Annotated in this window: 108 protein-coding genes and 1 pseudogene (2 of these 109 running past the window's edge); 61 read left to right on the top strand and 48 right to left on the bottom strand. The window is 40.7% G+C overall.

The window, feature by feature from the left end; translation table 11 throughout:
- From QWZ08_RS25650 to radA, 5 genes are all read right to left on the bottom strand, one after another.
- A protein-coding gene (locus QWZ08_RS25650) for a DNA polymerase III subunit (RefSeq protein ID WP_290340558.1) crosses the window boundary here: on the bottom strand, positions 1–154 show its 5' portion. The gene continues 1,058 nt to the left of window position 1, outside the view; 154 of the gene's 1,212 nt are visible here — the first part of the coding sequence; its start codon is at positions 152–154; its stop codon lies off the left edge, out of view.
- Between the two features lie 100 nt (positions 155–254).
- Positions 255–827 carry a glutathione peroxidase gene (locus QWZ08_RS25645; protein ID WP_290340557.1) on the bottom strand — a complete coding sequence of 191 codons (573 nt, stop codon included), beginning with the start codon at positions 825–827 and terminating at the stop codon, positions 255–257.
- Between the two features lie 48 nt (positions 828–875).
- Positions 876–2,309, bottom strand: coding sequence for a hypothetical protein (locus QWZ08_RS25640; protein WP_290340556.1), 1,434 nt, complete (start codon positions 2,307–2,309; stop codon positions 876–878).
- 39 nt (positions 2,310–2,348) lie between these two features.
- Positions 2,349–2,945 (bottom strand): ComF family protein, encoded by a 597-nt coding sequence (locus QWZ08_RS25635; RefSeq protein WP_290340555.1) that lies wholly within the window; start codon positions 2,943–2,945, stop codon positions 2,349–2,351.
- Between the two features lie 164 nt (positions 2,946–3,109).
- Positions 3,110–4,492 (bottom strand): DNA repair protein RadA, encoded by a 1,383-nt coding sequence (radA, locus tag QWZ08_RS25630; protein ID WP_290340554.1) that lies wholly within the window; start codon positions 4,490–4,492, stop codon positions 3,110–3,112.
- Positions 4,493–4,976: 484 nt separating this feature from the next.
- On the opposite strand from radA, the gene QWZ08_RS25625 reads away from it, so the two are divergent.
- From QWZ08_RS25625 to QWZ08_RS25610, 4 genes are all read left to right on the top strand, one after another.
- Positions 4,977–7,229 carry a TonB-dependent receptor gene (locus QWZ08_RS25625; RefSeq protein WP_290340553.1) on the top strand — a complete coding sequence of 751 codons (2,253 nt, stop codon included), beginning with the start codon at positions 4,977–4,979 and terminating at the stop codon, positions 7,227–7,229.
- A 37-nt stretch (positions 7,230–7,266) separates the two neighbouring features.
- Positions 7,267–7,908: a hypothetical protein gene (locus QWZ08_RS25620; protein WP_290340552.1), complete on the top strand. Its 642-nt coding sequence runs from the start codon at positions 7,267–7,269 to the stop codon at positions 7,906–7,908.
- Positions 7,909–8,201: 293 nt separating this feature from the next.
- Positions 8,202–8,792 (top strand): hypothetical protein, encoded by a 591-nt coding sequence (locus tag QWZ08_RS25615; protein WP_290340551.1) that lies wholly within the window; start codon positions 8,202–8,204, stop codon positions 8,790–8,792.
- Positions 8,785–9,078, top strand: coding sequence for a winged helix-turn-helix domain-containing protein (locus tag QWZ08_RS25610; protein ID WP_290340550.1), 294 nt, complete (start codon positions 8,785–8,787; stop codon positions 9,076–9,078). The genes QWZ08_RS25615 and QWZ08_RS25610 overlap by 8 nt, the downstream gene beginning before the upstream one ends.
- A 55-nt stretch (positions 9,079–9,133) precedes the next feature.
- Here the strand turns inward: QWZ08_RS25610 and QWZ08_RS25605 are convergent, their stop codons facing one another.
- Positions 9,134–9,511, bottom strand: coding sequence for a T9SS type A sorting domain-containing protein (locus tag QWZ08_RS25605; RefSeq protein ID WP_290340548.1), 378 nt, complete (start codon positions 9,509–9,511; stop codon positions 9,134–9,136).
- A gap of 425 nt (positions 9,512–9,936) precedes the next feature.
- Between QWZ08_RS25605 and QWZ08_RS25600 the strand changes: the two genes are divergently transcribed.
- The 3 genes from QWZ08_RS25600 to QWZ08_RS25590 are packed head-to-tail and all read left to right on the top strand — an operon-like array spanning position 9,937 to position 12,456.
- Positions 9,937–10,866 (top strand): ABC transporter ATP-binding protein, encoded by a 930-nt coding sequence (locus QWZ08_RS25600; RefSeq protein ID WP_290340546.1) that lies wholly within the window; start codon positions 9,937–9,939, stop codon positions 10,864–10,866.
- Positions 10,844–11,737, top strand: a complete 894-nt coding sequence (locus tag QWZ08_RS25595) for an ABC transporter permease (protein WP_290340545.1) — start codon at positions 10,844–10,846, stop codon at positions 11,735–11,737. The genes QWZ08_RS25600 and QWZ08_RS25595 overlap by 23 nt, the downstream gene beginning before the upstream one ends.
- 11 nt (positions 11,738–11,748) lie before the next feature.
- Positions 11,749–12,456, top strand: a complete 708-nt coding sequence (locus QWZ08_RS25590; RefSeq protein WP_290340544.1) for a LolA family protein — start codon at positions 11,749–11,751, stop codon at positions 12,454–12,456.
- Between the two features lie 101 nt (positions 12,457–12,557).
- On the opposite strand, the gene pdxA is transcribed toward QWZ08_RS25590, so the two are convergent.
- Positions 12,558–13,646: a 4-hydroxythreonine-4-phosphate dehydrogenase PdxA gene (gene pdxA / locus QWZ08_RS25585; protein ID WP_290340543.1), complete on the bottom strand. Its 1,089-nt coding sequence runs from the start codon at positions 13,644–13,646 to the stop codon at positions 12,558–12,560.
- A 177-nt stretch (positions 13,647–13,823) separates the two neighbouring features.
- Between pdxA and rsmA the strand changes: the two genes are divergently transcribed.
- The 18 genes from rsmA (at position 13,824) to QWZ08_RS25495 (ending at position 31,112) form a co-directional block, all read left to right on the top strand.
- Positions 13,824–14,639 (top strand): 16S rRNA (adenine(1518)-N(6)/adenine(1519)-N(6))-dimethyltransferase RsmA, encoded by an 816-nt coding sequence (gene rsmA / locus QWZ08_RS25580; protein ID WP_290340542.1) that lies wholly within the window; start codon positions 13,824–13,826, stop codon positions 14,637–14,639.
- A 252-nt stretch (positions 14,640–14,891) separates the two neighbouring features.
- Entirely contained in the window at positions 14,892–15,413 is a 522-nt protein-coding gene (locus QWZ08_RS25575; protein ID WP_290340541.1) for a hypothetical protein, read from the top strand.
- Positions 15,414–15,608: 195 nt separating this feature from the next.
- Positions 15,609–16,409: a hypothetical protein gene (locus tag QWZ08_RS25570; protein ID WP_290340540.1), complete on the top strand. Its 801-nt coding sequence runs from the start codon at positions 15,609–15,611 to the stop codon at positions 16,407–16,409.
- A 14-nt stretch (positions 16,410–16,423) separates the two neighbouring features.
- Entirely contained in the window at positions 16,424–16,807 is a 384-nt protein-coding gene (locus QWZ08_RS25565; RefSeq protein ID WP_290340539.1) for a hypothetical protein, read from the top strand.
- 21 nt (positions 16,808–16,828) lie between these two features.
- Entirely contained in the window at positions 16,829–17,800 is a 972-nt protein-coding gene (locus QWZ08_RS25560; protein ID WP_290340538.1) for a DUF5777 family beta-barrel protein, read from the top strand.
- Positions 17,801–17,818: 18 nt separating this feature from the next.
- Positions 17,819–18,316 carry a hypothetical protein gene (locus tag QWZ08_RS25555; protein ID WP_290340537.1) on the top strand — a complete coding sequence of 166 codons (498 nt, stop codon included), beginning with the start codon at positions 17,819–17,821 and terminating at the stop codon, positions 18,314–18,316.
- A 468-nt stretch (positions 18,317–18,784) separates the two neighbouring features.
- A complete protein-coding gene (locus QWZ08_RS25550) occupies positions 18,785–20,137 on the top strand; it encodes an ethylbenzene dehydrogenase-related protein (RefSeq protein WP_290340536.1) in 1,353 nt (450 codons plus the stop codon).
- Positions 20,138–20,174: 37 nt separating this feature from the next.
- Positions 20,175–20,576: a hypothetical protein gene (locus tag QWZ08_RS25545; RefSeq protein ID WP_290340535.1), complete on the top strand. Its 402-nt coding sequence runs from the start codon at positions 20,175–20,177 to the stop codon at positions 20,574–20,576.
- Between the two features lie 10 nt (positions 20,577–20,586).
- Positions 20,587–21,519, top strand: coding sequence for a DUF5777 family beta-barrel protein (locus QWZ08_RS25540; RefSeq protein WP_290340534.1), 933 nt, complete (start codon positions 20,587–20,589; stop codon positions 21,517–21,519).
- A 297-nt stretch (positions 21,520–21,816) separates the two neighbouring features.
- Positions 21,817–22,224 carry a c-type cytochrome gene (locus QWZ08_RS25535; protein ID WP_290340533.1) on the top strand — a complete coding sequence of 136 codons (408 nt, stop codon included), beginning with the start codon at positions 21,817–21,819 and terminating at the stop codon, positions 22,222–22,224.
- A gap of 221 nt (positions 22,225–22,445) precedes the next feature.
- Positions 22,446–22,676: a hypothetical protein gene (locus QWZ08_RS25530; protein WP_290340532.1), complete on the top strand. Its 231-nt coding sequence runs from the start codon at positions 22,446–22,448 to the stop codon at positions 22,674–22,676.
- Positions 22,677–22,704: 28 nt separating this feature from the next.
- The gene (locus tag QWZ08_RS25525; protein WP_290340531.1) at positions 22,705–23,631 is read left to right on the top strand and encodes a 4Fe-4S dicluster domain-containing protein; all 927 of its coding nucleotides are present in this window, start codon (positions 22,705–22,707) and stop codon (positions 23,629–23,631) included.
- A 9-nt stretch (positions 23,632–23,640) separates the two neighbouring features.
- Positions 23,641–24,957, top strand: a complete 1,317-nt coding sequence (gene nrfD / locus QWZ08_RS25520; RefSeq protein ID WP_290340530.1) for an NrfD/PsrC family molybdoenzyme membrane anchor subunit — start codon at positions 23,641–23,643, stop codon at positions 24,955–24,957.
- Entirely contained in the window at positions 24,935–25,843 is a 909-nt protein-coding gene (locus tag QWZ08_RS25515; protein ID WP_290340528.1) for a hypothetical protein, read from the top strand. Before nrfD ends, QWZ08_RS25515 begins: the two co-directional genes overlap by 23 nt.
- Positions 25,844–26,022: 179 nt before the next feature.
- Complete coding sequence (locus QWZ08_RS25510; RefSeq protein WP_290340526.1) at positions 26,023–27,498, top strand: cobalamin-dependent protein; 1,476 nt, start codon at positions 26,023–26,025, stop codon at positions 27,496–27,498.
- A gap of 96 nt (positions 27,499–27,594) precedes the next feature.
- Positions 27,595–29,583 (top strand): methylmalonyl-CoA mutase family protein, encoded by a 1,989-nt coding sequence (locus QWZ08_RS25505; protein WP_290340525.1) that lies wholly within the window; start codon positions 27,595–27,597, stop codon positions 29,581–29,583.
- A 99-nt stretch (positions 29,584–29,682) separates the two neighbouring features.
- Entirely contained in the window at positions 29,683–30,549 is an 867-nt protein-coding gene (locus QWZ08_RS25500; RefSeq protein WP_290340524.1) for an aldose 1-epimerase family protein, read from the top strand.
- A gap of 14 nt (positions 30,550–30,563) precedes the next feature.
- Positions 30,564–31,112, top strand: a complete 549-nt coding sequence (locus QWZ08_RS25495) for a DUF2695 domain-containing protein (RefSeq protein WP_290340522.1) — start codon at positions 30,564–30,566, stop codon at positions 31,110–31,112.
- Between the two features lie 19 nt (positions 31,113–31,131).
- On the opposite strand, the gene QWZ08_RS25490 is transcribed toward QWZ08_RS25495, so the two are convergent.
- The 4 genes from QWZ08_RS25490 to QWZ08_RS25475 all read right to left on the bottom strand — a co-directional run bounded on the left by QWZ08_RS25490 (position 31,132) and on the right by QWZ08_RS25475 (position 33,379).
- Positions 31,132–31,344, bottom strand: a complete 213-nt coding sequence (locus QWZ08_RS25490) for a hypothetical protein (protein WP_290340520.1) — start codon at positions 31,342–31,344, stop codon at positions 31,132–31,134.
- A gap of 93 nt (positions 31,345–31,437) precedes the next feature.
- Complete coding sequence (locus tag QWZ08_RS25485) at positions 31,438–31,794, bottom strand: hypothetical protein (RefSeq protein WP_290340518.1); 357 nt, start codon at positions 31,792–31,794, stop codon at positions 31,438–31,440.
- Between the two features lie 63 nt (positions 31,795–31,857).
- Complete coding sequence (locus tag QWZ08_RS25480) at positions 31,858–32,439, bottom strand: RNA polymerase sigma factor (RefSeq protein ID WP_290340516.1); 582 nt, start codon at positions 32,437–32,439, stop codon at positions 31,858–31,860.
- A 202-nt stretch (positions 32,440–32,641) separates the two neighbouring features.
- A complete protein-coding gene (locus tag QWZ08_RS25475; protein WP_290340515.1) occupies positions 32,642–33,379 on the bottom strand; it encodes an endonuclease in 738 nt (245 codons plus the stop codon).
- A gap of 542 nt (positions 33,380–33,921) precedes the next feature.
- Between QWZ08_RS25475 and QWZ08_RS25470 the strand changes: the two genes are divergently transcribed.
- Together QWZ08_RS25470 and QWZ08_RS25465 are read left to right on the top strand one after the other, a co-directional pair.
- Positions 33,922–34,509, top strand: a complete 588-nt coding sequence (locus QWZ08_RS25470) for a type 1 glutamine amidotransferase domain-containing protein (RefSeq protein WP_290340514.1) — start codon at positions 33,922–33,924, stop codon at positions 34,507–34,509.
- A gap of 23 nt (positions 34,510–34,532) precedes the next feature.
- Entirely contained in the window at positions 34,533–34,748 is a 216-nt protein-coding gene (locus QWZ08_RS25465) for a DUF6496 domain-containing protein (RefSeq protein WP_290340513.1), read from the top strand.
- Between the two features lie 144 nt (positions 34,749–34,892).
- Here QWZ08_RS25465 and QWZ08_RS25460 read toward each other — a convergent pair whose 3' ends face one another.
- Both QWZ08_RS25460 and QWZ08_RS25455 read right to left on the bottom strand, forming a co-directional pair.
- On the bottom strand, positions 34,893–35,237 hold the full coding sequence (locus tag QWZ08_RS25460; RefSeq protein ID WP_290340512.1) for a hypothetical protein: 345 nt from the start codon (positions 35,235–35,237) through the stop codon (positions 34,893–34,895).
- 357 nt (positions 35,238–35,594) lie between these two features.
- A complete protein-coding gene (locus QWZ08_RS25455) occupies positions 35,595–35,903 on the bottom strand; it encodes a hypothetical protein (protein ID WP_290340511.1) in 309 nt (102 codons plus the stop codon).
- Between the two features lie 158 nt (positions 35,904–36,061).
- Between QWZ08_RS25455 and QWZ08_RS25450 the strand changes: the two genes are divergently transcribed.
- Positions 36,062–36,862, top strand: coding sequence for a carbohydrate-binding family 9-like protein (locus QWZ08_RS25450; protein ID WP_290340508.1), 801 nt, complete (start codon positions 36,062–36,064; stop codon positions 36,860–36,862).
- A gap of 48 nt (positions 36,863–36,910) precedes the next feature.
- Here the strand turns inward: QWZ08_RS25450 and QWZ08_RS25445 are convergent, their stop codons facing one another.
- On the bottom strand, positions 36,911–37,105 hold the full coding sequence (locus QWZ08_RS25445) for a hypothetical protein (RefSeq protein WP_290340507.1): 195 nt from the start codon (positions 37,103–37,105) through the stop codon (positions 36,911–36,913).
- Positions 37,106–37,400: 295 nt separating this feature from the next.
- Positions 37,401–38,687, bottom strand: a complete 1,287-nt coding sequence (locus QWZ08_RS25440) for a metal-dependent hydrolase family protein (RefSeq protein ID WP_290340506.1) — start codon at positions 38,685–38,687, stop codon at positions 37,401–37,403.
- 219 nt (positions 38,688–38,906) lie between these two features.
- Between QWZ08_RS25440 and QWZ08_RS25435 the strand changes: the two genes are divergently transcribed.
- The 3 genes from QWZ08_RS25435 (at position 38,907) to map (ending at position 45,060) form a co-directional block, all read left to right on the top strand.
- Positions 38,907–41,315: a bifunctional YncE family protein/alkaline phosphatase family protein gene (locus QWZ08_RS25435; RefSeq protein ID WP_290340505.1), complete on the top strand. Its 2,409-nt coding sequence runs from the start codon at positions 38,907–38,909 to the stop codon at positions 41,313–41,315.
- Positions 41,316–41,578: 263 nt separating this feature from the next.
- Positions 41,579–44,257, top strand: coding sequence for an MGH1-like glycoside hydrolase domain-containing protein (locus QWZ08_RS25430; protein WP_290340503.1), 2,679 nt, complete (start codon positions 41,579–41,581; stop codon positions 44,255–44,257).
- Positions 44,258–44,295: 38 nt separating this feature from the next.
- Complete coding sequence (gene map / locus QWZ08_RS25425) at positions 44,296–45,060, top strand: type I methionyl aminopeptidase (protein ID WP_290340502.1); 765 nt, start codon at positions 44,296–44,298, stop codon at positions 45,058–45,060.
- A 63-nt stretch (positions 45,061–45,123) separates the two neighbouring features.
- Here the strand turns inward: map and QWZ08_RS25420 are convergent, their stop codons facing one another.
- Positions 45,124–46,191, bottom strand: coding sequence for an NADH:flavin oxidoreductase/NADH oxidase (locus QWZ08_RS25420; protein WP_290340501.1), 1,068 nt, complete (start codon positions 46,189–46,191; stop codon positions 45,124–45,126).
- Between the two features lie 683 nt (positions 46,192–46,874).
- Between QWZ08_RS25420 and QWZ08_RS25415 the strand changes: the two genes are divergently transcribed.
- The 7 genes from QWZ08_RS25415 (at position 46,875) to QWZ08_RS25385 (ending at position 57,161) form a co-directional block, all read left to right on the top strand.
- The gene (locus tag QWZ08_RS25415; protein ID WP_290340500.1) at positions 46,875–50,081 is read left to right on the top strand and encodes a SusC/RagA family TonB-linked outer membrane protein; all 3,207 of its coding nucleotides are present in this window, start codon (positions 46,875–46,877) and stop codon (positions 50,079–50,081) included.
- A 19-nt stretch (positions 50,082–50,100) separates the two neighbouring features.
- Positions 50,101–51,687 carry a RagB/SusD family nutrient uptake outer membrane protein gene (locus tag QWZ08_RS25410; protein WP_290340499.1) on the top strand — a complete coding sequence of 529 codons (1,587 nt, stop codon included), beginning with the start codon at positions 50,101–50,103 and terminating at the stop codon, positions 51,685–51,687.
- Between the two features lie 55 nt (positions 51,688–51,742).
- On the top strand, positions 51,743–53,587 hold the full coding sequence (locus QWZ08_RS25405; protein WP_290340498.1) for an arylsulfatase: 1,845 nt from the start codon (positions 51,743–51,745) through the stop codon (positions 53,585–53,587).
- Between the two features lie 24 nt (positions 53,588–53,611).
- Positions 53,612–53,734, top strand: a complete 123-nt coding sequence (locus tag QWZ08_RS25400; protein ID WP_290340497.1) for a hypothetical protein — start codon at positions 53,612–53,614, stop codon at positions 53,732–53,734.
- 11 nt (positions 53,735–53,745) lie between these two features.
- Complete coding sequence (locus QWZ08_RS25395) at positions 53,746–54,846, top strand: sterol desaturase family protein (RefSeq protein ID WP_290340496.1); 1,101 nt, start codon at positions 53,746–53,748, stop codon at positions 54,844–54,846.
- An 82-nt stretch (positions 54,847–54,928) separates the two neighbouring features.
- A complete protein-coding gene (locus tag QWZ08_RS25390) occupies positions 54,929–55,906 on the top strand; it encodes a type 2 periplasmic-binding domain-containing protein (RefSeq protein WP_290340495.1) in 978 nt (325 codons plus the stop codon).
- A 127-nt stretch (positions 55,907–56,033) separates the two neighbouring features.
- Positions 56,034–57,161 (top strand): formylglycine-generating enzyme family protein, encoded by a 1,128-nt coding sequence (locus QWZ08_RS25385; RefSeq protein ID WP_290340494.1) that lies wholly within the window; start codon positions 56,034–56,036, stop codon positions 57,159–57,161.
- An 8-nt stretch (positions 57,162–57,169) separates the two neighbouring features.
- Here the strand turns inward: QWZ08_RS25385 and mmuM are convergent, their stop codons facing one another.
- From mmuM to QWZ08_RS25315, 14 genes are all read right to left on the bottom strand, one after another.
- Entirely contained in the window at positions 57,170–58,099 is a 930-nt protein-coding gene (gene mmuM, locus QWZ08_RS25380; protein WP_290340493.1) for a homocysteine S-methyltransferase, read from the bottom strand.
- A gap of 27 nt (positions 58,100–58,126) precedes the next feature.
- Positions 58,127–58,852 carry a superoxide dismutase gene (locus tag QWZ08_RS25375; RefSeq protein ID WP_290340492.1) on the bottom strand — a complete coding sequence of 242 codons (726 nt, stop codon included), beginning with the start codon at positions 58,850–58,852 and terminating at the stop codon, positions 58,127–58,129.
- Positions 58,849–60,021, bottom strand: a complete 1,173-nt coding sequence (locus QWZ08_RS25370) for a chromate transporter (protein ID WP_290340491.1) — start codon at positions 60,019–60,021, stop codon at positions 58,849–58,851. Before QWZ08_RS25370 ends, QWZ08_RS25375 begins: the two co-directional genes overlap by 4 nt.
- Positions 60,022–60,036: 15 nt before the next feature.
- Positions 60,037–61,152: an efflux RND transporter periplasmic adaptor subunit gene (locus QWZ08_RS25365; RefSeq protein ID WP_290340490.1), complete on the bottom strand. Its 1,116-nt coding sequence runs from the start codon at positions 61,150–61,152 to the stop codon at positions 60,037–60,039.
- Positions 61,136–64,285 carry an efflux RND transporter permease subunit gene (locus QWZ08_RS25360; RefSeq protein WP_290340489.1) on the bottom strand — a complete coding sequence of 1,050 codons (3,150 nt, stop codon included), beginning with the start codon at positions 64,283–64,285 and terminating at the stop codon, positions 61,136–61,138. The genes QWZ08_RS25365 and QWZ08_RS25360 overlap by 17 nt, the downstream gene beginning before the upstream one ends.
- Before the next feature lie 5 nt (positions 64,286–64,290).
- Positions 64,291–65,673 (bottom strand): TolC family protein, encoded by a 1,383-nt coding sequence (locus tag QWZ08_RS25355; RefSeq protein WP_290340488.1) that lies wholly within the window; start codon positions 65,671–65,673, stop codon positions 64,291–64,293.
- A 57-nt stretch (positions 65,674–65,730) separates the two neighbouring features.
- Positions 65,731–66,600: a chromate resistance protein ChrB domain-containing protein gene (locus QWZ08_RS25350; RefSeq protein WP_290340487.1), complete on the bottom strand. Its 870-nt coding sequence runs from the start codon at positions 66,598–66,600 to the stop codon at positions 65,731–65,733.
- A gap of 456 nt (positions 66,601–67,056) precedes the next feature.
- The gene (locus QWZ08_RS25345) at positions 67,057–67,617 is read right to left on the bottom strand and encodes a DUF4395 domain-containing protein (RefSeq protein ID WP_290340486.1); all 561 of its coding nucleotides are present in this window, start codon (positions 67,615–67,617) and stop codon (positions 67,057–67,059) included.
- Between the two features lie 27 nt (positions 67,618–67,644).
- Positions 67,645–68,853, bottom strand: coding sequence for a peroxiredoxin family protein (locus QWZ08_RS25340; RefSeq protein WP_290340484.1), 1,209 nt, complete (start codon positions 68,851–68,853; stop codon positions 67,645–67,647).
- Positions 68,854–68,876: 23 nt separating this feature from the next.
- The gene (locus tag QWZ08_RS25335; RefSeq protein WP_290340483.1) at positions 68,877–69,269 is read right to left on the bottom strand and encodes a carboxypeptidase-like regulatory domain-containing protein; all 393 of its coding nucleotides are present in this window, start codon (positions 69,267–69,269) and stop codon (positions 68,877–68,879) included.
- A gap of 289 nt (positions 69,270–69,558) precedes the next feature.
- Positions 69,559–70,626, bottom strand: coding sequence for a homoserine O-acetyltransferase family protein (locus tag QWZ08_RS25330; protein WP_290340482.1), 1,068 nt, complete (start codon positions 70,624–70,626; stop codon positions 69,559–69,561).
- Between the two features lie 53 nt (positions 70,627–70,679).
- Positions 70,680–72,005, bottom strand: a complete 1,326-nt coding sequence (locus QWZ08_RS25325; RefSeq protein WP_290340481.1) for an O-acetylhomoserine aminocarboxypropyltransferase/cysteine synthase family protein — start codon at positions 72,003–72,005, stop codon at positions 70,680–70,682.
- Positions 72,006–72,370: 365 nt separating this feature from the next.
- Positions 72,371–73,387, bottom strand: coding sequence for a metallophosphoesterase (locus QWZ08_RS25320; protein ID WP_290340480.1), 1,017 nt, complete (start codon positions 73,385–73,387; stop codon positions 72,371–72,373).
- A 235-nt stretch (positions 73,388–73,622) separates the two neighbouring features.
- Positions 73,623–75,131, bottom strand: a complete 1,509-nt coding sequence (locus QWZ08_RS25315; RefSeq protein ID WP_290340479.1) for an oligosaccharide flippase family protein — start codon at positions 75,129–75,131, stop codon at positions 73,623–73,625.
- A 188-nt stretch (positions 75,132–75,319) separates the two neighbouring features.
- Here QWZ08_RS25315 and QWZ08_RS25310 point away from each other — a divergent pair, with 188 nt between their 5' ends.
- A complete protein-coding gene (locus QWZ08_RS25310; protein WP_290340478.1) occupies positions 75,320–75,958 on the top strand; it encodes a coiled-coil domain-containing protein in 639 nt (212 codons plus the stop codon).
- A gap of 76 nt (positions 75,959–76,034) precedes the next feature.
- A complete protein-coding gene (locus tag QWZ08_RS25305) occupies positions 76,035–76,367 on the top strand; it encodes a hypothetical protein (RefSeq protein WP_290340477.1) in 333 nt (110 codons plus the stop codon).
- Here QWZ08_RS25305 and QWZ08_RS25300 read toward each other — a convergent pair.
- The 3 genes and pseudogenes from QWZ08_RS25300 to arfB all read right to left on the bottom strand — a co-directional run.
- Positions 76,364–77,398: a cytochrome-c peroxidase gene (locus QWZ08_RS25300; RefSeq protein WP_290340475.1), complete on the bottom strand. Its 1,035-nt coding sequence runs from the start codon at positions 77,396–77,398 to the stop codon at positions 76,364–76,366. The two genes, QWZ08_RS25305 and QWZ08_RS25300, sit on opposite strands and share 4 nt — an antisense overlap.
- 16 nt (positions 77,399–77,414) lie before the next feature.
- Positions 77,415–78,167 carry an MbnP family protein gene (locus tag QWZ08_RS25295; protein ID WP_290340474.1) on the bottom strand — a complete coding sequence of 251 codons (753 nt, stop codon included), beginning with the start codon at positions 78,165–78,167 and terminating at the stop codon, positions 77,415–77,417.
- Positions 78,168–78,551, bottom strand: a pseudogene (arfB, locus tag QWZ08_RS25290) (alternative ribosome rescue aminoacyl-tRNA hydrolase ArfB); the annotation flags it as partial.
- A 42-nt stretch (positions 78,552–78,593) separates the two neighbouring features.
- Between arfB and QWZ08_RS25285 the strand changes: the two are divergent.
- Entirely contained in the window at positions 78,594–79,445 is an 852-nt protein-coding gene (locus tag QWZ08_RS25285) for a phosphoglycerol geranylgeranyltransferase (protein ID WP_290340472.1), read from the top strand.
- A 16-nt stretch (positions 79,446–79,461) separates the two neighbouring features.
- Here the strand turns inward: QWZ08_RS25285 and QWZ08_RS25280 are convergent, their stop codons facing one another.
- Both QWZ08_RS25280 and QWZ08_RS25275 read right to left on the bottom strand, forming a co-directional pair.
- Positions 79,462–80,190: a LytR/AlgR family response regulator transcription factor gene (locus QWZ08_RS25280; RefSeq protein ID WP_290340471.1), complete on the bottom strand. Its 729-nt coding sequence runs from the start codon at positions 80,188–80,190 to the stop codon at positions 79,462–79,464.
- Between the two features lie 13 nt (positions 80,191–80,203).
- On the bottom strand, positions 80,204–81,265 hold the full coding sequence (locus tag QWZ08_RS25275) for a sensor histidine kinase (protein WP_290340470.1): 1,062 nt from the start codon (positions 81,263–81,265) through the stop codon (positions 80,204–80,206).
- Between the two features lie 180 nt (positions 81,266–81,445).
- Here QWZ08_RS25275 and QWZ08_RS25270 point away from each other — a divergent pair, with 180 nt between their 5' ends.
- On the top strand, positions 81,446–82,720 hold the full coding sequence (locus tag QWZ08_RS25270; protein WP_290340469.1) for an OmpA family protein: 1,275 nt from the start codon (positions 81,446–81,448) through the stop codon (positions 82,718–82,720).
- Positions 82,721–82,778: 58 nt separating this feature from the next.
- Here QWZ08_RS25270 and QWZ08_RS25265 read toward each other — a convergent pair whose 3' ends face one another.
- The 3 genes from QWZ08_RS25265 to QWZ08_RS25255 all read right to left on the bottom strand — a co-directional run bounded on the left by QWZ08_RS25265 (position 82,779) and on the right by QWZ08_RS25255 (position 84,877).
- On the bottom strand, positions 82,779–83,426 hold the full coding sequence (locus QWZ08_RS25265; protein WP_290340468.1) for an NADPH-dependent F420 reductase: 648 nt from the start codon (positions 83,424–83,426) through the stop codon (positions 82,779–82,781).
- A 79-nt stretch (positions 83,427–83,505) separates the two neighbouring features.
- Positions 83,506–84,396: an NAD(P)H-binding protein gene (locus tag QWZ08_RS25260; RefSeq protein ID WP_290340467.1), complete on the bottom strand. Its 891-nt coding sequence runs from the start codon at positions 84,394–84,396 to the stop codon at positions 83,506–83,508.
- Positions 84,397–84,448: 52 nt separating this feature from the next.
- Positions 84,449–84,877 (bottom strand): MarR family winged helix-turn-helix transcriptional regulator, encoded by a 429-nt coding sequence (locus QWZ08_RS25255; protein WP_290340466.1) that lies wholly within the window; start codon positions 84,875–84,877, stop codon positions 84,449–84,451.
- Between the two features lie 167 nt (positions 84,878–85,044).
- Between QWZ08_RS25255 and ruvB the strand changes: the two genes are divergently transcribed.
- A complete protein-coding gene (gene ruvB, locus QWZ08_RS25250) occupies positions 85,045–86,076 on the top strand; it encodes a Holliday junction branch migration DNA helicase RuvB (RefSeq protein ID WP_290340465.1) in 1,032 nt (343 codons plus the stop codon).
- Positions 86,077–86,170: 94 nt separating this feature from the next.
- Here ruvB and QWZ08_RS25245 read toward each other — a convergent pair whose 3' ends face one another.
- From QWZ08_RS25245 to QWZ08_RS25235, 3 genes are all read right to left on the bottom strand, one after another.
- Entirely contained in the window at positions 86,171–86,866 is a 696-nt protein-coding gene (locus QWZ08_RS25245) for a response regulator transcription factor (protein ID WP_290340464.1), read from the bottom strand.
- Between the two features lie 195 nt (positions 86,867–87,061).
- Positions 87,062–89,158 carry a M16 family metallopeptidase gene (locus QWZ08_RS25240; RefSeq protein ID WP_290340463.1) on the bottom strand — a complete coding sequence of 699 codons (2,097 nt, stop codon included), beginning with the start codon at positions 89,156–89,158 and terminating at the stop codon, positions 87,062–87,064.
- Positions 89,159–89,207: 49 nt separating this feature from the next.
- The gene (locus QWZ08_RS25235; RefSeq protein WP_290340461.1) at positions 89,208–90,515 is read right to left on the bottom strand and encodes a M16 family metallopeptidase; all 1,308 of its coding nucleotides are present in this window, start codon (positions 90,513–90,515) and stop codon (positions 89,208–89,210) included.
- A gap of 242 nt (positions 90,516–90,757) precedes the next feature.
- Between QWZ08_RS25235 and rsgA the strand changes: the two genes are divergently transcribed.
- Complete coding sequence (rsgA, locus tag QWZ08_RS25230) at positions 90,758–91,684, top strand: ribosome small subunit-dependent GTPase A (protein ID WP_290340459.1); 927 nt, start codon at positions 90,758–90,760, stop codon at positions 91,682–91,684.
- A 79-nt stretch (positions 91,685–91,763) separates the two neighbouring features.
- Here rsgA and QWZ08_RS25225 read toward each other — a convergent pair whose 3' ends face one another.
- The 3 genes from QWZ08_RS25225 to QWZ08_RS25215 all read right to left on the bottom strand — a co-directional run bounded on the left by QWZ08_RS25225 (position 91,764) and on the right by QWZ08_RS25215 (position 92,896).
- Positions 91,764–92,066, bottom strand: a complete 303-nt coding sequence (locus tag QWZ08_RS25225) for a hypothetical protein (protein WP_290340458.1) — start codon at positions 92,064–92,066, stop codon at positions 91,764–91,766.
- A 62-nt stretch (positions 92,067–92,128) separates the two neighbouring features.
- The gene (locus QWZ08_RS25220; protein WP_290340457.1) at positions 92,129–92,323 is read right to left on the bottom strand and encodes a hypothetical protein; all 195 of its coding nucleotides are present in this window, start codon (positions 92,321–92,323) and stop codon (positions 92,129–92,131) included.
- Positions 92,324–92,383: 60 nt separating this feature from the next.
- Complete coding sequence (locus QWZ08_RS25215) at positions 92,384–92,896, bottom strand: gamma carbonic anhydrase family protein (protein WP_290340456.1); 513 nt, start codon at positions 92,894–92,896, stop codon at positions 92,384–92,386.
- A 190-nt stretch (positions 92,897–93,086) separates the two neighbouring features.
- Between QWZ08_RS25215 and QWZ08_RS25210 the strand changes: the two genes are divergently transcribed.
- The 8 genes from QWZ08_RS25210 (at position 93,087) to QWZ08_RS25175 (ending at position 98,962) form a co-directional block, all read left to right on the top strand.
- The gene (locus tag QWZ08_RS25210; RefSeq protein WP_290340455.1) at positions 93,087–94,274 is read left to right on the top strand and encodes an aspartate aminotransferase family protein; all 1,188 of its coding nucleotides are present in this window, start codon (positions 93,087–93,089) and stop codon (positions 94,272–94,274) included.
- Positions 94,275–94,403: 129 nt separating this feature from the next.
- Positions 94,404–95,051, top strand: a complete 648-nt coding sequence (locus QWZ08_RS25205; protein ID WP_290340453.1) for a hypothetical protein — start codon at positions 94,404–94,406, stop codon at positions 95,049–95,051.
- A 63-nt stretch (positions 95,052–95,114) separates the two neighbouring features.
- Positions 95,115–95,414: a winged helix-turn-helix domain-containing protein gene (locus QWZ08_RS25200; protein ID WP_290340452.1), complete on the top strand. Its 300-nt coding sequence runs from the start codon at positions 95,115–95,117 to the stop codon at positions 95,412–95,414.
- A gap of 49 nt (positions 95,415–95,463) precedes the next feature.
- Positions 95,464–95,874 carry a hypothetical protein gene (locus QWZ08_RS25195; RefSeq protein ID WP_290340451.1) on the top strand — a complete coding sequence of 137 codons (411 nt, stop codon included), beginning with the start codon at positions 95,464–95,466 and terminating at the stop codon, positions 95,872–95,874.
- A 73-nt stretch (positions 95,875–95,947) separates the two neighbouring features.
- On the top strand, positions 95,948–96,178 hold the full coding sequence (locus QWZ08_RS25190) for a hypothetical protein (protein WP_290340450.1): 231 nt from the start codon (positions 95,948–95,950) through the stop codon (positions 96,176–96,178).
- A 39-nt stretch (positions 96,179–96,217) separates the two neighbouring features.
- Positions 96,218–97,801 carry a DUF4153 domain-containing protein gene (locus tag QWZ08_RS25185; RefSeq protein WP_290340449.1) on the top strand — a complete coding sequence of 528 codons (1,584 nt, stop codon included), beginning with the start codon at positions 96,218–96,220 and terminating at the stop codon, positions 97,799–97,801.
- A gap of 126 nt (positions 97,802–97,927) precedes the next feature.
- The gene (locus QWZ08_RS25180) at positions 97,928–98,284 is read left to right on the top strand and encodes a diacylglycerol kinase family protein (RefSeq protein ID WP_290340448.1); all 357 of its coding nucleotides are present in this window, start codon (positions 97,928–97,930) and stop codon (positions 98,282–98,284) included.
- Between the two features lie 6 nt (positions 98,285–98,290).
- Positions 98,291–98,962 (top strand): DUF1361 domain-containing protein, encoded by a 672-nt coding sequence (locus tag QWZ08_RS25175; protein WP_290340447.1) that lies wholly within the window; start codon positions 98,291–98,293, stop codon positions 98,960–98,962.
- Between the two features lie 7 nt (positions 98,963–98,969).
- Here the strand turns inward: QWZ08_RS25175 and QWZ08_RS25170 are convergent, their stop codons facing one another.
- Complete coding sequence (locus QWZ08_RS25170; protein WP_290340446.1) at positions 98,970–102,383, bottom strand: BamA/TamA family outer membrane protein; 3,414 nt, start codon at positions 102,381–102,383, stop codon at positions 98,970–98,972.
- An 82-nt stretch (positions 102,384–102,465) separates the two neighbouring features.
- Between QWZ08_RS25170 and QWZ08_RS25165 the strand changes: the two genes are divergently transcribed.
- Complete coding sequence (locus tag QWZ08_RS25165) at positions 102,466–103,104, top strand: MBL fold metallo-hydrolase (RefSeq protein WP_290340445.1); 639 nt, start codon at positions 102,466–102,468, stop codon at positions 103,102–103,104.
- Positions 103,105–103,138: 34 nt separating this feature from the next.
- Here QWZ08_RS25165 and mce read toward each other — a convergent pair whose 3' ends face one another.
- Complete coding sequence (mce, locus tag QWZ08_RS25160) at positions 103,139–103,540, bottom strand: methylmalonyl-CoA epimerase (RefSeq protein WP_290340444.1); 402 nt, start codon at positions 103,538–103,540, stop codon at positions 103,139–103,141.
- A 126-nt stretch (positions 103,541–103,666) separates the two neighbouring features.
- On the opposite strand from mce, the gene QWZ08_RS25155 reads away from it, so the two are divergent.
- From QWZ08_RS25155 to QWZ08_RS25145, 3 genes are all read left to right on the top strand, one after another.
- Positions 103,667–104,884, top strand: coding sequence for an IscS subfamily cysteine desulfurase (locus QWZ08_RS25155; RefSeq protein ID WP_290340443.1), 1,218 nt, complete (start codon positions 103,667–103,669; stop codon positions 104,882–104,884).
- Between the two features lie 78 nt (positions 104,885–104,962).
- Entirely contained in the window at positions 104,963–105,382 is a 420-nt protein-coding gene (gene iscU, locus QWZ08_RS25150) for a Fe-S cluster assembly scaffold IscU (RefSeq protein WP_290340440.1), read from the top strand.
- A 66-nt stretch (positions 105,383–105,448) separates the two neighbouring features.
- Positions 105,449–105,898, top strand: coding sequence for a HesB/IscA family protein (locus QWZ08_RS25145; protein WP_353960511.1), 450 nt, complete (start codon positions 105,449–105,451; stop codon positions 105,896–105,898).
- A gap of 71 nt (positions 105,899–105,969) precedes the next feature.
- Here the strand turns inward: QWZ08_RS25145 and QWZ08_RS25140 are convergent, their stop codons facing one another.
- Positions 105,970–106,221, bottom strand: a complete 252-nt coding sequence (locus tag QWZ08_RS25140) for a hypothetical protein (protein ID WP_290340438.1) — start codon at positions 106,219–106,221, stop codon at positions 105,970–105,972.
- Between the two features lie 436 nt (positions 106,222–106,657).
- Between QWZ08_RS25140 and QWZ08_RS25135 the strand changes: the two genes are divergently transcribed.
- The 5 genes from QWZ08_RS25135 (at position 106,658) to QWZ08_RS25115 (ending at position 113,446) form a co-directional block, all read left to right on the top strand.
- Entirely contained in the window at positions 106,658–107,380 is a 723-nt protein-coding gene (locus QWZ08_RS25135; RefSeq protein WP_290340437.1) for an ABC transporter permease subunit, read from the top strand.
- A gap of 11 nt (positions 107,381–107,391) precedes the next feature.
- Positions 107,392–109,131, top strand: coding sequence for a gliding motility-associated ABC transporter substrate-binding protein GldG (gldG, locus tag QWZ08_RS25130; RefSeq protein ID WP_290340435.1), 1,740 nt, complete (start codon positions 107,392–107,394; stop codon positions 109,129–109,131).
- 2 nt (positions 109,132–109,133) lie between these two features.
- A complete protein-coding gene (locus QWZ08_RS25125) occupies positions 109,134–110,093 on the top strand; it encodes a TerC/Alx family metal homeostasis membrane protein (protein ID WP_290340433.1) in 960 nt (319 codons plus the stop codon).
- Between the two features lie 28 nt (positions 110,094–110,121).
- On the top strand, positions 110,122–112,629 hold the full coding sequence (locus tag QWZ08_RS25120) for a bifunctional UDP-N-acetylmuramoyl-tripeptide:D-alanyl-D-alanine ligase/alanine racemase (RefSeq protein ID WP_290340431.1): 2,508 nt from the start codon (positions 110,122–110,124) through the stop codon (positions 112,627–112,629).
- A gap of 145 nt (positions 112,630–112,774) precedes the next feature.
- Positions 112,775–113,446: a lipoprotein signal peptidase gene (locus QWZ08_RS25115; RefSeq protein WP_290340430.1), complete on the top strand. Its 672-nt coding sequence runs from the start codon at positions 112,775–112,777 to the stop codon at positions 113,444–113,446.
- A gap of 28 nt (positions 113,447–113,474) precedes the next feature.
- Here QWZ08_RS25115 and QWZ08_RS25110 read toward each other — a convergent pair whose 3' ends face one another.
- Positions 113,475–115,343, bottom strand: partial view of a T9SS type A sorting domain-containing protein gene (locus QWZ08_RS25110; protein ID WP_290340429.1) — the 3' portion only. 492 nt of this gene lie beyond the right edge of the window; only the last 1,869 of its 2,361 coding nucleotides appear in the window; the start codon falls outside the window, past its right edge; its stop codon occupies positions 113,475–113,477.

The following is a 115,343-nucleotide window of genomic DNA, read 5'->3' as shown; positions in this document are numbered from 1 at the left end:
AAACGATGTATTGCGCAAATGCCATGGCGAGCGATAATGCGCCGCTTCCCTCTTTACCCAAAAAAAGCAGTGCGTGGCTTAACCTGTTGTGTTGCACCATTTGCACCAGCTGCTCTTTTGTTTCTTTCTGACCTGTGATATTGTTGAATTGCACGGTGCAAATATAGTTTTTAACGGGTTTAACCGAAGCAGCAATTATTGGCAAAACAAAAAGCGGCACCAATAGGTGCCGCTCTAAAAGTATTATTTTTGTTTTATAATTTACTAGTTAATTCATCGCTCATCGGGGTAACCTTGCTGTCAAATTTGGTAACAATGTGTCCGTTTTCATCAAGCAAAAATTTATTAAAGTTCCAGGTGATGGTTGCATCCAAAACGCCGTTTTCACTTTTGTTGCAAAGCCATTTATAAATGGGCGCTGTATCATCTCCCTTTACGGAAATTTTAGCCGCCATCGGAAAAGTAACGCCGTAATTCTTTTTGCAAAACTCTTTTATTTCGCCGTTTGTGCCAGGCTCCTGTCCGCCGAAGTTATTCGCAGGAAAACCTACGATAACCAGTTTGTCCTGGTATTTTTTGTATAAAGCTTCCAGACCTTCATATTGCGGCGTAAATCCACAGGCAGATGCTGTGTTTACAATCAATATTTTTTTGCCTTTGAATTTGGCAAAGTCAATGGTGCTGCCGTCAAGGGCTTCTACTTTGAAATCATAGATTGATTTGGAAGAAACCGTGGCTGAAGAAGGATTTGCGTTTTGCATCGATGTGTTTTTAGTAGTGGTTGCACTAAACAAAAGCGCAAGGCTGACAGATAATAATTTGATCATACAATTGATTTTGGTTTATAACGTATAAAATAACGGTTTGTTTAATTTTTATTGTTTTTCATAACAACCGATATCCGGCAAGCCTACCGACCGTTTGTTATCATCCAGATCTTTCACAAAACCAATGCCACCAATTCCCTTGTCAATTCCCGGGGCCAGGCTATTATTGATATGAAAATCGAACAGTTGTTTGGCAACATCTACCGAATCAAATAATGGATCCTGGTTCTTTACCGCTTCGGTAATTGTACAATTTATGGGATCTTCTTTTGCTTTATACAAGCAATGGTCGAACACTACATTAAAAGCACCTGAACCCTGTTTATCTGTAGCCACCTCATTATCTACACTGCTGTTATCGCTCCAGAAAATACAATTGCGAAATACTGCATTCAAATCTGCCGACAGGGTTGCGCCATTTAAGGTAGCATAATCTGTCACTGTCAGCACAGGTTTTTTATGCGTAATATAAGAAGTGGAATAAGCCGCCACAGTACAGTTGGTAAGATGATATTTTCCGCCATAGGTTAAACCGATATTGGTGCCACAATTGGTGATTAAGCTATTATCAGCATCAACACTTGAATTAACACAAAGCAGGCCGGCATCATACGCATTGTCAATGATACATTGATGTAACACCAATTTTGGGTTGCTGTTTACAGATGGTTTTTCAGCTACCACCGCCTGGTAGGCATTTTTTACAATGGCATAAGTCAACACATTGTTCTTACTGCTTTCCCTGAAATAAATACCCGGCCAGCTGGCAGGTAAACTTTTATAATCCGCATCCAGCCGGTCGCCGCTAAAAATTACTTTTTTTTCTTTTGTACCATTTATGATGAGTGTACCATCCACAATGACGGGTGCATCCGCATGCGAATATATTTTGCATCCGGAGTCTATCGTAAGTGTGGCGCCACTTTCAATATGCAAACTGCCGAGCAATACATAAGGCAACGGGCTGCTCCACTTTACATCGCCTTTAATTACCCGGCTTTTTAAAAAATTGGCATTTTGGCCATACGCCTGCAATTGCACAAAGCGGGTGTTACCGTTGTAGCTTATCATAATGCTATCCTTTACAACAAAGGGCAGATTATTGAACGTCGGATTAACATGTATTGTAACAAAAACATAAATACTATCATTGGCAGCAATCTCAATATTATTTGCTTCGTCAGAAGGTGAGCCGTTGATATTTATTTTAAAAGCAGATGCAGGACCGGCCATCAGTTTAACTGTACTCAATAACAATTTTTGATTGTTAGGATTGCTGATTTTAAATGACTGCGTAATGGAACCAATACTGGTAAAAACAGTATCATACTTCAGACTATCTACACTCGTTGACAGCTGTGCATTTTGACTGGTGATAAAAGAATCTTTCTGGCAGGAGGAAAAAAGCAGGCAACATATTGTAATCAACAGACTTCCTGAAAATCGCAGCCTGAAAATATTTGGAGTACTTTGCTTCATCATTCAAAAATAGTTAATTGCCGCTTTATTAATGGTATGCTTTTATTTGGGTGCATGAGCCAGTGTTGCAATGCTCAGTTGTACGTTTTCAATCGCAGCAATTGTACTGCCGCAAGCCTCCAACGTGGCTCCAGTCGTAACGACATCATCAACCAGCAAGAGATGTTTGCCGGACAGCTGGCCAGGTATTTTACAAGTAAAACTACCCGCTACATTTTCCCATCTTTCAATACGGTGCTTTTTTGTTTGCGTGTCTGTATAGCGCTGGCGAAGCACATTGTTTTTAATAACTGGAATATTCATTACTGATGACATCCCATCGCAAATAATTGCTGCCTGGTTATAGCCGCGTTTTCTTTCTTTGTCAGGATAAAGCGGTAAGGGTATCAATGCATCTACTGTATCAAAGCGATTGCTTTCTACCAGGCTTTTACCCATCAGCTCACCTAAATACATTCCGATGCTGGTATTACGTTTGTATTTTAACTGGTGAATGAGTTGTTGTATAAGAGCGTTTTTAGAAAAATAGTATTCACTGTGTGCAGCGGTTAATGGTATACGCCCCCAGAATATTTTCTCTACCGGGTTGTTGGCATACAACGCAAAATTAGTAGTCGGTAAATTGGTGATACATTTCAAACACAGCAGGCTATCTGGATTTAACAGATCACTGCCGCACCCGGTACATATATGCGGGTAAAAAAGATGAACGGTATCTGATAATATGGTTTTAAAAAAAGGCACATATTAAATGTACAGCAAACCATTTCGGAATCAAAGCTTTTGGCTGAGCTGTCATTTTTTTAAAACAAATATTGATACAACTCTTCCACTTTTGCCAAAGGAACTATTTCAATACCTGAACCGCCTCCTTTTACTTTGCCCAGCGATTTGGCATTGTACTTACTAACAATAATTTTTTCAAAGCCCAGTTTTTCTGCTTCGGCAATGCGTTGTTCAATGCGGTTTACCGCTCTTATCTCACCGCTCAAACCCACTTCGCCGGCAAAGCAGTAATGCTGGTTCACCGGAACATCTTCGTAACTGCTCAACAGGGCACATACAATGGCAAGGTCGATAGAAGGGTCTTCTATTTTTATACCACCGGCAATATTTACAAATACATCTTTAACACCAAAGTGGAAGCCACCCCTTTTTTCCAGCACTGCCAGCAACAATTGAAGCCTGCGCAAATCAAAACCACTAACGGTTCGTTGCGGCGTGCCATACACACTTTGCGTTACCAGCGCTTGTCCTTCTATCAACAGCGGCCGTATACCTTCGATGGTTGCTGCAATGGCAATACCACTCAGTTGTTCTTCCTTCTGCGTGATTAATATTTCGGATGGATTGGTTACTGCCCGCATACCATCACCGGTCATTTCATAAATGCCCAGTTCGGCAGTTGAACCGAAACGGTTTTTTAGAGTGCGTAAAATGCGGTAAGCATAATGACGATCGCCCTCAAACTGCAATACGGTGTCTACCATATGTTCCAGTATTTTCGGGCCCGCAATACTTCCATCTTTTGTAATGTGACCAATCAGGAAAACAGGCGTGTTGGTTTCTTTGGCGAAGCGTTGCAATTCAGCGGCACATTCTCTTATCTGGCTAACGCTGCCCGGACCACTTTCCACAAAAGGCGATTGCAATGTTTGTATGCTGTCGACAATTACAAGCTGTGGTTTCAATTTTTTTATTTCCTGGAAAATGGTCTGTGTATTGGTTTCGGTAAGCAGGTAAAAATGATCGCTCTTAATGCCTACCCGGTCTGCCCGCATTTTTATCTGCTGTTCGCTTTCTTCACCACTGATATACAATGTTACCACGTCTTTCAACTGAAGCCCTATTTGTAAAAACAAAGTAGACTTGCCAATTCCGGGTTCGCCAGCCACAAGCACAATACTGCCCATCACAATGCCGCCTCCCAGTACGCGGTTTACTTCAGCATCTTTTGTAATGATTCTTTTTTCTTCTGCACTGCTTACATCATTAATCGAAATGGTTTTTAATTTTCCAACGCCATTGTATTCTTTCCATTCATTGATTTCCTGTTTGTCATTTCCTTTAACAATTACTTCTTCAACAAAAGTATTCCAGTTATTACATGATGGACATTTCCCTGTCCACTTGGTACTTTCATATCCGCAACTCTGACAAAAAAATGCTGACTTGGTTTTACTCATCCGGTAAAATTAAAACGTAAAAAATTTAGCCGCATTTATTTTTTAAAAACAATAATGATTAAAAAAATAACGGGCATAAATAGTATAAGGAAAATATTTTTTAGCAAAATTTAAGGCTAAAAAAGACAAAAAATAATATAGATGTAAGGAAGAAAACGGCCTGTAATTAAACTCGTCGTAAAAGTAAAAGGGTCAACATTTCTGCTGACCCTTTGTACTTACTAACCCATTAAATTCTATTGCTAAATTACAAATTGCGCCCACATAAAAAAATAAATCTTTTGGGATGTTAATAAGTTTTCACCCATATTGCTGGCGACAGAACTCAAGTTTGAACGCATCTAAATATCTGATTATCAAAATAATAGAATAAAATTCAACGCTCTAAAATGTATTTTTATTAAGCCGAAACAAGCCAAAAATAAATAATTTAATTTGGTTTATACAATAAACTACTTTACGTTTGTGATGAAATCGTAAGGCGATGAAGACAGCATTATCCATTATTTTTTTCTTTCATTTTTTACCTTTAACAGCTCAAATTTCCATTTCCGGGCATGTAACTGACAATAAAAATAAAGCGCTCAGAGGAGTAAGCGTAGCTTTAAAAAATACGTACGATGGGGCGACTACGGATTCCACGGGCCACTATTCTTTTTCTACAGATGAGAAGGGAGAACAGCAACTGGAAGCTACCATATCAGGATATTATGCCATATCTCAGAAAATAGTGCTCGGTCCTACCCCTGTTACCCTGAATCTTTCAATGAAGGAACAAATTACAGAATTGAAAGCCGTGGTAATTTCGGCAGGTTCATTTGAAGCAAGTGATAAAAACAAGGGCGCAGTTTTAAGCGATATTGACATTGTAACTACACCCAGCGCCAATGGCGATGTCACCAGTGCCTTTAAATCGTTGCCCGGCACCCAGCAGGTAGGCGAGAGTGAGGGATTATTTGTAAGGGGAGGTACAGCCACCGAAAGCAAGATTTTTATGGATGGTAACCTGGTAAATAACTTTTTTTACAGCAGTACACCGGGCATCGCTACAAGAGGCCGCTTTAACCCGTTTTTATTTAAAGGCACCGTTTTCAGCACCGGAGGTTATTCTGCCCTGTACGGACAAGCATTGTCATCTGCATTGATACTTGAAAGCAAAGACCTGCCTGAAAAGACTGAGGCTGACCTGGGCATTTCGGTTGTGGGTGTTGGCGGCGGTATCCAGCATCTGTCAAAAGATAAAAAATCATCCTGGGGCGTGTCTGTTAATTACACCAATCTTTGGCTTGCATTTAATGTTATAAAACAAAAGCAGGATTTCTTCCAGGTACCGCTTGCAAAACAGGCAGATGCCAATTTCAGGATAAAAACAAAGAATGGTGGGTTTATAAAATATTACGGGTATGTCAGTACCAACAAGACCGGGTTTCGTTCACGGGATATTGATTCTGCTGTTTTGAAAGATGCTTTTTCCATCAACAATATCAATACCTACCAAAACATTAGCTGGAAGGACAGGATTGGCAATGGCTGGAAAGTAAATACCGGCATTAGCTTCAGTACCAATAAAGATGATATTGTAAACGAAATGCAGGATGCTGACAACAGAAAATTTACCGGAACCAATCCTTTACTCAATTATAAAAATTTTAACCTGCTCAATAAGGCCCGCTATGCACAGGCAAGAGTAGTTTTTGAAAAGAAATTGTTTGGTTTAAATGCCATCCGTTTTGGAACCGATTATTTTTACAGTAACGAAAAATCTACTTACACTTTATATGATGGTACAAAATTTACACAACAGGTAAACGATCACCTGCTGGCGGCGTTTGCAGAGACAGATATTTATGTAACCAATAATTTAGCCGCAAAAATTGGCAGCCGCCTGGAACATTCAACCATTGTTGACAAATGGAATATTGCGCCGCGAATTTCGCTGGCATATAAAGTGGGTGCAAACAGCCAGGCTTCATTTGCCTATGGCATTTTTTATCAAAATCCCGAAAGAAAATATTTGCCGGGCCTCGCAGGGCTTGATTATTCAAGGGCCAGTCACTATATTTTTCAGTACTCCAAACAAACAAAAGACTATACTTTACGGACAGAGTTGTTTTACAAAAAATACAGTAACCTGTATAAAACAGACAGCAGTATTGGTGGCCGGGAAATAGCCGCGAATAACAATGGCTATGGTGATGCTAAGGGAATTGAATTTTTTTGGCGGGATAAGAAGACAATCAAAAATGTAGACTACTGGTTATCTTATTCGTATCTCAACACCAAAAGAGATTTTCTAAACTATCCTACGGCAATACAACCATCCTTTGCTGCTACGCATACTGCCGCATTTGTGTTTAAACGTTTTTTTCTGCCTTTAAAAACACAGTTTAACCTGAGTTATAATTTTGCTACCGGCCGGCCTTATTACCGCATTGCCAAAAATGCGAATGACAAATATGTTATTACAGATGCAGGCAAAACCATCAACTACAACAGCATGAGTTTTAGTGTAAACTGGTTGCCGAATATTGGTAAAAAAGATGCCAGAACCTTTACGGTTTGGGTACTGGGAGTAACCAATGTACTGGGACAAAATATTGTTTACAATTATAACTATAGCTATGATGGCAGCAGAAAAGAAGCTGTGACACCACCCAGCAAGCGTTTTGTTTTTATCGGCTGTTTCCTGAGTTTTGGTATTGACAGAACACAGGATGCAATCAACAATAATTTATAAAAGTTTTATTCAACCAACACCAATTAAAATCAAAAAAATGAAACAATTATTTATCTCCGCATTCGTATTACTGACAGCAGTAGCCTCGTTTGCACAAAGTGAAAAGTTTACTGCGGCCATGAAAAAAAATCTTGCAGCAATGGACACCGGTTTTAAAAACCCTCCGGAACTTTTAAATGTTGCCAATAATTTTGAACGAATTGCCAATGCGGAAAAAAATCAGTGGCTGCCTTATTATTATGCTGCCTTTTGCCAGGTAAACTATGGTTTTATGGAACAGGATAAAGATAAAATAGATAGCTATGCAGATAAGGCTACTGAGCTGATTGCAAAAGCAGATTCGCTTTCGCCAAACAATTCAGAAATATCCTGCATCAAGAGTATGATAGCCAGTTGCCACATGATGGTAAATCCCATGCAGCGGTGGCAGGAGTATGGCCAGGAAAGCAACAGCAATATGGAAGTTGCCATGCAGCAGGATGCCACCAATCCGCGACCATATTTTTTAAAAGGCCAGGGCTTAAAATATACACCCGAGCAGTTTGGAGGCGGATGCAAAACGGCTAAACCTCAGTTGCAGACTGCTTTGGATAGATACGCAACTTTTAAACCTGCCAGTGATATCAGTCCGAACTGGGGTAAGGAAAGAACTGAATCACTGATTAAAGATTGTAAATAATTTTTCAGATCACGATAGTAATTGTTTGCTATACTTTCAACGCCTTTAAATATGGAACAGGAAAATTTTTCTCCGCAGCAAAGTATTGATTTAATTCAGAACATGATTTCCAAAACAAAAAACACTGTTGCTGGCGGCAGTGTTTTTTTATTTTGTGGGGATGGGTGGTTTTTATGGCTCTTTATTGCAATACTTTCTAAAAAAATAAAGCGTACTTGTATCATTATAATGACTGACTTCATTGTTACCGAATAATTAGGTCGAAGCAATACAAAAAATAAAAATTGAATTAAATGAAGGAACAACAATTTTCAACAGAAGAAAGTCTGCAGCTGATCGGGGAGATGATTGGAAAAGCAAAGCGGAGTTATGTTTCCAAAGGTATTGCCAGCATTGTGTGGGGTGTATTAATTATATTTTGCAGTATCGTTACCTGGGGTCAAATCGAATTTAAGATTGATATTGGATTTGACATATGGCTTCTTTTATTGCTTGCACTTTTGCCGCAGGTATATTTTGCAGTAAAAGAAAAGCGGGGAAAAAAATTTATAGGGCATGATGAGGAGACGATGCATTATGTATGGATTAGTTTTACCGTTTGCATCTTTATAACTTCATTTTACAACAGTCGCTGGGGTGGAGAAAGTTCAACTACGCTGATTATGATGTTATACGGAATTCCAACTTTTATTACCGGAGGCATCTTTAAGTTTAAACCAATGATCATTGGAGGAATGACTTGTTGGGTGATAAGTATATTTTCCATTTATACCCCGTTTAAAACAGATATGTTGCTGATGGCAGCCTGCGGCCTTTTTGCCTGGCTAATACCCGGAATAATTTTGTGGAAACGATATAAAAAGCAACAGCAAGTACATGTTTAAAGACCTGGATCCAATATTACATTCACAACTCAGGTTAGCTGTTATTAGTTTGCTGATCAGTGTTAAGGAAGCGGAATTCACTTTTTTAAAAGAAAAGACGAATTCTACCGCCGGTAACCTGAGTGTGCAAATAAATAAATTAAAAGATGCGGGCTATATTGAAGTGGTAAAGCAGTTCAAAGATAATTACCCGCAAACGGTTTGTAAAATATCAGCCAAAGGCATCGAAGCATTTGAAGTTTATGTTAATGCGCTGAAGTCTTATATGAATCCCGGCGGAGAATAAAAAAAGCCCTTCTTTTAAAAGAAGAGCTCTTGTTTGTGCCTGGTAATTTATAAGGTTACTTCCAAATCATAAATGAGGAAGTGTAAGTTTCGTTGTTGCTGATTAATTGAATCGTATAAGTTCCTTCGTTCAGTTTGTGAAAATCATCAATATTGATGCTGTTCTTTCCTGCTGCTATTGTTGCATTTTGTTGCAATACTTTTTTACCTGTTTCATCTAACACTATCACTTTACCAGTAGCAGCTTTGTCTGAAGTAAAAATAACTTTTACATCGTTGGTTGAAGCATTTGGCATAATGGTGATGCCCTTTTTTTCAATACCATTTGTATAACTGGAAACAGATGAAGTGTGTATAGCAACATCAAAATTGCCTTTTGCATTAACAGAAATAATAGCGATTACTGCAAATAAAGTGGTAAAAATCGTTTTCATCTTGTGTGTATTTATAAGTAAGAAATAAGCTAAATGAATAATTAATTCAGGTAGTTAATACACAGTAAATTGAGATTAAAGAAGTAGTTTAGTTCAGCAGGATTAGGAAATCTAAATTAATAGACTTTTTTGTAGAGTTGTGTGGTTCTTGTAAGAAAGTGTGGTAAGCATCTTTCTGAAACAAAGCTAATACTTTATTTCAAACCACCAACTTTTTCTACAATAAATTCGACGAAAATATTTACCCAAACAATAATGGCTGCATTTAATGTTGCAGCGTTATTTTTCGGGTTGCCAGCTTTATAAGAACAGATTCTGAGTGGATACAATCCTTTAAAACGATTGGCAGCGCTTAAGACAATTTTAAAAGCCTCCTGAACAATTGCTCTTTATTTCCGTTTTACCTTTGTTATTAATAACGGCATATGTCATTGATCATAGAGGTAAATCATTTATCAAAAAAATTCGGCGATACCCTGGCAGTAAATGATTTGTCATTCACCGTAAATCAGGGCGATATTTACGGGTTTCTGGGGCAAAATGGAGCTGGTAAATCAACTACCATCCGCATGCTGCTTACGCTGATACATCCTACAGCCGGAAACATTAAACTGTTTGGAAAAGATCTTTCAGCTAACCGGTCCGCTATCCTGCAACAGGTAGGGGCGGTAATAGAAAAACCCGATCTGTATAAATATTTATCTGCCTACGATAACCTTTCCATCTTCGCAAAAATGAGTGGTACAAAAGTTACCAGGCATCTATTAATGCAGCAATTGCACATGGTTGGTTTGGAAGACCGGGCGAAAGATACCGTCAGAACTTTCAGCCAGGGAATGAAACAACGTTTAGGCATTGCTGTTGCATTGGTACATAATCCTGCCCTTATTATTTTGGATGAACCGACCAACGGCTTGGATCCCCAGGGAATCGCAGATATCAGGAATTTAATTTTACGGCTTAGCAGGGAAATGGGAAAGACTGTTTTAATTTCTTCTCATCTGCTGAGTGAAATTGAACTGATCGCAACGCGGATGATTATATTGCACAAGGGAAAGAAAATGGTGGAAGGTAACGTAGCAACACTGCTTGATCCGGCCCATACCTTAATAGAGATTGAGACGCTTGACAATGCCGCTGCAAAGCAGTTGTTACTGGAGTCTGAATGGGCGGCGTTTGTGCAACCCAATAATCAATTGCAGTTGATGATGGATAAAATAAAAGTGCCGCGACTGATTAATTTCCTTGTGTCGGGCGGCGTACAATTGCTTTCGGTTAACTCTAGTCACTCCCTTGAAAATTATTTTTTATCACTTACAACCCAATCCGGCAATGTGGACGCTTTTGCAAATTGAACTCTTCAAAATATCTAAACGGCCCAGAACCTATATTGCTTTTGCTGCCGTAGCGGCCATCGTGTTTATTTTTCAGTTTGCATTTAAAGCAGATGGTCAAAGTTACATGGACCTGATGTTGCAAAGCGTAAAGGATACTTTTACTTTCGACAGGGTACAGGCCATCAATGGCTATTTTATGTGTTATATCATTCTGAATACATTGTTGATCCAGGTACCTATTTTAATAGCGTTGATTGCGGCTGATTCTATTTCCGGTGAAGCCAACATGGGAACACTTCGTTTACTGATATCCAAACCCATCAGCCGGACACAATTGATCTTGGTGAAGTTTGCGGCGGCTACCATTTTTACCATTTTTTTATTGCTTTGGATGGCCATTACGGCGTTGTTTATGAGCCTGCTGATATTTGGTACTGGCGATATGCTGGTGTTCAGATCAAAAGGCGATGAATCACAGATATTGCTGATAACAAAAGATGATATTATGTGGCGTTACCTGGCAGCTTTTGCATATGCCACGGTAGCATTAACTGTGATAGCAGCACTTTCTTTATTGCTGTCTATCTTTGCTGAAAACTCAATCGGACCTATCATTGCGACAGTCTGCATTGTAATTGTATGCACTATTATCAGTAACATCAATGTACCCATTATAGATAAAAATGTAAAACCGTTTCTGTTTACTTCTTACCTGGTTGGCTGGAAAGGATTTTTTTATATTGGTACGGATGCAGATGGAAAAACAATCCGCGGAAGCCTTGAAAACTGGCCCGCCATCCGTAAAAGTTTACTGATTTTAATAGCCCATATTTTTATATTGGTAATGGCCGCTGTAGTAGTTTTTAAAAAGAAAGATATTCTATCCTAAATAATAACAAAATGATCCGTTTAAAAAAAATAGCAACTCTTGTAGTGCTCATTTTAATATCATTTGCTTGTGTACAGGCACAGGATGTAAATGCACTAATCGCCAAAGTGAAATTTAATATTGATAAGGTAAATGATTACGAAGCTACGGCCAGGATGATCACCAATGTATCCTTTTTAAAAGTGCCTGATGCAGACGTAAAAGTATATTTTAAAAAGCCCAATCAGTTAAAAATTAAAAATGAAAAGGGTATTTCTTTTGTACCAAAGGGAGCGGTAAGTATTAACCTGAATAATATTTTAAGTGGTGGAAAGTACACCGCCATAGATGCAGGCACAGATAAAATAGGCAATACAACGGTAAGGATTGTTAAGTTATTACCGGAGGATGATAATGCTGATGTGGTATTATCCACGGTGTATATTGACGAAGCTGCGCTGGTAATAAGAAGAGCGAAAACCACTACCAGGACTAATGGCAGCTACCAGCTGGAAATGAATTATGGAAAATACAGCGCCTTTGGTTTACCCGATAAAATCGTTTTTACTTTTGATACAAAGGATTATAAACTGCCCAAGGGAGTAACGTTTGACTTTGACGATGGTACCCAAAATAACCGGTCGGCGGCAGATAAAGCAAAGAGCAAAAATGGGAAGGCTGAAATAACTTTTAGCTCTTACGTGGTTAATAAAGGCGTTGCTGAAGATGTATTTAAATAGTATCTCTGATGGCGGATTTACTGATGTGTCATTGCCTTTAGCGAAAAGCAAAAGCTATTAAATCGCGGTGTCTGTAAAAATCATGCATCAACCATCCAGTATTATTCCTCAATAATTTTTTCATCTCTTGCATTGGCTACAAATGCAGCACTTATTTTCTTCAAAGGGTTTTTATGCTGGCTGGCGTATTCTTTTCTGGCTGTAATGATATCAATGCATTTAAAAACAGCTTCCCTGAAAGAGGCTTCATCAGCCTTGCTTTTGCCTGCAATATCAAAAGCAACACCATGGTCAGGCGAGGTACGTATGCCGTTTAGACCAGCGGTATAATTAACTCCTTCACCATTGGCCAGCGATTTAAAAGGAATCAGTCCCTGGTCATGATACATGGCCAGCACCGCATCGAATTTTTCGTATTGTCCCCTGGCAAAAAAAGCATCTGCTGGATAAGGGCCAAAACAAAATATGTCTTTAAGCTTGGCTTCTTTAATGGCGGGTTTTATGATCTCTTCTTCTTCTTTACCGACAAGGCCTTCATCGCCTGCATGCGGGTTTAAACCCAGTACAGCAATTTTTGGTTTGTCTATACCAAAGTCTTTTTTCAGTGAGTTATTCAGCAGGTGCAATTTGCTAAGTATGGCTTCTTTGGTAATGAACTGCGCAATATCTTTTACAGGCACATGCTCGGTAACCAATGCTACCCGCATATTTTCAGCCACCATCAGCATTACCACATCAGGCACTTCAAATAAATTTTTAAGGTAAGGCGTATGACCGGTAAAATTAAAAGCTTCAGAATTGGTATTTTTTTTATGAATAGGAGCTGTTACCAATCCATCGATTTTTCCTTCTTTTAAAGCCTGGGCAGCCGTTACCAAACTGATTACTGCATATTTTCCACCGGTCTCGTTCAGCAACCCGGGAGTAACCGCCACTTCTTCTTCCCAGCAACTAAAAAGATTTACCTGTTTGTGATTTACCCTGCTGGAATCCTTAATGGTTGAAAAGTTAAAATTAATATCTGAAAGGGCTTTCCGGTAAAAGTTCAATACTTTATTACTGGCAAATATCACAGGGGTGCATATTTCAAGGAGGCGGGCGTCGCCCACCGTTTTTATGATCAGTTCCAGGCCAATGCCATTGATATCACCGCAGGAGAGTCCGATTACCGGTTTATTTTCATTTATCATATCAGCAAAAAATTAAGGTGTAAAAATACAACATTGTATAATACATAGTTTAAGGGAAGCAATCTGCTTGTTTAAACGCGATGTTCAAGGAGAGAGATATTGCCGTCGCAACTAATTAAGCAAGGCATCTCAAGACCTCTGCTCTTAGCAATGCCATAAAACTCGCGGGGAACTGATATGAACACCGTTGACAGCATATTGTGTACTTTTGCAAGTTATCCGGAAACAATAACACCACGCATGTTTAAAATAAAGAAATCGTTAGGCCAGCATTTTTTAAAAGATGAAATAGTAATTCAAAAAATTATTGATGCTTTAAAAGAAAACAGTTGTACCAACCTGCTGGAGGTTGGTCCGGGTGGCGGGGCACTAACCAAACACTTGTTACAGCTGCCCGGTATACATTTTAAAGCAGTGGAGCTGGATGATGAAAAAACCGCTTATCTCAAAAATGCTTACCCGGTTCTTAAAGACAATATTATCAGCCAGAGCTTCCTGGATATTGATGCGCCGTTTGATGCGCCCTTTACTGTGATTGGTAATTTTCCTTATAATATTTCAACACAGATTTTATTTAAAGTACTGGACTGGAAAGACCAGGTTCCTGTTGTGATCGGTATGTTTCAAAAAGAAGTAGCGCAAAGGGCCGCCTCAAAAGAAGGAAACAAAGTATATGGTGTGTTGAGTGTGTTAATCCAGGCTTTTTACGATGTTGAATATTTGTTTGATGTAAGCAACCAGAGTTTTAACCCGCCGCCAAAAGTGCAGAGTGGTGTAATACGGCTTAAAAGAAGAACTGTACCACTGGATGTTAAAAGCGAACGTGCTTTCAGGGTATTGGTAAAAACCGCCTTTAACCAGCGCCGTAAAACATTGCGCAATGCAGTAAAAAGTTTATTTACCGCAGAGGCTTTACAAGACCCTATTTTTGAGAAACGTGCAGAAGCATTGAGTATAAAAGATTTTGCTGAATTAACATTCAGAATGAGTTGAGGTAATCAATTTACCTGCATACAATATTTATAGGACGTTTTATTTTAATTTTTAAAGGACAGCGCTTCCTCAAGGTCATTTATAAAGTCAGTTCAAAAAGATAAATGCCAGCCTCAATACCCGGGGTTGCATTTTATTATGCTGTCTTTTATTTGCATACATTTAATCTCTTATTCAATTAATAGGTATTTGTACCAGGTCAGATGCAATTATTTAACGCATCAATATTTACCATCGTTGCAATATTGAATTATGGACACTAGTTTTTATGCATACCTGCAGCAACTTGAATTGCTGGGTTTTTTTACTGGTTATCCGTTGCTATATGCGGCTACTCTTTTTATCGCTGGTAACCAACCAGTAAAAAATACTTTCAAAAGCAGGGTCGTTTCACTTTTGCCTTTTGCGTATGCGTTGGTTGGTACTTTATATCTTGGGCTTCAATTAAAGAATTTATACCCGAACTACTCTTTTGAAAATGTAAGGCTAAGTATTCAGCACCCCTGGTTAACAGGGTGGGCGCTTCTGTCAGTTTTGTTCTGGATACCTTTTCTTGCTAAAAAAAAAGTGCTTAGCCTGTTCCATAGCCTGGTATTTTTCTTCCTTTTTGTAAGCGATTTATTATCAAATTTAAAGCAACCTTCTTCCGGAGCAGCGGCTATCCGCAATGATATGAAAATATATACTGGCAGTCTGCTTTTTAATCTTTCCGCCTTTGCTTTAGTGGTATGCCTATTTTTTATAGCAAACTATTTTAAAAAAAAGAATCAATAAAACGTGGAAAGTTAATCTGCGTCCGATATAACCACCAATTCTCCCTTCATGATCACAAACCATGGTTGTAATACATATCTCAACATGACATATGTCACAAAATACGTTGCGTACGGTCATTAATTATCCCTCTTTGCCACTATAGATTTGTGCTTTCACATTTAATAAAGATTTACTCATTTTAAATATTAATTTATGAAACTGCTTAGCAACAAAACATTAATGCTTCTGCTTTTAATTATAAGCGGATCAGGGTACATAATAAGTTGCACTCATGATGACGATCTGCTCCTTCCTCCACCCGCATCAAATACCGTTGTAATTACACGGGGTACACACATTCACTTACCAGGAACGCTGACTACAGGAGATTCAACGCAATGGAAAGTTGATAAGGCGCACTCAGGTGTGTTATGGTCAACCAACTATGTAGGTGCAGCGGGTTTACTTACCGGGCGTTTTAACCAGTTTGGTATACACAATGTAACCGATGCGGAAAAACAAAATTATATCACTACAGGCCAGCCGGTAAAAGATACCTCATGGGCTTTTTATGAAAATGAACCCGCCAAAACTTATTTTAATGGGTATGTTCAGATCAATACTTCCAACACCGGGGAGCCGGGCAGGGACGCAGGGTGTAACATAAAAGCAATGGGTACAACACTAATTGTACCTGGAACCCAGAACCTTACCGATTCTAACATTGCGCAAATCCACACTACTAAAGTTGAATTTGATCCTTTAAGCAATGACTATATCGTAACGCTTAACCTTACCTGGCATGGGTTATCACCAACACCCATTACACAGTCTATCGTTGGTAAATTAAAGTATATCCCACAGGCACGTGTTCAGTTTGGAACGGCAGCGGCCTACAGTGTTTTTGGATTGCAATTGGAATTTCAGTTTAACTGCAGGGATTTTTTAGTTGCCAGTACGAGCATTTCAGACAAAATCAATATCGAGTGTAATATGAATTTTAACAACAAGTAGTTAAACCAAATACAATGAAAAAACTAATGATATACGCAGGTATTGGCTTTATGATGGCTGTTGGTTTAATCGGTTGTTATAAAGATATTATACTGCCAGACGCCAAAGTAGACCCGGATGCCCCGGCACTACCAGTAAGCTTTAAGAATGATATTGCACCAATGGTAAGTACTAAATGTGGCATAGATGGATGCCATGTTTCAGGAGCGCATAAACCCTACATGACCCTGGGTTCGTCTTACCAGGAAATTGTAAACGGTGGATTTGTAAACACGCTTATTCCAAAAGAAAGTACGATTTACAAAATGATCAACGGGGAAATGCAACAATATATCCCTTCTGCCACCGACAGGCAAAAAATTTACGACTGGATTAGAAATGGGGCACCCAATAATTAAGTGATCTAAAAAAATAATCAAATGAAACTTAAAATAAAAATACCAAACTGCCTGTTTACATTCATCACCATGCTGGTGACCGGACTTTTGATCCAGGTTTCGTTGGTGGCGCAGGACAGCACCGGTGCAACTGCAACAACCACCGAAAAGGTTAAAATAAAACCAGTAAAAAACACTTTTCAAAGTGTATGGATTATCGACAACCAAACTGTGATGGTGCCTGTTAAAGGTACTTTCGAGATGGACATCATGCACCGGTTTGGAACAGTCCAGAAAGGCTATGATGATTTCTGGGGATTTTTTGCTCCCTCCAATATAAGGCTGGGAGTAAGTTATGCGCCTGTCAACAAATTAAATATAGGTATTGGCTTGACCAAGAGTAATATGCTTTGGGATGCAAGTGCAAAATATTCCATTATTACCCAAACAAAAGGCAGGTACCCCGTAAGTATAACCTACTATGGTGATGTAGCCTATGATACCAGGAAGGATGCTGATAAAAGCATCTTTAAATACCAGTCGCAACGATTGTTATTTTTTAACCAGGTCATTATTGCAAGAAAAATTACAGATAAATTTTCTGTACAGGTAGCCCCAAGCATTTCTCACCAAAATGCCGTAAATGGATATTATACAAAAAATGACAGTACAGGTACAGCGAAATTCAGTGAAATGAAACACGATCATTTTGCGCTTTCTGTATCAGCAAGGTATAAACTAACCACTGTAACCTCTGTTATGGTTAACTACGATCAGCCGCTTACAAAACATGCTACCAACAATCCCAATCCTAATTTATCTTTTGGGGTTGAGTTTAACACAAGCAATCACTCGTTCCAGTTGTTTATGGGTAACTATTCCCTCCTCAATCCTCAGCGAAATAATCTGTACAATACAAACAGTCCGTTCGCATATACTGATGTAGCAGGTAAAAAGGTAAGTGGTGGTAAATTCCTGATTGGTTTCAATATCACAAGACTATGGAATTATTAAAATTCGTTTCTTTAAAAAATGAAGTTTAAATTTTTAATGTTCTTTTTACCGGTTATATTAATCTTTGCCTGTGCGGATTCGCACAGGCAAAGAAATGTAAGCCTTAATAAAACTGATAATAAAGCAGCAAAACATAAACCGCCTTCCAGTTATGCTGATACTGTAAAAATTAATCCGATGGCATCAGTTGTTTTTTATAGCCCGGATACTGCGCAGCTTGAAAAAATAAAAGCAGTTAATGATAAAATGATTTTTGAATCTACAATGCATGAATTTTTTTACCAGATCCGAAACTCTAAAATAGTAGTAAAAAAATATTATCCAAACGTAAAGATCATGGAAGTTAAAAATGCCAGGTATCTCCTTTTTAAAAAAGCAGATGGAAAACAGGTGTTGATTGATCTGGATACAAAGGATGATCCCTGTGGGATGTTTATTTTTGATGGCTTTAAGAACCCGGAACTAGCAGATATGACGAATGTTGATACAGAAATAGAATTCTATTTTAGAAAGTAAGAATTGTAATGTCTTTATAAATGACCGGAATATATGGGCTGTTAAATTATTGGAGCAGCTTTTTAATAACGTACCGGGTTTGCGAAAATACTTTTTTTTTGAAATTTGTTTAACCAGCCTGATGAAATAAAAAAATGTTGAGCTGGAAGAATGGGTGCTCCTTAACTCTTTAAATTAACTGCTTCGCACAGAATGCTGGCCGGGAAATGTGCCCAACTCTGGCCCTATTTCATACATGCTTTTTAGTAATCCTGATTTAAACACAACCAGCCGGTTGTTGGGTACAACAGCGATCCGCTCTTGCTTACTCTGCTGCTTATTTACCAATCCTGTGTATGATTTCAATCACATCAGGAGTTGATCCTACTCAGAGGATATGATACCTTATGATGATAGTTTTACCCTTTCAAATACAGCATTACATTATATAGGGCTGTCGTCATTTTAATTCACCAAAAAAACAGATATATGAAACTGCTTCAGTCAAAACAACTCTGGATTTTAACCTCATTTGTTTTATTTGCCGGCTACTGGCTTAGTTGCACAAAAAAAGATCAAATCATTACTTCAGACACTACGGTTACAGAAAATACAACCGACCTGGTATCACTTAAAACCGCTATTGCCCCCACCATTGATGGAACGATTGATGCAAGTTGGGATAAGGCGGAAAAACTAAGTGTTGAACCGCAGGTACCAGATCCAGGTAATGGTCTGTTTGCTGGTTATATCGGCCAAACTTATTCAGCTACCATCCGTTCCATGTATGATGATCAAAATATTTATTTTTTACTGGAAGTGGCAGATGCTACCAAGAGTATAAACGTAGCACCCTGGTATTTTAATCCGGATTTAAACGTGCCGGGTAAAACAGGCTGGCAAAAAGAACCTTCCAGCCGGTCGTTTGATGTAAATGGAAATTTATTAAGAGACGGTTTTGGCGAAGATAAATTTGCAATGCTTTGGAACATCGATTCTTCTACAGCCAAATTTACCGCCCAAACCTGTTATTCAAGCTGTCATATTTTTACTCCATACATGGATTATTCTAAAAACCCTGCAGTGTATACAGCAAATGCCAACGGTAATCATTATACAAACGCCGCCAATGAAAAAATTGATATGTGGTGGGGCCGGTTAGGTTATATAAGTAAAGATGCATCGCTTCAATTTGCCGATGATAATTACCAGGATTATGCGGGTGGCCCGGCGGTAGGTAATTTAACAGGCGGTAATTTAAACGGAAGACATTTCGATGGCATTTATGTAGATTCAGCAAAAACAACTCCATGGCCATATGGTCCACACTATACTTCATCCCCAGCACAAGGTGAAGTAAACAATTCACAGAACTTAAAAATAAATGATACAGGTGCGATTGTCACAGTGCCGCTTTGGATAAACCCTGCGTTTACAAGCAATAATTTTATTTTATTGAGTGAAACCAAGAATGGTGTAGCTAAAAAAGTGGTAAAGGTAGATTCTACTGGTGCGCTGACTTTAAGCGATGGTACCATCATCACACCAGGAGCAGATTTTCAAAGAAGCAGTTCTGCCACCGGGTCAACAGCCAAAAACTCTATACCTGCATACATTGCCTATCCTTTACTCGGCGGAAGAGCAGATATCACCTGTTCAGCCGTGTATAACGGCACAGGTTGGGTTATTGAATACTCCCGTAAGTTAAAAACCGGCGATGCATTGAAACAGGATATTGATTTCTCAAATCTTGCTGATCAGCCATTTGGTTTAGCCTATTGGGATCAATCAAATTATCAACATGGTATTAAACCCAACCTGCTGCTGAAGTTTGCGAAATAATATTTACCTGTTCTTTCAATAACTAAAAAAGAAGATCATGTTAGAAAAGAAAATAAAACGCATTCACTACTTGTCGGTTATAGTTTGTATGCTTACCATATTTGGCTGCGCCAAAGACACTACCGTTGTGATTGATAATTCACCCGCAATTACTGAAACGGTCAGTTTTAAAAAAACAATCTTACCTATACTGGTAAAGAATTGTTCCGGCAGTAACTGCCACAGCGGAAGTGTGAGCCCTAATTTATCCGAGGCACTTGCCTACAGCACACTGACATCGGGCAGTTATTTAAACACCGCGGCACCGGCAAAAAGTGAATTGTATTTGTGGTTAACGGGCAAACGTTCGGCTGCAATGCCATTGGGTGCTGCAAACAACCCTTCCAAAATAAATGCATTAACCCTGGCCTGGATAACACAGGGTGCAAAAAACAATTAAAAATTAATTTATGAAAAAGCAAAATAATTACTTTCTGTTGGCAATGCGCAGTATCGGCTTTTGTCTGCTGTTGATTTTTGGCCTGGAGGCGGTAGCTCAGGATGCAGCGACCACAGATAGCACGACTCCGGCTCCTGTTGTTAAAAAGAAATCTTTTACAAAAAATACATTTGAAGGAAATTATCTGATAGATAACCAATCAGTGATGGTACCGGTGAAAGGTACTTTTGAATTCGATATTCAGCACAGATTTGCCACCTGGGAAAATGGATTCACAGATTTGTTTGGCCTGTTCAATGGCGCAACCATGCGACTGGGATTCAGTTATGTTCCAATAAAAAATCTGCAGGTAGGATTTGGTGCCTCCAACGACAAAATGTTGCTTAACGCCAATGTAAAATACGCGTTACTGCGACAGACAAAAGATGGGGCGATGCCTGTAAGTGTTACTTATTTTGGAGACGTCATGGCTGACCCCCGCAAGAAAGACAACACCACGTTATTCGTAACCACATCAGACAGGTTTAGCTACTTTAACCAAATTATTATCGCAAGAAAAATCACTGAGAAACTATCAATTCAGGTTAGCCCAAGTTTAACCCATTTTAATAACCTGGAAGGTTATATTGATGCCTCAGGAAAAGTAATGCCCAAAATGAAAAGTGATCATTTTGCTATAGCTTTTTCCGGCAGGTACAAAATTAGGCCTAAAACTTCCCTGCTGGTAAATTATGATCAGCCACTTACGCAGCACCCGATGGATAATCCACATCCCAATATAAGTTTTGGATTGGAGATGGCCACCAGCGGTCACCAGTTCCAGCTGTTTGCTGGCAATTACGGCGCCATATTACCGGAGAATAACAACATGTTTAACCAAAATGATTTTACCAAAAATCAGTTTTTGATTGGTTTTAATATCACCCGGTTATGGAACTTTTAATTGCTTACCCATTATAATTTTAAGGGATAGTGTTTTAGAATCCATCCTTTCATTTATAGCAAATGACGAAAATGAAAACGGGTGCTGGCGACATAGCCACGCAAGCGGCAACGTGTAATTATTACCAATTGCTCACGGTACAAACTGGCTGGCATTGTTGAACAACGCATATGATTGATATCATATCGGGATAAAGCCTGTGTCAACAGAAAGTATTTCAATTAAACCTACCTTGAACTTTGATTAAAAAGAGAAATTTTTTTTCTCACAATCTTTCAAAATCTAAAAAAAATAATTATGAAAAAAAATCTTGTAGCATTGATTGTGTTTTCAGGCTTAGCCGGGCTTAGTTTTACAGCATCTGACAACCAGCAAAAAAAGCCCTGGCCCGTGCCAGATGCAGCTAAAAATGCGAAAAGTGCAGTAGCTTCCAGCGCAGCTTCTATTGCTGAGGGAAAAACATTGTATGCAACACATTGCAAATCCTGCCATGGAGCTAAAGGCCTTGGTGATGGATCAAAAGCAGCACAATTAAAAACGGAACCCGGTGATTTTTCTTCTGCCACTTTCCAATCTCAAACTGACGGTGCAATCTTTTACAAAACCTCCGAAGGTCGCGATGACATGCCAAGCTTTAAAAAGAAATTACCGGATGCCGAAGACCGCTGGAACCTGGTGAATTACGTGAGATCTTTAAAAAAATAAATTTGCTATATCTGCATGATTAATAGAAGGACCCGGTATCTGCCGGGTCTTTTTTTATGCGGCACTTTATGCGGGCCATTGCGCTTTGTTTACGTGGATGTGATTTCACTCACATTTCCTGCTGACTCACATCACAAATTATAATCGGCCATCCAGGTATCTTGTGCCTGTTAAGAGGATACTTTACCAACACTCATCTTCCATTATTAATCTCATACAACATGTCTACAGAAAATAAAAAAGAGAGTCGCCGCAAATTTTTAGGCTGGGGACTTGCAACGGCCGCTGTTTTATCAGTGGCGAAATTTGTATTGCCTTCCCGGATAGAAAATAAGAAAACCGTTAAAATGCTTACACAGGATGGTAAATTAGTAGAAGTAGACATAGCTGCACTTCCACCACAAAAGAAAAAAATCACCAACCAGGAATTACAGAACTGGATAGGAAAATAATATATCCTGATACACAAACCAATTTACAATGAGTATAGAAAAATCACGCAGGGAATTTATAGCCGCAGGTTTGCTAACCACCATGGCTGCCGTTGCCTGTAATTCAAAAAAAACACCGTTTACTCCGGAGGAAGATGTACAGCCTTCCGGGGAAAAAGTAAAACTGCTTTCAGTTGATGGTGAAATTATAGAGGTTGATAAAGCTTTTTTAAAACCAGTGCCGCATATGCCCTCCGTTAGCAACGAAGAAATCCGGAAAGGAATTCCGGGCAAAAAATTTGCGATGGTAATAGATTTATCCAGGTGTAAAAACCTGAAGAAATGCCAGTCGGCGTGTAATCATATGCACCATGTACACTCCGAACAAAACTGGATAAAAGTTTACCAGATGCAGGATGCTGAGATGACGGCACCTTACTTTCAACCCACAACGTGTATGCATTGTGATGAGCCGCCTTGCGTAAAAGTTTGCCCGGTAGATGCTACTTTTAAACGCCAGGATGGCATTGTTTTAATTGACAGTGACCGCTGTATCGGTTGTCGTTTTTGCATGGCCGCCTGCCCTTATTCAACCAGGGTGTTCAATTGGGAAGAGCCTGAGTTGACAGCAGATGTTGCTGCACAAACGTACAGCGCCGAAACGAGTGTTCCACAAAAAAGAGGAACGGTGGGCAAGTGCGATTTTTGTCCCGATATGACACGTATGGGCATGCTGCCACATTGTGTTTCCGCTTGTCCCAATGGTGTGTTTTTCTTTGGTGATATTAACGAAGATTCCGTTACCAATGGTTCAGAAACCTTCCGTTTCAGCGACCTTGTAAAAGATAAATCCGGTTACCGTTTAATGGAAGATTTGGGAACCAAACCAAGCGTATACTATTTGCCTCCTGTAAACCGCAATTTCAAATTTGAAGAGGGCCTCAAAAATGATGAGCCCGCTGCAAAAAAAGCCTAAACTAATAACGTGGAAAATCCTCAAAAATTCTCGCCCGAAAAAATAACCAGTGATTTGCTGCCACAACCATTTGGCCGCAGGGGCAAGCTATGGACAGCAGCATTACTGCTGGTAGCATTGATTGGCGCATTTGCCTACATTCAGCAATTAAGAAAAGGATTGGTGGTAACCAATATGGGAGATTACGTGTCGTGGGGTATTTATATTTCAAATTTTGTGTTTTTTGTTGCTATCAGCCTGGTGGGTTCATTAATCACCGCTATCTTTCGGCTGGCTGATGTTCCCTGGCGAACGCCCCTTACCAGGATATCAGAAATCATTGCAGTATCGGCTATCACGTTTGCTGCCCTGATCATCATTGTAGACATGGGGCGCCCTGAGAGAATGTTGTATTTATTCTTACACGGCCGTTTGCAATCGCCTATTATGTGGGATGTGATTGTGATCAGCACTTATTTCTGCACCAGCCTGTTGTTATTGTATATCACTTTGTTGCCTGATATAAAAATCATGATAGCTGCCCGGGAAAAACTCGGGACACCTTTTGCAAAATTCTATCGCTGGCTTGGCTCTTTCTGGAAGGGAACCGAAGCACAGGAAAAAATACGAAACAGATCTATCACGCTTATTTGCATAACCATTATACCGGTTGCGTTTTGTATACATACGGTTACATCCTGGTTGTTTGCAACTACCTACCGCCCCGGTTGGGATAGTACCAACTTTGGCGCCTATTTTGTTTCGGGCGCTTTCCTGGTGGGTGCAGGAGGTGTAGTAGTTGCCATGTATGTTTTTCGCAGGGTATATAAATTAGAGCATTACATTACCGAAAGACACTTTGATAAAATGGGCAAAATATTGGTGATGCTCGCCCTGTTGTATTTATACTTTAATGTAAACGAATACCTGGTTCCTGCCTTTAAAATGAAGAAAGATGAAGAGGCACATTTGCGGGGGCTTTTCACCGGAGAATTTGCGCCCCTGTTTTGGTTCGCCATTTTAGTGGGTATGATTATTCCGATCTTTATTTTAGTGTTTCCAAAAGGCAGAAAACCCAACGCTATGTTTGCGGCAGGAGTAATGGTAGTGGTGGGTGCCTGGTTTAAACGTTACCTGATTGTTACACCAACATTGCTGCATCCATTTTTACCAAAATTTGATGCCCCCGCCCGGTACAGCCACTACTTTCCAAGCTGGGAAGAATGGGCTATTACAGCAGGCTCACTGGCAGGCGTGCTATTGATAATTACTTTTTTTGCCAGGGTTTTTCCTATCATCTCTATTTATAAAACCATAACTGATCATGACACTGAACTACCATCATAAACTATGTTTTCTTGTATCGTTTTTTTCGGTAATAGCAATCAACTGTGTTATCGCACAAGATTCAGCAGCCCCGGTTACAACAATGAGCGTACGTTATTTTTTACCCGTAAATAAGGTACCCTACGTTGAAGTAAATACCAAAAAGAAAGTGGGCAGAAAATTTGAACCCGTAATGTCCATCCCTGTCAGCATTTATCTCAATGAAGCCACACCAGCAAATTTATTAGGAAAGGTAATTACGGGAGCAAATGGACTGGCAAAGGTTGCAATCCCTGCCACTTTTAAATCAACCTGGGATTCACTTGGTGAAATAAAATTTATTGCGGAGTCAGACTCAATCAGCGGCCAACCTGCATTGAGTGGAGATGTAACTATAAAAAAAGCCATATTGGTTATCGATTCTGCATCTGCAGATGGGGTAAGAGCTGTTACTGCGCAATTAAAAGAAAAAAAAGGCAATGAATGGGTGGCTGTAAAAGATATAGAAATGAAGCTGGGCGTAAAGCGTATGCTGGGTAATTTAACCGTTGGCGAAGCAGAAACATATACAGCAGACTCTACAGGGATAGCAAGTGCCGAATTTAAAAGAGATTCGCTTGCCGGTGATAAAAATGGCAACCTGGTATTGGTAGCCCAAGTAGAAGACAATGATACATATGGAAATTTAATTGTTGAAAAGGCAGTTCCCTGGGGTAAGTCAGTTCAACCAGATACCCACTTCTGGCATCGTTCTCTTTGGTCAACCGGCAACAGGGTTCCTGTTTGGTTATTGTTACTGGCTGTATCAATTATTGCAGGTGTTTGGGGAATGATTATTTACCTGGTAAGGCAGGTAATTAAAATAAAAAAAATGGGCAAAGAGTTTGATCGTGGCCTCACTACCTAGCCCTTTTTGAATAGGCTTTTTAATAGTTCGTCAATCATTATTAATTACCTGATTTAAAATGTTCATCATCCTTGTGTTGATGAACATTTTTATTTTGACCCTTTCAGTAAGTGAAGGAACAAGAAAGGTGTATTTTTGATTTTCGCAGCCGATTGTCTTTATAATAAATTATAATCCAGATGCCATTTACAAATACTAAAATCCGCATAGTAACCGCAGCAGCCTTGTTCGACGGGCATGATGCCGCAATCAATATTATGCGCCGCATATTACAGGCAAAGGGTGCGGAGATTATCCACCTGGGCCATAACAGAAGTGTACATGAAATTGTAGAGTGTGCCATTGAAGAAGATGCGAATGCCATTGCCATTACAAGTTACCAGGGTGGGCACCTGGAGTTTTTTAAATACATGAAAGACCTGTTGGATGAAAGCGGCTGCGGTCATATCAAAATTTTTGGTGGTGGCGGAGGAACAATATTACCAGCTGAAATAGAAGAATTGCAACAGTACGGCATCACAAGAATTTACAGTCCGGATGACGGAAGGATGATGGGTTTGGAGGGTATGATTGAGGATGTTATAAATAAAGCTGGTCAAGCCTCCCCAACCCTTCAAGGGGGTATTCTGGAGTCTGCTGAAAGGATGCCTTTTCCTTTGGGGGAAGTTTATGATATCAGGTTAATAGCCCGGGCAATTACTTTGGCAGAACAGGTTGAAAATTATTCGCATTTGGTTGACCGGTTAAAAGCAAATGCTTCCAAACCATTGAAGTCTGAGATCCCCCGTTCGACGGGTGGGGGTGCTTCTGACGCGGTTGCCATCCTTGGCATCACCGGTACCGGAGGCGCCGGAAAATCATCGGTTACAGATGAAATTGTACGCCGTTTTTTAAACAGCTACTCAGATAAAACCATCGCTGTAATTTCTGTTGATCCATCCAAGAAAAAAACAGGCGGTGCATTGCTTGGGGACAGGATCAGGATGAATGCCATCTCGTCTTCAAGGGCTTATATGCGCAGCCTTGCTACCAGGCAGAGTGATTTTGCTTTAAGTAAATATGTACAGGACGCCATTGATATCTGCAAAGCGGCAGGCTATGATTTTATTATTGTAGAAAGTGCAGGCGTAGGGCAAAGTGATGCTTCGATACTGGATTATGTTGACGTTAGCATGTATGTTATGACGCCGGAATATGGAGCACCTTCTCAACTGGAAAAAATAAATATGCTGGATTATGCAGACGTAATCTGCATCAATAAATTTGATAAAGCTGGTGCGCTGGATGCCTTACACGATGTACGCAAACAATACAAACGCAACCATGAATTATGGGAAGCGAAAGACGATGAGTTACCAGTGGTAGGAACTATTGCGGCGCAGTTCAATGATGCGGGCATCAATGAATTATTTGAAAGGCTGATGGAAACAGTGGCTAAAAAAACCGGGGTAAATTTTAATGGTGAAATTGAACACCATGCGCATCTAAAAGATACTACAGATAACTCAACTATTATACCGCCCAGGCGTGTAAGATATTTATCAGAAATAGCTGAAACTATTTCAGGGTACAACACGTGGGCAGAGGAACAAGCCGCTATTGCTACCAAATTATATCAACTCGGTGGCGTAATAAAAATGCTGGATGAGAAATAAGTAAACCGTGTTGTAAACGGCTGCTGATTTGTGTAACAGCTTGTTGCACAAATCAACAAAATGACCATCTGATAAAATAAAATAATTGACTGGTATATGCAAACAGATGAACTGAAAAAAAAATACGATGAATTAAAAATGCAGTTGCATCCGGATGTATGGCAATTAATGGAGCAATGGTCTGGGCTGTTAAAAGAATACGAAAGTGATTTTTTTGAATTTGATGTAAGGGGTAAAAAAATAAAACAAGATTTAGTTTACCGATCGCTCAGCGGTACAAGAATAAGTAAAGTATATCTACCCAAATACAAAGACTGGGGCGATATTTTAAAGTGGCAGTTGCAGGAAAATGTTCCCGGCGAGTTTCCATTTACAGCAGGCGTGTTTCCGTTAAAAAGAGAAGGCGAGGATCCTACAAGAATGTTTGCAGGCGAAGGAAGCCCGGAGCGGACTAACCGCCGGTTTCATTATGTAAGTGTTGGTCAGCCTGCAAAGCGACTCAGCACAGCGTTTGACAGTGTGACTTTATATGGTGAAGACCCTGCACCGCGGCCGGATATTTATGGTAAGGTGGGCAACAGCGGGGTAAGCATTGCCACGGTAGATGATGCAAAAAAATTGTACAGTGGCTTTGATTTGTGCGATGCCAAAACATCTGTAAGTATGACCATCAATGGCCCGGCGCCGATGCTGCTTGCATTTTTTATGAATGCGGCTATTGACCAGCAGTGTGAAAAATACATCATTGAAAATGGTTTAAGCGAAGCTGTGAATAAAGCGATAGAAAGTAAATGGGACATTGAATCTTTGCCGAAATACACAGGTGAAGATGGTAAAAAAATCAACCCTGTGAAAGGGAATTTCGACGGGCATTTACCTGGGGGAAACAATGGGCTTGGACTACGTTTGCTTGGGCTTAGTGGACGGGATGTTTTACCAGCAGAGGTATATAAAAAAATAAAGGCTCACGCATTGGCCACCGTCCGGGGGACAGTGCAGGCGGATATTTTGAAAGAAGACCAGGCGCAAAATACCTGCATTTTTTCAACCGAATTTGCGCTGAAATTAATGGGCGATGTGCAGGAATATTTTATCAAAAATAAAGTGCAGAATTTTTATAGTGTTAGTATCAGTGGCTACCATATTGCTGAAGCTGGCGCCAATCCCATTACACAATTGTCCTTTACTTTGGCCAATGGTTTTACTTACGTGGAATATTATTTAAGCCGCGGAATGCACATTGATGATTTTGCGCCCAACCTTTCTTTCTTTTTCAGTAATGGAATGGATCCGGAGTACAGCGTAATCGGAAGGGTGGCCAGGAAAATTTGGGCCAAGGCCATGAAATATAAATACAAGGCCAACGAAAGGTCGCAGAAATTAAAGTACCATATTCAGACTTCAGGCAGGTCACTGCATGCGCAGGAAATTGATTTTAACGATATCCGCACCACGCTGCAGGCGCTGTATGCGATTTATGATAATTGCAGTTCATTGCATACGAATGCGTACGATGAAGCTATCACTACGCCAACAGAAGAAAGCGTGCGCAGGGCTATGGCTATTCAGCTGATCATCAACCGGGAGCTGGGTACGGCAAAAAATGAGAACCCCAACCAGGGTGCGTTTTTAATAGAAGAGCTGACTGACCTGGTGGAAGCCGCTGTGCTGGCTGAGTTTGAACGGTTATCTGAAAGAGGCGGCGTACTGGGGGCCATGGAACGCATGTACCAGCGCAATAAAATCCAGGAAGAAAGTTTGTATTACGAAACACTGAAGCATACCGGTGAATACCCTATCATTGGCGTAAATACTTTTTTAAATAAGAAGGGCAGCCCGACTATTTTGCCATCAGAAGTCATCCGTAGCACGACGGCGGAAAAAGATAACCAGATTGAAGCGGTTACCTTATTTCAGCAACGGCATAAAGATAGAGCGGCAGACATGTTGCAGCGCTTGCAACAAGTAGCAGTATCAAACGGTAATTTGTTTGAAGAACTGATGGAAACCGTGCAATACTGCACGCTGGGGCAAATAACCAATGCGCTTTACAATGTAGGAGGTAAGTATCGGAGGAATATGTAGGAGTAATTAATTAATAATTAAGAATTATAAATTCCTTAAAACCTGAAGTCTGTTCTTTATCCGAAGCAATTCATAACTCATAACTCATAATTAACCCCCATGGTCACCATCGAAAACGAAAAATTGAAAGCTGTAATTTCTCCTAAAGGTGCAGAGCTGCAGAGCCTCGTCAATAAAGAAACAGGTATTGAATATATGTGGGGTGGCGATGCCGCTCACTGGAGCAAACACAGTCCTGTGCTGTTTCCTATTGTGGGCACGTTAAAAAACGATACCTATTTTTATAAAGACGAAGTATACCATCTTTCCCGCCATGGGTTTGCAAGGGAAAGGGTTTTTTTAAAAGACCAGGTAAGCATGGAAGAAGCCGTGTTTACGTTAACTCAGGATGCGGATACGTTGGCTGTATATCCGTTTGCCTTTGTCCTGAAGCTCCGCTATCAATTAGCCGATGATAAATTAGCCGTAATATATGAAGTGTGCAACAGCGGCTATGATGAATTGCTTTTTTCTGTCGGGGCTCATCCTGCGTTTGCGGTGCCGATGGTGGATGGTACTGATTACGCCGATTATTTTCTTCAATTTAATACAATCGAAACATTGAGCAGGTGGAAATTAGAAGATGGTTTAATTGCCAACCATGCAGTACCATTGCCGGCAGAAAATGGGAAGCTTGCTTTACAGCATCAGTTATTTTACGAAGACGCAATTGTGTTAAAAAATATGCAGAGTAACCAAATCACAATTGGATGCACAAAGCATGCGCATGGCATTCATTTTCATTTCGATGATTTTCCTTTCTTTGGAATATGGGCGGCTAAGGATGCTGATTTTGTTTGTCTTGAACCCTGGTGCGGTATTGCAGATGGCGTTGATCATAACCAGCAACTGAAAGATAAGGAAGGAATAATTAACCTGCCGGCAAATGCAAACTGGCAGAGAAGCTGGACGGTGGAATGTTTTTAGCCTTAAATTAAAAGATGATTAACACTGAAATTGAAACCAGCTTGTATAGGTTTATTAAGCCAAAGTACCCGGATGTTGAAATTAAAGTGCAGAATAGTGATGAAAACATTCGACAGGTGTTTTTTACTGCAAGCCTCTTTAAAGACTTATATCCACAACAGCGGTATCACTATTTGATTCATTTAATTCCTGGTGATTTCATTGAAGAAAATCTAACAAATACAGAATGGTTCGAGTTGGCGCCGGGAGAAGATCCTGATGAACTTGACTATCATGATGATGAAATGCTTGAAGAAATAACTGAGTCTGTGTTGGGTGTTTTACAGCACAAAGTTGATTTTGTTTCCATACTGGACAGACTATTTATGAAAGAGGATACAGCATGTTGCGGAGATTTCTCGCATTCAAAAAAAATATTGAAACAGCTGGATTTTCCGGCAGAGGCACAATTTGATATTTTTCATGTTTTGATGAAGAAGGGAGGATATTGTGATTGCGAGATTTTATTCAATGTATTTCGCGAAAGTGAGTATGCTCAGAAGTATTGGAGCAGCAGGTCCTGATAGTTTTAGCCCCCGATGTTTATTTCAGCTCTTCACAAAAATAGCCTGCCTCAGTCAACAGGTTTTCTACTTCTTTACCGGGAATGTCGTTGGCTACCACCCGTAAAATTTTGTCGCAGTCATGCAGGTCTACATTCCATTTATAAATATCGGGATGCACGTTTAAACTGCTTTCAACTGCATTGATTTGATTAACATCTGTGAGGTTGGTTTTAAATATAAGTATCTGCATACAAACACATTTTAGTTACACAATATCGTTACGAATTTTATTTTAAAATGTACAGGCATACATCAAAAGGTGTATGCCTGTGGCGGCTTTTGCTTATTGTTTTGTATCCACCTGTTCATGTTCCTGCATTCCCCACCGGCCGCCACAGCGGTTTCTCCATTCTGCTTTAAATTTTTCCTTTTCTTCCGGCGTCATGTGCCCCATCTTTTCCTGCAGCCTTGCTTTCCATTGCTGTCTGCCCGAACCACAGGGGCCGCCTTTAAAGCCACCAAACAATATTTTACTCAATAATAGAATACCGAGGGCTTGCACAAACGTAATTGTTTTTACCCCTAAAACTGCCGGCAGTATGGCATTCCACAAGCCCATTACTATAAAGCCTACCAGCAGTGACACGGCAACGAAGAAGGTGAAAAACATTAATCCTTTTTTTATCCAGTGCTTTTTCATTTTTATATTTTTTGTAAATCGGCAGTCATTGCTATGGCAATTATTTTTAGCTGCTTCTCTGATTTAATAATTTAGTAACTCATCTTTTAAAATCTGCAATCTTTCTCTTAAATGCAATACCGCATAGCGTTTCCGGCTGATGAGTGTGGCCACACTTACACCTGTTGCTGCTTCAATTTCTTTAAAAGAAACGCCATTCATTTCATGTTCTATAAATACGTCCCGCTGTTCGGCAGGCAGTTCGTTGAGTGCCAGTTGCAATTCGTCCCAGAAGATGTTGCGCAGGTATTCTGTTTCGGGATTGGTATCGGTTTGCAGTAAAATTTCTTTCCAGTCAAAACTGTCTTCTTCTGTTGAAGCGGGCGTGAAAATATCATCTGCCAGTGGCAATTTCTTTTTGCGGTAGCTGTCGGTTATTTTATTGGTAGCTACCTTAAACAGCCAGCTGCTGGCCTGGTTAATCGGCTCGGTACTTCCGGCAAACTGGTAAAAAACATCCTGCAGGATGTCTTCCGCATCTTCCGGACTTGCCACCCTTTTTTTAATAAAGCCAAGCAAGCGCTTGCTCATACTTTTTATAATATGGGTGATATTTGTATTGCGATCGGCACTCATTGCAGGTGATATAGTCAGCACATCTTCCATGTATACCTGTCAGACGGATAATGTTGCGCTATATTTTAAAGTTGTTAAATTATTTTGCAAGTTCCTTGTTTTACGCAAAAAACCGGTTGGTTTTATTGATGGGTGGTTAAAACGCCGCTTATTTGGAGGATGCCATGATAGTTAATGTACAAGCGTGCGACGCCAATGCAGTACCACATAGCTTCTTAGCCCGGCCAAAAAATTATTTGTATAAAACCTGGCAATTGCCGCAATAGAAACTGCTGCGGTGTTTTTTGCCGGTGTCTTCTTTTATGATGGGCAGGTTGCAACGGGTGCAGATTTTTTTATGGTAGGCCAGCCAGTGCTTTTTTAATTGATTGGCTTTTTTCCATTCTAAAAAATCGAAGCTGTAATTGCGGGCTTCTTTTACCAGCTGTTTTAAAACCGGTGCCGGTAATTTCCCGGTGATACTTTTTGGATGCAGCTTTATGCGGTACAGTACTTCGTTTTTGATGATATTGCCAACGCCGGAAAATATCTCCTGGTCCAGCAATACATCGCAAACCATTTCATCCGGTAAAGCTTTTAATTTTTTCAGCGCATTGGTAGGTTTCCATTTGTCGTTCAACACATCGCTGCTCCAGTCATAAATGTCATCAGGCTTTTCATCCAGTTGTTTGATGGCGCATGTATAAAAATAAACCGTACCGTTTTTAAAACGAAGACAAAGGCGCAGGCTTTTGTCTGTCTTTGTTTGTTCGTTAAAACTGTAACTGCCAAAAAGCAGGAAATGTATTCTAAGGGTGGTGTGCGGAAAGCAAATTAAAAAGTGTTTACCCCAGCTTTTAAAATCAATTACTTTTTTATTGATGAGGCCGGGTGCATCAATGGAAGCATTGCCAAAAGCATCCAGCACTTTTTTGTTGTTGAATTGCTGGACAAGTTCTTTCAGTATTACGATGGATGGTCCTTCGGGCATATTATTTTAATTATTGTCCTGCAAAAGCAAATCCATTTATACTGTAGTATTTATTTATTGCAGGCTGATGTTAATCAGATGGAATATTGTGTTGCTTAGATAAAGCAAGACAGGATTTGTAGTTGGGCAAATAAGTGAATTAATGAGGTAGAATTTCGGCAAAGCCCTCAAATACATGAGTAAGTTTATACACAACAGAATAGTGAAAAAATAAAAGCACTTGCATTTTTTACTTATTATAAAGCAAAGGAAATATTAGCCCAGGGTTTTATCACTTCTTATGCTCTGCAACAATTCAAGTATTAATAGTGATATTGATGCTGAAACCCGCTTCCGAAAATTCCCGGTTGATCATTGTAGATGATTTATCTACGCAATTTTCTATGGCGATGAATAAAATGAAATGGTGCCAATACAACAAGATTCCACACACAACTTCAGCCTTCACTAAAGAATGGCTTGCAGGATAAAAATCAGTGTCAACGGCACGATTTTTTTATAAGCTCATTCAATATATTTTTCTTCATTTTAAAATTACAATTATGACAACTCCAAATTTAAGCGGTAAGAAAGTGGCCATCATTACAGAGCATGGTTTTGAAGAAGTTGAACTTACCAGCCCAAAGAAAGCTTTGGAAGAAGCGGGAGCAAACGTGCATATTATTTCGTCGCACAAAACGGTGAAGGCCTGGGATACTGATCATTGGTCGATAGAGCTTCCCGTGGATGCGCAAATTGACCAGGTAAGCAGTGATGATTATGATGCTTTGCTGATACCGGGTGGTGTATTGAACCCGGATAAGATGAGGACACAACGGCCATTTATTTCTTTTGCAGAAGAATTTTTAGAAGCAGGTAAACCTGTAGCCGCCATTTGTCACGGGCCGCAGTTACTGATTGAAACAGGCCTGATAAAGGGAAAAGAAATGACTTCTTATCCGTCTTTAAAAACAGACCTTACCAATGCTGGTGTGTATTGGGTAGATAAGGAAGTGGTTAGCGACAATGGTTTGATAACTAGTAGAAGCCCTGAAGATCTACCTGCATTTAATAAAAAGATTATTGAAGAGTTTGCGGAAGGGGTTCACAAAACCAGGAATGCATTTTCATCGAGTGATGTGGCAAATTAATTACTAACAATAAATATTAACCCATGGCAAAGTATTCTAAAGCAGCTTCCAAAGAAGTTGAAGCCTCCATGAAAAAAATGGAGAACGGTACACTTAAAAGTGGTAAGTCAGGGAAAAAAGTAACCAATCCCAAACAGGCTGTTGCAATAGGGTTGTCTGAAGCAAGAGAGAAGGGTGAAAAGGTTCCATCAAAAAAGCCTTCCTCTTCGGGTAAAAAAACTACTTCATCCAAAAAGTAATTGCACAGATTTTTAACACGTTTACTACCCGGTTAATCTTCAACCGGGTAGTTTAATTTTAGCACCTGAAAGATTGCCCGGATTTTTCGGGTGTTTTTTGATGGAACTTTGGAGTTGCATATCAGAGCAATTCGAAAGTTTTATTTACACATTACCGGTTTCGTCTTCATCGTCATTGGCCTCACTGTAAGAATTGTTTTCTTCATCTTCTTCGCCAATCATTTCATCATCGTCATCTAAATCAGCACCGGGTACGTCCAGGTCTTCGCCCGTTAAATCGGTACCTTCGTTCAATGCTTCACCATCTTCATCCGTATCGTCCAGCTGCGCACGCTGTTCGTTCAAATCTTCCTTATTGTTTTCATCTCCCGCAGCATCCAGTAAATCCAGTTCCTGCTTTGTGATGCTGGCATCCTGGTCTTCCTTGTCAATTTGATTGATGGTCTCGTTTTTGCTTCCTGCAGCAGTATTTGTTTGTTCGTTTGTCATAATTAGTTTTTATAAATAAGCAGGCAAAAGCATGCCAATAAAAGTTGTCTGTTTATACTTGCTTCTGATTCAATGTCAATTTCTTAATTGATAAAGGCAGGCAAGACGAACCAACTTTTTAAACGAACAAATATCAAGCTCCACATAGCTTTTAAAAAGTTGATAATTTAATTTTTCTTTTTTGTTGAATGGTACACATTTTGGTTATCAACAATTATCCCGGTTGAAACTTTTACCTGCGTTGGCATTCAATAACTCCATATATATACAAGCCGGCTTTATTCAAAGAGCCGGCTTTTTTATTTAATCGCCCTCGTGTTCAGCGTTGATAATTGAAAGCTGAAAAAAATCACCAGTTTATCTTCTGAACTCTTTCTCTTCATCCTCTTCGTCTTCATCTTCTTCTGCCAGTTCATCAAAATCATCCGGCGAGGTTAAAAAATTATCTTCGTCTGATTCACTGTCTGTTTCAGCCGCAATCAAAGCATAAGCTTCACCATCAATATCTTTTTCTTCCAGTGCATCCAGTTCATCCGCTGTAATTTCTTCCTCTTCATTCACCATATCAAGCTGGTCGTCGCCGTCAGTTGAAGCTGCAAATTCCATGGTATCGTGTTTCAATTCGGGAGCGATTGGTTCCGGTGTAGTATCCTTGTTCTTTTTCATAATTGATTGTTTTAATTACCTGATGTAAAATTATGCCAATAAGGTAATTTTTGCAATGACTATCTTTAATTACCTGCAGGTAAAATACCTTAGCTTGTAATTTTGAAACTTAAATTTTCTGCACCGTTTTCCTTGTTATTTTTATAAAAATTTTACCAATGCACCAGCCTGATTACACCGCAAAAAAAATAGCCACTTCCATTACCATCGATGGCAATGTTGATAAACCGATATGGCAGCAGGCCGGCTGGAGTAAACGCTTTGTGGATATGGTTACCGGGGATGCGGGAATGTACAATACGCAAACAGCCATACTTTGGAATGAGGAACATTTATACATTGCTTTTAAGGCAGAGGAACCTTTTGTATGCGCACAGCTTACAGAACGGGACAGTATTGTTTTTTTAGAAAATGACCTGGAACTTTTTATTGAGGGGAAAGATTGTTATTACGAACTTGAAATAAATGCGGCCAATACGGTGTACGAGGTATTTTTTATCTGGAAAGATGCTTATGTGAAAGGAGGCAGATTTGATACACCGCAGTTTGACGTGCATCAGCAACAGGCCTATACTTTTGGCGGCGATTACGACCGGAGTGGCCTCAGTTTCTGGAAGGGAACCAACCCCCGTGGCATTCGCTGGGCCTTTACCAATTTTGATATGCCGGGTCTGCAGACTGCAGTGCAGGTGCAGGGAACATTAAATGATAATACAGATGTTGATACAGGGTGGAGCTTAGAACTGGCCATACCCTGGAGCAGCCTTGCTTTACTGGACGCTGAAAAGACGGTACCACCTGTTAGCGGCGACGTATGGACCATGTTTTTAGGGAGATTTCAAAAATTGATGAACGGCGGAAAGGAAGTTATACCTCATCCTGCAATGGTGTTAACCAGCCACGGCATTTATGATACGCATATGCCTGAAAAGTGGAGCAGGATAGCTTTTGAAATGTAGTTGATTCTCGCAGACAATGTCATTTGCAAACGGGCAGAATAATGATCTCTAGTAGCAAAAATTACCCTGGCCCTTATTGTTCTGCACTAATTTAGAAGAAGCAGCCATGGCTTTTATTTTTTTATTTACTTCTTTTCCTATCCAGTACAGGTGACTTACACCGGCATGCAGCAGACCTTCTCCAAGATCGGCTTCGGTATACACATAAGCATTGCTTTTTTTAGTTGAATTTTTTACAGGCATTGTATTTTATTTTAAGATTGAGGATGATGTTTACTCGCTTTGTCATTTAAGTGTTTAAAGCAATTACTACAAAACCGTGCCAGTGCTTTTTTAATTTCGCTTACACATACAGGGGTATTTATAGCGGGCAATTGAGAAATAAATTGCGGCAATTAATTCCACACAATATCAACATTTGTGGAAATGAGTTGGGGTAAAGTCAGTCAGTTTAGGCCCGCAGTGCTTTTGGAGATATTTTTTTCTGGTACAGCAAAGTACAATTTGCGTTCAATTTTTAGCTTGGGGATAACTGCTGTTATTTTACTGACTTGTATACCAGTCCATCTTTCATTACCCAGCGTACATCACTCAATGCCTGGATATCTTTTGTGGGATCATTTTTTACTGCAATAATATCCGCCAGGTTACCGTCTTTCAATTCACCCAGCAATGGTTGATCCAGCAGGGCGGCAGCGTTGATGGTAGCGGTTTGTATGGCCTGCAGGGGCGTGTAGCCGTATTGCACCAAGAATGAAAAATCTTTTGATTCAGGCATGTTCCAGTCGTAGCCACCGATGTCCGTGCCATAGGCAATTTTTACACCCGCCTTCATGGCTTTTTTAAACAAGGCAGGTTCAGATTCAGCAAATAGTTGATTGATGGGACTGCCTGCTTTGGCCCTTCCCTCCGCTACAAAATCATTCACATAAATGGTAGGGCACCAGTATACATTTTTTTGCACCATCAGGGCAATGCATTCATCATCCATTCCAAAACCATGTTCAATAGAAGATGCGCCGGCATTGATAGCGGCAAGAATACCATCTCTTGTTACGGCATGTGCAGCCAGTTTTCTGCGGCTGCGAATTGTTTCATCTCCGATGGCCATGATTTCTTCTGATGTAAAATTCGGACTACTGCGATAACTGCCATCCGCCAATTTATAATAGCCCCTGTCCGCATAAATCTTTATCCAGTCTGCACCATGCGCAATCTGCTGCCGCACAGCTCTGCGTGCTTCATCTGCTCCGGTAATTTCCTGCAGGCCTTTGGGCATTGTCAATTCCCAGGCATATTCTTTTTCACTGACCGGGTAATGGCCGGTAGTGTTAATGGCGAGTGTGGAGACAAACATTCTTGGCCCGGGTATTACATTGTTTTTGATTGATTTTTTAAGATCTACATCGGCATAACCTGCACCTTCTGTCCCCAGGTCACGGATGGTGGTAAAGCCCTGCTGTAAAGCAATATTGCAGCTGCGTACAGCCCGGATGGTGCGGTAGGGGATAGATTCTCTTAATATCTGCACATCATAATCTTCAGCCGTAATGTCGCCCTGCAGCAATACATGGGTATGGCAGTCTATCAGGCCGGGAAGCACTGTATAAGCTGTTAAGTCAATAACCGTATCAGCTTTTATTTTTGCAAGGGCGCCCGGCGGAAGTATACTTCCAATGCTGTTGCCTTTTATAACAATCATTACATTTTTACTCATCTCGCCCGTGCGTACATCCAGCACCTGGCCACACTTAAGCACTGTTATTTTTTGCGACTGAGCAGTAAAAAATGAAATACAGCAAATAATAAGAAGTAACGATCTCATAATCTAGTTTTAAGCCTTTAAAGTACAACATTCCTTTTACCGGTGGTGATTGACGAAAGATAAAATCGGTTAGAAGGCGAGTTTGCTTCCACAGAATCAATTGTAATACGCCAGGCCTGGCATGCGTTAGCCACTGCAAAATTGTTATTTGTAACTTAATAAAGCAGGCATTTCAACAGGATGGTATTTTGTATCTTTATTACTTATTCAACAGTTTGTATGAAAAAATATTGCATTCCCTTTTTGGCCCTCCTGATGGCCACCACCGTTAACGCACAAAAAACAGTAACACTTCCCAATGGCTGGCAATTATCTCCTGCAGGTAAAAGTTTTTCGCTGGGCGATTTGCCGCTGAATATGGCCGTTAGTAAAAGCAAAAAATGGATGGCAGTTACCAACAACGGGCAAAGCACGCAAAGCCTGCAGCTGATTGATATTGCAGCTGAAAAAGTAGTTGACAATATTGAGATTGCTAAAAGCTGGCTGGGGCTGCAGTTTACAGCCGATGAAAAATATTTGTATGCCGCCGGTGGTAATGATAACTGGATATTAAAATATGCAGTAGTAAAAAATAAGCTGGTATTAAAAGACAGCATTTCGCTGGGTGCAAAGTGGCCCAATAAAATTTCCCCGGCGGGTATGGCTATTGATGATGCCAAACATGTATTGTACGTTGTTACAAAAGACGACAATGCCTTGTACCTCATTAACCTGCTTACTAATAAAGTGATACAGCAGGTAAAATTGGAGGCAGAAGCTTATACCTGTTTACTATCGCCCGATAAAAAGCAACTCTATATCAGTTGCTGGGGATGTGATAAAGTAGTGGTGTTTGATACAGATAAAAAAACAATCAGCGGGCAGGTTGCAGTGGGCGATAACCCCAATGATCTTTGCATTACAGCCAGTGGCAAATATTTATTTGTTGCCAATGCCAACGATAATTCAGTAAGCTTGATAGATGTGAAAAAGGCAACTGTTCTGGAAACACTGTCAGCCTCTTTATTTGCCGATGCTCCTCCCGGAAGCACTACCAACGCACTGGCTTTGAGTCCTGATGAAAAGACCTTGTATATCGCTAATGCAGATAATAATTGCCTGGCTGTTTTTGATATCAGCACGCCGGGCTCCAGCCACTCAAAAGGATTTATTCCCGTGGGTTGGTATCCCACTTGTGTAAAGGCAATTGGTAATAAAATATGGGTCACCAACGGAAAGGGATTTTCTTCTTTTGCCAACCCCGCTGGTCCCAACCCAATTAAAAAACACAAAGTGGTTTTCCAGGGCGATGATAAAACGACGCCGATCAAAGAACAATATATTGGCGGATTATTTATCGGTACCATGAGTGTTATTGATATTCCCACACCGGAACAACTGGGAGAGTATGCAAAGCAGGTGTATAAAAATTCGCCGTACACAAAAGAGCGGGAAACAATCAGCCAGGGCGAATCAGGTAATCCCATTCCGCAAAAAATTGGCGATCCTTCCCCGATAAAACATGTCTTCTATATCGTAAAAGAAAACCGTACTTACGACCAGGTGTTGGGAGATGTAAAGGAAGGCAACGGCGATACCAGCCTGGTATTGTTTGGCGAAAAAGTTACGCCCAACCAGCACAAACTGGTAAAGGATTTTGTTTTGCTGGATAATTTTTATGTGGATGGTGAGGTAAGTGCCGACGGGCATAACTGGAGCCTGGGTGCGTACGCAACGGACTACCTGGAAAAAAACTGGGTAACAAGTTATGGCGGTCGCGGTGGCGAATATGATGCAGAAGGGACGCGGAAAGTTGCCAACAATAAAGGCGATTTTATCTGGGGCGCCTGTAAAAAAGCCGGCATCAGTTACCGTACTTACGGCGAATTTGCTGATGATTATAAAGCCAATATTCCTGTATTGGAAAACCATTTTTGTCCTTACTACACCAGCTGGGACCAGCATGTGAGAGATACAACAAGAGTAGGCCAGTGGAAACGTGATTTTGATTCACTCGTTGCTATTAACGCATTGCCGCAATTAAATACTTTCCGTTTAATCAACGATCATACAGAAGGTATGAGCAAAGGCAGGCCTACACCGTTTGCGCATGTGGCAGACAATGACCTGGCAGTGGGCATGTTTATAGATTACCTGAGCAAAAGCCCGGTATGGAAAGAGAGTGTGGTTTTTGTGTTGGAAGATGATGCACAGAATGGTCCTGATCACGTAGATGCACACCGCAGCCCGGTGTATGTTGCAGGCCCTTATGTAAAAAGAAACTTTGCAGATCACACACCCTATACAACAAGTGGCGTACTGCGTACCATTGAATTAATTTTAGGCATTCCGCCCATGAGCCAGTATGATGCAGCTGCAACCCCGCTCTGGCGAAGCTTTACAGCCGTTCCGGATTTTACGCCTTATAATACACTGCCTGCGCAGGTGGACATCACAGAAAAAAACCTGGTGTGGAATCAGCTCTCTAAAAAGTCAGCTACTTTTGATTTTAGCAAAGAAGACAGGGTACCCGATATGGAATTCAGTGAAGTAATCTGGAAAGGAGTTAAAGGAATACATTCAAAAATGCCGGCGCCAAAACGGGCCGCCTTTTTAACAGTAAACCCGAAAGAAAAGGAAGACGACTGACCTGGTAAGTAATACATAATTGGCGCTTAATTACCATATTTCTTCCTGCACGTTTTCCAATATCCCTCAATTTAGAAGCATACAATTTAACAGGATGCACAATTAATCATTTTGTTTTTGACACAAGCTGCAAACGCTTGCTGTTTCAATTTTTTCATATCAAATTACCAGCTTCTGCAAATGACGTAATTTTGCCGCATGTTTTACGCAGCAGCTGCCCTGCCGGTTCAATAACGGGCGGGGAGTCTGCATAACTTAACCACATGTCAGCAGAACATCAACGTTTAGCAATTAATTATAAAAAACCTATTCCCCTTGAACAGTGGGGTCCATACCTCAGCGAACGGCAATGGGGTACGGTACGGGAAGATTATGGCTACCATGGCGATGCATGGGGCTACCTGCCTTTTGATCAGTCGCATTACAGAACCTATCGCTGGGGCGAAGATGGTATCGCCGGTATTTCTGATTATTTTCAGAATTTATGTTTTTCCGTAGCACTATGGAATGGTAAAGATAAAATACTGAAGGAGCGGTTATTTGGTCTCGGTAATTACGAAGGCAATCACGGGGAAGATGTAAAGGAATTGTATTATTACCAGGACAATATTCCGACGCATTATTACATGGAATATCTGTACAAATACCCGCAGAAAGAGTTTCCGTACGAAGACCTGAAAGCCACCAACCGCAGCCGTTCCATGCTCGACCCTGAGTATGAAATATTGGATACCGGCGTGTTTGACAACGATGAATATTTTGATGTAAATATTACTTACGCAAAACAAAATTCGCAGGACATTTTTATTAAGATTGATGTTACCAATCGCTATGATAAACCGGCAGCCATCACCGTATTGCCCACACTGTGGTTTTACAACCGCTGGGTCTATACACCTGATGAGCAAAAGCCAACGCTGACCCTGCTTAACAAGACAACAGTAAAAGCCTATCACCGCCGCATGGGCCATTATTATTTTTATTTTCAGCAGCCTGATGATGCGCTGTTTACAGAAAATGAAACCAATCTTGCCAAAGCAACAGGGGCTGCCAATGCAACTCCTTTTGTGAAGGATGCTTTTCATGATGCCATTATTGATGGCGCCATTCGCAAAAAGTTGCGCAATAAAAAAGAAGGCACCAAGTTTTCACCGGTGTATGAACTGAAATTAAAGGGAGGCGAAACCAAAACCATTTATTGTCGCCTTACCAACAAGGTAGAGGATAAACCTTTTAATAACGGGTTTGAAAATATATTCGCTGTACGCAAAAAGGATGCGGACGATTTTTACACAACCATCCTGCCTGGTAATATATCTGATGACCTGAAAAATATACAACGTAAAGCATTGGCGGGCATGTTATGGAGCAAGCAATATTATCACTATGATGTGGAGCGATGGCTTACTACCAGTGATGGCATTACACCTGTAAATGATGGCAAAAAAACGGGCCGCAACAATGACTGGACGCATTTAAAAAACCAGGACATTATCGCAATGCCCGACAAATGGGAGTACCCATGGTATGCCGCCTGGGACCTGGCTTTCCATTGTATTTCGCTGGTGATGGTGGACCCTGTATTTGCCAAGAACCAGTTGCTGCTGATGATGCGGGAATGGTACATGAAACCCGATGGACAACTACCTGCCTATGAATGGAATTTTAGTGACGTAAATCCGCCGGTACAGGCATGGGCTGCGCTGGAAGTGTACCGCATCGAAAAAGAAACCAGCGGCACAGGCGACGTTGTTTTTCTGAAAAAAATATTTCAAAAGTTGCTTATCAATTTTACCTGGTGGATTAACCGGAAAGACCGTAAAGGCAATAATATTTTTGAAGGAGGATTTTTAGGCCTGGATAATATTGGTGTATTTAACCGCAGCCATAACCTGAGCGATGCAATGCAACTCGAACAGGCCGATGGCACCAGCTGGATGGGCATGTACGCATTGAACATGATGGACATGGCGCTGGAGATTGCCAAACATGATGGCGCTTTCGAAGATATGGCAACCAAGTTTTTTGAACATTTTGTATTGATCTCTGAGGCCCTCAACAGTCACAGTCTGTGGAATGAAGAAGATAAGTTTTATTATGACTCATTGCGCATTGGTGATGATGCGCCGATGCCGTTGCGGATACAAAGTATTGTTGGCTTAACAAGTTTATTTGCTGTAAGCATTATGGACAGGGAAGTATTTGAACGCCTGCCTGATTTTAAAAAGCGGGTGGACTGGTTTGAAAATTATCGTGAGAAAAACAACCTGTTCTGGCCCAACGAAGAACATGGTGATGGTGAAGAAATATTGATTTCACTGGTAAAGAAAGACCGGTTGATTCACCTGCTGCACCGTATGCTGAATGAAGATGAATTTTTATCTCCAGGCGGTATACGTGCCTTGTCGAAGTATCATGCGGCCAATCCATACTCTGTAACGATCGATGGCATTAAATATGAAATTCAATACGATCCGGGTGATTCGACCAGTAATCTTTTTGGCGGCAACAGTAATTGGCGTGGCCCGGTTTGGGTGCCTATCAATTATCTTATCATCCGGTCTGTAAAAAAGTATGGTGAATTTTATGGAGATCATTTAAAAGTAGAATGCCCCGTAGGATCGGGAAAATTTTTGAACCTGGTAGAGGTGTCCAAAGTATTAACTGATAGAATTGTAAGTCTGCTGGCCCTGAATGAAGCAGGTGAGCGCAGGTTGTATGGCGATGACAACTGGTTTTATAAAAAGCCGGGCAACGAAAAGCTGGTTTTGTTTTATGAATACTTTCACGGCGATAGCGGCAGGGGGTTAGGGGCCAGTCACCAAACAGGCTGGACCTCGCTGGTAGCAGATTTAATTGGTGGATGTGAGGTGAAGAAAGAGGAATGGAAAGAGGGCACCGGGCATGAAATTTTTATTGATGATGATGAAGATGACGGATAGTAGAAGAAATTGCAGGATAATTTTAAACAATCAATAGTATGTCTATAACAAAAGAATCCGAATTGGCAGGGATGCAAAAAGTAAGTGAAGCAGTGGCGATCACGCTTAGAGAAATGCGCAGGCACTGTACACCCGGTATGACAGCTAAGCAACTGGATGAGTTTGGTGGACAAATTCTAAATGAGCTGGGAGCGAAGTCTGCACCGCTTTTAACCTATGGCTTTCCCGGCTGGACCTGTATCAGCGTTAACAACGAAGTAGCACACGGCATTCCGTCAGAAGCAAAAATATTAAACGAAGGCGACCTCATCAACATAGATGTGTCCGCAGAATTGGATGGCTTCTGGAGCGATAATGGGGGATCATTTATTCTTGGTAAAGATTTAAATCAGCACCAGCATTTGGTAGATACATCAAAACGTATTTTGCAAAAAGCTATCAGTAATATAAAAGGGGGTGTGCGGATTGCGGACATAGGTCAATTGATAGAAACAGAAGCAAAAAAATCCGGTTATAAAGTAATTAAAAATTTAACGGGCCATGGAGTGGGAAGAAGCCTGCACGAAGAGCCACATGAAATTGCCAACTACCGCGACCGGCTTAATTTTACACGGTTTAAAAAGAATTCGGTTGTTGCCGTAGAAACTTTTATCTCCACCCGCTCAACCATTGCCAATACGCAGGCCGACGGCTGGACGTTGATGGGAGATAAGGGCGGTTATGTAGCACAACATGAGCACACGATTCTTATAACTGATGGTATGCCGGTTATCTTAACAGCGTTGAATGAAATATGGAACTAGTCAGCACTTTATAAGAGTTTACACCTTTTTCAAAAGGTGTAAACTCCATTGTATCAATATGTATCAATACCGTTTAGCCCTGTCATACTGTACCGGCCATGCAATATCATCGCCCAGTTCTTTTGCGGCATGTAACGGAAAATAGGGGTCACGTAAAAACTGGCGGGCAAGGATAATCAAATCAGCTTGGCCGTTTGCCAATATATTTTCTGCTTCGGTTGCGGTAGTAATTAAACCAACGGCACCGGTTAATAAGGGAGTTTCTTTTTTTATTTTTTCTGCAAAAGGCACCTGGTACATAGGTACCAAAGGGATTTTTTGTTCCGGTGAATTGCCACCAGATGAACAATCAATCAGATCAACGCCCACCTCTTTTAATTTGTTTGATAGTTGTACCGAATCTTCTTCCGTCCATCCGCCGGTTACCCAGTCCGTTGCCGAGATACGCACAAATAGTGGCAATTTTTCGCCCATTATGTTACGGGTGTCTGAGGCAATTTCGAGCAACAGTCTTGTCCTGTTTTCAAAACTACCGCCATATTCATCTATGCGTTTATTGCTGAGTGGTGATAAAAATTCATTGAACAAGTATCCATGGGCGGCGTGCAATTCAATTACTTTGAAACCTGCTTCCAGTGCACGTTGGGTGGCAGCAGCAAAATCATTTTTTAGTTTGGCAATGTCTTCACCCGTCATTGCTTTTGGCAGGGGTTCACCCTCTGTATGCGCAATGGCACTGGGCGCTACGGTTTGCCAGGCGCCTTCCTCAACGGTTAATGACTTGTTGCCCTTCCATGGTACGTGGTGACTTGCTTTACGTCCGGCATGCGCCAGCTGTATAGCGGGTACAGATCCCTGCGATTCAATAAAACCGGTAATGCGTTTTAAAAAATCAATTTGCTCGTCTTTCCAGATGCCCAGGTCACCGGGCGAAATTCTTCCTTCAGGAGAAACGGCTGTTGCTTCCATAATAATCAACCCGGCACCGCCTACTGCACGACTGCCCAGGTGTACGAGATGCCAGTCGTTGGCAAAACCATCGGTGGCTGAGTATTCGCACATTGGAGAAACGGCGATCCTGTTCTTAAACTGAATATCTCTTATTGTAAGTGGTTGAAAAAGTAATGACATGTTTTTATTTTTTGCAAATGTCTGATGATTTGTTGATTAAAAATTGGTTTGTTTTAGCTTTCGCTAACAACGTACCAGTTAATTTATTTTGATTATTGTATTCGCTTCAATGTGTCTGTAAGACTTTTTTCAGGGTTTGTTAAACTTTTTTTGGTCATAATTAAAAATCGTCGTTTATTTGTCTATCAAAATGGTAGACTAATAATTTACTAAGAAATTGAATCACATTTAAGGTAGCTTTTAACCACCATCAGCTATCTCAGTTTTAAAAAAACTAACATGAATCTTTCCAACAAAAGTATGCGCTCAGCCGCATCGGTGGTGGTACATTATTTTCAATCTTACAGCAAAGTCTGTTGTTGCTGCTGTTGATCTTTCAGCCTTGCAATCTTTCATTTTTAATTACGTGAGCTTGTTATTGCGGTATGTAATACCTATGCCTGGCGTAACCCTGTACCAGTGGCGTGTTAGCCGGTGGTTGGCTACTGTTATTTGTACAGGTTACGCCAGGTATCAATATCATAGCAATTGATATAAACACCGCACGTGAGGCGGGTTTCACCAAAGCATTTTTGCCCATCAGAATAGTTGAGCAGGCATTTTATTGCCTCAATTAAATACACAGATAATAAAACAACCGGTAAATTTTATTGCACCGGAAATTAAACCATATACCAATCAACATGAGTACAATTAAATTATACAATAAGGCAAAGCTGTTTATCATAACGGCATTGCTGGCGCTGAAAATTTTTCCATCCATTGCGCAGGATGGAGTGCTGACAAATATTACGGGCCGTATTTTAGAGCAGAAAACAAAAAATGGATTAAGTGGTGCCACGATACACCTGCAGGGCTCTACCAATACCGTAACCACGGATGATAAGGGTGCATTCAAACTAACCACCTATAAAAAAGCACCCTTCCTGCTTTCCATCAGTTTTGTCGGCTACCAATCGCAGGATATACAAGTTACGGGCAGTGAACCCGTAACGGTTACGCTTGCTGAAACTTCTAACCAGTTATCGGAAGTGGCAGTTGTTGGGTATGGAACACAAAGAAGAAAAGACGTCACGGGTTCAATTGCCACCATACCCAGGGAAAATCTGAACCAGGTAACACCTTCTTTTGATAATCTTTTACAAGGCGCTGTTGCCGGACTAAATGTTACACAAAGCTCCGGGCAGCCGGGCGCTACTTCCAGCATCAGGATACGCGGTGGTAACTCGCTGAGTTTTGGTAATGATCCATTGTATGTAATTGATGGATTTATCTATTACAATGATAACGGGTTGACGAATTTAAATCCTGCTTCCGGATCAGCCGTAACAGGGGTTTCCACCAATGGACTGGCTACCATTAATCCCAGTGATATCGAATCAATCGATGTATTAAAAGATGCATCTGCTACCGCTATTTACGGTTCAAGGGGAGCGAATGGTGTGGTGATCATTACGACCAAAAAAGGTTCTAAAGGCTCCAACAATATTTCTTATACCGGCTCTTATGGAACACAGCGGGTGGATAAAAGAAATGATGTGCTCACCGGTCCCCAATGGGCTAAACTGTTTGATGATTTATACAATGCAACGCCTACTATCCAGGTTGGACTGGCTGGTAACAAAAGGGTCATCGATTCACTCGGTGCGGCCGGAGTAAATGCGGATTGGGCCGGAGAAGCCATCCGAAGAGGCAACTCTCAAAATCACCAGTTAAGTATTTATGGCGGTGATGAAAAATCGCGGTATTCTATCCAGGGAAATTATTTTAACCAGGAGGGCACGCTGATAGCAACCGATTTTAAACGATACTCAGCACGCTTTAATTACGAGAAGAATTTTACATCCAAACTAAAAATTGCTACCAGCATTTTTGGAAGTAATTCGAACGAAAATAAATTAAGGGGCTCCGCGTATAATGATATTGGTTTCAGCAGTGCTTATTCGTCTTTGTATCTCACCAATCCATTGCAGACCATTAAAAACGCAGACGGATCATACAATACTACGTTACAGCCGGCGCTGGGAAGTACGATCAATACCATTAACGGACAGCAGTATGCAGATAATCCTATTTTGGCAATTAATTCAATTACCAATCAAACAAAGCTTTCCCGGTTGCTAGGCAATTTTTCTGCCGAGTACAAATTACAGGATGGCTTAACAGCAAAGACAACTTTTGGTACTGATCTTTTAAATACCAAGCTGAATTATTTTGCACCTTCCTACACAGCTCCCGGTAACTCCAGCGGTACCATTGCAGGCTCGGGTTCTGTTGGTACAATCAATTATATTGGCTGGCTGAATGAAAATACAATCACCTACGATCACTCATTTAAAGCCAAACATTTTATTAACCTGCTGGCGGGTTACACAACACAATACCAAAAATCAGAAAATACTTTTCTTGCAGGAACAACTTTTCCTTCCGATGCTTTAGGATACAATAATTTATACCTGGCTACCGCCAATAAAGTGACTGGATCAGGAGAGGCAAAACAAACATGGAATTCGTGGCTGGGAAGAGTTTCTTATTCATTTGAACACCGCTACAATTTAACCGTGTCAGGCAGGTTCGATGGCGCATCTACAACAGGTGCCAATAATAAATGGGGCTTCTTTCCTTCCGTTGGTTTTTCATGGAATGCATCTGATGAAAAATTCTTAAAACAATTTGATAAAACCATTAGCAATGCAAAATTAAGGTTGACAGCGGGCAGTGCAGGTAATGCTAATTTCCCTGCTTATAGTGCAATAGCCACCATCAATTCCAACGGTTATTATTTCGGTAGTCCGCTCTCGGCGGTAAACGGGTTGTCGCCGACACAGCCATCCAATCCTGATTTATCATGGGAAACAACCACGCAATACAACGCAGGAATTGACCTCGGATTTTTTCATAACAGGATAACGTTGACAGGGGATGTGTACTATAAAAAAACAACCGATTTGTTTATCAGCGGTGGTGGTTTGATTCCACTGGCAACTGGCTATTCAACTGTTTCTGAAAACATCGGCAGTCTTGAAAACAAGGGTCTGGAACTGTCACTTACAACAGAGAATATTAAGACCACGGATTTCTCCTGGAAGTCAACACTGATTTATGCAAGAAACGCAAGTAAAATTTTAAGCCTGGGTCCAAGTAAATCTTTTCAACCCGTAGCACCAACAGGGCAGGTATCGCCGGTGATTGTAAAGGTTGGTCTTCCCGTGGGTACGTTTTGGGGATACAGTACAGATGGCCTGCTGACTACAGCGGATGTATATGGCGAAACACCTGCGCCAAAATTATCGGGTGTATCCCAGCAAACCGGTGACAGAAAATACCTGCACGCAGCCGGCGTTACAGGTAAGTCTATTACCACGGCAGATAAGCACAACCTGGGTAGCGCACAGGCTAAGTTTACCGCCAGTTTCAGCAATACGCTCAGTTATAAGGATTTTGATCTGAACTTTCTTTTCCAGGGATCTTTCGGCAATAAAATATTTAACCTGTTGCAACAGCAATTAGAAAAAACAACTACTACAAGTAATGTTTCTGCCGTGTTGCTGGACAGGTGGGATTCTATAGCCAATCCCAACGGACGCTTTCCTAAAGTGGTGAATGCGCCTGTGGTGCAGGTACAGGATACCTACATTGAAGATGGCTCTTATGTGCGACTGAAAAATATTTCACTGGGCTACAATGTGCCCAAAAAATTCGCTTCAAAAATAGGGGCTAAACAGGTTAAGGTAAATGTATCTGCTCAAAATGTATTAACCATTACATCTTACACAGGTGCTAATCCCGAAGCCAATTTCTACGACCAGAATAACCTGCAGCCGGGAATTGATTTCGGGGTGTATCCAAATTATAAAACCTACCAGGTTGGCGTTACCGTCATCTTTTAAATAATTAAAAAAGTATACAATGAAACAAATAATTATAGCATCTTTTGTAGCAGTTTTATCGGGTGGCTTGTTAACCTCCTGCAATAAGCTGAAAGAAAATCCACTCGGCAACTTAACACCGGGAAGCTTTTATCAAACACAGTCGGACGCTGTTGCAGCGGTTACGGCAGTTTACAGCACCCTCACCACCGATATCAACAATGATTTTGCAATCTATGGTCGTAACCTGAATTTGCTGGTAGATAATCCAAGTGATAACCAGGTGTACAGTCCCTCCAATACCAACCCTGATGTGAGGGCTTTGGGCACGGCAACTTATGTAAGCACCAACGACCGGGTGCGTAAAATATACGGGCAGTTATACTGGAGTATTAACAAAGCAAATATTGCTATTGATAAAATTCCGGAAATACCTGCGGCGCAGTTTGTAGATCCTTCGCACAGTGCATTGAACCTGGTAAGAGAAGCAAGGTTTATAAGGGCCCTGGGCTATTTTAACCTCGTTCGTTTATTTGGTGATGTGCCTGTAGTGTTGCACGATCTGAGCTCCTTCAACATAAGCGAATTGAAAATAAACAGAACGCCAAAAGATTCGGTTTACCTGCAGATAAAGGCTGACCTGGATTCGGCAACGCTGTTACCGGATACTTACTTCGGCGCAAATGTGGGACGTGTTACAAGCGGTGCAGCACATGCTTTGCTGGCCAAAGTATATACAACGCATTACGAATGGGACAAAGCAAAAACTGAGTTGGAAAAAGTTATTTCATCGGGTACCGGTTTTACAAATACAACTGGCAATTATGGCTATGATCTTTTTTCAAAATTTGCAGATGTGTTTCAGCCCGCAACAAAAAATGGTAAAGAACATATTTTCTCAGCACAGTTTAATGGCACCACCGGCGGTTTTGTAAGCAACCAAAGCCTTAGTTCTTTTACCTGGAGTACGTCTGCGTATACAGCAGATATACCTGCTGATGCATCCGTGATAGAAAATTTATTCAATGCAGAAGACCAGCGCCGCTCCACAACTTTTTATGATTCATTGTATAATCAGTCAACACAAAAATGGGCCAGATGGCCGTTCTATAATTTCTTAAAATTTGTTGATCAGAGTCCCGGCTTTACAGCAGCACTTCCCGGCAGCCAAAATGGTAGCAGCAAGGTTAATTTTCCGGTACTGCGTTATGCGGATGTGTTGTTATTGTATGCAGAAGTGCTGAATGAAATCAACGGCGCACCAACGCCGGATGCGTACCATGCCATCAATATTGTTCGTGGCAGGGCTTTTAACTCCTACAGTGGTAATGGCAATTATTCAAAAGATGCGTATGATTTACCATCAGATTTAAGCCAGGCAGGTTTCAGGGATTCTGTTTTTATAGAAAGAAGAAGAGAGTTTATACAGGAAAGCCAGCGCTGGTTTGATTTGGTTAGAAGAACAGACAGAGGCCCCGGTCAGTATTATTTAGATGCTGTAAAAAGCATGCCCGGAAATCCAAAAGCGGCCGCTACATTAAAGGATACCTTGTTCCCTATACCACAAACAGAAATTGATTTGTATGGTGGCACCAATCCAAATTTTAAACAAAACCCGGGCTGGTAATTTATCTCAATCAACATAACTGACTAATATTTTAAGAGCATAATAAAAACAACAAATGAAAAAAACAATTGCATACGCAATCATAGTTATTGGCTTGTTGCCGTTGGTGGCAAAAGCGCAAAATGATACCGAATTTAAAGGTGTTATCGGCAAAACACTGGGTGAATCAAAAGAGTGGTGGGCGGCACCTGTAAAAGCACCTGCCGGAGCACCCAATGTTGTATGGATAATTTTAGATGATGTGGGCTTTGGTGCTTCCAGTGCGTTTGGGGGTTTAATCCGTACCCCCGTATTGGATAGTCTTGCCAACAACGGTTTACGCTATACCAACTTTCATACCTGTGCCATTTGCGCTCCAACAAGATCGGCATTGTTAACCGGGCGCAACAGTCATTTCGTTCATGTGGGCGGCTTCTCTCATATTGCTTTGTCTGCTGGTTTTCCTGGTTATGATGGAAGGCTTCCTGCAAAAGATGGCACCATTGCAGAGATACTCCGGGACAATGGATACAACACATTTGCAGTAGGCAAGTATGGTGTTACACCAGATGAAGAATCCACAGATGCTGGTCCGTTTGACCACTGGCCGTCCGGCAAAGGCTTTGAACATTTCTTTGGATTTTTAGGATCGCAAACAGATCAGTATAAACCCGATCTGGTTGAAGACAATGCGCACGTTACGCCTGATGGGCGACACTTAAGTGAGCAAATGACAGATAAGGCGATCAGCTACATTGCACGCCAGCAAAAGAATGCACCGGGTAAGCCTTTCTTTTTATATTATTCACCGGGCGCAACGCATGCACCGCACCAGGTAGATAAATACTGGAGCGATCAGTACAAAGGAAAGTTTGATGAAGGATGGGATGTATTCCGCGAAAAGGTTTTTGCCAATCAAAAAAAGCAGGGCATCATACCAGCCAATGCGCAGCTGCCACTACGCAATGCAAGAGTGCAGGAGTGGAGCTCGCTGTCTTCAGATCAGAAAAAATTGTTCGCCCGTTTTTTTGAAGTGTATGCAGGTTACCTGACGTACACTGATTTTCAGATAGGCAGGGTAATAAATTATTTAAGAGAAAATAATTTGCTGGACAACACAATTGTATATGCCATCATCGGCGATAATGGCGCCAGCAAGGAGGGTACGTTGGAAGGTTCTATAACGCCTGCAACAAACTCCGCCCGCAAAAAAACGCAGGCTGATTATTTAAAAACAAATTTGGTGAATATTGATTCCATCGGTACAGCAGCAGGGTTTGCCAATTATCCGTTGGGATGGGCGCAGGCAGCCAATACCCCTTTCAGGGAATGGAAACAGGATGCGGATGCAGAAGGTGGAACACATAACCCGCTCATTATTTTCAACCCAAAAAATATAAAAGAGAAAGGTGGCATCCGTAATCAGTATGGCCATGTAATAGATCTGCTGCCCACTACATTAGAGTTTTTAAAAATCAATACACCAGAATATGTAAGGGGTATTAAGCAGGATAGCATCCAGGGAACATCGTTGCTGTATTCTTTTGCTGATGCAAAAGCGCCCTCCAGGCATACCATACAGCACTATTACATCTTTGGTTCCCGCTCTATTTATTACAATGGCTGGAAGGCTGAAGCAGCACATCATCCGGACAATGTTGATTTTGATTTTAAGCCGGGCGAAACAGTTGCAGACAAGAGCTTTGATGATGATGTATGGGAACTCTACAATCTGAATGAAGACTTTAATGAACGCAATAACCTGGCAAAAAAATACCCGGAGAAGTTAGCAGAGCTGAAAAAAATATTTGATCAGCAGGCAGAAAAAAATCACCTGTATCCATTGATTGACTGGCACGATGTGAACAATAAAAAAATCCATCATCCAAATGGAAGCGATACACAGGCACCAATAAAATAATTTATAAAAGATAAATCAATTGTTATGACGCTGACAGATGTAAACATTATTTCAAAGAAGATACTTGTTGGATTTTTAATTTTTGTTTTGCCGCTGATCATCATCGCCGGCGGATTATTACTCGTAAAACTATTATTAAATAAATAAAACAAACCATTATGGCGCTGGATAAAGTTTTAGCAAAAAAAATTGGGAAAGACATTGGCGTAAGCCTTTTCATTTATGCACTTCCCGTGGTTGCCCTGTTTGCATATTTCGCAATCAAGGGTCAAACGCCCTGGGTAAACAATACGCATCAACCGGCGAATGTGGATGTGCCGGCCGTGTTTAAGTTTTTAGAACCTGCATTGAAAAATATCAGGTCCTGGGGCTTCCTGGTAATTGCACTTGTATTGGGTGCAATAGAATTTGCACTTGGTTTGTATGACAACAAATGGACAAAAAGTGAGCGCAAGGTGGACATCGTTTGTTTTTTAGCGCCTAAGTTTTTACTGCCACCGGTAACTGCATTTTTTAGTTTGAAATTGTTGCCGTTGATATTGCCAGGCCTTGCCAACGAGTTTTCCTGGGTGCCTTTCTGGGCGGGCTTTTTTATCATCGCTGTGGCAGATGATTTAACACAGTACTGGTACCACCGCCTGCATCACCAGGTGCCTTTTTTATGGCGTTTTCACCGTACGCATCACTCAGCTCCTTACATGGGTATGGCCATGGCGAGCAGGCAGAATTTTATTTACACGGTTTTCTTTTCGCAGATCTATTTAACGGCGGCACTCATTTACCTGGGGCTCGGTTTTCCGGCATTGGTGGTGACCGTTATCAAATCTTTCATTACGCTTTCAGCACATTCAAGTATTGCCTGGGACAAACCATTTTATAAATACAAGGCATTGCACCCGGTAGCATGGGTATTGGAAAGATTGATATCTACACCTGCTACGCACCAGTCGCACCATGCCGACACCGTTGGTGATGGTGTTGGTAACTACAAGGGCAATTTTGGCAACATGTTTTTTTTGTGGGATGTAATTTTTAAAACGGGCATCATCACCCGCAAGTATCCAACAACCTTTGGTATTAAATTTTACAAACAGGAAGAATGGTATGCACAATTCTTATGGCCCATCTTTAAGTCGAAAGTGGCAGGGAGTGAACTTTCTGCTAACGGGCCCGAGGTTGGCGACGAAGTAGGTCCGGTACTTTTTGATGAATCCGATCTGTATGTTTCGGAGCAATTAAAAAGAGAGGCTGTTGCATAAATCATGGTAGTCGGTTTTGGTTAAATACACACATGCATGATGGTCGTCTTATACGGCCATTGTGCTTTTAAAAAAGAGCACAATGAAAAAGACAATGTTTTTTGCGCTGCTTGCACTACTCTTTACAACAGGTAAAGCGCAAACTGCTTCAACGCTGCGCATTACCGGAACAAGGTTTACATTTCCCGTATTTAAAAAATGGGCGGAGGAGTATAGAAAAATTCATCCGCAAGTTACCATCCAGGTAGCATCTGGCATACCGGCCGACAGTGCCGATATTTTGATTGCATCACACATATTAAAACCTGGTGATGTAAAGGACGGGCAAACCAGTGTTGCCCTAACCCGGTACGTGCAGCTGCCGGTTGTAAATAGTGCAAAGCCCGATTTAAATACACTTACCGGGAAAGGCTTTACAGAAGCAAATTTCAGGCAGATTTATTTTACGGATACAAGTTCCGGCGTTAAAGGTTTCAATAGCCCGTATACAGTGTACAAGCGCCAGAAAGCCGCCTGTTCTTCCGTGGCATTTGCCAATCACTTTGGTGGTGATCATAAGGATATAAAAGGAACGGGCGTAGCCGGCGATGACCAGGATTTGCTGGAAGCTGTAAAAGCCGATGTCAATGCGGTGTCTCACAACAGTCTGGGCATTATCTACGATATTCAGACCAGAAAAGTGAATGACAGCATCGCAATCGTTCCGATTGATTTAAACGAGAATGGAAAGATAGATGCAGAGGAGAAAATATATGCAACATTGGATGGGGTAGTGTTATTTGTTGAAAAAACAAATCATCCCAAAATTCCAACAGAAAATGTAAATGTAATTTTCAGTGCAACAAAAAATCACCAGTTAGTGACTGATTTTTTAACGTGGGTAATTACAAAAGGCCAGCAATTCAATCATCAATTTGGCCTGCTGAATTTAAGTGCTGCCACCGTACAACAGGAGCAGGCGTTGCTCGTTAAAACAGCTGTGTTAAAATCGTGTACGCCTTCTTTGGCTGGGTTAAAAAGTAATACTATAAAAGGCGACATAAAAACTATTAGTCAGTAAACTGTTACCCGGTCCGGTTGAGACCGGATAAAATTGTTACTTGATATAAACCACGTGATAGGTTTAATAGATGGACAAAGCACATGTCCGGTCAGCATTGTTTTCCATTTAAACACGAAGAATAACCATGAAGCAATTAAATTTTAATAGGGCAATACTGATAATAGCAACCATTGCATGCATTACCTTAATTACGGCTTTTACAAAAAAGAAAAGAGGCAACGATGCGGTAGCTGGTTTAGTCGCCCATGAAAAATTAAGCTGTATAGCCTGTGTAAGTACATCCGCAAAAATACCTTCCCGTTCATTTGCCTTTAAAATGGTGTCGTTTGAAAATAGTGTTGTTGCTGATAACAGTCTCGGTGAAGAAATGAAATTAATCCCAGGCGGAACATTTCAAATGGGCACGGATGAATATGAAGATTGTAATCCCATTCATAGTGTTACTGTAAAGCCATTCCTGATGGACGAACATGAGGTAACGAATGCACAGTTTAAAAAATTCGTCAAGGCGACAGGTTATAAAACAATTGCCGAACGTCCTTTGAATCCGAAAGATTATTCGGGTGCTGCAAAAGAAAAATTGGTGCCGGGTTCTGCGGTATTTACGCCAACCGACAAACCTGTTTCACTGGAAGATCCTTATCAATGGTGGGTGTATATGCCCGGTGCTAACTGGAGACATCCCCGCGGTCCGTCAAGTTCCATTGCAGGAAAAGAAAAAGAACCCGTTGTACAGATATGCTACGCAGATGCATCGGCTTATGCAAAGTGGGCAGGTAAAAGATTGCCTACTGAAGCGGAATGGGAATTTGCCGCGAGGGCTGGAAGGCCCGCTACTAAATACTATTGGGGTAATGAGTTGAAGCCCGGCGGTAAATGGGTGGCCAATATTTACCAGGGGAATTTCCCGGATCACAATACAAAAGAAGATGGATACAGCGGCGTGGCACCGGTAAAATCTTTTCCTCCCAACCCGTATGGATTGTATGATATGGATGGTAATGTGTGGGAATGGTGCAGTGATTTATACCGGCCGGATTATTATAAAAGCAGCCCTGTCAATAACCCAAAAGGACCAGCCGATAGTCTTGACCCCGATGAGCCCGGGCTTGAAAAACATGTACAACGGGGCGGTTCATTTATTTGCAGCGACCAGTATTGCATCCGGTACAAAGCAAGCAGCAGGGGCAAGGGTGAAACCTCCAGTGCTGGCAACAATTTAGGATTCCGGTGTGTGAAGGATGTTAACTAGATGGGTAGCTATAAAGCCAGCTCTTGAAGCTGCCGGATATCGTCCGGTGTTGTTCGGCAGCAGCCTCCGATAATTGTTGCACCGGCTGCAAACCAACTTTTCGCATCATCAATAAAGTGATTGTGATGTGTTGTATCGGGCAACCAGCATTTATTGGCGGCATCCCAGGTTTCGCCTTTGTTGGGATAGACAACTATCGGTTTATTAGTTTGCCCCGAAGCGATTGTCATCAGGGATACGATGTATTGAGGCGCCGTGCAATTGACACCGGCAGCAATAACTTGCGGGCTTTGGCTGACGAGCTTTATCGCATCAGCAAAATTTTCGCCGCTGCTGATATGCGTTTCATCCTTGCAACTAAAACTGATCCATGCATACACGCCGGGAAATTCTGTAAGTAATTCAACAAGGGCAATTGCTTCATCAATACAGGGGATTGTTTCGCAGGCCAGGAAATCAGCCCCGGCATCAATCAATACTTTTAAACGCGCCAGGTGAAATGTTTTTAATGCTGCAATGGTAACGCCATAATTACCGCGGTATTCAGATCCATCAGCCAGGGATGCGCCGTATGGCCCTACAGAGGCGGCAACCAGCGGTTGTGTTTTACGGGATACAGTTTTCATCGCTTCGTTGCGGGCATTAATGGCCAGTGTTACACTCAGCTGCATCAATTCAATTGCCTGCTCTTTTGTGTAGCCATTTTTTTCAAAGCCTTCGAAACTTGCCTGGTAACTTGCGGTAGTAACAATATCAGCACCAGCCATCAAATAATCATGATGTACCTGCTGAATCAATTGCGGATCTTCTTTCAGCAATTTCGCCGACCATAAGGCATGATTCAGATCGGCTCCACGTGCTTCCAGTTCGGTAGCCATTGCGCCATCTGAAATTACAATTCCTTTATCGGCTATAAATGGCGCAAACAGATTTTTCATATATGGTGTATCGGTAAAAGCACAGTCTTATTTTGTCAGCTTCACAGCGGTATCCAATCGTTGCGCCACATTATCCCAGTTGATAATATTGAACAGTGCATCAACAAAATCAGTGCGTTTGTTTTTGTATTTTAAATAATAGGCATGCTCCCAAACATCAATCACCAATAATGGAATGGCGCCCCATTGAGTAAGTTTTTCGTGGTTCTCACATTGCAAAACTGTCAGGCTATCGCTGTAAGGTTGATAAGCCACGATGCCCCATCCATTGCCATCCACATTTTTGGAGGTTTCTGAAATCAATGATTTTAAGCGTTCGTTGCTGCCAAAATTTTTCTCAATGCGTTTTAATAAATCACTGGTGGGTACTGTTTTTTTATTGGTAAGATTTGTCCAGAAGATGGAGTGTAAAATATGCGATGAAAAATGATAGGATAATTTTTTGGTCCAGAAATCTACCGTTTCGAGGTTGTTATCATCCAGCCCTTTTTTAATCATCTGCAAATCTTTATTGGCTCCTTTTACCGCACCGCCATGATGAAAGGTATAATGCAGGTGCATGGTTTCCGCATCCATATAAGGTTCCAAAAAGCTTTCACTGTAGGGCAATGCCGACTGGATATAATTGCCATTTGCATCCACGAGTTTGTCTATGGAATTGTCGGCCAGGTTTTTTGCAAAGGCGGTGTTGGTTCCCAAAAAAGTGGCGGCTCCGGCTAAACTTCCTGCTTTTAAAAAATGCTTTCTGTTCATACAACTATTTTTATGATGATGCCCAATAGTGCGGCGACTAAAATTACGTAGGGCTCATGAATTTTTTTGTTAACAAATAAGGCGGTAATTGTTATTGCGGCTATGACGGCCGTTGTAATATCGGTGATACTCCTGGAGGCAATTACAACAACAGAGCCAACCAATGCACCAACCACAGCGGCTGTAATGCCGTCTACAAATGCTTTGATGGATTGATTTTTTGCTATCTTTTTAAAATAGGGAGCTGGTATAATGGTAAACAGGTAACAAGGAAAAAAAGTGGCCAGTGCCGCAACTGAGGCACCAGGAAAACCGGCTATCAGGTAACCGATAAAACCAACGGTAATTACCACCGGGCCGGGCGTGATCATGGCTACGGCTACCGCATCTACAAATTGTTGTTCATTTAACCAATGATTTTCTGTTACAACACCCGCATGTAAAAAGGGAACAATGGCCAGGCCGCTTCCAAAAACAAAGGCGCCGGCTTTGGCAAAGAAGATGGCTATTTTACCCAATGTACCGGCTTCATAATTCCAGAAACCAATCTGTAAAAGAACAAACGTATTGACCGTTTTATTGCTGAACCATTTGGGGGGTGCTTTTACAAACATATAAATAAGACCTGCACCAACAAACAGCAACAGCTGCTCATGTTGGGTAATAAAAGTAATGATTGCTGCTGCGATATAAAACAGCCATAGCAGCCAATGTTGTTTAAAAGAAGCCAGGTTAAACTGGCCGACCGATTTGGTAGTGAGTTTGTAAGAACTATTTGTAATGATACCGATAACAGCTGCTCCTACACCATAAAATACAGCCTGCATCCAAACGAGTCCGCCGTATAATTTATAGGCCATGCCCAACAATACCACCATTATAAAAGAAGGAATTACAAAAGCAATACCGGCCAATGTGGCCCCTGCAATTTTATGATGTACAAAACCCAGGTAAATGGCTAATTGAGCAGCCAGCGGGCCGGGAGCTAGTTGTGCCAAGGCCAATCCCTGCTTATATTCTTCTTCTGATATCCATCCCCTTTTTTCTACAAGGTCTTTATGCATGTAGCCTACCAGCGCAACGGGACCACCAAACCCGGTTGTGCCCAGTTTTAAAAAATACAGTACCAGTTGTTGCAGTGTATAAGACTGTTTGTTTTGCTCATCCATTTTATACAATTTTATTCAATTGGATAATTTAGCTATCACTTTAGTGCCACCTTTCAGTTCTTCTGTTGGCTTTAATACGAGTGTATCGCCCGCATTTATCTCACCAAATATTTCCACTTTATCACCCATATTAAAACCTGTTCTTACATCTATCCATTGTGTTGTATTGCCAGTTACTTTTATAACAAATTTCTTTTCTAAAGTTGTAACGACCGCAGCTACCGGCACTACCAGTGATTTGCCTGAACGAAGAAAAAATAATTTCACATCTGCATAACTGCCCGCTTTCAATTCCCTGCCGGTATTGGGTATTTCAAACTCCCACACTTCGCTGCGGGTGGCTTCATCTATGCTGCCTGCTTTGCGGACCAGCTTTGCTTTAAATTTTTTATCAGGAAAAGCACGGGTAGTTAACTCACAGGAATTATCTAACAAAACCGCCCCAGTATAAATTTCCGGCACCGGTACTTTTAACCGGAGAACGGCATTGTCTTCCAGTTCAAATAGCGGTTTTTCACCGGCGTTGCCAACAAAGGAACCTACTTCAATATTTCTTTTGGTGATGATGCCATTATAGGGAGCAATGATAGCAAGATAGCCGCCAACCTGCCGGTAAGAAGAAGCTGCAAAACGGGCAGCATTTTGTTCAGACTCATCCGCCTGCATCTGGTTTTTTGATTTTTGTAATTCGGTGGGAGCTATTACACCATCTGTTTTAGAGGCGATGGAAATTCTTTCATAATAATCTTTACTGGCTTGATAACGGGATTGTGCTGCGTTTACTTTTTCATTCAGTTCCTGCAAACGGGTATTGATTTCCGGAGCATCAATTAAAGCCAGTATTTGCCCTTTGCTGACTTTGGAACCAATGTCTGCATTCAGCTTGCGGATGTAGCCCTGCACTTTTGCACGGATCTGTACATTTTCGTTGGCAGTCAATTCCCCCGGCAAGGCAAGCGTTTTTTTCGCTGAATCCAATGCCACCAAAAATACTTTTACCGAATCTGTTTTGGCCTCCTCTTTTTTAGCGCTTGTCTTTTCATCCTGCTGGTCGCAGGAGGCAAATGCCATTAATAAAAAGATGGCTGTAATAATTTTCATATCGCTTGTATATTTAAATATTGCTGTCATAATAAATTGAATTTTCGTCAGTAGGGTCAAGCGATGTATTAGTTGGTTTATTGTTGCCCATCATCGAGTCATACACCAACGGTACTAAACACAAGGTGATAATGGTACTGAACAATAAACCGCCGATTACGGCAATACCCAACGGTGCTGTTTGCTGGCCACTCTCACCCAAACCCAATGCCATCGGCAACATACCTGCCACCATAGCAAGGCTTGTCATTAAAATTGGCCGCAGGCGATTGGTGGCTGCCTGTGTGCCAATAGATAAAATATTGGTTTGTTGCGAACGGATAAGTTCTGCATTTGACACTAGTAAAATGGCATTGGAAACCGCTACACCAATGGCCATAATACAGCCCATGAAAGATTGAATATTTAAAGTGTTGCCTGTTATCCATAACAAAAACATGGAGCCGGCAATTACACCAGGCAATGCCGACAATACAGTCAATGCCAGTTTGAAAGATTGAAAATAAGCGGTAAATATTAAAGCGATCACCACAATGGCCAGTAACAGGCCAATAGACAATTCACTGATGGTTTGTTCTAAAATTTCCGACTGCCCACGCAGGTACACTTTCACGCCTTGTGGTAATTCGCCTGAATTTTTGATGGTGGTATTTACATCAGCAACTGCTTTTCCCAGGTCTTGTTTATGAATGTTTGCAGTTACGGTGATGAACCTTTGTTGATTAATGCGGTCGTACTCACCAATGGAATTTCCTTTTTTCAACTCCGCAATATCTCTGAGATAAACGGTATTATCGCCTGATTTACCAACGGGTACCTGGTCTAATTGTTCCGGTGTACTCATGGCAAGTTGGGGATATTCTACCTGCACCTGGTATGCATTACCGGCTGCTTTATCCAACCAGTAAACCGGCTGTGTTAAACGGCTGGAGGAAGTGGCTTCCAAAACTGACTTACCAGCCTGGTCAACTGTTAAGCCCATTTGCCCCGTTCTCAGCCTGTCGTAATTAATTTGCAGCGTAGGGTAATCAAGCGGTTGTGCTATCTGTACATCGCGGAGGTAATTAATTTTATTTAACGATGCTTTCAATTTCTCAGCGATCTCCCGGCTCTGTGCTAAATTTTTTCCCTGCACTACCACTTCAATAGCGTTGCTGGCGCCAAGACTCATCACCTGGTCAACCAGGTTGGCCGGTTCAAAAGAAAGGGTAGCCCCGGGAATATTTTTTAAAACAGATGATCGCAATTGTTCTTTAAGGTTTTCGATGTTGATGCCGGTACCTTTTACAAGATTCACTTTTATCAATGCTTCATGTGGCCCGCTGGTGTATAAAAAAATTGGTGTGATGGCATAAGATTGTGGATGAAGCCCGACAAAAGCAGAAGTGATGGCTACATTTTTTTTACCTGCAAGGCTATCAATAATGGTCAATGTTTTTTTGGTAGCATCTTCTGTTCTTTCGATCCTTGTACCGGCAGGCATTCTCAGTCTTAGCTGCAATTGACCGGCATCTACTTTCGGGAATATTTCTGTGCCTGCACTTTTAAATCCAATGTATGCACCAGCCAATAAAAAAATTATTAATAAGGGTACAACTATGTAACGCAGGTGAGTTAGTGTTTGAATGAAGGAAGATAAACGCTGTTTTGTTTTAACAAGCGTTTGTTCACTCTCTTTTACTATTCCTTTTTTTAATAACCAGTTTGATAATACCGGCACTAAAGTTTGCGATAATAAAAAAGAAGCGATCATAGCAAATGCTACCGCCATAGAAAGCGGCATAAACATTGACCTCGGCACACCAGTCATAAATAAAGCAGGAACAAATACAGCAAGGATGCTTAGCACTATCAATAATTTTGGTACTGCGATTTCCTGGCAGGCATCCCAGATAGCCCTGGATCTTACTTTACCCATATCAAGATGATGGTGGATATTTTCAATGGTAACGGTAGACTCATCTACCAGAATGCCAACTGCCAAAGCCAGGCCACCAAGAGTCATTATATTAATTGTTTGCCCTGCCAGGTACAAACAAACAAGAGAGCTAACTAATGCCAGTGGAATATTTATCACAACAATGATGGCACTTCTTATATCTCTTAAAAACAACAATACCATTAAGCCGGTGAGCAATGCTCCCAACAAGCCTTCGTACAATAAACTTTTTAACGAGTTAATGACATAACCCGACTGGTCAAATTCGTAACTAACTTTTATATCTTCCGGTATGGAGGCCTGCATATCCGGCAACGCTTTTTTAACTGACTGAACTACATCCCAGGTAGAAGCATCCGCTCTTTTTGTAACAGGAATATAAACAGAACGTTTACCATTGATCAATGCATATCCTGTAGTTACATCTGCACCGTTATCAACCGTAGCAAGGTCTCTTACCAATACAGTAGTGCCGTCAATATTTTTAACCGTTACATTTTCCAGCTCTTTAAAATTATCTACCACGCTGTTGGATGGTGTAATGATCGCTTTATCACCTGAACGGATATTACCTGCAGGAAGGATAGGGTTATTTTTTGCGATAGCAGCCACCAGTTCCTCGGCAGTAATGTTGTAACTTCTCAACCTTTCCGGATCTGCTTTAATAATAACCGTGCGTTGGTTGCCACCAATGGGCGGTGGCGCTGAAACACCCGCCAGTGCTGCAAACATGGGCCTTACTTTAAACAAAGCCAGGTCCTGAATTTCATTTAGTGAACGGCTTTCACTTGTAAATACCAACTGTCCAACCGGAACAGAGCCAGCATCGTACCGCATTACGAAGGGGGGCAATGTACCAGGCGGCATAAAGGAACGGGCACGGCTCACATAAGATATTACTTCGGCCATTGCATTGGCCATATCAGTGCCTTCATGAAATTGTAATTTTACCAAACAGAGTCCTTGTATAGATTTACTTTCTACTGCTTTAATACCCGTGATATACAAAAAATGGTACTCGTAATATGAGGTAATAAAACCTTCCATTTGCTGGGGAGATAGTCCACCGTAAGTTTGGGCAACATAAATAGTAGGTGCATTGATAGCAGGCAAAATATCAATGGATGTTTTACGGATCGCCAGGATAGAAAACAATACAATGCCCAACACGAACACGATGATGGCAATGGGTTTTCGAAGTGCAAATTGTATTAGTCTGATCATTATGTTTACCTGGTTGCTTTTAAAAATATGTTTTCATCTCCCAGCACGGCTGTTTGCAATAGCAGCGCCTTCCAGGCATCCCAGTAAGCAGTTTTACCGTCCAGTTCAGCTTTTAATAAATTGTATTGCGCCTGTATCAGATCGGCAAAATTTACCAGTCCGGTATTGTACCTCGTCTGCATGGCTGTAAACGCATACCTTGCAGATTTTAATTGCTTTTGTGTTTCGTTTGCCACCGCGATGGTATTATTAAAAGTGGTGTTGGCAATGCGTTGCTGCATGGTAAGGATAGATTTACTTTCTTCAATTTTTTCCTGCGTAGCTTTTGATAATAAATTTTGTTGCATCAATTGTTTTTTTACTTCTCCATATTTCATAATGGGAAAAATAAGTTGTACACCACCACTATAGTTAAAACGGTTCAAACCAAGGCCATCCCATGTTTTGATGGAACCATCAGGCTGAAAACCCGAACCACGGGCAAAGCCGGTACCCCAAACATTTAGTTTTGGCAGGAACGATTTTTTTAACAATAGTTCTTTAGACTGGCTCAGCAAAAGCTGGCTCTTGCCCAACTGAATTACAGGAACTGTATCTAAGGAAACAGAAGCGGCAATAGTAAACGTTGGCAATTTATTTACTAAAAAAGTGTCAGCCGGTACAGGGAGTGCATCAGTTACCATTAATTGCGCCATCTGCAATTGAGTTACCTGCAACTGCCTTTGTGCGTTCATTAATTCAATGGTTGCTTTTGAAAATTCAGATAAGAATAAGGTGGTATCTACCCCAGGCTTGATGCCGGTAATCGCCAAAACCCTGCTTTGTTTAAGGTTGACATTTACACGGTCAATATTTTGTTGCAGGATCTTAATTTTTTCAGCCGCTAATACTACATCCAGATAAATACTGATAATATTTATTTTATGTAAAAACAATGCTTGTTGCCACTCCGTTTTTTTTGTGTTGGTTTCGGCTATAGAAACATTGATCTGTGCATCCCGCTGTCCAAAAGTTACCGCCTGCCAGTTTAACAAGATGCTGGCGGCACTTCCTGTTGCGGGGTTAAAATTATTATTGATACTGGGAGGTCCGGAAATTGGCAAAATGCCATTTGGATAAAATATTCCTGTAAGATTATTGGCGGTTCCAAAGCCTGCCTGGTAGCTTGCATCAATGGTGGGCAGTCTGCTGTATTTTATTACATCAACGTATTTGTTGGCTGCATCAATTTCCAGTTTTTTTGATTTCAGCAAGTGATAATTTTCTTTGCCCAGCCGCAAAGCATCAGTCAAATGTATCGATGTATCCGTTTGTGCCTGCGCAGTAATACTGCTCCCAAATAATTGGAAGATAAACAGGTGCAACAGGATAAAGAATTTGTACTTCAAAATTTATTTGGTTTGATCATCAAAGCTATACAAACCACAAGTAAGTAAAATTGAACATTACTTACCTTTTGTATCTGCATTACTTTTTTTAATATCTTTTTTGAAAGCAGATGGATTTTTACCGGTGTGCTTTTTGAAAATGCGGTTAAAATGGCTTGGGTCTGAAAAGCCGGTGAGATAAGCAATTTCAGTAAGCGAATGTGTGTTTGACTGAATTAATTCAATCGCTTTTTCAATGCGTATTTTCCGGATATAATCCCCAAAGCTGAGGTTATCAAAATGCTCGGCAAATTTCCTGGACAAATAGGAGGGATGTATACCCAATTCATGTGAAAATTCCTTTAAGCTGAAGATTAGATTGGTATCTACCTGGTCCTGTAGAATGGCCTTCAGTTCGTTTACCCAGTCAGGTGTTTTTTTATTTTGCTTCGTGTCTTCTTTTAGTATTTTTTTATATACTTCGTGCAGTAAATTTTCGAAAGGGCTGTTTTTTAAATGTTTTTGCCTGTACAGATGTGTAGCCCAACTGTACAGGGCATCGTATATCATCATCCCCTTATCCAGCAACTCGTGATCGTCTGTGATGTTGTACGCAAGGCCGGCTGAAATAGCCAGCAACCCTGCTGCCTCGGCGGCAATATCGTGGCGGTCCGTGTCTGCACCCCTTACAATGGGTGCCATTATTAATACAGCAGGATCTGTAATGCTGTACTTTTTTATAAAATAATCAAAAGTGCATTGGTCTTCATAGTGGGTAAATTCAACATCGGGAATATCGAAAGCAATGGCTTTTATTTTTTTTGCTTTTTGTAATACGGCTTCATAAGGAACAAAAATAAATTCAGCTTTTTTGTCTATGAATTTTTTGATCAGCCAGGGACAAGCAAGGCGATCAATTTTGGGACGCTCTCTGGTGATCCATTTCATGTTGTCAAATGTATTTCAAAATAACATGAAGTTGTTGTGAGTATAAATAAAAAGAAATTGAAAATAAAAAATGCCAGATAGCAAAGACCTGGCATTAAAAAATCTTACGGAAATATTATCTGACAAATAACTTTTATCGGATTAGTCGAGTGTTACTTTATCAACCATTACATCCCAGTGCGCAATTAGCAATTCAAAGCGATGCAGCTCATCTTTCTTCAACTTATCTATATCCGGATAAAGCAGTTTTTTATAGGGCTCTGCCAGGGCCGCATCAAATGCTTTGTCTGCGTTTTAAAAAACGATGATCACTTTAAAATCACAGCGGGTGTCTTCGGCGCTGTGCAGTTTTGGCTGCTGTGCAGTAACCCCGATGATATCACCTTTTTCAATGGCTTTTTTCAATAGCGGGTAATGGTTCGTCTTCCATAAATGTATGAACTCATCGGCAAAACCCTACTTTACTTTATAATAATTTTCCACGGTAAAACTGGTTTCAGTTTTATTTATTTGTGCAGTTGTCAGGTTAGCGTTTATAATAAGAATCAGAAAGAAAAATCCGGTGATAACGCGAGTTTTCCTCTTTAAAAATTTGTTGTAAAAACTATATACATGGCAACCGGCGCAAAAGCCAAAAGCAGATTCCAGCAAGGCGAAAGTTGCGAGCACAATGGCCAGTATCAAAGCAATGTTTTTTAAATCGAGTGCAATAAACAAAAGAATAGCTACAGAAAAAAGAAAGCCGATTTTTGCGGCAAACCGTTTAGGTGCACGGTCGGTAGGTTTTTGTTTGATTGAAAATACCGTTATCAGTTTATCGCTGATTAAACCAAGCACGCTATAGCTGGCAAAATTAAAACCGCGTACAAAAAAGTCTACCATTAAAAATGCCGTGATAATCCATAAGCTGGTGAACAGATAAACCAGTGTAAGAATGAAAACAAGTGCCGCGGTTACCCTGGCTTTGTTTTCGTTAATGGTCACAAAATCTACCGGACATTCAATATTATTTGCCATACTATTTGGTTTTTATTTGATGGGGAACTAATTTTCTTTAAGTAAATTGTTGACGGTTTGCTCAAATTCTTTTTTGTACTCAGCGTAATGTACACCGGTTGCAGGGCCGTTAAACTCTGTATCCAGCTTGCGTATTTTCCCCTTTTTATCAAGAATGATAGAGGAAGGAAATGACTTGATATTGGTTACCTGCGGCAAAGTTTTTTCTGTTTTTAAACTATCACCCACGGTGACCTCCGTGTTTAAAATCGGGTACTGCACATTAAACCGTTGCTGAAATTTTTTGAGGCTGTTAAGCGATCGCTGCCAGTCAGTAGTATACTCATACGCGAGAGCAATTACTTCCACTCCACGTTGTTTATTCTTGTTATAGTACTCACTTAAAAAAGCAGTTTCGTCCATGCAATTGGGGCACCAGCTGCCCATAATTTGAATGATGACTACTTTGTTTTTAAAGCGGTCATCGTTAATAGATAACGGCTTTCCTTCCAGGTTTTTAAAAGTGAAATTCAATTTTTCCTGGCCGGCTTTTACAAACATCGCAACAGATTCCGTGGCCAGTTTTGCATCGGCATTTTTAACTGCTGTCCAGTTCTCTTTGCCGCTGCCACCAGAATAGAATTTGCCGTCGCTGATAGTGTTGTCATCTTTAATAACCGCTTTAAAAAGAAAAGCATGACCGCCATCAAAACCTGAAAGTAATAAACTGTCTTTTGTTACAATACCTTCCAGGTAACGGTAGTCGCCTGAGGCGTTGAGAAATGTACCTGATAATAAATTGCCTTTCTGTACAAATTCTGCAACAGACGATTCTGCTTCGGCACCTTCTCCAAAAGTTACAGCCCATCTGCCTGAAATGTTTTTTGCAGGATTGCCACCGGAAGCAAATCTGTTATTGCCGGGTGTTGCATTAAAAGGCAGTACCTGCGTTTTTACCGCACCTCTTTTTATCCATACACCACTGATCATACTTTTAGCAACCACCACCCTGAACTGGGATTCAAAGACCGGCATCTGTATGATTAGTGAATCTCCGGCGGCGGTAATGTTCTGAACTTTTATTTTTTCAGCGGCATTTTTTATATACCATACTGGTTTGCCATTTTCTGTTTTCCAGTCAAAAGTAAACACGATATTGTTGCCATCAGGACGGTGTATTTGTGCAGTCCAGTTGCCCTGTTGTGCAGTAGAGGTGAAAACAAAAAAGACACTTGTCAGTAAAAGAAATAGCCGCATATTTTATTATTTATTTGCTGATTTTACCTGCTATCAGCAACAGTAGTTATTTGAAATTTGGTTGAAGGTAATAAACTATTTTTTACGCTTGCCTGCGAATTGCTTTTGCGTTGCAGTACAATTTCATAGGCTGTTTTATTGGCTGCAATCGTTACTTCTGCTGATTGGTATTCGTTTCCACTTATCACCAGTATTTTATCGGGCGGTAAAACGGTAAGGCTAAAGGTTCCGTCGATTTGTGTGACTGTTGCGTTGCTGGCTCCTTTAACTGCAACTGATACACCTTCTATCGGAAAAGACTCTTCAAAAGAAATTACTTTTCCATAGATAACAGTGCCCTTGTTTTGTGCGAATGTATGGGAATGGGTGACCAGCAAAAATGCGGCAACTGCGATAAAGCTGAATACTATTTTCATGATCATATATTTTAACTGCTAATAGAAAAAGGTGAAGAAATGAGTTGTAAACAGACCGTGCTTTTTCAGCAACAACAACCATAAGGTTTGGATAGTACCCAATTTTTGCAATTAATAGAAGGGAAAGCTCTGCACTCAGAAACGGGTGCGAAAGAATAAAGTAAATTTGTTGCCATATCAAATAAAGTCTACTAAATTAGTAGACAAATATAAACGGAAATTTTGGCAGTAAAAAGTTAATTATATTAAAATGGGGGAGGTGAAATCCAAGAGTTAATAAAGATCTTTATCAAAATGTATTCAATACGTTTTTCTCTTCGGCCAAATTCTTTTCCAGGTCAGTTTTCGCACTATAAAATTCGGTTATCACATGGCTGATCTGGTCAAACTCCAGCAAAAATCCATCATGGCCAAAGGTAGAATCAATGGCATTGTATACCGCACCTTCAATATGCCTGGCGATGAACTCCTGTTCTTTTGGGGGAAATAAAATATCTGAACTGATGCTGATGACAAGTGTTTTTGCTTTTACCCGTTTCAGGGCTTCCTGTACGGAGCCTCTTTGCCTGCCGACATTGTGCGCATCCATACTCCGGCTTAAAAAATAGTAACTGAATGCATTGAAACGGCGGGCGAGTTTTACGCCCTGGTATTGCTGGTACGACTCGCTTTTAAAATGCGCTGTTTTTTCGTTGGAGTCTTCTGTTTGCCCCAGGTTGTAAGTATTGTAATTGCGGTAACTGATCAATGCAATTTCCCTTGCCACCATCATACCTTTCAGGCCGGCCGTTTCGTTACTTTCCATCCAGCTTGGGTCTGTTTCAATGGCATGCCGTTGGGTGGCATTAAAAGCGATGCCCCAGGGTGAATGAAAGGCATTAGTTGCCAGTAAAATAACATACTTAAAAAGACTGGGTTCTTCAATAGCCCATTCCAGTAACTGCTGTCCGCCCATGGAGCCACCAATGCCGGTGTGAATGTGTTGTATCCCTAAAAAATCTTTCAGTGGCTGATAAGCACGCACCATGTCACGGGTAGTGAAAAACGGAAAATCATGGTACCAGGGCTGGCTGGTGGCTGAATTAATTTCGAGAGGGCCAATGCTGCCATAGCAACTGCCGGGAATATTTACGCAAACGATGAAATGTTTGGCCGGGTCAAACAGTTTTCCTTCTCCTGTTAACCCCGGCCACCATTCAGGTGCTTCACTGTTAGCGGTAAGGGCATGAAATATCCAAACTACATTGTCCTTATTTTTATTCAGCTTGCCATAGGTTGTATAGGCAAGATGGTACTGCAGTAAAGTAATGCCAGACTCTAAAGTAAAGGGTTTTGTATGTTTGAATATTTCTGCCATGCTGTTGTATTATATAACTGTTCCTTTTAACAGGGACTGATTTGATGATCGTTTTAAGCCACCAGTTCACTTGCAAATACGGCTGCAAATGCCTGTTCAAAATCTGCCTTGATATCTTCAATGTGCTCTATGCCCACGCTGATGCGCACCTGGTTGGGCTGTACACCAGATATAATCTGTTCTTCGGCGCTCAGCTGCTCATGTGTTGTAGACGCCGGATGTATGGCCAGTGATTTTGCATCGCCCACATTGGCGAGGTGGCTTACCAGTTTTAAGGAGTTGATGAATTTACCCGCATTTTCTTTACCGCCTTTTACGCCGAAATTGAGGATGCCTCCAAAACCATTGCGCAGGTATTTTTTTGCCAGTGCATGGTAAGGGCTGCTTTCCAGTCCCGGGTATTCAACAAATTCTACTGAAGGGTGTTGCTCCAGCCATGTTGCCAGGGTCAGCGCATTGTCTACATGGCGTTGTACACGCAGGCTCAGGGTTTCTATGCCCTGCAATAGAAGAAAAGAATTAAAAGGACTTTGTGAAGGACCGAAGTCACGCAGACCTTCTACTCTTGCACGAATAGCAAAAGCAATATTGGGTAAACCGAGCGGGTTGCCTTCACCAAAAACTTCCCAGAATTTTAATCCGTGATAGCCTTCACTCGGTTCTGTAAATTGTGGAAATTTGCCATTGCCCCAGTTGTAATTTCCGCCGTCAACAATAACGCCACCAATGCTGGTACCATGGCCGCCAATCCACTTGGTAGCAGATTCAACAACAATGTTGGCGCCATGTTCCAGCGGGCGGAAAAGATAACCTGCTGTGCCGAATGTATTGTCTACAATCAGCGGCAGATCATATTCTTTTGCAAGTGCAGCAAACTTTTCAAAATCAGGTATGTTGAGTCTTGGATTGCCAATTGTTTCCAGGTACAAGGCCTTTGTATTTTTATCAATGTGTTTTACAAAACTTTCGACATCATCTCCATCAGCAAATCTAACCTCAATGCCGAGGCGTTTAAATGCAACCTTAAACTGGTTGTGGGTACCGCCGTATAAAAAAGTAGTAGAGATAAAATTATCACCAGCCTGCAAAATGTTATTCAATGCCAAAAATTGTGCAGCCTGGCCGGAAGCTGTTGCCAGCGCCGCTACACCACCTTCCAGCGCTGCAATGCGTTGTTCAAATACATCCGTGGTTGGGTTCATAATACGGGTGTAGATGTTGCCAAATTCCTTAAGGCCAAAAAGATTGGCAGCGTGTTCGTTGCTTTTAAAACCATAAGATGTGGTTTGATAAATAGGCACCGCCCTTGAATTGGTGGTGGGGTCTATCTGTTGTCCGGCATGTAATTGTAAGGTGTCAAAATGAAGTGGTTGGCTCATAACTGTTTTTTTAAGTATGATTATAAATGGATGATTTGTTTAACAAAATGCTTTGTCGGTAACAGGGGATATTGGCATAATAAAGAGGTGTTATTTTAACATCGCGGCAACCACTGGCAACAATGGACCGGCAATTGTTTTACACACATTCGAAGATGATATGACAATGATGAATTCATTAGTCTATTAAGTTGATAGACAAAGATAGCCGGTTAGTTGATTTTTCCAAATTTTATTCTGGCAATTTTCCCAAATTTAACCTGGTGGATAAAGCATAAGTGGAATACAGTAAATTCTTTGCGACAAGATTTTACAATTTGCAGTGAGATGGTACAGGTTCAGGCTTAATTCTTATATGGCAGCGGTTACAACTCCTTTTCAATTTCATCCAGCTTTTTTTCTTCCAACACTGTTCTTGCGGGAATATTATTTTCGCTGTGCCATTTGATCAACCTTATAAAACCATTGGCTATTTCAATACCTGTAATATCGCCATCGTTGAAGCAGCAGCAGCCGGTATTAAAGTAGCTTGGTCTTAGAGTGGCTTTGGTTTCCGGTACATTTATCTGGTGCTCTTCCGCAACCGAATATTTGCCTGAGGCGAACACCGGTTTGTGCGTATGACCGGTGATGAGCACGAGGTTGCGTTTATGACTGCTCCATTCGTACATTAGTTTGTTGTGCTTGTCCCGCAGGTAAATGTCATTGGCGGGGGTGTTGATATTGATTTCTAAAAAGCGTTGAATAGGCGACCACACATGGGCCACCAGCCAGGTGCTAAAACTATTATTGTCACTCATCTTATCGCCCTGGTGGCCGTGGGTTAAATAGATGCTTAGTTTTTTTTGACTTTCGGTAATGGTTCTTAAAACAATGCCTTCGTAAACCGGTAACGGCATTTGGAAAATATTTTTCAGGTGCAGTTGCACATCCAGGTTACTTTTCCATAACAGGTCGTGGTTACCAAAAGTGCGGTAATATTTATTGTCTGCCTGAAAGTTGGCTTCCGCTTGTAAGGCCTCGCCGTTTTCGGGAATTACCTGGTCGGGCATGTATTTCCATAGCTCTTCCGCATCGCCTAAATTGATGAAATTAAAGCATTGCTGGTGATAATATTGCAATGCGGTAATGTAATTGTGCTCGTTGGTTTTAAAATCATCCGCCCAGTCTTTATTACCCTTGTGTTGATCGCTGAAGATGATAAAATTATCGGTGGCCAGGTCGATATCCAGTACAATGCCGCTGTGTTTTTTTTGGGTAGTGATGGTGTTGTATAACCTGCCAAGCGATTTAAATACAGCTTCTTTTTTAGGATCGGAACCAAACTTTCCGGAAAGCCAGATAAAGAAAGGCCTGAATATTTTTTGAAGTATTTTTTGCATTAATGGCCGGTGGTGGATTGTTTGTTATGCTAGTGTTTTGAACACGAATTTTAAGGCACAAATTACACGAATTTAAGGCAGATAAATTAAATGTGGTTGGTAAATAACAAGATATAATAAGTACTTAATTGAGATAGGTCCGCTGCAGCAAACGCTTTGATAAAAGTTCAAGAGAGATAAAATGTACAAGAGTGCGACGCCTGTGAAGCTGATTATAGCTTATTCGCCTGGACAATTATTTTTTAAAATATTTTCCTACAACAGGCAACTGCGGCAATTCCTTTTTTTCTACCGTACCAATAAACCACATATAACAACCGGTTAAAATAGTGGCGATGGTTAAACTAAAAAATTTATTGTTCCATACAGCAGTGATGCCTTTGTGTGCGAAGAAAAGTAGTACTACAATAACGATATAGGCAACCAGTTTTTTCCATGCATAAGGGATGCGGTATTCTTTCTGGCCCCAGATAAACGAAGCCACCATCATGCTGCCGTAACAAAAAAATGTGGCCCAGGCGCAGGCCATGTAGCCATACTTCGGAATAAATAAATAATTGATAATTGTTGTAAGCAAAGCCCCGCCAACAGTGATCCAGGCGCCAGCCGAAGTTTTGTTACCCAATTTATACCATACGCTTAAATTGTAATAGATACCAATGAACATGTTGGCGAGTAAGAGGATGGGCACAACTGATAATCCGTCCCAGTATTTTGGGCCGATAAAGTTTTTCCAGATGGGCATAAACAAACTCACCGCTAAAAACATCAGCGATATAATGATGACAAAAAATTTCATCACCCGGGCAAAAACACGTTGCGGGTTTTGGCCTTCTGCCTGTTTAAAAAAGAAGGGCTCGGCCCCCATGCGGAAAGCCTGTATAAACAAAGTAATGAGGATGGATAATTTATAACAGGCGCTATAGATACCCACCTGTGTATCGTTGGCGAGTGCATCGCCTGGCAGCCACCATTTAAGCATCAGCCTGTCGAAAGTTTCGTTTACCATACCGCCCATACCAACAATGATGAGGGGCAATGAGTATACCATCATTTCTTTCCACAACCTGGTGTCGAACTTAAAACGGATAGCTGCAATTTCGGTTGATAAGAAAAGTAAGGTAACAACGGATTGAATTAAGTTGGCCAATACTACATACACAATGGGGTTAATGCTGGTATCGTAAATAATGCTGATCCAGCTATTGGGATCCTGCTTTACGGCATGCGAACAATAACTGATAAAAAACCAGGTAAAAAAGATATTGATGAGGATGCCGGTAATTTTTACAAAGGCAAACTTCATCGGACGGCCCTGCTGGCGCAATCTTGCAAAAGGAATTGTGCTTAAGGTGTCAAAGGCAATAATAAAAATGCCCAGCTGAACAATTTGCGGATAATTACCCAGCCCGATAATATTGCCAAAACTTGCCTGGTTAAACCAGAGCAACGCTGTAAAGACAATGGTTGAAGATAGCAGGGATAAAAAAGCAGTGTTATAAATAGTATCCTTATTTTCTTCTTTGGAAGAGAAACGGAAATACGCTGTTTCAAAACCATAAGTGAACAGGATATTGAGAATTGGAAGCGCTGCATAGATCAACGCCATTTTACCAAAATCAGAAGTCTTGATGTTTTCAGAGTACGTGAGATAGGGCGTAAGCAGGTAGTTGATTAACCGTGCGGCTATTGAACTAAGCCCATACCACATGGTTTGAGATGCTAATTTTTTTATGTTGCTCAATTAAAAAACGTTTAGGGACAAATTTACTTGTATATATTTTATTTTTTGCGCTTATAAAGTATCAACGGTGTTTTTGGCATTTAATTTCATTTTTCAGTCGTGTTGCTGACCTTAACTAACAACATATTTTAATTTTATTGTTGTGTGATTTTGTTCAAGTGTTACCTTTACGAAAATTAAAACTGTTTATGAAACAACTTTACTTCGCTGTAATGGCTACAGCAATTTGTCTGACTTCCTTTGCGCAATCACGTGTTGCAACAGCCGATTATCAAAAAACAAAACAACCTGGTATTGAAACGGATGTTCCTTTTTCTGAAAAAACAATCACCAGTTCTCTTGAAGATTATTTTCAAAAGTTAGGATATAAGGGAAAGGATACCAAGGGGTACATGACCTACCGCGGGGTGCATCTGCCACAACTTGGACCAGGTAGTTACGACCTTTACTTTAAGGCAGACCGGAAGAGCAGGAAAGAAAAAGATGCGTGCACGGTGACCATGCTAATCTCCAGCGGCTTTGATAAATTTATTGGAGATACCACCAATGCTGTATTGATTGACAGCGCAAAAAATTACCTGAATGGTCTCACTGCACGGGTAGCTGCCTACGATCTGGAGCAACAAATCATCGACCAGGAAGATGCTGTTAAGAAAGCTGCCAAAAGTTTAAGCAGTCTGACAGAAACGGCGGATGATTTGCAAAAGAAGAAATCAAAACTCGAAAATGACATCGCTGAAAATATAAAAAAGCAGGCTTCCCAGAAGACTGAAATGGAAAAGCAGCAACAGATATTGCAGACGTTGAAAGAGAAACGCAGGCAATAATCTTTTATATAAATCGTTTATATATACGTGCAGCAAAAAGTTGCACGTTTTTTATGCCCGATATTCTATAAAAACCATGAAACTCTGGAAATTTTCTTTGTTGCTAAGTCTAATTTCCTGCATCTTACTGGGTGTGGTTTTTCTTATGCCTTCTCAATACAGGGTTTTTATCTGGCGTGAACACGGCGTAGTGGATGCCGGCGTTCTTTTTCCTCTTTTATTATTGAGCTGGACAACCGCTTTAGTAGGATTTGCACTCAATAACATATTTATAGACCGCAACATCAGCAATGCAAAAATTAAGATGACAGACTTTGTAAAAGCGATTCCATCGTTGCTGGGTCTGCCTGCATTTATTTCTTTTGTATGGTTTATTTTCCGCTGGTATAAAGGCGATCCGCACCGTTAATTGGGCTGCTTAAATCTTGGGTCATGCGTTAATACATCATCTTTTAAAGTCAATAAAAAAGAAATGAGGTCTACCTTTTCCTGGTCGGAAATAGCAATTCTTTTTTTAAGTAACATATCCAGTGTTGGTTGTGCAGTATCAATACTGTTCCGGTAGTGATCAATCACTTTGCCCAGGCTTACCACTCTTCCATCATGCATATAAGGGAATGTAAGAGAAATATTCCGGAGGCTGGGTACTTTAAATTTTAAGGAATCGGCCAGGTTGCCGGTGATTGTCATCCTGCCTTTATCCATCCATTTTTTATTCAGCGGCAGTCCGTTATTGCGGAAAGAATTATCCGTAAACAAAGGTTCCCTGTGACAGCTGTTACAGCTGGCCATAAAAGTTTTATAGCCCAATGCTTCACTCACCGTAAAACTATCTTCTCCACGTTTTACTTTATCGTATTTGCTGTTGTATGATTGTATGCTGCCGGTAAATTGCGCCAGGGCTTTCAGCATGTGCTGACTGTTGATCATACCATCGGCAAACGCATTTTTAAAAAGCCTTGCGTAGGCTGTATCTGCTTTTAGCTTTTTTAATATCTCGGGCAGGGTAGTGGCCATTTCATTAGCCGCCGTAAATGGCGACAATGGCTGAACTTCTATATGATTAACGCCACCATCCCAATGCAATTCTTTTTGCCAGGCGATGTTGAACAGGCCCGGTGCATTGCGGGTGGTAAAACTATTATTAAAGCCATGGCTGAAGTCGTGATCGTAAGTAGCAAATGCCGCAAACTGCTGGTGGCAGCCGGCACAGGAAAAATTGCTGTCCCTGCTCAGCCTGGCATCATAAAATAATTTACGGCCCAGCTGAAAGCCTTCTTCCGTTAATGGATTGGTGGCAAAAATATTGGTGGGCGGCTGGGGCCAGCCTTTTGGAATAACTAGTTTTAAGTAAGTTAGTTTATGTGGCGGCTGATGAGGTATAAAAGCAGATGCCATCAACACAATCAACAAAAGCGATATAGTAATTTTTATCTTCAAGAGTGAGCAAGTTAATTTATCGCTGAACAATTTTTAGTACATCAAACATAGTTGTATAGTTTGCCGCAATGCGGCCAGCCAGTGGACCGGGTATTGTGCAGACAGGAGTTTCAGTTATTTTAAGTACTGTGGCTGCATTCCATAGTTTGTCAATATTAGCACGGATAATAATTTCTGTGATGGATTTATTATTAATGGCAACCGGTATGCCCGCAAGCTGCAACCTTATTTTTTTTACGGCATTATCAACACCTGAAAATCCACCAATATGGTATTCTATTTTATTATTCACAGCAGCAGATTGTGGTGATGTGCCTTCCATTTTAAACATAATATAACCACTGTTCCAGGTCCAGAACATGCTGTTTAATGGATCCAGTGCACCTGTTTGTGCGCCGCTTACATTTTTCAGGCTGTCTACTCCAATTAAAAAAGAAAGCGTTGTATAATTACCAGAAGGAAGATAAAAAGAAAAATTCTTTGAAAGGCTGTCTGATTCATCGACAAGGTGATAACTGTTTTGTTCAGCGTTCCATTTTTGATTGCTTGTTTGCAAAGCAATATTGCTGATATAATATTTTAGCCGGCTTACAGAATAATTTTCCTTCCAGCAATTGGCATAAAGTGAGTCTGGCACCAATGGTTGATTACCGGCATAATTGATAAAACTGATTTTAATATTGGGTTGCTGCTGGGCATTTACGGTTGCCGGCGGTAAAAGAAAAATCACGCAGAAAAAAATCAACAAACACAAAGCTGGCTTCATCATTTACAATTTAACTTTCATCCGGGTTTGTTTTATTTCGCCCGATTTCTTTTTGGTGTTGATCCTTTTTTCTTTGGCAGCTTTATTTGGTTTGGTAGGTTTTCTTTTTTTGGGGATGATGAGTGCTTTGGTAACAAGGGCATTCATTTTTTCAATCACGAGTTGTTTATTGCCAAGCTGGCTGCGTTCTTCCTGGCTTTTAACCAGCAGGTTGCCGTCTGCATTTATCCTGTTGATTAATTTGGATATCACCAGCTGTTTTTGACCTTCGCTGAGCAGGGCAGAAGCTGCAATGTTCCAGTAGCCTTCCACCATCGTTTCTACCTTGTTTACATTCTGGCCGCCCTTGCCGCCGCTGCGGGCTGTTTTAAATTTTATTTCTGCGGTAATATCCATTTTCAAATTTACCCCATTTATACAAAAGGTGGTATGTTAAAAGATTCATTTCGCGATCTTTATCTTAATAAGAATTTTAGTAAGGCTAAAAATTTTTACATTTGCAGGGTAACGAATAAAGAGTTGATGCTAAAAGGTATATATCATTCACTGACGGAACGCAAGCGGCTTGGCAAAAAATCATTTGCTGTTTTAATTGACCCTGATAAAGTCAATGATCAGAATTTGGAGCATTTAATTGCGTTGGCTGTTAATGCAAAGGTGGATTATTTTTTGGTAGGTGGCAGTTTGGTGATTTCCAATTACCTGGATGAATGTCTTCAGCTCATTAAAAAAAGTTGTTCTATTCCTACCGTATTATTTCCTGGCAGTACGGCACAGGTTAGCCGCTTTGCAGATGCTTTATTATACCTTTCTTTAATCAGTGGCCGCAATCCTGAATTGCTGATTGGCCAGCATGTTGTATCAGCGCCTAATGTAAAAAAGAGCGGGCTCGAAATCATGTCTACCGGGTATATGGTAGTAGATGGTGGCGCTCCAACAACCGTGTCTTATATTTCCAATGCCAGCCCATTGCCTGCTGATAAAAACGAAATCGCCATGTGTACTGCCATGGCCGGAGAAATGCTGGGAATGAAATTAATTTATATGGATGCCGGCAGTGGCGCCATGCGCCCCATAAGCGAAAGCATGATTGAAAAAGTGGCACAATCCATTGAAGTGCCTTTGATTATTGGAGGCGGCATTACCGATCCTGAAAAAGTGTATTTAAACTGCAAAGCTGGTGCTGACGTAATTGTTGTCGGCAACGCCATCGAAAAAGATGCATCCCTTATCAAAGAAATGGCAGCTGCCGTACATAGTGCAGGTGTGGGCGTGCTATAAAATCTCCGCCCGGTTATTATAAACTCATCATCTCTTTAAATTTAACGGCCTGTCGTCTGCTTACTTCCACTTTTTCACCACCCCTTAGTTCCAGCAATAAGCCACCGTTAAAATAGGGTTCAATTTTTTCTATCATCCGCATGTTTACAATGTGCTTGCGGTTGGCCCTGAAAAATACTTTTTCATCCAGCCGCTCTTCCAATGCATTCAGCGATTTTAAAATCAGCGGTTTGTTCCCTGCAAAAAAGACTTTCGCATAATTGCCCACACTTTCAAACAGCCTTACTTCAGATAGTTTTACGAACCAGCAACGTTCCCCGTCTTTTACAAAAACCTGGTCATTTTCAGTGAGCATGCCGCGGTTAAAGGCCTGGTTGGCGGCCAGTTCTTTTTCTTCCGCCTGTTGTAATTTCTGGATGGCATCGGCCAATCTTTTTGGCTCAATGGGTTTCATTAAATAATCCAGCGCATTCACTTCAAATGCCTTCAGTGCATATTCGTCATAGGCAGTTGTAAAAATTACATGCGGCGCCTTGTCGAGTTCCGTCAGCATATCAAAGCCTGTTTTACCGGGCATTTGTATGTCCAGAAAAATCAAGTCCGGGCTAAGCGAATCAATTTTTTCAATGCCTTCGGCTGCGTTGGCAGCTTCATCAATTACTTCCACATCCGGAAATTCAAGCAATAATTTTTTCAGTTCATTTCTTGCTAAACGTTCGTCGTCTATTATAATAGCTCTGTGCATATTTACAATTTGTTTACTGGTTTACATTTACAAATGATACAGGCATGGTGATCCTCGATTCCACCATATCAGACTCAGTGTTTTTAATTTCAAAAGTTGCCTTGCCCTGGTATAATAAATTCAGCCGGTATTGAGTGCTTTTAACACCAAATCCGTCATCATTTACATAGCCGTTCAGCTGCCCTGAGTTTTGCACAACCAGCTCATGATGATCATTTACAAAATCAGAAATGACCCTGATTGTACCCCCGTTAATTCTTTTGCTGATGCCGTGTTTGATGGCATTTTCCACCAGCGTCTGCAACATCATGGGCGGTACAGGCTGCCCCAAAGTGTCTTCATCAATATCCATTTCCACTATTAATCTTTCTTCGAAACGCATTTTTTCCAGCGCCAGGTAATCTTTTACAATGTTTAATTCCCTTTCCAGCGGCACGGTCTCCAGTTTTTCTGCCTGCATACTGCTGCGTAAAATATTACTGAGCTCTGTAATGGCAGTTCTTGCACGGGTTGGATTTTCATCTACCAGCGCCCTGATACTATTTAAGGCATTAAAAATAAAATGGGGATTGATATGCGATTTAATGGTTTTAAGTTCCAGCTCTTTTACAACCGATTGTAATTTTAAGGTATCCACTTCCTGCCGCCTGTTACGCTCAACATAATGATAAGTGTAGTAGATGAGGTTCCAAATTAAAAGTATAAAAAAGTTATTGATCACTGTGCGGGCTACTTCATTGGCAAGTGATATTTTAGGGCCACCGGTATCTCTTAAATTAAAAATATTTTCTATCGCAACATCAGCGCAGGCATAAACAACAGAAAATACAATGGTTAAAGTAATAAAAGCAATAATCTGCGTTTGAATGGGTTTTTCCAATACTTTATATTCCCGTATCACCATACGCATCAGGTGGGTAATTAAAATGCCCAGCAATACGCTGATTAATATCAACAATACAAAATTATCTACTTTTCGTACCGACAAGGTTAAATAAAAGAAAGTAGATATGGCCATGCTTGCGCCCCAGCCTGCAAGTTGACAAACCCAATATTTTGATATCTTTTTTAACATGAGAATACAAATTTACAAATTACATTCCTGCGGCCCTCCCGGCGATTTTATTAATGGTAATATGCCGTTGTAAGAGGTTACAACAGCCAATATTAATAAATTATGTTGATTACTTGCTTTTTGTAAAAAAGTTTATAACCTTGTAATCAACAATTAATCTTTTAAATAAAAACATACACTATGTCATTCAATTTAGTTGAAGCAGCAAACAAGCTCATCTCCACCGAATTGGCAGATAAGGCAGGCTCTTTTTTAGGCGAAAGCGAAACAGGTGTGCGCAAAGCCTTAACGGGCATTGTGCCGGCGGTATTAGGCGGCTTGGCAGAGCAATCTTCCACTGTTGCAGGGGCAGATGCAGTATTCCGCATGGTGAACGAACAAAGCCAGACTCAACCAGAACCTGCCGGATTTTTTGGAAACGATAATACCAGCCTCCTAAATAAAGGAGCGGCGTTATTAATCGATATTTTTGGCGATAAAGCAAACGGACTTACCGGATTATTGTCTGGCTTTTCTGGCTTACGGCCGGCATCGGCCAGTTCTTTAATTAGTATTGTTGCGCCTATCATAGTGGGGTTTTTAGGAAAACACGTCAACAGCAATCAGCTGAATGCCATCGGTTTAAGTAATTTGCTAAGCAGCCAAAAAGAAAATATAAATAATGCTATCCCGGCAGGTTTAAATTTAAGTGCCATCACCGGTGCAACGACATCTGCAAGTCATCATATTACCACTGCCGCCAGCCATTATACAGAAGAAGCAGCAGAGCCTGCGGGTACCGGCATTAAATGGTTACTGCCCCTATTATTACTGGTATTGCTGGCCGCAGCAGCCTGGTATTTATTTGGAGGTAACACCAGCAAATCTGAAACTGAGACAGTCGCAACCACAGCCGATTCAACTGTTAAAGAGAAACCTTTAGCAGTTACGGAACCTGCCGTTACAGGCAAGGTTGATACAAGCGGAAATTATGTGTACGACCTTGGAAAAATGATTACCATTAATTTACCCAACGGTGCCGGTTCTTTAACCGTCGGAGAAAATTCTACCGAAAACAGGTTATACAAATTTTTATCGGATGCTTCTGCAAAGATTGATACGGTAAAAGGCAACTGGTTTGAATTTACCAATGTGCGCTTTGTAACCGGTGGTGCTAAAATTGATTCGGCAAGTTCCAACCAATTAACAAATATAGTGGCCATCAGCAAAGCTTTTCCGACGGCCAGTTTTAAACTGGGCGGTTATACTGATAACGTGGGCGACTCTGCTTTCAATACAGGCCTTTCACAAAAACGTGCAGACGCAGTGGTTGCTGAATTGAAAAAATTGGGTGCAGGAGCAAAATCAATCGCAGGGGCTAAAGGCTACGGTCCGCAATTTCCAATCGGCGATAATGCTACAACCGAAGGTAAAGCCATGAACCGGAGGGTAGCGATCAATGTAAAATCGAAATAGTTTTTATATAAAAAATCCCTCCGCATATTAAGGCGGAGGGATTTTTATTTTCAGGAAGTTATTGCTTCAATAATTTAAAAGCGTGTGTCCATTGGTTGTTCAGCATGCCCGGAATGCACCAAAGCATGGCAAGCGGTTCAATTGCCCTGGCAGCTTCAATTTTTCCAAGGTCTTCCGTTTCCCAGCCAAATGTTGTCAAGATGGAAGTGACCATTTTTTTTGCCGCTTCGTTGTTTCCGCAAATGAACATGGTAGGCACAATTCCTTTATAATCGGGCTTATACATTTTGTTAGCGCCAACACTGTTAAATGCCTTTACTAAATGAGCTTCGGGAAGTAACTCCTGCAATGATTCCATCAGGGATTGGTTGGGAGATGTAAAGTACTGCAATACGCCATTCACCGGAGGAGTTTCCGCAATGGGGTTGGTAGTATCAATGACTGTTTTGCCTTTGAAATTAGCAGGACCAGCCAGCCGTACGGCATCTGCGGCAATGGCTCCCCTGGTCGCTAAAATAATCAGTTCGCCAAAATCCGCTGCTTCTTCAAAGGTACCGGCGTTACCGCCCGTATTTTCTGATTTCCATTTTACAACTTCTTCTTTTGCCGGGTTCCTCGTGCCGAGGATTACCTCGTTTCCTTCTTTTAAAAGTGCTGAAGCCAGCACCCTGCCAACAATGCCGCTTCCTATTATACCTGCTTTCATAAAAATTTTTTAATGATGAGATGTTAGCTTCACCGCCAATTTGATACCAGTTAATAGTTCAAAAAATGCATTGTAAAAATTACTGTTGTGCGTAAGCCGCAGCAAACTCTTTTGCAAAATCTTCCAGCTTGGTGCTACTCAATGCCGGGTGATTCTTCCAGTAATCTTCCTGCATTTTTCCTTCTCTCAATGCTTTGCCCATAGTGGTATAGCTTGCTGCAAATTCTTTACCAAGGCCGGCCTGTTTCATACCCTGTAACGACTGTTCGTCCGTAAATTCCACCCATGGAATACCGGGTTTATTGATGGCATTGCTTAATACAGCAGCTATGTCGGCCCCCGTTCTTTCATCGCCTGCAACATACCGTATCGTATTCCCGGTAAAATCTAACGCCAGTAATTCTTCGGCCGCTGCTGCTGCAATATCATTGGTATGCACCAGTACCAGTTTTTCTCCACTGCCACCAAAGTTGGCGCCCATAATCTGCATGTTTTTGATGAGCGGAATCATGTTGAATAAATTATACATAAAGTATGATGGACGCAATACTTTAATATTTACATCCGTGAGCCGATGCAATAATCCTTCATATTCTGCCAACCCGTCCACCGGGCCTGCACCTATACCCATATGTGCACCAATGCTGCTGAGTACCACCACGTGTTGAATGTTGTTGGCTTTAATGGCAGCAATATAATTACTGGCCACTTTTTTTTGATATTGCCTGAAATTGTCGGTTGCAAAATTGGGCGGTATCATCGTGTAGACTGCATCTGCGCCAGCGAATGTGGCTGTTACAAAGCCCGCATCTTCCAGCGAACCCACAGCTGCTGTGGCTCCCTGGCTAACTAAACCTTGCAAATTGCCGGCAGTGCGGCCAATTACTGTCACACTGTGACCTGCTTTCAATAATTTTTCTGTGAGTGCTGCAGCGATATGGCCTGCGCCGCCGGTGATAACGTACTTCATAATAATGGTTTGTTGTTTAATGTTTGTATATACAAATAATAATAAAAAAAATTTAACTGCTTAGTTTGTCGCTCAATTTGTTGATGTTTTGTGCCGTCCGCTTCATTTCTTCCGCCCCTAAAATGGAAATACAATTCGTATAAAATTCATCCAGGCAATCTTTCATTTGCGGATATAATTGGTTGGCTTTTGGTGTAGGATATACATTGGTTACTTTGCCTTCAGTCGTTCGTACCACCAATTTATTTTCTTCCATTTTTTCTATCAAACGTGTGATTGTACTGGGTGTAAGCTGCATTTCTTCCGCCAGCTTTCCGGGCTGTACACCCGGCTCTTCAATAACGGTCATCAGCAAATAGGCATGACTGGGTGTAAGATTGATTTTCTTCCAGCTGTTAGTAGCCAGCTTCTCCACTTTGCGGGCAAAAGCGTTGGCCGAAAAATATAAACACTTACTGAACCTGCTTCCTGATGCTTTCATAACAAACACAAAGTAAAAACATTTTGTTTGTATATACAAATATTAATCTCTTTATTTTTTGAAGGTTAATTTTTCCGCAATTTAAAAATGGCGCTTTTTAAAAAGCTCTGCAAAACATCCCTAAAAATTAGCCATCACCTCATTGCTTAAATGATTATTTTTACAGCATGGCAAACCCGAATTTAAATAAGGATGGAGAAGCATTGAGTTCTGCGGAAAAGGATTTTGAAAATAACATCCGGCCCAGTGAAATGGCCGATTTTTCAGGCCAGCCGCAAACGATAGAGAACTTAAGGATATTTATTAAGGCAGCTAAAATAAGAGGGGAGGCCCTGGATCATATTTTATTTCATGGTCCTCCCGGGTTAGGTAAAACTACACTTAGCCGGATTGTTGCCAACGAACTGGGTGTAACTATTAAAGAAACCAGTGGTCCTGTAATTGAAAAACCCGGTGATTTGGCAGGACTGCTAACTAACCTGGAAACCAACGACGTATTATTTATTGATGAGATACACCGCCTCAGTAATGTGGTGGAAGAGTATTTATATGCGGCGATGGAAGATTACCGCATCGATATTATGATTGACAGTGGTCCAAATGCAAGAAGCGTACAGATTAATTTAAATCCCTTTACGCTGATTGGCGCAACTACCAGGAGCGGTTTACTTACAGCACCGCTGTTATCCCGTTTCGGGATCAAATCAAGGTTGGAATATTACAACGCTGCAACATTGCAGAAAATTATTTTGCGGTCTGCATCGATATTAAACACATCCATATCTACAGCTGCCGCAGATGAAATTGCACGGCGCAGCCGCGGCACACCACGTATCGCCAACGGACTTTTAAGGAGGGTTCGTGATTTTGCGCAAGTGTTAAACGATGGCAACATTGATATAGGCATTACACAGCATTCCTTAAAAGCATTGAATGTAGATGAGCATGGCCTGGATGAAATGGACAACCGTATTCTGAATGCCATCATTGATAAATTTAAGGGTGGACCGGTTGGTATAACTACCATAGCCACTGCGGTGGGGGAAGAGCCGGGCACACTGGAAGAAGTATACGAGCCATTCCTGATCCAGGAAGGCTTTTTGCAACGTACTGCAAGAGGAAGGGAAGCTACGGCTAAAGCCTATCAGCATCTCGGTAAAGCAGCACCCGGCGCAGGTTTTGCCGGCGCATTGTTTTAGAATTTTACCATACTTATAAAATAAAAAATGCCAAAGTTTTTTTGAACTTTGGCATTTTTTATAATCCTGAAAGGTATGATTGGTTGTTTATATGCTATGCTGCTACTAACCTGAAGCCATTGCCGTGAATATTCACAATTTCAATGGTACTGTCTTCTTTCAAATACTTGCGCAATTTGGCAATGTATACATCCATGCTGCGGCCATTAAAATAAGTATCGCTGCCCCAGATTTTCTTTAAGGCAATCTCCCGCTGCAACAAATCATTTTTATACTCACACAGCATCTTTAATAATTCGTTTTCTTTTGGGGATAAGGTTTGCACCTTTCCTTCATACACCAGCTCCCGCAGGCGTGGGTTGAAATGATACTTCCCCATATCAAACTCTGCGTTCACTTCTTCACGGTGCATTTCTTCGTTGCGTTTTAAAATGGCTTTTATTTTCAATAATAACACTTCACTGTCAAACGGCTTGGTAATGTAGTCATCTGCCCCCAGTTTGTATCCCTGTATAATATCATCTTTCATGGTTTTGGCCGATAAGAAAAATAACGGCACATCGGGATTGATATCGCGGATTTCTTCAGCTAATGTGAAGCCATCCATATTTGGCATCATTACATCCAGTAAACAGATATCAAATTTTTCCCGTTGAAATGCGGCCAGGCCAAGACGGCCATCTCTTTCCAGCACTACATCATAATCGTTCAGTTCAAGGTAATTTTTTAAGACCATACCCAGGTTGGTATCATCTTCGCACAATAATATTTTGGGTTTTGCTGCTTCCATGTTTTAAAAGTTTAATGGCAAATAAAATTAAATCAAAATTGATGCAGCGAATATAATGCCTATTTTTTTGTTAAAGGTCTTATTGTACAGGGGCGGCCGTTTGCTGTGATGGACGCCTGCAAAAATTTGGCTTGGTAAAATAAAAAATCCATTCTTTGCGGGAATGGACTTTTTTAAAAAGTTTAAGAGAATTGCTTATTTAAAATCAGCATCAGTTACGCCTTCATTTAATTTTATTTCTTTGTATTTAAAAGGGATTTCCTGGCCGCCGGCAATCCTGGTAACTTCTGTTGGCAGCAGCAGGGTCCCTGTTTTTTGATAGTTTTTATACTCTACAGTCAGCGGCACATCTGCACCTTCCTGGGTTGAAGTAGTTTCTTCCTTCAATAACAAGCCGGTCTTTACACTGTATTCCTGCACAGTACTTCTTCCGCTTGGCATTATAACCTGCAAACGATAAGTGTCTTCTTCATCTACTTTGCCTGTGCCAAGATAATTGGTTTTGTAAGCGCCATCAGTTATATAGAACAACTGGGGAATTACACCTTTATCATCCATTGCCTCTTTAATTTCCTTATCAGTGAAATCCTTTTTTTGTGGCCCCTGCTGCTGAAACCCGGTAGCACCATTGAACATCATTTTCATTACCGTTATGGTGCCCATTTTTAATTCCATCATCTGCAGGTTGGGATTCATTCGCTTTTCTACCCCGTCAAATGTACGGCCCATCATATCAAGACTTATAACCGCTGATAAGCTGGTAACTTTTTTTACCTCTTCCTTACCACCAATTGCTTTTAAATAGGTTTCAATAATTTCGGCGGCTGAAATACTGTTGGTATTTTTTGGAGTTTCGGTACCTTTTTTATCAGCAGGTTTGCCAACTATAAGATTGGCAAACCGGTCGTATCTTTTTACCGGGTAACCAAGCCGCATTAATTTGGGTAGTATAACAGCGCCATTGCCTGCAATCACAATCCGTGAACTGGTTTCGTTAAAATAGGTTCCCGATACCCTTTTTAAATCGCTGAGCTTAACGGCGTTTATTTTCTGCAGATAAGTTCTGTAAAAATCCTTGGGTAAATTATTGATCAAAATATTGGATGCATAAGTAGCAGTGCGGGCGGGGTCTTCCATGCCAAGGGCAAAAGAGCCGTTGTAGATAGCTTTTGCATTATCCAGTTCTTCCTGGGTAATTTTTCCGTCCCGCATATTTAAAATTTCGCCAAATATTTCGGCAGTAGCACTATCTACCTTATCACTTCTAACGGCGGCGCTTGCCGTAAATAAACTTTGAAAGCGGCCGCTGCCAACCCTTGAATAACTGCCGTAGGTAAATCCGTGTTTTTCCCGCAGGTTCATAAATAATTTACTTTCTGCTCCGCCACCTAAAATTTGGTTGGCTACCAGTAGGGCATGATAATCTTTATTGTTCATCGGGTTGCTGATCAGGTTGCCAACGCTTACCTGCCCTTGTACGGCAGTAGGTACATCAACAAAATCTATTTCAGTTCTGGCGGGATTTTTTACCAATGGAATTACGGGAAGGACAAGTTTTTTTCCTGTCCATTCTCCAAAGGCTTTTGTGGCCAGTTCCTTTGCAGCTTCTGGTGTTATGTCGCCCACAAAAGTGAGGTAAGAACGGGATGGGGTAATGTAATTTTTATACGCCTCTTTTACATCGTCCAGTGTAAGACCTTTTACCGTTTCTTCGGTTGTAAACTCACCCATGGCTGTTTGTTTGCCATAGCTTAAAGCTGCATTCACCCTTGCTGCAATGGCCGGTGCACTTTTTTCATTCGCTTTTAACCCGGTAAGCGTAAATGATTTTAATTTATCAAAAGACGCTGCTGGAAAAGCCGGATTTTTTAATCCATCAGCCAGTAAATTAAATGCTTTATCAAAATAGCGGGTCAATGCGCTGGCATAACCGCCCGAGGCCGAAAGACTAACTTCTGCACCAATCAGGTCAACAGCTTCATCAAATTTATCTTTGGCCATGCTGGTAGTTCCTTCCGCAAGCATCTGCCCCATCAAGTCTACAAGGCCGGCTTTTTTTCCTTCCTGTATCGGGCCTGCATCAATGTTTAAAGAAGCCGTCACTTTTGGAAATTTATGATTTTCCACCACCAGTATAGTCATGCCATTCGGCAGCGTAAATATTACCGGATCCTTTATGGCAATCACAGGCGCTGGCCCGGCTGCCGGCTTTTTAGATCTGTCAACTTTTATTTGTGCAAAACCCTGCTGTAACAAAACAACACTGATTGCAACGATTAATAATTTTTTCATTTAAATATTTTTTTGCTTTATGATATCCTTGATCAAATAAGTTGTGCTATTATTTTTTAGGCAGATAATACAAAACTACCCGCTGGTTTTTGTTCAAATATTTTTTGGCCACATCCTGTATATCCTGGCGGGTGATCTTCCTGATTTCATCCAGTTCGGTATTGATGTTATTGGTGTTTTTGTAAAAGGTATATCCATCCGCCAGGTTTTCGGCTACGCCCAGCATTTTGCTGTTTTTACCTATATAATCGTTTTCAAACTGGTTTTGTAATTTGGTAAATTCACTTTCGCTGATTAAACTGGTTTGCAGTTTAATCACTTCTTCATTCATATCATTCAGCAGTGTATCCAGCGGAGTTTCGTTATTGGGCAACGCGTAAATAATGTAGGCGCCATAATCTTCCAGCGAATAGTTAAAAGAGCCAACCTGCACAGAATTCTTTTTATCATCCACCATTTTTTTAGACATCCTGCTGCTGTTGCCCTGGCTTAAAACCGCACTTGCCATTTCGAGTGTTTTCGATTCTTTGCTTGTTTCACCCGGTACACGATAGGCTGCTAAAATAGCCGGTATCTGGATATTGTTGTCATATGCCGTGTCAATAATCTCACTCGTGATTGGATCTTCTTTGGCAGTTGTTCTTGTTATTGCAACTCCGGAAGGAATATCTGCAAAATAACTTTCCACCAACGCTTTTGTTTTAGCGATATCTATATCACCTGCTATAGTCAGTACAGCATTATTGGGAGTATAATATTTTTTATTGAAGGCCTTGAATTCATCCAGTGTTGCCGCATCCAGATCGGCCATGCTGCCAATTGTTACCCAATTGTAGGGATGTTTTGTAAAAAGGTGTTTCATTACTTCACTGAAAAAATTGCCGTAGGGTTGGTTATCCACCCGCAATCTTTTCTCTTCTTTTACAACTTCATTTTGTGTTTTTACGCCCACTTCATTTATCACCGGGTGCATCATGCGTTCACTCTCCAGCCATATACCGGTAGCCAATTGATTGGAAGGAAAAACTTCATAATAAAAAGTGCGGTCCTGGGTAGTATTAGCGTTATTTTGACCGCCATTGCTGCTCACAATTTTCATAAATTCGCCACGTTTAATATTGTCACTGCCTTCAAAAAGCAGGTGTTCAAAAAAGTGGGCAAAGCCTGTTCTGTTGGGTTGTTCATCCTTGCTTCCCACATGATACATCACAGATACCGCTACTACGGGGGCTGATTTGTCCTGGTGTAAAATAACATGCAAACCATTTTTTAAGTCGTACTCGGTGTAAACTATTTTTTGAGCGCTGGCCGAAACGGCGCTTGCCATCAGGAAAAAATAAAAAAATCTCTTCTTCATATTTGTTTAATTGAAAGTCAAATGTAAGTCGTTATTGATATGTTCAATGGTAGTTTTAAAAAAATTGATAAGCGGTAACATCGCTTTATCTACCGTATTGAATTTCATATAGCATCAACATTTTTTTTAGCAAAAGTTGGGAACTATACGCCCGACCCCTGCACTTTCAGCCTTAAGCCTTCCGCCTGCTGCTTTCTTCAAACAATTTTTTTATTCATTTTTATTGGTGAAATTCGTGCACAATGAAGGCAACAGTTTATAAAAGTACCGGCAGTTGGTATGTGGTGCAAAGCGAGGAGGGGACAGTTTTAAATGCCCGCATATTGGGTAAGTTTAAAATGGATGGTTTAACCAGTACCAATCCGATCGCTGTGGGCGATGTGGTAACGATTGTGGCAGAGAATGAACTGGAGGGGTCCGTTACCATTACGGAAATTGAAGACCGTAAAAATTATATTACCAGGACTTCACCTGCCAACAAGCACAAGCACCACATCATCGCTTCCAATATTGATCAGTCGTTGCTGTTTGCTACTTTAAAAGAGCCAAAAACATCCCAGGGATTTATCGACCGCTTTTTAATTACGTCAGAAGCTTACCGCATTCCTTCCATTATAGTATTTAATAAGGCAGATTTGTATAAGGAAAAGGAAACAGAAAAATTTGCCGAATTAAAATCTATCTACGAGACAATCGGGTACAAGGTAATGGGCATGAGCATTGAGAAAAATATTGGGGTAGATGAGGTGAAAAATTTATTGAAAGATAAAACCACTTTGTTAAGCGGCCACAGCGGTGTGGGTAAATCTTCTTTTATAAACACCATTTTTCCGGAATTGCAGTTGAAAACACAGGATGTAAGCGGCTGGAGTGGGAAGGGTTTGCACACTACTACTTTTGCTGAAATGTTTAACCTGCCTTTTGGTGGTCGTGTAATTGATACGCCCGGTATCAGGGAGTTGGGTTTGGTAGATATTCCAAAGCAGGAGCTGTCGCATTATTTTCCTGAAATGTGGGAACTGATCAACGACTGCCAGTTCAACAATTGCATGCATACCAATGAACCGGGCTGTGCCGTAAAAGCTGCGGTAGAAGAAGGTGTCATCCACATGGACCGCTATATAAGTTACTGTACCATACTGGACAAAATAGAAGAGAAATCCTATTAAGCAAATTGATTTTACAGATTGCCTGATTCAGGTTATATTAAACCAATCCGTGCAATCTGCAAAATCAGTATTCTTAATATCAGTAAGCTCTGTGTTCTAAAAAATGAGCAATTTCCATCACGGCATTATTTTCCTGTTGTACACTTTTTACATGTTGCGGAAAAATAGATACGCCATTGAAAACATTATAATGCAGCGTTAGCACATGGCTTTTGTAATGAAAATCCCAGTCAAGGGTTTCGGTGTCATCCACCTGGTTTAAAAAATTAATTTGCAGGTCGGTGGCGAGGGTTTCTGCGATGGCGTAAAATTTTGATACGCCGCAGTTGTCATCAATAACGGCTTCCGTATTGCCGAATTTAGTTTTCAGGTGGTAACACATAGTTACAGGGGTTTAGGGTTAGGGTAAATTTTTATTTTAAAATATAACGAGGGTTCATAAAATCAATAAATTTTACGCCCGCCTTTGTACTTTGTCTGGGTCACTTTGTCTCCTTTTGCAATTTTTAAATCATTGCTTAACTGGCCAGCCTGCGGACTGCCGGGACAACCTAATTTTTCTTTTTTACTAAAAACGGCGCAGCTTGTTGACGCCATAACATAACACAGGCAGGTAAGGGCAATAATGGTTTTTTTCATAGCATTAGGATTGGTGTATAAAAATTACAGACGGCTACTTAAAAAATCATTTGCCATTTTTTATTTAAACCACCCGCTGTACATTAAATAATTATTGGCGATTCTGTTTATTTCGCCGCTGATCAGTTCTTCACTGATGTTTTTTACTTTTTTTGCTGGTACACCGGCGTAAATACAGCCCGGTTCTATAATCGTATTTTCAAGTACCACCGCACCTGCGGCTATGATACAATTGCTGCCCACCTGCACATTGTCCATTACAATAGCGCCCATGCCAACCAGCACATTATCAGCTATAACGCATCCATGCACGATTGCATTGTGTCCGATGCTTACATTATTTCCGATAACCGCCTTCGTTTTCTCATAAGTACAGTGAATTACAGCACCATCCTGAACGTTTACCTTATTGCCCATAATAATGCTGTTAACGTCGCCGCGTATCACCGCATTAAACCAAACGCTGCAATCATCGCCCATAATAACATCTCCAACAATGGTGGCATTAGGGGCAATAAAACAATTGTTGCCCATTATTGGCAACACACCTTTTACGGGAAGAATTACTGGCATATTTTTTATTTATTTTGTTACAAACAGTTGTTTTTTATTATCGGCATCGTTGCGTCGCACTCGTGTACTGAATATCTTTTGGCATCTTCAGCCCGCTGTTCTAAGGCATTCAATAGGCCCGACAGCAAGCAGTACGACGGTTGTAAATATTACTGCGAATATCAAACTTTTGTATCGAAATTTGCGGCTTATGACGCAGCGACAATTATTTCTTGCTCATGTGGGGCAAACATCGCAGGCGCCCCTGGCCCTTGAAATTGTAAAAGCCAGTGGCAGCAACCTGTGGGATGTGAATGGAAAAAAATACATCGATCTTATTGCAGGCATCAGCGTATGCAACATTGGTCATTGTCACCCGCAGGTGGTTGAGGCCATAAAAAAACAGGCAGAGCAATACATGCACATTATGGTGTACGGCGAACTGGTGGAAAGTCCGCAGGTGGCTTATGCAAAACTGCTTACGGAACACTTGCCCGCTTCCCTTAACTCGGTATTTTACACAGCCAGCGGAAGTGAAGCGACCGAAGGCGCCATGAAACTAAGCAAACGCTTTACCGGCCGTACACAAATCATCTCCTTCAAAAATTCATACCACGGCAGCACACAGGGTGCATTAAGCATTATGGGCGATGAGTACTGGCGCAATGCCTTCCGCCCCTTGTTGCCAGATACGATGCAACTCAATTACAATTCGTTTGAAGACCTGCAGCAAATTACTGAAAAAACAGCATGCGTGATAGCAGAAACCGTACAGGCAGAAGCGGGCGTAATAGTGCCAAAAAATAACTGGCTAACGGCCTTGCGTACACGCTGTACCCAAACGGGTACCTTACTTGTTTTAGATGAAATACAATGCGCCTTTGGCCGCAACGGTAGCCTGTTTGCGTTTGAACAATTCAATGTAGTTCCGGATATACTGTTATTGGGTAAAGCATTGGGTGGCGGTATGCCCCTGGGGGCTTTTGTAGCAAACAAACAAATGATGGATTCACTTAGCGTTAACCCTGTGCTCGGTCATATCAATACGTTCGGTGGACACCCGGTAAGTTGTGCTGCAGGGCTGGCAGCGCTGAACGTATTGTTGCAGCAAAATTTAATCAGCACGGTTAGGGAAAAAGAAGCATTGTTTTTATCGCAGTTACAACATCCGTCTATAAAAGCGGTACGCAGCTGCGGACTTATGCTGGCAATAGAATTTAACGACTTTTACTTCAATAAGAAAGTAATTGATGCGCTGATTGAGGAAGGAGTATTTACGGACTGGTTTTTATTTGCAGCTAATTGTTTGAGGATAGTACCGCCCCTGGTAATAACCAATGAAGAAATCATAATAGCCTGCCAAAAAATAAATAATGTTTTAAATAAAATTACAGTGTAGGAAGAGGCATTGGCCCTTTCCTGCAGCATTGCATCTGGCTTAGCATTCCCAATATATTGCCTTAACCTCAAAAAGTAATTTTTGCAAATATCAAATCTTTCTATTTACTTTGTGTTTCAAAGTGCTTTTATGACTGGACAACAACAATCCCTGGATGACCTGCAGCATATAAAAAAAATGATGGAACGCAGCAGCCGCTTTATCAGTTTAAGCGGGCTGAGTGGCATTGCTGCCGGTACTTGTGCCTTAATTGGTGCCATTGTGGCTTACCCTTATGTATATGGCCATAAGGATATTTTTGTTGATGCCGCTGCGGGCAATGAATTGGTCCGTACAGGGCACTTCAGTGTAATATTGTATACCTGGTTGTTTTGGATTGCCGCTTTTACTTTTGCAGCCGCCGTAATCAGCGCTTTTATATTTACTTATATCAGGAGTAAAAAGCAGCATATTCCTTTATGGGGTACTACAGCCAGGCGATTAATGATAAATGTTGCTATCCCATTAATTGTGGGTGGTTTGTTTTTGATAAAGCTCATACAGGCCAACGACATCGGGTTGATTGCTCCCGCCTGCCTGATTTTTTATGGCCTTGCATTGGTAAACGCCAGTAAATATTCACTGAATGAATTGCGCTACCTGGGATACGGGCAGCTGATACTGGCGGTAATTAATTTGAAATTTATGGGCTACGGGTTTTATTTTTGGGCTATAGGTTTTGGTGTACTGCACATTGTTTACGGAGCAGTAATGTGGACCAGGTATGAAAAGGAGTGAATGCTGTTGTATAGGGCATATGCAAAATTAATATTAAAAGTCCTTAACAGGCAAACCCGGGCAATGATTAATCCGATAGAAAATTTAAATAAATTATTTGACAGCCGCATTCGCCTGGGTATCATGAGCGCCCTGATGGTAAATGCAGATGTAAGCTTTAATGACTTAAAGGAGTTGCTGACTATAACAGATGGCAACCTGGCAAGTCATTTGAAGGCGCTGGAGGAAAATGGAATCATTAAAGTGCAAAAGGGTTTTATCGGACGAAAAACAAATACAACTTACCTGGCAACAAAAACCGGCGAAAAAGCATTTAGGGCACATATTGAGGCATTGGAAAAAATGATCAGGTCAACTAAATAATTTTTTTTGTACATGCGCTTTGAAAAACAAAGTGCTTTCAAAAATTAAGATGCGAATAATACTACACACATTTACAATTTGGGTCCTCACTGCATTAATCAATGCGGTAGTATCCGCATCCTTGCTGGCTTTCAGCGATAGCGAATTTAACAGGTGGGTATTTGCATTTTCACTTGCCTTCTTTTTTACACTGATATTTTCCGCACCAGCCGTGTTTATTTTTTTTATCTTTTTTGCCACTACAGAAAATGACGATGCCGGCTACTTATTCAGGGTGTTGGTTATAACAGGTTTTGTTACCGCAACAATTTCAGCCGCGGTTTTTTATGCAGCATTTAATTCAATATTTAAGTCGTTCACAATTCTCCTGACACTGTCAATTGTGTGTTCCACATTAAGTGCCATTATGTTGCATCATAAATTTATTGTGGCAACCTGTAAAAGCCATCTGCCGCCTTAGTATCGAAGGATTACAGAAAATCAGTGATAGCTGAAAAACTACTTGGCTTCTTTATTAATTTAAATTATACAACATGAAACAGCTATGGTTTAAAAGAACAAATTGGACTTACTCGCCAATTCACCCGATGGGCTTCATTGTAACATTGATGGCGATCCTTTTTATGGTGCCTGTAACCCTCGCTACAGTACACAACACGCATTCTGTATCTGATAATTTGTACGAGCTGTTTGTGTACGGAACCTGCACTGCGTTCTGGTGGAAATGGATAGCTGATAAAACAAGTGCCGTAAGAAAATATTAAAAAATGGCTGCTCTAATGCAGACTACTAAAACCTTAAAAATGAAACCTGCATCAACAAAAACACTTTTAGTAACCGCAGGCACCCTGCTGTTTAACATTATTTTCTGGCAGCAAAAGCTGGGCATCAATACTATACTTTTCGACCTCTTTATAATCTTGTCCGTTTTTTATCTGTACCCGGCGGCTTTTAAAAAGCCTGCAATAAAGTGGCTGCTGGCGGCGCATATCATCACTGTCTTTGCTTTATTGTATCACAACACCGAATTGAGTAAGCTGGCCTTTAGTGTTACCTTGCTTTTAGTCGTGGTGTTTACCCAATACCTGCATCGTTCTGTGTGGTATGCCGCCGGTTCTGCTTTTATGAATTACCTTCTATTGGTGTCCACTTTTTTCAGGGGAGCAACACAATTGAATCAAAATAAAATGCGATTATACAATATACGCAAGACGGTACGTTTTTTAATTATTCCAATATTACTCTCAATTGTATTTTATTGGCTGTACAATTTTGCCAATTCAATCTTTAGCAGTATTATGAGCGACGCTGCAATCGCCCTGCAGCATTTCTTTTCACAGTTTTTTAGCTGGTTTAGTATGGAATGGTGTTGGTTTTTATTACTGGGTTTATTGATTACGGGCGGCCTCTTATTAAAAAGCAATGTTGCCTATTTTTCTGAAAAGGATATTGTTCAGACTAAAGAGCTCAGCAGAAAAAGGACAAACCTTATTGAATGGAAACGGACCGGCATGTTTCAATTGTTGTTTTTGTTAATGGGCAGATTTGCGGATGGTATGCTGGCACTGCGAAATGAAAACAAAACCGGTATCATTAGCCTGGTGCTACTCAACGTGCTGCTCCTTTGTATTAACTGTATTGATGTAGCGTTTGTCTGGTTTGGCTTTCAGTACAAAAATAATATGAATCTTTCTGCCTACGTACATGAAGGAACAGGCATGCTGATTTTTTCAATTGTGCTTGCAATGGTATTGTTATTGTTTTTCTTCAGGGGCAATTTAAATTTTTATAAAAAGAATAAGTGGTTGCGCATGGGTGCCTACGTCTGGCTGATTCAAAATATGGTGTTGGTGATTTCTGTATTATTGAGAGATTATTATTACATCGTACACATGGGCCTGGCCTACAAACGCATTGGGGTATTAATTTTTTTAATGCTGGTATTATTTGGACTGATAACTATTTTTATAAAAATTCAGCAGTTAAAAACAACTTATTATCTGCTTACTGTAAATGCCTGGTTCGCCATAATTATACTGGTGTTTTCCAGTTGTATACATTGGGATGAAATGATAGTAAAGTATAACCTCGCCAGGAAAGACACCATTCCGCTGGACATACAATTTTTGTTGTCGCTCTCAGATAAAGCACTGCCGGTACTTGAGGCTAATATGGATGTGCTGGAGAAATCCAGCGTCCAAACCAATGATCGCAATGACGTATATTTATACCGGTCGGGACTTACAGCAAAGCAATTTTTCGAAAGGCGAAAGGCAGATTTTTTTAAAGAGCAAAATGGGTATAACTGGTTGTCATGGAATTTTGCCGATGCTTATGTTAAAAGCCACCTGGCAAAAGGCCCGGAAACCGCTATAGTAAACCATTAACAAAATATAGTACGTTATGTGCGTACTTGGGAGTCGCAGGTAGCGTTAACCGGGTGTCAGTATTGCAGTGCAAAAGAGATACCCGGAATTTTAAGTGCAATTGAATAAGAGCGAAATAAAGATATTATGAAATTACTACGTTCATTTTTTTACGCCGGAAGGGGAATAAAATATTGTTTTCAGCAGGAGCAAAATTTCCGAATTCATGTGCTGGCGATTGCAGTAGTATTATCTGCAGGCTTTTATTTCTCAATCAGCACAACAGAATGGATTTTTGTAACCGGGTGCTGTACTATTGTAGTGGCTATGGAAATGCTGAATACGGCATTGGAAAAAATGTGCGACCTGGTAACAAAAGATTTTCATCCATTGATTAAGTGTATTAAAGATGTTAGCGCCGGCGCTGTACTGGTATGCGCTGCAGGAAGCCTGATTACCGGCACAATCATATTTGGACCTAAAATTATTCAACTTTTTAAATGATTTTTTATGAAACAATTGAGTGCTTCTTATAAGGTGCAGCTGGCTTTTTTTGCATTTATTACACTGATGCTGGTAGCCCGTGTTTTTTATTCGGGAACACTGATGTATTTATTTCTTTTATGGAATTTGTTTTTAGCATGGGTACCTTTTCAGCTGAGCGTTTTACTGAGCAGTAAAAAAGTCCGGTCGCAAACCAGCGCATATTTTATTTTGGCAGGGTGGCTGTTATTTTTTCCAAACGCCTTGTATATCATCACTGACCTTATTCACCTGGAAGATGTGGATACCGATGTTCCGGTTTGGTTTGACGCCATTTTAATATTCACCAGTTCTGTTGCCGGTTTAATACTGGCATTTGCCTCCTTATTTAAAGTAGAAAGGTTTCTACAACAAAAAATAAAGCAACATTTGGTAGACAGGCTGATAGTCGGCTGTCTTTTTTTAGGTTCGTTTGGAGTTTATCTCGGCCGATTTTTGCGGTGGAACAGCTGGGATATTGTGACACATCCGTTGGATTTGTTGGCTCAAATTACCGCACCATTTATTTTACCATTGCAGCATTACCGCACCTGGGGTGTTACCGGAATGCTTACTTGTTTATTTTGCCTGCTTTATTTTACCGTAAAAAAATTACCCGGCCTTTTAGAAGAACCGGGCAATACATCATTTAAACTATAATCTTGTTTTAAAAATCAAGTCCCATACTTACATACATAATGGGCTTGCCTTTAAAGAAGCCATTCATTTGCCAGGCTGCATCAAACTTTAAAAAATATCCAAGCAAAGTACTCCTGGCACCAAAGCCATAGCCGCCTGCAAAAGGTCCGATGCCACCGGCCTTCTTTTCAATTTGTACTGGCGGTACGCCATAAATTACTGATGGACGGCCAATGCCTTTTAAACCACCACTCCAGGCAGAACCTAAATCAGCAAACTGAACCAGTTGAAAATTCCGCAGGAAAGCATTGTTGATGGGGCGGCTGAACAAGGTTGTAAAAACAGGCAATCGAAATTCACTGTTTAATACGACTGCATTGTTACCATTAGCCACGTTTTGTAAAAATCCCCGTACGTTTACAGCAAGGCTTTGAAAAGCATATTCAACATTTGGGTCTGGTGGATTGTGTGTATTAAAGTAACGATCGGAGCCATCGGATTTTGTATTATTGCCAAACATCAACCAGCTATCCACGCCACCCAGGTAGTAAATTGTTTTTTGATTGCCCCAGCTAAAATCCGCCGCGGCTCTACCTGCCCAAATAAAGTTGCGGTAAATAGGATAGTAATAACGGGCATCTGCACCCCAGTTAAAATTATATTTACCGTTGTTTAATTTCTCTTTGCTGATGTCCGTATTCCAGTCCATGTAAACTTTATACCGCAAGCCATTCCAGATGTTTTGGGTTGGATTTAAAGAGTTATCATACACATATTCCAAATGGGTAGTAGCAAATGTTCTTTTTTGATCCGGCTCTTTTAAAGATTCATAAGGGTAGGTAAAATCGTAAAAATTTGTCAGGGCCACGGTTTTATCTGTTCTGATACCCAGTGTTAAAGCAAGCCGTTTGGAATTATCAAAAGGGTAAGCAACATTCCCCTGGTATAGGCTGGTATATACTTTCAACGGAATATTTCCAGTCTGATCTGTTCCGGTCATTGTATTACGGTAGTAAGTTGCACCCCAGTCGAACCTTCTTTTGTAATTCTGGTAGGTCATCAGCCATTCATTGTCTTTTAAATTGGAAGATATTCTGAATGCACCGCTGATTTTTACGTCTTCCATTAATTCCGCCGTACCCATTTTTATAAGTCCGTTTATAACAGTACTGGATGAAAGATTGATGGGGCCCTGCCCGCCGCCATAGGGCTGAAAGCGGTTGATTAAAAGGTTATTATTTAAACTGGCACCCACATAATCAGAATAAAATTTAGCAGGCTTGTAGGGATATAATTGCGCTTTCTGTAAAACGTTGTTTTTACGCGACTCATTATCGGCATTTACATTTTGTATAGCATTACTGTCCACCTTTTCATTATCAAATTCATTTTGAAAAACATCTTTTTTGTTTTTATCCTTTCCAGGGATGCCAAGTGGTTTATCAAATTTGTCGCCCTCTCCGGCCGCAACTTTATCAGCCATAATTACGTTTTTCATATAGCTGGTGGGAGGGACCGTTATGTTTCGCCGGCGCAAAGTGTTTTCATCAATCTTTAATTTGTACAAGGTCTTTTCATCACTCTGCCGGGTAACTTCACTCACCTGGTTATTATCTCCGGCAATCCGGCTTTCGGCAATGCTGCTTTCATAATTGCTTAAGGGAAATGTGTACACAGAATCTGTTGAAATAGCTACCACTGCTACAGAATCAACATCCGTTTTTTTGTAGACGTTTAATGTGCTGTCTACCTCCTTTACCGATGGATTGCGCAGGATGTCATCACCGATTAATACCAATGTATCGAGGCCTGCAGCCTTGGTTGTAAAGAAGCCGGCATAACGGTTTCCCACACCATTTTCATCACTAACAAATGTAAAGTGGTTGGAGTTGTAAGGCGTTGGGTAACGGGCATTGCCGTACTTTAAATTAGATAACTGTGTTATCTGGTTCAGCTCTGGCTTCACACCAAAATTAGTAATCAGGAAAATGTTGTATCGGTTATGACTTGGTAAAACTGTGTCGGCAGTTTTTGCATCGGAACTTGGCCGGTTGCTGCTGAAAAGAATACCCTGTTTGCCCGGAAACGAAACAAAAGTGGCGTCCAGGTCATCATACACGTCATTGGTGATTTGTTTTACCTTTTCGTTGTCCAAACCAAGGGTAAAAATATCTGTATGCCCGTCTTTTACGGCGCTTAATAACAGCGTTTTACTGTCAAGTATATATTTTACATCCTGTATTTGCTGAAACTCATCGGTAAGATCAATTTTGGGATTTTTAATCCTTGTGACCAGGTCGTATACGAATAATTTTATCCTGCCTTCCTGTTTGTAAACTACGGTCAGTCTTGACCCCTTTGGATCCCAGGCTAAAATTGGATAATAAGGATTGGTTTCGTTTTGATAGCTGCGGATGCCATATTGCAGCAGTGTAGTATAATCAAAATCTTCGCTCAGCTTCACTTTTATGATACCTTTTTTATACTCGACTACCGCAAAAGAATTGTTCTTTTTGTTTGGGTTTACATTAATGCGGTAGTAATCTTTGTTTTTGCGGATTTCAAAACTTTCAATGTAACTTCCTTTAGGATAGGCTTTTCTTTTGGCGATATCCTTGTAATATTTTTCTTCTTCAAACTCCATAAAATCCTTCAGAACACCTTTAAAGTTTGTTTTGCAAACCTGCTGACTTGCCCGGTTCAGGTTTTTATACACCCTTGCGAGGTAGAGCAAATACGTGACATTTTCTTTCTTGTATTTTTCCTGGATATAATACCAGAAAGCATGCCCGGCCAACTCCGGTTTTTCAAAAGCAAACTGGTAAAAATTTTTGTAATTGCCACTTAGGATTTCACTTTTTAATTCATCATCCAATGCTGTGTTCCAGTTTTCACCAACATAAGCAACGTAGCCATCTGTAAGCCATTTTGGTAAATCCAGCAGTGCCTGGTTTCCGGCTACTTCGCCCAGGTCTTCTCCAAATAAAACATTGTCAGTTAAAATGCGGGCAATACCTTCCTTGATCTGTTTCCGCAGGTTAGCATGGTCGCCATTAAAATAAACCACCATCTTATTATTTACCAGTTTGGTGCCCCCGCTGGTAGATTGCCAGTCTGCATTTAACCCAATATTGGATTGTTGTAAATCTGCAAACTCGTTGTACACAACAATATTGGCCCTGCGCTGTAAGCTGTATTCGGTAAAGGTTTCAATGCCTGGCAACTCTTCTTCTGCCACCTGTAAAACAAACTTTGCCAGTTCCTGGCCATTTTGAGTAAAGTAAGTATTGAAATTTTTTGTTTGATAATATTGCCACTTGAATTTTTTATACTGAACCCTGTTTTTTCCAAACTCAACTGCATTTACCTGGGCTGCGGAAATGAAAGAACCAAAAAGTATACTACCACACACTATTAAAAATATTCTGCTGAACTTTGCCATACTTAATCTGATATTTGTTAATAAAATTACTCTATTCAAACCAATCATAAAAATATCCCTTTAATAGCTAAATTGATCTTAAATGTTGCAGATACAATCTTTTATTTTTAGTCCGATACAGGAAAATACGTATATTTTATACAATGAGTTTAAACAATGTATCGTCATTGATCCGGGCTGTTACTTTGATGAAGAAAAGGAAACGCTGCAAACTTTTATACAACAAAAAGGGCTTAAACCAGTAATGCTGTTAAACACTCATTGCCATCTTGACCATGTGTTTGGTAACAAGTTTGTTGCCGAAACTTATAGTCTCAAACTGCAATTGCATGAAAAGGAAAAAGCTGTTTTATCTTTTGCACCAACTTCAGGTTTAATGTACAATATGCCCTTTGACAATTATACCGGGGAACTCATTGAATTGAAAGAAGGGGATAAGGTTTTACTTGGGGGGGACGAACTGGAAATCATAGAGGCGCCAGGGCATTCGCCTGGCAGTATCTGTTTTTATTGCCGCAAGCAACATTTTGTAATCGGAGGTGATGTGTTATTTCAAAGAAGTATCGGCCGCACTGATTTGCCAGGAGGTAGCCATCAAACCCTGCTTAACAGTATCCGTAAAAAATTATTTACATTGCCCGATGAAACAATAGTCTACAGTGGCCACGGTTCGCCAACAACAATAGGGGAAGAGAAAAAACAAAACCCTTATCTAAGTTAATGGTCTGGTAGTGACGAAAGATGGTAAATCTCTATTAACGAATCCCCTGACACAGCTCAACTAAAACACCTGTAGTATCTTTTGGATGTAAAAAACAAACCAGTTTATCATCAGCTCCGGGTTTTGGTTTTTCGTTCAGTAAGGTAAAACCCAGGCTCTTTAATCTTGCCATTTCGGCCTCTATATCAGCCACTTCAAAAGCAATATGATGAATACCTTCTCCTTTTTTGGCAAGGTAGCGGGCAATTACGCCGTCGTCACTATTGCTTTCCAGCAGTTCAATTTTGGTTTCCCCCGTTTTAAAAAAAGCGGTAGTTACGTTTTCTGTTGGTATAACTTCTGTTTTATAACACAAGCTGTTTAATAATTTTTCATATAAAGGAACAGCAGTTGCAAGGCTTTTAACGGCAATGCCAATATGGTCTATTTGTTGCATATCAAAAGTGTTGGTCCTTGTGAGCGGTTTGTGAAATAGGGAAATTATTGACTCCGTTAACCTACGAATAAGCTAAAATAGAACCTTTTGTAGTAATTTTATGTTTGAACAGATAAATAAAGATGTATGTTAAAACTACCGATATATTTAGATAATAATGCCACAACACCGATGGACCCCCGGGTATTTGAAGCGATGACTCCTTATTTTATGGAGCAGTTCGGTAATGCGGCCAGTCGTAACCACCCTTTTGGATGGGAAGCAGAAGAAGCAGTTGATTACGCCCGCGAACAGGTTGCCAAATTAATAGGCGCCGATCCCAAAGAAATTATTTTTACCAGTGGTGCCACTGAAGCGGATAATCTTGCCATTAAAGGTGTATTTGAAATGTATGCCAGCAAGGGAAATCACATTATAACAGCTACTACAGAACATAAAGCAGTACTGGATACCTGCAAACACCTGGAAAAGAATGGGGCAGAAGTAACTTATTTACAGGTGCAAAGAGATGGTCTGATTGATCTTAAAGAACTGGAAGCGGCTATTAAGCCAACGACCATTCTGATAGCCATCATGTATGCAAACAATGAAATCGGTACCGTTCAACCAATTAAAGAAATAAGCACGATCGCAAAAAAACACGGCGTTTTGTTTTTTACTGATGGTGTACAGGCAGTAGGTAAAATTCCGGTGGATGTAATAAAAGATGGTATTGACCTGATGGCATTTACTGCGCATAAAATGTATGGCCCTAAGGGTATCGGTGCATTGTATGTTCGCCGTAAAAACCCAAGAGTAAAAGTTACCGCCCAGATGGACGGTGGTGGTCACGAAAGAGGTATGAGAAGCGGTACCTTAAATGTACCCGGTATTGTAGGGTTTGGTAAAGCCTGCGAACTGGCCCGTTTGGAGATGGAAGCCGATACAAAGCGCATCAGTATTTTGCGTGATAAACTGGAAACAGAGCTGATGAAGTTGGAAGAAGCCTATATTAATGGCAGCACAGAACATCGTTTGCCACATGTGACTAACATTTCTTTTAAGCATGTGGAAGGTGAAGGCCTTTTGATGGGATTCAATAAAAACATTGCGCTAAGTTCAGGTTCAGCCTGCACTTCAGCTTCACTGGAACCTTCTTACGTTTTAAAAGCATTGGGTTTAGGTGATGATCTGGCACATAGTTCGCTGCGTTTTGGTTTGGGAAGGTTTACAACAGAAGAACAAATTGATTACACAATTAAAGCAATAAGTGAAACCGTTTTAAAGTTAAGAGAAATGAGCCCGTTATGGGAAATGTATAAGGAAGGTATTGACTTAAATTCAATTGAGTGGGCTGCACATTAGAGAGGTCAAATTTTTAGCATTCACAGTATTTAACGGGTTAGCACATTAACTAATCAACAAATTAAAAAATTTAATACCATGGCATATTCAGAAAAAGTAATCGATCACTACCAGAATCCAAAAAATGTTGGAACGCTGGATAAAAGTAGTAAAAGTGTTGGAACCGGTTTGGTAGGCGCTCCTGAATGCGGCGACGTTATGCGTTTGCAAATACAGGTAGATGATGCTACCGGTATGATCACCGATGCTAAATTTAAAACTTTTGGTTGCGGATCAGCAATCGCTTCCTCTTCTTTGGCAACAGAATGGCTGAAAGGAAAAAGTATTGATGAAGCGCTCACAGTTGATAACATGGATTTCGTGGAAGAATTAAATCTTCCACCCGTTAAAATTCACTGTTCAGTATTGGCTGAGGACGCCATTAAAGCAGCTATCAATGACTACCGCGTAAAGAACGGCAAAGAAGCAATTAAGTTTGAAGAAAGCGTAGTGCATTAAGATGCAGAATTTAACCTGCTGGTTTTCAAATAACAGGAGGTGAGTTGTAATTAAAAGAGTTTAAGAATGAGTAGTGATATTTTAAATAAGTCTGTAGATACAGTAGTTGAGGAATGTCCGCAGGTGCCCAATGAAGAAGCAGTTGAAACCGTTACGGTTGAAGAACCCAAGATGCTGGAAAATTCCATTTACATTAGCGACAAAGCCAAACAAAAGGTAGGAAGTCTGATGGCTGATGCAGGTTTGGCGGGCGATCCGTCTTACTTTTTACGCGTAGGTGTTGTAGGTGGGGGCTGTAGCGGCTTAAGTTATAAAATGGATTTTGACAACGAGCAAAAGCCAATGGACCAGGTGTTTGAGGACAAGGGAGTTAAAATTGTAACGGACCTTAAAAGTTTTTTATACTTGGTAAATACCGAGCTTGAATTCAGTGATGGATTGAATGGCAAAGGGTTTTACTTTAATAATCCCAATGCTAGCAGAAGTTGCGGCTGTGGTGAAAGTTTTGCGGTCTGATGTAAGTTATATAAAATTGAAGAGCCCGTTTCATTTAGAAACGGGCTTTTTATTAGTACTATTTTCAAGGGTTAATTTGTTGACTCCCTGACAATTTTCGGGGGCACAAAATGTACTTTTTTTTTCTTTACTTTAGGTGGTTTAGGTGGCGGTGGTGGTGCCTGAAATTTGGTAACCTCGATCGCAGGCGGCGGCGGTAGCGGTGTTTTTTGTATTTTAACTGCCGGTGGCGGAGGAGGCGGTGGTGCCAGTTTTTTTGTTGTTTGAGCAGTTAACTGTCCGGCAAGGATAACAGCTGCCATCATCATACTGATTTTTTTCATATTGAAGATTTCAGGTAAGATGAAGCCTTGATAATAATCCATAAAAAAATCCCGCCGTTAAGCGGGACTGTGCAGTCGGTTTTGGTAAACGACTTATTCTGGTAATTTCGAATAAATGTTTAACGGGGGTTAAACAAGTTTTCTAAAAGCGTATGTTTTGGGTAAAAAGACAAACTTAAATGAGTTGTTAATTAGCTTATCTTTTACAATGACATGACGACTTTACAAAATGCTGCACGAAAAAAAATATTTTTTGAAATTATTTTCAATGACCCGGCATATGCCCCGTTTATGGACTCATTTTGCCGCTTAATTTTTTTAATAATTAAACCTGGTTAAAACACCATAATGAATTAATTCGTTGTTCACCAATCCAGGAAAACCAAAACTAATATTTGTAATTGGCTAAGTAGTAAATTGCAGCAATTTTATGCCTATGTTGAGTATATGTAAAAAAGAATTACACCAGTTTTTCAGCAGCCTTACAGGTTATATTTCTATTATCATGTTTTTACTTGTAAATGGCATTTTTTTATTTGTTTTGAAAGACAGCAATATTTTTGATTTCGGCTATGCTACGCTGGATAAATTTTTTGAGCTGGCTCCCTGGATTTTGATCTTTTTGGTACCGGCCCTTACCATGCGTTCGCTGGCAGAAGAATTTAAAACCGGCACTTTTGAAATTTTACAGACTAAACCCCTGTCACGCTGGCAAATAGTAGCAGGAAAATATGTAGCTGTTTTAGCGGTGTTACTTTTTGTAATTGTACCAACTTTTATTTACGTTTTTACAATAAAAAATTTAAGTGCGGTACAAACTGTTGACAGTGGCGGATTAACTGGTAGTTATATCGGGCTTTTTTTTCTGGCTGCTGTATTTGCGGCCATCAGCCTTTGCTGCAGCAGCTTTACGAATAATGCGGTGGTAGCTTTTTTGGTAAGTGCGTTTGCCTGTTTGCTGCTTTACTTTGGATTTAATGCGGTTAGCAAATTGCCTATGTTTGTTGGCAGTGCCGATTACTATATTGAAATGGCAGGAATTGATTTTCATTACCGCAGTATAAGCCGCGGTTTACTGGATAGCAGGGATCTGCTGTATTTTTTAAGCCTTATTTTTTTATTTCTTTTAATTACTGTGCAAAACCTGCGTAAACGATAAGCCAATTCTTCATGAAATCAATTTTGCAAAAAATAGCCAATACAAAGGCATGGTTGCCCTTAACAATTTTGTTGCTCGTTTTTATAAATTGGCTGGGGTCAAAATTTCATACCAGAGTAGATTTTACCAACGAACAAAGATTTACGCTTTCAGCTTCTACACAAAAAGTATTGCGGAATTTGGATAGCACAGTTGATGTAACTGTGCTGCTGGCAGGCGACGTAAAATCTGAGTTTAAAAAGCTGTCGAACAGTACCCGTGAACTGTTGGAGAATTTTAAAAATTATGGCGGTAACAAAATTCAATACAAATTTGAAATACCGGGTGAAGGGCTGGATGATTCCACAAAGGCTAATTTATTTGATTCTTTAGTTAATATGGGATTAAGGCCAACCAACCAGCAGGTACAGGTAAAGGAAGGCGAAGGCAAAACCCAGCGTCAGATATTTCCGGGAGCCATCATCCAGTATGGAGGCAGGTCAGTAGCAATAGATTTATTACAGGGCCAGGTACAAAAAAATGTTTTTAATTCGGATGATATTTTGGATAAGCAATCCCTCAACAGTGCAGAGGCTTTGCTGGAATATAAGTTTGCCAATGCAATACAGAAGTTAACTCAAAAAGACGTACCGGTGGTTGCGTATGCCTATGGCAATGGTGAGCCACCATTTGGATTTTTGCCGGTGAATGATGTTTTTCAAACACTGGGTAAAAATTTTATTGTAGATACCGTGGATGTAAGAACTCAGCCGTTTTTAAGTCCTGAATATGCAGCCATAGTAATTGTAAAACCTACAATAAAATTTACCGATGATGATAAATTTAAAATGGATCAGTATGTAATGAACGGCGGCAGACTATTATTTTTTATGGATGTGTTGTATGCAGAACGTGACAGTCTTCAAAATGGCGAACTGGTAGCTTATTCAAGAGACCTCAATCTGAATGATTTGTTATTTAAATATGGTGTAAGAATCAATACCGATTTACTGGCCGACAAACATGCAGACAAAATCCCGGTGGAAGTAGGTTCGGTAGGCGGAAAAAGTCAAAAGCAACTATTGACCTGGCCCTATGCTCCGTTACTACAGCCTGGTTCAGCACATGCCATAGTAAAAAACCAGGCAGACGTAGTAGGGCAATTTGCCAATTCTATTGATACAGTAGAAGCCGCAGGTATTACAAAAACGATTTTATTGTCATCTTCCGCCAATGCCTATACGTTACCTACGCCGGCAAGAATACAGCTGAATAGTTTACAAACAGTAGAAGATGTTGCCAGGTTCAACCGTAAAAATATTCCAGTGGCTGTTTTATTGGAAGGAAAATTTACCAGCATGTTCGCAAATCATGCAAGCCAGTCACAATTAGATACTTTAAAAGAGTATCACATTAATTTTTTAAGACAAAGTAAAACAGCCGGTAAAGTAATAGTAGTGGCAGACGCGGATATTGTTTTGAACCAGGTATCTGATATAATTGGTCCGTTGCCTATGGGAACGAATAAATACACCAATATTCAATACGCCAATAAAGACTTCTTTTTAAATTCTACGGAATACCTTGCAGATAAAAACAATATTCTGGATGCCCGGGCTAAGGATTATACCCTTCGGCTACTGGACGTTAAAAAGACTACTGACCAGCGTTCACTTTGGCAACTGGTTAATATAGTGGCTCCAATATTGCTGGTATGCCTTTTTGGATTGGGATATCAGTGGTGGCGAAAAAGAAAATATACTAAACAATAAACATGGGCAATACTGGCTTTTTATACCTTGTCTTTTCATTGGTAATTGTAGTGGCATTAGTTTTTGATCTTGGATTGCTAAGTAAAAAAAACCAGGTGATTACCATTAAAACGGCCCTTGTACAAACCCTCTTCTGGGTATTTTTGTCATTTGCTTTTTGTGTGTTTATCTGGTTTAGGAATGAAGGAGGTACCGGAAAACCAGATGCCATTTCTTTTCTTTCAGCTTATTTGCTGGAGTGGTCACTTTCAATAGATAATATCTTTGTTTTCATTATCATCTTTACTTTTTTTGGCGTAAAAGAAAAAAATTATTCAAGGGTGTTGCTGGCCGGTATTTTAATGGCCATCATATTCAGGATCATTTTTATTGCGGCAGGAAGTGAGCTGGTTGCAAGGTTCGATTGGATCATGTACGTGTTTGGCGTTTTTTTGGTTTACACAGGTGTAAAAATGTTTGGCAGTAATGAAGAAGAAGAGTTTGCACCGGATAAAAACTGGGCGTTTAAGTTACTTAAAAAAATAATGCGCACAACAGATGCAGAGCCGGATGGCAGATTTGTTATTGTAAAGAGCGGGCGGCTCTTTTTTACCAAACTGGCGATGGTGGTTGTTATGCTGGGATTGATTGATATTGTGTTCGCATTGGATTCTATCCCTGCTGTTTTTTCTGTTATACCCGATCCAGGCAAAAAAATGCTGATTTATTCATCGAATATTTTTGCCGTACTGGGTTTACGAAGTTTGTTTTTTTTATTGCGCGGGGCAGCCAATAAATTTAATTATTTACAGCAGGGTATTGCGGTAGTTTTGTTGTTTATAGGCATAAAAATGCTGATCGAAAAGTGGATTCATTTCCCTGTTTGGGTATCATTGCTCGTAATTGTTTTTTGTATAGGTTCATCCATTTTTTATTCGGTTTGGCATAAGCAAAAAAACGGTAGTGTGGAAACTCCGGAATAATTATTATTCATTCTTAATACAGTATTCATTGTATTCAATTTCAGAAATAGTACAAATAATTAAAGCCGATTGGGTGCAACAAAATGCCGCTGCAACCATCGATCATATTTTACTTGACAGCCGTAAATTATTATTTCCGGCATCTTCTTTATTTTTTACGCTTGGGGGACCAAGAAGAAATGGAATTATATTTATAGACGAATTGTATGAAAAAGGAGTTCGCAATTTTGTAACCGATCAGCAACTAAATCCTGATCACTTAAGTAAATATCCCGAAGCCAATTTTTTGCAGGTAAGGGATGCGTTACAATCGTTGCAACAACTTACTGCATTTCACCGCAAGCAATTTACTCTTCCTGTTATTGGCATTACCGGCAGCAACGGTAAAACTATTGTAAAAGAATGGTTATATCAATTGCTGCATAACAATTACAATATTGTAAGAAGCCCTAAAAGTTATAATTCCCAAATTGGTGTTCCGCTTAGTGTTTGGCAAATAAATGGAGCGCACGACCTTGGCATTTTTGAAGCAGGTATTTCTCATGCGGATGAGATGGAGCGGCTTGAGAAAATAATAACTCCGGGCATTGGTGTATTTACCAATATCGGTGACGCACACAGCGAAGGATTTTTAAACGTGCGGCAAAAAATAAATGAAAAACTAAAATTATTTCTGCACAGCGATGTGCTGATTTTTAATGCGGATGACCCGGACGTAAATAATGCCATTAATACATTTGCGGGTAACGTAAGAAGTCATGATAACTTTCAGCTTTTTTCATGGAGCAAAAATGCCAAAGCTGCTTTACAGATTATCGACATCGAAAAAAGCAATGGGCTTACAACTATAAAAGCTATTGATTACAGGCATGATAAAAGTGGCAAAGCCGTTTCAATAGCAATTCCTTTTACAGACGAAGCATCGGTTGAAAATGCTATTAACTGCTGGTGCGTATTGCTTTATTTAAGCACAGACGAACTACTTATTGCAGAAAAAATGCTTCAGCTGCGTTCTGTGGAAATGCGCCTGGAGTTAAAAAAAGGAATCAATAATTGTTCAGTAATCAATGACAGTTACAGCGCAGATATCAATTCGCTTACCATTGCATTGGATTTTTTAGTACAGCAACAGCAGCACTCAAATCGTACATTGATACTAAGTGATATTTTGCAATCGGGTAAAAGCGGCCGGGAATTGTACACCGCCGTTGCCGCTATTTTGGAGCAAAAAAAAATCAACCGGTTCATTGGTGTTGGTCCTGAAATTGTAAAGCAGCAGGCTGCATTTAAAAACATTCCACAGACAATTTTCTTTTCATCCACGGCTGAATTTAAGCAGCAATTTTATACCCTTCATTTTCATAACGAAACCATTTTGCTCAAGGGTGCAAGAGTTTTTGAATTTGAGCAACTAAGTCATTTACTTGAAGAAAAAGTGCACCAGACGGTGATGGAAATTAACCTGAATGCCATTACGCACAACCTGAAGCAATATCAGCAGGAATTGAAGCCGGGTGTAAAATTGATGGCAATGGTAAAGGCTTTCAGCTACGGAAGCGGCAGTTTTGAAATTGCAAACTTACTGCAGTTTCATAAAGTAGATTACCTGGCAGTCGCCTATACTGACGAAGGTGTAGAATTGCGTAAAGCTGGCATAACGCTGCCTATTATGGTGATGAATGCAGAAGATGTAACGTACGATTTAATGGTACAATATAATCTTGAACCTGAACTTTTTTCATTTGCTATATTAACCGGATTTCAGCGGTATTTGCTGCAATCGGGCATTACAAATTACCCGGTGCATATCAAGTTGGATACGGGTATGCACCGTCTCGGGTTTGAAGCAAAAGACATAGAATCCTTATCTGCGTTTCTTAAGTCATCATCAACATTTAAAGTACAATCTGTTTTTTCTCACCTGGTGGCAAGTGATACAGAAGAACTGGATGAATTTACACAAACGCAGGCCGACCTCTTTTTGCAAAGCTGCGATGCATTGCAAAAAATAACCGGTTACACTTTCTTACGGCATATTGGAAACACGGCTGCCATTCACCGGCATAAAAACTTACAGTTGGATATGGTTAGGCTTGGTATTGGTTTATATGGTATAGACAGTAGCCCGGCCATGCAGCAACAGTTAAAAAATGTAACTACTTTGAAAACTACCATATCCCAGATAAAAAATGTGAAGGCAGGGGAAACTGTTGGCTATAGCCGTAAGGGTACAGTCAAAAAAGATTCGGTGATTGCTACCGTTCGTATCGGCTATGCGGATGGCTACCCACGAGCATTAAGTAATGGCAAAGGAAAAATGTGGCTAAACGGAAATTTGGTGCCTGTTATTGGCGTAGTGTGTATGGATATGACGATGCTTGACATTACAGGAATCCATGTTGCGGAAGGGGATGAAGTGATTATTTTTGGTGAACCTTTATCGGTACATGATGTTGCCAGCTGGTCGAAAACAATTCCGTATGAAATATTAACTGGTATTTCTCAACGGGTTAAACGGGTTTATTTCGAGGAATAAATACATTACAATTAATGGGAATTTCGGCAGGTAAAGTAAAGTTTGTACGGTGTTTCATCGCTTCCAAAACCGCATGATTTCTAAAAACTAAATGAAAAAGCTCAGCTAAACCTTACATCGCAAACTATTATCTTTGCCAACTATTATGAAATTAAGAAACACAGCACTGATCATTTTTTTAGTTGTACTGGCAGACCAGGCATTAAAGTTTTATATCAAAACTAATTTTTATTTAGGCCAATCCCACAATGTGTTAGGCAAATCATTTCAACTGTATTTTGTTGAAAATGAAGGCATGGCTTATGGATGGAAATTTGGCGGACAGGCAGGTAAAATGTTGCTTACGCTGTTTAGATTGGGGGCGGTCATTTTTGGTGTGTGGTATTTGATCAACATCACCAAAAAGAAATACAACCGCGGGTTTATTGTTTGTGCAGCACTGATATTTGCCGGCGCGCTGGGTAACCTGATTGATAGTATGTTTTACGGAATGATATTCGAAGAGAGTAATGCGTACCATATTGCAACACTTTTTCCTAAACATAGCTATGCCGGCTTTTTACATGGTAAGGTGGTAGATATGCTGTACTTCCCTATTATCAGGGATACCCACTTTCCAAAATGGGTGCCTGTTTGGGGAGGAGAAGATTTTGAATTCTTTCGTCCGATATTTAATTTGGCAGATGCCTCTATCTCAACCGGGGTGATTGCTATACTGGTTTTTCAAAAACGCTTTTTTCAACACAATTCAGTTACTGAACCCAGAGATACTGTTGAAACCGGAGCCATCGTAAATGATGATGTGCAGATACAATAAAAAGCTTTAATTTTTTTTATTCAAATCACTATTCCATCTTAAGCATCCGTTTGGTAACGGAACTATTTTCATAATAAATTGTCACACTGTAAATTCCCGGCGTTAAAAACTCAAGATTGTTTAGCGTAAAATTGTTAAGGTCTTTTTTGCCATTTATCATCTGCTTATACACGCCCTGTCCCATCGCATCGGTAATATAGAATCTGACTACACCGGCTCTGGGCAGGTTATAATTAATACTGATAAAATCTGTAAATGGATTTTTAAATCCCAACACTTCAAAAGTGGATTGTTTAGGACTTACTACGACTGTTTCACTGTATTTAGACGAACCGTCAGTTCTGCGGAGCCTTAAACGAAAATAGGTATCCCCTCTTATTACTTCATTATCATTGGTATAATAAGAATTGAAAGTGGTTGAATTGCCGGCTGGCTTTTCAGTCGCTTTTTCAAAATGAACCCCATCCGCACTTTTCTCAATTTCATACCTGGAAAGGTTTATTTCATTTGATACAACCCAGGTTAAAACTGTTTTAGACTCGTAGTTTAGTTTACCTGTAAAGGAAATGATATTGGATTCCAATACTGCCGGACAGGAAATTACTTTTACCAAAATGTAATTCCCGTCGGTAAAAGAACAGTTGCTACTTGAAACATTGGCGGCGCTTGTACCCAACACAACCCTGAACAAATGGCCGCTATCCGAATGACTCACGGTGAAAGGTCCAAAGTTGGCAATGTATTGATACTTCCCGTTTACCGGTGGTCCAATAGTCACGTTTCCAGAGCTGGTTGCCTGCGGAGGCGTACCCCATGTTACGCCGCCATCTGTGCTTCTCTGCCATTTGTAGTAAGAATATTTTGGGTTGTAAGAATATCTTACCGTGTCGGCAAAAGTTAATTGTGTACCCGTAGTGCAACCCAATGCAATTGGTTTGTAATTCATAGTAGAAGATGGACCGCAGGTACCGAGTGCCAGGTCATCCAATACCCAGTCATTACCGCCACCACCGGAAGCATTATTGCGGATGGAAATTACAGCCGCCGTTTGCCCGGGTCCTGTTTTGAAAACAAAACCTTTTTTTACCCAGCCCAGACTATCCAGTTCCCCGCTTGAATAAAGATCAATATCATTAATAGCAAATGTAAGATTGGGCCGTACACCGCTTGAGTAAGTGCTCACACTATTCTGATCAATTCCGCAGCGTCTGCAAATATTTTTTACCCAGGCACTGAATTCATAATAAGTATCAGGACATAAACCTGACACAGTTTGCCTGTATGCTTCGCTTGTAACAACATCCGCATTTACCATCAGCATGTAACCACCCTTGCTGCCTGGCGCCGGTGCCGGATTACCTGTAGAATTATTGGTACCGGTATGGTCGCCCATAATATCCCAAAAACCGCCAAACATCCTGTTTACACAACTATCGGCTGTGGGAATTGGTAGTATAGCTGTACAGTTCGGCTGCATTCTCGCATTTGGATTGGTACTGCCGGTAGGGCTTGTATTATTTACGATGGCATAAGATCCATCGCCGATTGCAACGGACCGGCTTGCCGCTAGGTAGCTGTAGTTAGGAATTATATAGGCTGGCCCGTAACTTCTGTTTTGTATATAGCCACTATCAAAAGTGCCGGTAGCTTCAACAGCCAGGTTATTACCGAGGGCATTGCCGCATAAGGCGGTTGCAGTGGAGTCAATATAAATTTTGTAGGGTACAGCATTGATAGTTGTATCCGATCCTGAAGATGTTTTTCTGTAAACAAGTTTTCCAACTCCTAAAGTTATTGTATCGCCGGGATTACCTGTAACTTTAACTCTGAATGCCGTTGTTAATAATGCTCCTCCAAACAATTTAGGTATATACCCACCAATCAATATATAACCTGA

Origin of the sequence: Ferruginibacter paludis (assembly GCF_030409685.1) — a bacterium.
Classification (GTDB): domain Bacteria; phylum Bacteroidota; class Bacteroidia; order Chitinophagales; family Chitinophagaceae; genus Ferruginibacter; species Ferruginibacter paludis.
This window is presented reverse-complemented; position numbering and strand designations above follow the sequence as displayed.

What these genes read in the sequence shown, in the direction of transcription:
- QWZ08_RS25645 (WP_290340557.1), bottom strand. Translation starts at nt 827, where the DNA reads ATGATCAAATTATTATCTGTCAGCCTTGCGCTTTTGTTTAGTGCAACC.
- QWZ08_RS25640 (WP_290340556.1), bottom strand. Translation starts at nt 2,309, where the DNA reads ATGATGAAGCAAAGTACTCCAAATATTTTCAGGCTGCGATTTTCAGGA.
- radA (WP_290340554.1), bottom strand. Translation starts at nt 4,492, where the DNA reads ATGAGTAAAACCAAGTCAGCATTTTTTTGTCAGAGTTGCGGATATGAA.
- QWZ08_RS25625 (WP_290340553.1), top strand. Translation starts at nt 4,977, where the DNA reads ATGAAGACAGCATTATCCATTATTTTTTTCTTTCATTTTTTACCTTTA.
- QWZ08_RS25620 (WP_290340552.1), top strand. Translation starts at nt 7,267, where the DNA reads ATGAAACAATTATTTATCTCCGCATTCGTATTACTGACAGCAGTAGCC.
- QWZ08_RS25615 (WP_290340551.1), top strand. Translation starts at nt 8,202, where the DNA reads ATGAAGGAACAACAATTTTCAACAGAAGAAAGTCTGCAGCTGATCGGG.
- QWZ08_RS25610 (WP_290340550.1), top strand. Translation starts at nt 8,785, where the DNA reads ATGTTTAAAGACCTGGATCCAATATTACATTCACAACTCAGGTTAGCT.
- QWZ08_RS25605 (WP_290340548.1), bottom strand. Translation starts at nt 9,511, where the DNA reads ATGAAAACGATTTTTACCACTTTATTTGCAGTAATCGCTATTATTTCT.
- QWZ08_RS25600 (WP_290340546.1), top strand. Translation starts at nt 9,937, where the DNA reads ATGTCATTGATCATAGAGGTAAATCATTTATCAAAAAAATTCGGCGAT.
- QWZ08_RS25595 (WP_290340545.1), top strand. Translation starts at nt 10,844, where the DNA reads ATGTGGACGCTTTTGCAAATTGAACTCTTCAAAATATCTAAACGGCCC.
- QWZ08_RS25590 (WP_290340544.1), top strand. Translation starts at nt 11,749, where the DNA reads ATGATCCGTTTAAAAAAAATAGCAACTCTTGTAGTGCTCATTTTAATA.
- pdxA (WP_290340543.1), bottom strand. Translation starts at nt 13,646, where the DNA reads ATGATAAATGAAAATAAACCGGTAATCGGACTCTCCTGCGGTGATATC.
- rsmA (WP_290340542.1), top strand. Translation starts at nt 13,824, where the DNA reads ATGAACACCGTTGACAGCATATTGTGTACTTTTGCAAGTTATCCGGAA.
- QWZ08_RS25575 (WP_290340541.1), top strand. Translation starts at nt 14,892, where the DNA reads ATGGACACTAGTTTTTATGCATACCTGCAGCAACTTGAATTGCTGGGT.
- QWZ08_RS25570 (WP_290340540.1), top strand. Translation starts at nt 15,609, where the DNA reads ATGAAACTGCTTAGCAACAAAACATTAATGCTTCTGCTTTTAATTATA.
- QWZ08_RS25565 (WP_290340539.1), top strand. Translation starts at nt 16,424, where the DNA reads ATGAAAAAACTAATGATATACGCAGGTATTGGCTTTATGATGGCTGTT.
- QWZ08_RS25560 (WP_290340538.1), top strand. Translation starts at nt 16,829, where the DNA reads ATGAAACTTAAAATAAAAATACCAAACTGCCTGTTTACATTCATCACC.
- QWZ08_RS25555 (WP_290340537.1), top strand. Translation starts at nt 17,819, where the DNA reads ATGAAGTTTAAATTTTTAATGTTCTTTTTACCGGTTATATTAATCTTT.
- QWZ08_RS25550 (WP_290340536.1), top strand. Translation starts at nt 18,785, where the DNA reads ATGAAACTGCTTCAGTCAAAACAACTCTGGATTTTAACCTCATTTGTT.
- QWZ08_RS25545 (WP_290340535.1), top strand. Translation starts at nt 20,175, where the DNA reads ATGTTAGAAAAGAAAATAAAACGCATTCACTACTTGTCGGTTATAGTT.
- QWZ08_RS25540 (WP_290340534.1), top strand. Translation starts at nt 20,587, where the DNA reads ATGAAAAAGCAAAATAATTACTTTCTGTTGGCAATGCGCAGTATCGGC.
- QWZ08_RS25535 (WP_290340533.1), top strand. Translation starts at nt 21,817, where the DNA reads ATGAAAAAAAATCTTGTAGCATTGATTGTGTTTTCAGGCTTAGCCGGG.
- QWZ08_RS25530 (WP_290340532.1), top strand. Translation starts at nt 22,446, where the DNA reads ATGTCTACAGAAAATAAAAAAGAGAGTCGCCGCAAATTTTTAGGCTGG.
- QWZ08_RS25525 (WP_290340531.1), top strand. Translation starts at nt 22,705, where the DNA reads ATGAGTATAGAAAAATCACGCAGGGAATTTATAGCCGCAGGTTTGCTA.
- QWZ08_RS25515 (WP_290340528.1), top strand. Translation starts at nt 24,935, where the DNA reads ATGACACTGAACTACCATCATAAACTATGTTTTCTTGTATCGTTTTTT.
- QWZ08_RS25510 (WP_290340526.1), top strand. Translation starts at nt 26,023, where the DNA reads ATGCCATTTACAAATACTAAAATCCGCATAGTAACCGCAGCAGCCTTG.
- QWZ08_RS25505 (WP_290340525.1), top strand. Translation starts at nt 27,595, where the DNA reads ATGCAAACAGATGAACTGAAAAAAAAATACGATGAATTAAAAATGCAG.
- QWZ08_RS25500 (WP_290340524.1), top strand. Translation starts at nt 29,683, where the DNA reads ATGGTCACCATCGAAAACGAAAAATTGAAAGCTGTAATTTCTCCTAAA.
- QWZ08_RS25495 (WP_290340522.1), top strand. Translation starts at nt 30,564, where the DNA reads ATGATTAACACTGAAATTGAAACCAGCTTGTATAGGTTTATTAAGCCA.
- QWZ08_RS25490 (WP_290340520.1), bottom strand. Translation starts at nt 31,344, where the DNA reads ATGCAGATACTTATATTTAAAACCAACCTCACAGATGTTAATCAAATC.
- QWZ08_RS25485 (WP_290340518.1), bottom strand. Translation starts at nt 31,794, where the DNA reads ATGAAAAAGCACTGGATAAAAAAAGGATTAATGTTTTTCACCTTCTTC.
- QWZ08_RS25480 (WP_290340516.1), bottom strand. Translation starts at nt 32,439, where the DNA reads ATGGAAGATGTGCTGACTATATCACCTGCAATGAGTGCCGATCGCAAT.
- QWZ08_RS25475 (WP_290340515.1), bottom strand. Translation starts at nt 33,379, where the DNA reads ATGCCCGAAGGACCATCCATCGTAATACTGAAAGAACTTGTCCAGCAA.
- QWZ08_RS25470 (WP_290340514.1), top strand. Translation starts at nt 33,922, where the DNA reads ATGACAACTCCAAATTTAAGCGGTAAGAAAGTGGCCATCATTACAGAG.
- QWZ08_RS25465 (WP_290340513.1), top strand. Translation starts at nt 34,533, where the DNA reads ATGGCAAAGTATTCTAAAGCAGCTTCCAAAGAAGTTGAAGCCTCCATG.
- QWZ08_RS25460 (WP_290340512.1), bottom strand. Translation starts at nt 35,237, where the DNA reads ATGACAAACGAACAAACAAATACTGCTGCAGGAAGCAAAAACGAGACC.
- QWZ08_RS25455 (WP_290340511.1), bottom strand. Translation starts at nt 35,903, where the DNA reads ATGAAAAAGAACAAGGATACTACACCGGAACCAATCGCTCCCGAATTG.
- QWZ08_RS25450 (WP_290340508.1), top strand. Translation starts at nt 36,062, where the DNA reads ATGCACCAGCCTGATTACACCGCAAAAAAAATAGCCACTTCCATTACC.
- QWZ08_RS25445 (WP_290340507.1), bottom strand. Translation starts at nt 37,105, where the DNA reads ATGCCTGTAAAAAATTCAACTAAAAAAAGCAATGCTTATGTGTATACC.
- QWZ08_RS25440 (WP_290340506.1), bottom strand. Translation starts at nt 38,687, where the DNA reads ATGAGATCGTTACTTCTTATTATTTGCTGTATTTCATTTTTTACTGCT.
- QWZ08_RS25435 (WP_290340505.1), top strand. Translation starts at nt 38,907, where the DNA reads ATGAAAAAATATTGCATTCCCTTTTTGGCCCTCCTGATGGCCACCACC.
- QWZ08_RS25430 (WP_290340503.1), top strand. Translation starts at nt 41,579, where the DNA reads ATGTCAGCAGAACATCAACGTTTAGCAATTAATTATAAAAAACCTATT.
- map (WP_290340502.1), top strand. Translation starts at nt 44,296, where the DNA reads ATGTCTATAACAAAAGAATCCGAATTGGCAGGGATGCAAAAAGTAAGT.
- QWZ08_RS25420 (WP_290340501.1), bottom strand. Translation starts at nt 46,191, where the DNA reads ATGTCATTACTTTTTCAACCACTTACAATAAGAGATATTCAGTTTAAG.
- QWZ08_RS25415 (WP_290340500.1), top strand. Translation starts at nt 46,875, where the DNA reads ATGAGTACAATTAAATTATACAATAAGGCAAAGCTGTTTATCATAACG.
- QWZ08_RS25410 (WP_290340499.1), top strand. Translation starts at nt 50,101, where the DNA reads ATGAAACAAATAATTATAGCATCTTTTGTAGCAGTTTTATCGGGTGGC.
- QWZ08_RS25405 (WP_290340498.1), top strand. Translation starts at nt 51,743, where the DNA reads ATGAAAAAAACAATTGCATACGCAATCATAGTTATTGGCTTGTTGCCG.
- QWZ08_RS25400 (WP_290340497.1), top strand. Translation starts at nt 53,612, where the DNA reads ATGACGCTGACAGATGTAAACATTATTTCAAAGAAGATACTTGTTGGA.
- QWZ08_RS25395 (WP_290340496.1), top strand. Translation starts at nt 53,746, where the DNA reads ATGGCGCTGGATAAAGTTTTAGCAAAAAAAATTGGGAAAGACATTGGC.
- QWZ08_RS25390 (WP_290340495.1), top strand. Translation starts at nt 54,929, where the DNA reads ATGAAAAAGACAATGTTTTTTGCGCTGCTTGCACTACTCTTTACAACA.
- QWZ08_RS25385 (WP_290340494.1), top strand. Translation starts at nt 56,034, where the DNA reads ATGAAGCAATTAAATTTTAATAGGGCAATACTGATAATAGCAACCATT.
- mmuM (WP_290340493.1), bottom strand. Translation starts at nt 58,099, where the DNA reads ATGAAAAATCTGTTTGCGCCATTTATAGCCGATAAAGGAATTGTAATT.
- QWZ08_RS25375 (WP_290340492.1), bottom strand. Translation starts at nt 58,852, where the DNA reads ATGAACAGAAAGCATTTTTTAAAAGCAGGAAGTTTAGCCGGAGCCGCC.
- QWZ08_RS25370 (WP_290340491.1), bottom strand. Translation starts at nt 60,021, where the DNA reads ATGGATGAGCAAAACAAACAGTCTTATACACTGCAACAACTGGTACTG.
- QWZ08_RS25365 (WP_290340490.1), bottom strand. Translation starts at nt 61,152, where the DNA reads ATGACAGCAATATTTAAATATACAAGCGATATGAAAATTATTACAGCC.
- QWZ08_RS25360 (WP_290340489.1), bottom strand. Translation starts at nt 64,285, where the DNA reads ATGATCAGACTAATACAATTTGCACTTCGAAAACCCATTGCCATCATC.
- QWZ08_RS25350 (WP_290340487.1), bottom strand. Translation starts at nt 66,600, where the DNA reads ATGAAATGGATCACCAGAGAGCGTCCCAAAATTGATCGCCTTGCTTGT.
- QWZ08_RS25345 (WP_290340486.1), bottom strand. Translation starts at nt 67,617, where the DNA reads ATGGCAAATAATATTGAATGTCCGGTAGATTTTGTGACCATTAACGAA.
- QWZ08_RS25340 (WP_290340484.1), bottom strand. Translation starts at nt 68,853, where the DNA reads ATGCGGCTATTTCTTTTACTGACAAGTGTCTTTTTTGTTTTCACCTCT.
- QWZ08_RS25335 (WP_290340483.1), bottom strand. Translation starts at nt 69,269, where the DNA reads ATGAAAATAGTATTCAGCTTTATCGCAGTTGCCGCATTTTTGCTGGTC.
- QWZ08_RS25330 (WP_290340482.1), bottom strand. Translation starts at nt 70,626, where the DNA reads ATGGCAGAAATATTCAAACATACAAAACCCTTTACTTTAGAGTCTGGC.
- QWZ08_RS25325 (WP_290340481.1), bottom strand. Translation starts at nt 72,005, where the DNA reads ATGAGCCAACCACTTCATTTTGACACCTTACAATTACATGCCGGACAA.
- QWZ08_RS25320 (WP_290340480.1), bottom strand. Translation starts at nt 73,387, where the DNA reads ATGCAAAAAATACTTCAAAAAATATTCAGGCCTTTCTTTATCTGGCTT.
- QWZ08_RS25310 (WP_290340478.1), top strand. Translation starts at nt 75,320, where the DNA reads ATGAAACAACTTTACTTCGCTGTAATGGCTACAGCAATTTGTCTGACT.
- QWZ08_RS25305 (WP_290340477.1), top strand. Translation starts at nt 76,035, where the DNA reads ATGAAACTCTGGAAATTTTCTTTGTTGCTAAGTCTAATTTCCTGCATC.
- QWZ08_RS25295 (WP_290340474.1), bottom strand. Translation starts at nt 78,167, where the DNA reads ATGATGAAGCCAGCTTTGTGTTTGTTGATTTTTTTCTGCGTGATTTTT.
- QWZ08_RS25285 (WP_290340472.1), top strand. Translation starts at nt 78,594, where the DNA reads ATGTTAAAAGATTCATTTCGCGATCTTTATCTTAATAAGAATTTTAGT.
- QWZ08_RS25280 (WP_290340471.1), bottom strand. Translation starts at nt 80,190, where the DNA reads ATGCACAGAGCTATTATAATAGACGACGAACGTTTAGCAAGAAATGAA.
- QWZ08_RS25275 (WP_290340470.1), bottom strand. Translation starts at nt 81,265, where the DNA reads ATGTTAAAAAAGATATCAAAATATTGGGTTTGTCAACTTGCAGGCTGG.
- QWZ08_RS25270 (WP_290340469.1), top strand. Translation starts at nt 81,446, where the DNA reads ATGTCATTCAATTTAGTTGAAGCAGCAAACAAGCTCATCTCCACCGAA.
- QWZ08_RS25265 (WP_290340468.1), bottom strand. Translation starts at nt 83,426, where the DNA reads ATGAAAGCAGGTATAATAGGAAGCGGCATTGTTGGCAGGGTGCTGGCT.
- QWZ08_RS25260 (WP_290340467.1), bottom strand. Translation starts at nt 84,396, where the DNA reads ATGAAGTACGTTATCACCGGCGGCGCAGGCCATATCGCTGCAGCACTC.
- QWZ08_RS25255 (WP_290340466.1), bottom strand. Translation starts at nt 84,877, where the DNA reads ATGAAAGCATCAGGAAGCAGGTTCAGTAAGTGTTTATATTTTTCGGCC.
- ruvB (WP_290340465.1), top strand. Translation starts at nt 85,045, where the DNA reads ATGGCAAACCCGAATTTAAATAAGGATGGAGAAGCATTGAGTTCTGCG.
- QWZ08_RS25245 (WP_290340464.1), bottom strand. Translation starts at nt 86,866, where the DNA reads ATGGAAGCAGCAAAACCCAAAATATTATTGTGCGAAGATGATACCAAC.
- QWZ08_RS25240 (WP_290340463.1), bottom strand. Translation starts at nt 89,158, where the DNA reads ATGAAAAAATTATTAATCGTTGCAATCAGTGTTGTTTTGTTACAGCAG.
- QWZ08_RS25235 (WP_290340461.1), bottom strand. Translation starts at nt 90,515, where the DNA reads ATGAAGAAGAGATTTTTTTATTTTTTCCTGATGGCAAGCGCCGTTTCG.
- rsgA (WP_290340459.1), top strand. Translation starts at nt 90,758, where the DNA reads ATGAAGGCAACAGTTTATAAAAGTACCGGCAGTTGGTATGTGGTGCAA.
- QWZ08_RS25225 (WP_290340458.1), bottom strand. Translation starts at nt 92,066, where the DNA reads ATGTGTTACCACCTGAAAACTAAATTCGGCAATACGGAAGCCGTTATT.
- QWZ08_RS25220 (WP_290340457.1), bottom strand. Translation starts at nt 92,323, where the DNA reads ATGAAAAAAACCATTATTGCCCTTACCTGCCTGTGTTATGTTATGGCG.
- QWZ08_RS25215 (WP_290340456.1), bottom strand. Translation starts at nt 92,896, where the DNA reads ATGCCAGTAATTCTTCCCGTAAAAGGTGTGTTGCCAATAATGGGCAAC.
- QWZ08_RS25210 (WP_290340455.1), top strand. Translation starts at nt 93,087, where the DNA reads ATGACGCAGCGACAATTATTTCTTGCTCATGTGGGGCAAACATCGCAG.
- QWZ08_RS25205 (WP_290340453.1), top strand. Translation starts at nt 94,404, where the DNA reads ATGACTGGACAACAACAATCCCTGGATGACCTGCAGCATATAAAAAAA.
- QWZ08_RS25200 (WP_290340452.1), top strand. Translation starts at nt 95,115, where the DNA reads ATGATTAATCCGATAGAAAATTTAAATAAATTATTTGACAGCCGCATT.
- QWZ08_RS25195 (WP_290340451.1), top strand. Translation starts at nt 95,464, where the DNA reads ATGCGAATAATACTACACACATTTACAATTTGGGTCCTCACTGCATTA.
- QWZ08_RS25190 (WP_290340450.1), top strand. Translation starts at nt 95,948, where the DNA reads ATGAAACAGCTATGGTTTAAAAGAACAAATTGGACTTACTCGCCAATT.
- QWZ08_RS25185 (WP_290340449.1), top strand. Translation starts at nt 96,218, where the DNA reads ATGAAACCTGCATCAACAAAAACACTTTTAGTAACCGCAGGCACCCTG.
- QWZ08_RS25180 (WP_290340448.1), top strand. Translation starts at nt 97,928, where the DNA reads ATGAAATTACTACGTTCATTTTTTTACGCCGGAAGGGGAATAAAATAT.
- QWZ08_RS25175 (WP_290340447.1), top strand. Translation starts at nt 98,291, where the DNA reads ATGAAACAATTGAGTGCTTCTTATAAGGTGCAGCTGGCTTTTTTTGCA.
- QWZ08_RS25170 (WP_290340446.1), bottom strand. Translation starts at nt 102,383, where the DNA reads ATGGCAAAGTTCAGCAGAATATTTTTAATAGTGTGTGGTAGTATACTT.
- QWZ08_RS25165 (WP_290340445.1), top strand. Translation starts at nt 102,466, where the DNA reads ATGTTGCAGATACAATCTTTTATTTTTAGTCCGATACAGGAAAATACG.
- mce (WP_290340444.1), bottom strand. Translation starts at nt 103,540, where the DNA reads ATGCAACAAATAGACCATATTGGCATTGCCGTTAAAAGCCTTGCAACT.
- QWZ08_RS25155 (WP_290340443.1), top strand. Translation starts at nt 103,667, where the DNA reads ATGTTAAAACTACCGATATATTTAGATAATAATGCCACAACACCGATG.
- iscU (WP_290340440.1), top strand. Translation starts at nt 104,963, where the DNA reads ATGGCATATTCAGAAAAAGTAATCGATCACTACCAGAATCCAAAAAAT.
- QWZ08_RS25145 (WP_353960511.1), top strand. Translation starts at nt 105,449, where the DNA reads ATGAGTAGTGATATTTTAAATAAGTCTGTAGATACAGTAGTTGAGGAA.
- QWZ08_RS25140 (WP_290340438.1), bottom strand. Translation starts at nt 106,221, where the DNA reads ATGAAAAAAATCAGTATGATGATGGCAGCTGTTATCCTTGCCGGACAG.
- QWZ08_RS25135 (WP_290340437.1), top strand. Translation starts at nt 106,658, where the DNA reads ATGTTGAGTATATGTAAAAAAGAATTACACCAGTTTTTCAGCAGCCTT.
- gldG (WP_290340435.1), top strand. Translation starts at nt 107,392, where the DNA reads ATGAAATCAATTTTGCAAAAAATAGCCAATACAAAGGCATGGTTGCCC.
- QWZ08_RS25125 (WP_290340433.1), top strand. Translation starts at nt 109,134, where the DNA reads ATGGGCAATACTGGCTTTTTATACCTTGTCTTTTCATTGGTAATTGTA.
- QWZ08_RS25115 (WP_290340430.1), top strand. Translation starts at nt 112,775, where the DNA reads ATGAAATTAAGAAACACAGCACTGATCATTTTTTTAGTTGTACTGGCA.